At 71.6% G+C, this 84,146-nt stretch carries 64 protein-coding genes and 1 pseudogene (1 of these 65 only partly in view); 44 read left to right on the top strand and 21 right to left on the bottom strand.

Annotated elements, in window-relative coordinates:
- Positions 1 to 688 (top strand): annotated as a pseudogene (locus WDW90_RS04920) (hypothetical protein); the annotation flags it as partial.
- Between the two features lie 125 nt (positions 689 to 813).
- On the opposite strand, the gene WDW90_RS04915 reads toward WDW90_RS04920, so the two are convergent.
- Positions 814 to 1,422, bottom strand: coding sequence for a hypothetical protein (locus tag WDW90_RS04915; RefSeq protein WP_336486172.1), 609 nt, complete (start codon positions 1,420 to 1,422; stop codon positions 814 to 816).
- A 316-nt stretch (positions 1,423 to 1,738) separates the two neighbouring features.
- Between WDW90_RS04915 and WDW90_RS04910 the strand changes: the two genes are divergently transcribed.
- The 9 genes from WDW90_RS04910 (at position 1,739) to WDW90_RS04870 (ending at position 12,563) form a co-directional block, all read left to right on the top strand.
- Complete coding sequence (locus tag WDW90_RS04910) at positions 1,739 to 2,338, top strand: cysteine hydrolase family protein (RefSeq protein WP_336486171.1); 600 nt, start codon at positions 1,739 to 1,741, stop codon at positions 2,336 to 2,338.
- A gap of 85 nt (positions 2,339 to 2,423) precedes the next feature.
- Positions 2,424 to 4,157, top strand: coding sequence for a ubiquinone-dependent pyruvate dehydrogenase (gene poxB, locus WDW90_RS04905; protein WP_336486170.1), 1,734 nt, complete (start codon positions 2,424 to 2,426; stop codon positions 4,155 to 4,157).
- A gap of 68 nt (positions 4,158 to 4,225) precedes the next feature.
- Positions 4,226 to 4,969 carry a (Fe-S)-binding protein gene (locus tag WDW90_RS04900; RefSeq protein ID WP_336486169.1) on the top strand — a complete coding sequence of 248 codons (744 nt, stop codon included), beginning with the start codon at positions 4,226 to 4,228 and terminating at the stop codon, positions 4,967 to 4,969.
- Positions 4,966 to 6,609, top strand: coding sequence for a lactate utilization protein B (locus WDW90_RS04895; RefSeq protein ID WP_336486168.1), 1,644 nt, complete (start codon positions 4,966 to 4,968; stop codon positions 6,607 to 6,609). The genes WDW90_RS04900 and WDW90_RS04895 overlap by 4 nt, the downstream gene beginning before the upstream one ends.
- A complete protein-coding gene (locus tag WDW90_RS04890; protein WP_336486167.1) occupies positions 6,606 to 7,199 on the top strand; it encodes a LutC/YkgG family protein in 594 nt (197 codons plus the stop codon). The genes WDW90_RS04895 and WDW90_RS04890 overlap by 4 nt, the downstream gene beginning before the upstream one ends.
- 272 nt (positions 7,200 to 7,471) lie before the next feature.
- Positions 7,472 to 8,854, top strand: coding sequence for an ethanolamine ammonia-lyase subunit EutB (locus WDW90_RS04885; protein ID WP_336486166.1), 1,383 nt, complete (start codon positions 7,472 to 7,474; stop codon positions 8,852 to 8,854).
- Positions 8,851 to 9,627 carry an ethanolamine ammonia-lyase subunit EutC gene (gene eutC / locus WDW90_RS04880; protein ID WP_336486165.1) on the top strand — a complete coding sequence of 259 codons (777 nt, stop codon included), beginning with the start codon at positions 8,851 to 8,853 and terminating at the stop codon, positions 9,625 to 9,627. Before WDW90_RS04885 ends, eutC begins: the two co-directional genes overlap by 4 nt.
- Positions 9,628 to 9,928: 301 nt before the next feature.
- Positions 9,929 to 11,659, top strand: coding sequence for a dihydroxy-acid dehydratase (gene ilvD, locus WDW90_RS04875; protein ID WP_336486164.1), 1,731 nt, complete (start codon positions 9,929 to 9,931; stop codon positions 11,657 to 11,659).
- A complete protein-coding gene (locus WDW90_RS04870; RefSeq protein ID WP_336486163.1) occupies positions 11,646 to 12,563 on the top strand; it encodes a tetratricopeptide repeat protein in 918 nt (305 codons plus the stop codon). The genes ilvD and WDW90_RS04870 overlap by 14 nt, the downstream gene beginning before the upstream one ends.
- A gap of 431 nt (positions 12,564 to 12,994) precedes the next feature.
- On the opposite strand, the gene xth is transcribed toward WDW90_RS04870, so the two are convergent.
- Complete coding sequence (gene xth, locus WDW90_RS04865; RefSeq protein WP_336486162.1) at positions 12,995 to 13,795, bottom strand: exodeoxyribonuclease III; 801 nt, start codon at positions 13,793 to 13,795, stop codon at positions 12,995 to 12,997.
- 89 nt (positions 13,796 to 13,884) lie between these two features.
- Between xth and WDW90_RS04860 the strand changes: the two genes are divergently transcribed.
- From WDW90_RS04860 to glpX, 3 genes are all read left to right on the top strand, one after another.
- Positions 13,885 to 14,772 carry a ceramidase domain-containing protein gene (locus WDW90_RS04860; protein ID WP_431310977.1) on the top strand — a complete coding sequence of 296 codons (888 nt, stop codon included), beginning with the start codon at positions 13,885 to 13,887 and terminating at the stop codon, positions 14,770 to 14,772.
- Between the two features lie 141 nt (positions 14,773 to 14,913).
- Positions 14,914 to 16,236 carry a homoserine dehydrogenase gene (locus WDW90_RS04855; protein WP_336486161.1) on the top strand — a complete coding sequence of 441 codons (1,323 nt, stop codon included), beginning with the start codon at positions 14,914 to 14,916 and terminating at the stop codon, positions 16,234 to 16,236.
- 133 nt (positions 16,237 to 16,369) lie between these two features.
- Positions 16,370 to 17,365: a class II fructose-bisphosphatase gene (gene glpX / locus WDW90_RS04850; RefSeq protein WP_336486160.1), complete on the top strand. Its 996-nt coding sequence runs from the start codon at positions 16,370 to 16,372 to the stop codon at positions 17,363 to 17,365.
- A 94-nt stretch (positions 17,366 to 17,459) separates the two neighbouring features.
- Here glpX and WDW90_RS04845 read toward each other — a convergent pair whose 3' ends face one another.
- From WDW90_RS04845 to WDW90_RS04830, 4 genes are all read right to left on the bottom strand, one after another.
- Entirely contained in the window at positions 17,460 to 18,332 is an 873-nt protein-coding gene (locus WDW90_RS04845; protein WP_336486159.1) for a tetratricopeptide repeat protein, read from the bottom strand.
- A 313-nt stretch (positions 18,333 to 18,645) separates the two neighbouring features.
- Entirely contained in the window at positions 18,646 to 19,743 is a 1,098-nt protein-coding gene (locus tag WDW90_RS04840; protein WP_336486158.1) for a 5-(carboxyamino)imidazole ribonucleotide synthase, read from the bottom strand.
- Positions 19,740 to 20,240, bottom strand: coding sequence for a 5-(carboxyamino)imidazole ribonucleotide mutase (gene purE / locus WDW90_RS04835; protein ID WP_336486157.1), 501 nt, complete (start codon positions 20,238 to 20,240; stop codon positions 19,740 to 19,742). Before purE ends, WDW90_RS04840 begins: the two co-directional genes overlap by 4 nt.
- 147 nt (positions 20,241 to 20,387) lie before the next feature.
- On the bottom strand, positions 20,388 to 20,606 hold the full coding sequence (locus tag WDW90_RS04830; RefSeq protein WP_336486156.1) for a YdcH family protein: 219 nt from the start codon (positions 20,604 to 20,606) through the stop codon (positions 20,388 to 20,390).
- A 159-nt stretch (positions 20,607 to 20,765) separates the two neighbouring features.
- Here WDW90_RS04830 and WDW90_RS04825 point away from each other — a divergent pair, with 159 nt between their 5' ends.
- The 3 genes from WDW90_RS04825 to WDW90_RS04815 all read left to right on the top strand — a co-directional run bounded on the left by WDW90_RS04825 (position 20,766) and on the right by WDW90_RS04815 (position 24,618).
- Positions 20,766 to 20,948 (top strand): YdcH family protein, encoded by a 183-nt coding sequence (locus WDW90_RS04825; RefSeq protein ID WP_336486155.1) that lies wholly within the window; start codon positions 20,766 to 20,768, stop codon positions 20,946 to 20,948.
- A gap of 186 nt (positions 20,949 to 21,134) precedes the next feature.
- Entirely contained in the window at positions 21,135 to 23,060 is a 1,926-nt protein-coding gene (locus tag WDW90_RS04820) for a propionyl-CoA synthetase (protein ID WP_336486154.1), read from the top strand.
- Positions 23,061 to 23,499: 439 nt separating this feature from the next.
- The gene (locus WDW90_RS04815) at positions 23,500 to 24,618 is read left to right on the top strand and encodes an NADH:flavin oxidoreductase/NADH oxidase (protein ID WP_336486153.1); all 1,119 of its coding nucleotides are present in this window, start codon (positions 23,500 to 23,502) and stop codon (positions 24,616 to 24,618) included.
- Between the two features lie 61 nt (positions 24,619 to 24,679).
- Here WDW90_RS04815 and WDW90_RS04810 read toward each other — a convergent pair whose 3' ends face one another.
- Positions 24,680 to 25,417 (bottom strand): phosphodiester glycosidase family protein, encoded by a 738-nt coding sequence (locus WDW90_RS04810; protein ID WP_431310981.1) that lies wholly within the window; start codon positions 25,415 to 25,417, stop codon positions 24,680 to 24,682.
- A 255-nt stretch (positions 25,418 to 25,672) separates the two neighbouring features.
- Here WDW90_RS04810 and WDW90_RS04805 point away from each other — a divergent pair, with 255 nt between their 5' ends.
- From WDW90_RS04805 to WDW90_RS04750, 12 genes are all read left to right on the top strand, one after another.
- Entirely contained in the window at positions 25,673 to 26,176 is a 504-nt protein-coding gene (locus WDW90_RS04805; RefSeq protein WP_336486150.1) for a hypothetical protein, read from the top strand.
- Positions 26,177 to 26,418: 242 nt separating this feature from the next.
- A complete protein-coding gene (locus WDW90_RS04800) occupies positions 26,419 to 27,435 on the top strand; it encodes an NADP-dependent oxidoreductase (RefSeq protein WP_336486149.1) in 1,017 nt (338 codons plus the stop codon).
- 216 nt (positions 27,436 to 27,651) lie between these two features.
- The gene (gene ssb, locus WDW90_RS04795; protein WP_336486148.1) at positions 27,652 to 28,197 is read left to right on the top strand and encodes a single-stranded DNA-binding protein; all 546 of its coding nucleotides are present in this window, start codon (positions 27,652 to 27,654) and stop codon (positions 28,195 to 28,197) included.
- 303 nt (positions 28,198 to 28,500) lie between these two features.
- A complete protein-coding gene (locus tag WDW90_RS04790; RefSeq protein ID WP_336486146.1) occupies positions 28,501 to 29,178 on the top strand; it encodes a trna delta -isopentenylpyrophosphate transferase in 678 nt (225 codons plus the stop codon).
- A gap of 40 nt (positions 29,179 to 29,218) precedes the next feature.
- Entirely contained in the window at positions 29,219 to 31,444 is a 2,226-nt protein-coding gene (recD2, locus tag WDW90_RS04785) for an SF1B family DNA helicase RecD2 (protein WP_336486181.1), read from the top strand.
- Positions 31,445 to 31,698: 254 nt separating this feature from the next.
- On the top strand, positions 31,699 to 34,431 hold the full coding sequence (gene gyrA / locus WDW90_RS04780) for a DNA gyrase subunit A (RefSeq protein ID WP_336486145.1): 2,733 nt from the start codon (positions 31,699 to 31,701) through the stop codon (positions 34,429 to 34,431).
- A gap of 177 nt (positions 34,432 to 34,608) precedes the next feature.
- Positions 34,609 to 34,893, top strand: coding sequence for a hypothetical protein (locus WDW90_RS04775; protein WP_336486144.1), 285 nt, complete (start codon positions 34,609 to 34,611; stop codon positions 34,891 to 34,893).
- A gap of 88 nt (positions 34,894 to 34,981) precedes the next feature.
- Positions 34,982 to 36,040 (top strand): zinc-binding metallopeptidase family protein, encoded by a 1,059-nt coding sequence (locus WDW90_RS04770; protein WP_336486143.1) that lies wholly within the window; start codon positions 34,982 to 34,984, stop codon positions 36,038 to 36,040.
- An 87-nt stretch (positions 36,041 to 36,127) separates the two neighbouring features.
- Positions 36,128 to 36,628 carry a pantetheine-phosphate adenylyltransferase gene (coaD, locus tag WDW90_RS04765; RefSeq protein WP_336486142.1) on the top strand — a complete coding sequence of 167 codons (501 nt, stop codon included), beginning with the start codon at positions 36,128 to 36,130 and terminating at the stop codon, positions 36,626 to 36,628.
- Positions 36,629 to 36,658: 30 nt separating this feature from the next.
- On the top strand, positions 36,659 to 37,210 hold the full coding sequence (locus tag WDW90_RS04760; protein ID WP_336486141.1) for a peptidylprolyl isomerase: 552 nt from the start codon (positions 36,659 to 36,661) through the stop codon (positions 37,208 to 37,210).
- Positions 37,211 to 37,232: 22 nt separating this feature from the next.
- Positions 37,233 to 37,703 carry a hypothetical protein gene (locus WDW90_RS04755; RefSeq protein WP_336486140.1) on the top strand — a complete coding sequence of 157 codons (471 nt, stop codon included), beginning with the start codon at positions 37,233 to 37,235 and terminating at the stop codon, positions 37,701 to 37,703.
- Between the two features lie 12 nt (positions 37,704 to 37,715).
- Complete coding sequence (locus WDW90_RS04750) at positions 37,716 to 38,174, top strand: peptidylprolyl isomerase (RefSeq protein WP_336486139.1); 459 nt, start codon at positions 37,716 to 37,718, stop codon at positions 38,172 to 38,174.
- 104 nt (positions 38,175 to 38,278) lie between these two features.
- On the opposite strand, the gene mobA is transcribed toward WDW90_RS04750, so the two are convergent.
- Both mobA and WDW90_RS04740 read right to left on the bottom strand, forming a co-directional pair.
- The gene (gene mobA / locus WDW90_RS04745) at positions 38,279 to 38,905 is read right to left on the bottom strand and encodes a molybdenum cofactor guanylyltransferase MobA (protein ID WP_336486138.1); all 627 of its coding nucleotides are present in this window, start codon (positions 38,903 to 38,905) and stop codon (positions 38,279 to 38,281) included.
- A 13-nt stretch (positions 38,906 to 38,918) separates the two neighbouring features.
- A complete protein-coding gene (locus WDW90_RS04740; protein ID WP_336486137.1) occupies positions 38,919 to 40,049 on the bottom strand; it encodes an Mrp/NBP35 family ATP-binding protein in 1,131 nt (376 codons plus the stop codon).
- 266 nt (positions 40,050 to 40,315) lie between these two features.
- Here WDW90_RS04740 and WDW90_RS04735 point away from each other — a divergent pair, with 266 nt between their 5' ends.
- From WDW90_RS04735 to WDW90_RS04700, 8 genes are all read left to right on the top strand, one after another.
- A complete protein-coding gene (locus tag WDW90_RS04735) occupies positions 40,316 to 40,819 on the top strand; it encodes a pyridoxamine 5'-phosphate oxidase family protein (RefSeq protein ID WP_336486136.1) in 504 nt (167 codons plus the stop codon).
- Positions 40,820 to 40,961: 142 nt separating this feature from the next.
- Positions 40,962 to 42,254: a nicotinate phosphoribosyltransferase gene (locus tag WDW90_RS04730; protein ID WP_336486180.1), complete on the top strand. Its 1,293-nt coding sequence runs from the start codon at positions 40,962 to 40,964 to the stop codon at positions 42,252 to 42,254.
- Positions 42,255 to 42,383: 129 nt separating this feature from the next.
- Positions 42,384 to 44,372, top strand: a complete 1,989-nt coding sequence (locus WDW90_RS04725) for an AI-2E family transporter (RefSeq protein WP_336486135.1) — start codon at positions 42,384 to 42,386, stop codon at positions 44,370 to 44,372.
- A gap of 93 nt (positions 44,373 to 44,465) precedes the next feature.
- The gene (gene hisN / locus WDW90_RS04720) at positions 44,466 to 45,254 is read left to right on the top strand and encodes a histidinol-phosphatase (protein WP_336486134.1); all 789 of its coding nucleotides are present in this window, start codon (positions 44,466 to 44,468) and stop codon (positions 45,252 to 45,254) included.
- Between the two features lie 88 nt (positions 45,255 to 45,342).
- Entirely contained in the window at positions 45,343 to 45,546 is a 204-nt protein-coding gene (locus tag WDW90_RS04715) for a hypothetical protein (RefSeq protein WP_336486133.1), read from the top strand.
- Between the two features lie 463 nt (positions 45,547 to 46,009).
- A complete protein-coding gene (locus WDW90_RS04710) occupies positions 46,010 to 47,197 on the top strand; it encodes a hypothetical protein (protein WP_336486132.1) in 1,188 nt (395 codons plus the stop codon).
- An 82-nt stretch (positions 47,198 to 47,279) separates the two neighbouring features.
- On the top strand, positions 47,280 to 48,719 hold the full coding sequence (locus WDW90_RS04705; protein WP_431310976.1) for a YcjX family GTP-binding protein: 1,440 nt from the start codon (positions 47,280 to 47,282) through the stop codon (positions 48,717 to 48,719).
- A 124-nt stretch (positions 48,720 to 48,843) separates the two neighbouring features.
- The gene (locus tag WDW90_RS04700; RefSeq protein WP_336486130.1) at positions 48,844 to 49,869 is read left to right on the top strand and encodes a YcjF family protein; all 1,026 of its coding nucleotides are present in this window, start codon (positions 48,844 to 48,846) and stop codon (positions 49,867 to 49,869) included.
- Positions 49,870 to 49,881: 12 nt separating this feature from the next.
- Here WDW90_RS04700 and WDW90_RS04695 read toward each other — a convergent pair whose 3' ends face one another.
- From WDW90_RS04695 to WDW90_RS04665, 7 genes are all read right to left on the bottom strand, one after another.
- Complete coding sequence (locus tag WDW90_RS04695; protein ID WP_336486129.1) at positions 49,882 to 50,133, bottom strand: hypothetical protein; 252 nt, start codon at positions 50,131 to 50,133, stop codon at positions 49,882 to 49,884.
- A gap of 118 nt (positions 50,134 to 50,251) precedes the next feature.
- Positions 50,252 to 50,803: an RBBP9/YdeN family alpha/beta hydrolase gene (locus WDW90_RS04690; RefSeq protein ID WP_336486128.1), complete on the bottom strand. Its 552-nt coding sequence runs from the start codon at positions 50,801 to 50,803 to the stop codon at positions 50,252 to 50,254.
- Between the two features lie 49 nt (positions 50,804 to 50,852).
- Positions 50,853 to 51,944 (bottom strand): UV damage endonuclease UvsE, encoded by a 1,092-nt coding sequence (locus WDW90_RS04685; protein ID WP_336486127.1) that lies wholly within the window; start codon positions 51,942 to 51,944, stop codon positions 50,853 to 50,855.
- Between the two features lie 119 nt (positions 51,945 to 52,063).
- Positions 52,064 to 52,903 (bottom strand): hypothetical protein, encoded by an 840-nt coding sequence (locus tag WDW90_RS04680; protein ID WP_336486126.1) that lies wholly within the window; start codon positions 52,901 to 52,903, stop codon positions 52,064 to 52,066.
- A gap of 87 nt (positions 52,904 to 52,990) precedes the next feature.
- On the bottom strand, positions 52,991 to 53,383 hold the full coding sequence (locus WDW90_RS04675) for a DUF3618 domain-containing protein (protein WP_336486179.1): 393 nt from the start codon (positions 53,381 to 53,383) through the stop codon (positions 52,991 to 52,993).
- Complete coding sequence (locus tag WDW90_RS04670) at positions 53,380 to 53,799, bottom strand: phage holin family protein (RefSeq protein ID WP_336486125.1); 420 nt, start codon at positions 53,797 to 53,799, stop codon at positions 53,380 to 53,382. Before WDW90_RS04670 ends, WDW90_RS04675 begins: the two co-directional genes overlap by 4 nt.
- An 11-nt stretch (positions 53,800 to 53,810) precedes the next feature.
- The gene (locus WDW90_RS04665; protein ID WP_336486124.1) at positions 53,811 to 54,347 is read right to left on the bottom strand and encodes a hypothetical protein; all 537 of its coding nucleotides are present in this window, start codon (positions 54,345 to 54,347) and stop codon (positions 53,811 to 53,813) included.
- 445 nt (positions 54,348 to 54,792) lie between these two features.
- Between WDW90_RS04665 and WDW90_RS04660 the strand changes: the two genes are divergently transcribed.
- The 7 genes from WDW90_RS04660 (at position 54,793) to glgB (ending at position 74,753) form a co-directional block, all read left to right on the top strand.
- The gene (locus WDW90_RS04660) at positions 54,793 to 56,214 is read left to right on the top strand and encodes an alpha,alpha-trehalose-phosphate synthase (UDP-forming) (protein ID WP_336486122.1); all 1,422 of its coding nucleotides are present in this window, start codon (positions 54,793 to 54,795) and stop codon (positions 56,212 to 56,214) included.
- Between the two features lie 37 nt (positions 56,215 to 56,251).
- Complete coding sequence (gene glgX, locus WDW90_RS04655) at positions 56,252 to 58,366, top strand: glycogen debranching protein GlgX (RefSeq protein WP_336486121.1); 2,115 nt, start codon at positions 56,252 to 56,254, stop codon at positions 58,364 to 58,366.
- 316 nt (positions 58,367 to 58,682) lie between these two features.
- A complete protein-coding gene (gene treZ / locus WDW90_RS04650) occupies positions 58,683 to 60,485 on the top strand; it encodes a malto-oligosyltrehalose trehalohydrolase (RefSeq protein ID WP_336486120.1) in 1,803 nt (600 codons plus the stop codon).
- Positions 60,486 to 60,684: 199 nt separating this feature from the next.
- Positions 60,685 to 65,580 (top strand): malto-oligosyltrehalose synthase, encoded by a 4,896-nt coding sequence (locus tag WDW90_RS04645; RefSeq protein ID WP_336486119.1) that lies wholly within the window; start codon positions 60,685 to 60,687, stop codon positions 65,578 to 65,580.
- A gap of 75 nt (positions 65,581 to 65,655) precedes the next feature.
- Positions 65,656 to 69,039 (top strand): maltotransferase domain-containing protein, encoded by a 3,384-nt coding sequence (locus tag WDW90_RS04640; RefSeq protein ID WP_336486118.1) that lies wholly within the window; start codon positions 65,656 to 65,658, stop codon positions 69,037 to 69,039.
- 146 nt (positions 69,040 to 69,185) lie between these two features.
- Positions 69,186 to 72,452 carry a maltose alpha-D-glucosyltransferase gene (gene treS / locus WDW90_RS04635; RefSeq protein WP_336486117.1) on the top strand — a complete coding sequence of 1,089 codons (3,267 nt, stop codon included), beginning with the start codon at positions 69,186 to 69,188 and terminating at the stop codon, positions 72,450 to 72,452.
- Positions 72,453 to 74,753, top strand: a complete 2,301-nt coding sequence (gene glgB, locus WDW90_RS04630; RefSeq protein ID WP_336486115.1) for a 1,4-alpha-glucan branching protein GlgB — start codon at positions 72,453 to 72,455, stop codon at positions 74,751 to 74,753.
- A 25-nt stretch (positions 74,754 to 74,778) separates the two neighbouring features.
- On the opposite strand, the gene WDW90_RS04625 is transcribed toward glgB, so the two are convergent.
- The 3 genes from WDW90_RS04625 to WDW90_RS04615 all read right to left on the bottom strand — a co-directional run bounded on the left by WDW90_RS04625 (position 74,779) and on the right by WDW90_RS04615 (position 80,062).
- Complete coding sequence (locus WDW90_RS04625; protein WP_336486114.1) at positions 74,779 to 76,443, bottom strand: methyl-accepting chemotaxis protein; 1,665 nt, start codon at positions 76,441 to 76,443, stop codon at positions 74,779 to 74,781.
- 293 nt (positions 76,444 to 76,736) lie between these two features.
- On the bottom strand, positions 76,737 to 78,272 hold the full coding sequence (glgA, locus tag WDW90_RS04620) for a glycogen synthase GlgA (RefSeq protein ID WP_336486113.1): 1,536 nt from the start codon (positions 78,270 to 78,272) through the stop codon (positions 76,737 to 76,739).
- A 188-nt stretch (positions 78,273 to 78,460) separates the two neighbouring features.
- Positions 78,461 to 80,062 carry an alpha-amylase family glycosyl hydrolase gene (locus WDW90_RS04615; protein WP_336486112.1) on the bottom strand — a complete coding sequence of 534 codons (1,602 nt, stop codon included), beginning with the start codon at positions 80,060 to 80,062 and terminating at the stop codon, positions 78,461 to 78,463.
- Between the two features lie 354 nt (positions 80,063 to 80,416).
- On the opposite strand from WDW90_RS04615, the gene WDW90_RS04610 reads away from it, so the two are divergent.
- Entirely contained in the window at positions 80,417 to 82,930 is a 2,514-nt protein-coding gene (locus WDW90_RS04610; RefSeq protein ID WP_336486111.1) for a glycogen/starch/alpha-glucan phosphorylase, read from the top strand.
- A 207-nt stretch (positions 82,931 to 83,137) separates the two neighbouring features.
- Here WDW90_RS04610 and WDW90_RS04605 read toward each other — a convergent pair whose 3' ends face one another.
- Positions 83,138 to 83,407, bottom strand: a complete 270-nt coding sequence (locus tag WDW90_RS04605) for a hypothetical protein (RefSeq protein WP_336486110.1) — start codon at positions 83,405 to 83,407, stop codon at positions 83,138 to 83,140.
- A gap of 175 nt (positions 83,408 to 83,582) precedes the next feature.
- Positions 83,583 to 84,146, bottom strand: partial view of a ferredoxin reductase domain-containing protein gene (locus WDW90_RS04600; protein WP_336486109.1) — the 3' portion only. The gene runs 381 nt beyond the window's last position; 564 of the gene's 945 nt are visible here — the last part of the coding sequence; its start codon lies off the right edge, out of view; the stop codon is at positions 83,583 to 83,585.

The raw sequence follows: 84,146 nt of genomic DNA, 5'->3' as shown, positions 1-84,146 counted from the left end.
CTGCGAGGCGAGCGTCGCGGGCCGCGTGATCAAGCTGGCGCTGCCGCCGAAGGGGGCCGCTCCCGACACGTTCCGCTACGCAACCGAGGCCCCGATCTACGTCTTCAACAACAGCTGGTACCTGCGTTCACCCGTGACCGGCATCGGCGCCGCCGCCAATCTGCGCCATTGGAACAACGCGGTCCTATTCTGCGAACCGGGGATGCCGGGCTACGACGCGGCACTCTGCCGGGTGAGGCCGGAATTGTTCAGCGCCGCCGATTGCGGCCGGGAATTCGTCAGATTCGACGATCTCGGCCGATACGCCGGTGCCAGGGGGAGCGTCCCGTTCTTCGACTGCTTTCGCTGGCTGCCCATGGACGAGCGCGGCCGGGATTTGCCCGCCCTGCGCAGCGCGTTCGATCACGACGTCAGCAGCAACGGCTTCCCGCAGGCATTCACGCAGCTTGCCGAGTTCGAGCGCCACGGTCGCCTGGGCGATCCCGGCTTCCGAGCGCCCGAACGCGGGGACTTCACGCTCGTGCCGGGAGCGGAGGCCGCGACGTCCACTTGCCTCGTGAGCGAGACAGCCGATGGACGCCTTGCCTGCGCGGACGTGCCCGCCGGCAGATCATTCGCGGGAGCCATCGGGCCGGACGGCCACCTCTACGAAGCACCGGCGGGCCCCGGCTTCCGGCCTCCGAAGTGAGGAGGCGCACACTTGACCGTCCGCTGCGGCGTCGAACGGTCCTTCGGGACGATCGCGCGGTGTATGCCCGACCCTGCCCGGCGCATCGGCCGCGACGCAGTGGCACGCCGGCCTCGGCATCACGCCTAGCCCGCGCCTCTCCGATCCGGCGGGTCCAGGGCGCTCGCATCCCGGAGAAGGAGGGTGCGCAGGCGCTCCCGTCCCAGCACCCGGCCGAGTTCCCGGAAGGCGAAGTAGGGGATTAGCGCCACCGCCATGATCAGGCCCGCCGAGGCCAGCCCGCGGATCCCGCCCCCGCCGATGGCCGGCACGCTGGCGGCGAGCGCCTTCCCGCGCCAGAGCCCGAAGGCGACCTCCTCCAGGATGTAGGCGCACAGGAGGAGCGCCGCGAAGGCGCATGACCGTGCAAGGATCGGGTAGATCAGGGGCCGTCCCTGGAAGTGGGGGCGGACGTCCAGGCTCTCGGCAACGAGCATGATCTTTGCCAGGATCCAGGCATTGATGAAGGCAAGGCCGTAGAAGCTGTAGCCCATGCCGTGGCGAGACAGGACCATGTGCTCGTGCAGGATGAGGAGCCCGAAGACGACCCAGAGATAGGCGAAGATGCCGAGGATCCGCTTGGCCTCCTCGATCAGCCGATGTCCGATTCTCTCAACCCGGCCATGGGCTTGGCCTGCGGTCGGCAACGGAGCGCCGGCCGGAGCGGGCGGGGATTGGGGCCTCGGATCGCGCATGGATGTCGCTCGCCTCCGGCTCTGGGCTGAGGGTCGGAACCCGACGCGACGCTGCACCATTCCTCGGTGGCAGCCGCGACGGCGACATTAGCACGAGCGAGCGGATCTTTGATCCGGGCTCATGGATCCGGGCTCATGGCGTCGGGCCGAGGTATCGCTCGACGGCGGCCTCGATGTCGTGTCGTCCTGCCGGCCGGCGGAACAAACCATGAAATATCCCGTCGCCCCGGCCGCCCGGCGACGAAGGTCGCATTGACGGGATTGTTCAAACCCCGTTTCGTCGCGCGGAACGCCGATGGAACCGGGGAGGCACGCCATGACCGAACTCAAGACGCTGCGCGACATCTCGGGGCTCAGCCCGAACCCGGCCGGGCTCGCCGGCTCGGCGCTCCTGATGATCGACCTGCAGAACACCTATCGGGAAGGCATCATGCAACTCGACGGTGTGGAACCGGCGATCCGCGAGGCGAGGGCGCTCCTGGAGCGCGCCCGCGCGGCCGGCATCCCGGTGATCCACGTGCGCCACGATGCCGGGCCGGGCTCGCCCTACGACGTGACGGCGCCGATCGGGCAGATCAGCGACGAGGTCGCGCCCCGGGGCGAGGAGGCCGTCGTCACCAAGGCCTATCCGAACGCGTTCGTCGGCACCGACCTCCAGGCTCGGCTCGAGGCGGCGGGCGTGAAGGACGTGATCGTGGCGGGCTTCATGACGCATATGTGCGTGAACTCGACGGCGCGCGGCGCCTTCAGCCTGGGCTTCCGCCCGACGGTGGTCGCCTCGGCCACCGCCACCCGCGACCTGCCGGCGCCCGACGGCTCGGTGGTGCCGGCCCGCAGCCTCCAGGCCGCGAGCCTCGCCACCCTCGGCGACCTGTTCGCGGCGATCGCCCGCAGCCCGGACGAGATCCCGGCCTGAAGGCGCACGCTCGCAGGCTCTTGTGCGCCGCGGTGGAACGCGGCCCAGGCCGCGGCGGTTCGGGCTCCAGGAAGGAGCCGGGACCATGCGCATCACCAACGTGGCGGATCTCGTCGTCGAGACCCTGCAGCAGGCCGGCGTCGAGCGCATCTTCGGCGTGGTCGGGGACAGCCTCAACGCTATCACCGAGGCGATCCGGGCGCGGGGCCGGATCGAGTGGGTGCATGTCCGCCACGAGGAGGCCGGGGCCTTCGCGGCCGGGGCCGAGAGCCAGATCACCGGCAGGCTCGCGGTCTGCGCGGGCTCCTGCGGGCCGGGCCACGTCCACCTGATCAACGGCCTCTACGATTGCCACCGCACGCGCACGCCGGTGCTCGCCATCGCGGCCCATATCCCGTCCCCCGAGATCGGCTCGGGCTATTTCCAGGAGACCGACCCGAAGCACCTCTTCCGCGAGTGTAGCCATTACTGCGAGGCGGTCTCGGATCCCCAGCAGATGCCCTACGTCCTGGAGAACGCGCTGCGCGCCGCGATCGGGCAGCGGGGCGTCGCCGTGATCATCATCCCGGGCGACGTCGCCGTGAAGGACGCGCCCGCCCGCGCCATCCCGCCCAATCCCGGCCTGATCCCGCCGCGTCCCCTGATCCGCCCCGCCGAGCCCGAGCTCGACGCGCTCGCCGACCTGCTCAACGGCTCGAAGCGGATCACGCTGCTTGCCGGACGCGGCTGCGCGGGGGCGCATGACGGGCTCCTGCGGCTCGCCGAGACCCTGAAGAGCCCGATCGTGCACGCGCTCGGCGGCAAGGAATTCGTCGAGTACGACAATCCCTACGACGTCGGCATGACGGGACTGATCGGCTTCTCCTCGGGCTACGCGGCGATGCATGCCTGCGAGACCCTGCTGATGCTCGGCACCGACTTCCCCTACAAGCAGTTCTATCCCGCCGACGCGCGGGTCGCGCAGGTCGACCTGCGGCCGCAGCAGCTCGGCCGCCGCTGCAAGCTCGACCTCGGCCTCGTCGGCGATGTCGGCGCCACGATCGAGGCGCTGCTGCCGAGGCTCGAGGTCAAGGAGGACCGCGGCTACCTCGATTCGAGCCTGAAGCACTACGCCAAGGCGCGGGAGGACCTCGACGAGCTCGCCACCGGCCGGCCGGGGCGCAAGCCGATCCATCCGCAATTCCTCGCCCGCGTGGTCAGCGAGACGGCGGGGCCCGACGCGGTCTTCACCGCCGATGTCGGCACGCCGACGATCTGGGCGGCGCGCTATCTTCGCATGAACGGCCGGCGCCGGCTCCTCGGCTCCTGGGTGCACGGCTCGATGGCGAACGCCATGGCGCAGGGGATCGGCGCGCAGGCGGCCGACCGCGGCCGCCAGGTGATCGCGCTCGCGGGCGACGGCGGCTTCGCGATGCTGATGGGCGACCTGCTGACCTTGCGCCAGGAGCGGCTGCCCCTGAAGATCGTCGTCTTCAACAACGGCTCGCTCGGCTTCGTCGAGATGGAGATGAAGGCCGCGGGCTATCTCGAGACCGGGGTCGAGCTGGAGAACCCGGATTTCGCCGCGCTCGCCCGCTCGGCGGGCCTGCACGGGGTGCGGGTCGAGGATCCGGGCGAGCTGGAGAGCGCGGCCCGCGACGTGCTCGCGCATGACGGGCCGGCGCTTCTCGACGTCGTGGTCAACCGCCAGGAGCTCTCGATCCCGCCCAAGATCGACGGCCAGCAGGTCAAGGGCTTCAGCCTCTACGTCCTGCGGGCGGTGATGAGCGGGCGCGGCGACGCGGTCCTCGACCTCGCCAAGACGAACCTCATCCGCTAGACCGAACCCTGACCTTTTAAACGTTCCAGTCTGGGGCGGTCGCGCGCCGGACGGCGGTGAGTTTTCCCATGCGCGTCGGATTGTTCGTGCCGTGCTACGTCGACGCCTTCGAGCCGGAGGTGGGGATCGCCACGCTCGAGCTCCTCGAACGTCTCGGCCTCGAGGTCGAGTATCCCTTCGACCAGACCTGCTGCGGCCAGCCCATGGCCAATACCGGCTGCCACGCCGAGGCCGCCGCCACCGAGGCTCTGTTCGTCAGGAATTTCTCAGGGTTCGACTACGTGGTCTGTCCTTCGGGGAGCTGCGTGCACCAGGTGCGCGCCCATCTCACGGCCATCCCGCAGACCTCCGAGGTGACGGCGGTGCGCGAGCGGACCTTCGAGCTCGTCGAGTTCCTGCACGACGTGCTCAAGGTCGAGGCCTTCCCCTGGGCCGAGTTCCCGCACCGGATCAGCTATCACTCGAACTGCAACGCCCTGCGCGGCATCGGGCACGCGCGGCCGAGCGAGATCAACGCGCCCTTCTTCTCCAAGCCCCTCGACCTCTTGGCCAAGGTGAAGGGCATCGAGGTGGTGGAGATCGCGAGGCCCGACGAGTGCTGCGGCTTCGGCGGCACCTTCTCGGTGTTCGAGCCGGCGGTGTCGGCCAAGATGGGCTACGACAAGGTCACGGACCATGCCCGAGCCGGGGCCGAGTACGTCGTCTCGGCCGATTCTTCCTGCATGATGCACCAGAAGGGCTGCGCCGAGCGCCTCGGCGTGCCGCTGAAGTTCATCCACATCGCACAGGTCCTCAACGGAGCCTCCGCATGAGCGCGCATGACGAGCCGGGCCAGGGCGGAACCCAGGATCACCTCCGCGTCCGCGACGGAGCCGCCGGCCGCGGCGGCCTGATCCACCCGGAGATCCGACAGCCGGACGACGGGAGCGAGCGCGGCCAGGACGGCGGCCGCCTGCAGCACGCGGAAGCCGCGACCCAGCCGCTCAGCGCGGCGCCGGAGGCCGCGAAGACCCGCGAGCCGCAGCCCCGCGGCGCCAAGGTGCGGGGCAACCGGCCGATCGACCAGGCGGAGGCGGCCGAGCGCTTCATCGCGGCTCCCCTCCACCAGAAGGCCCACGACGAGCGGCTCTGGGACGTCCGGCGCAAGCGTGACGCGTCGGCGCACGCGATCCCCGAATGGGAGGCGCTGCGCGAGCTCGCCTCGCAGATCAAGTCGCACACGCTCGCCAACCTCGACACCTACCTCGAACAGTTCGAGGCGGCCGCGACGGCGAACGGCGTGCACGTGCACTGGGCCGCCGACGGGGCCGAGCACAACCGCATCGTGCACGCGATCCTGAAGGATCACGGCGCCAGGACGCTGATCAAGTCGAAGTCGATGCTGACCGAGGAGTGCGGCTTCCGGCACTACATGGCGGGCCAGGGCATCGACATCGTCGAGACCGACCTCGGCGAGCGCATCCAGCAGCTCGACGACGAGGAGCCGAGCCACGTCGTGATGCCGGCGGTCCACAAGACCCGGATCGACGTGGCCGAGGTCTTCGCCCGCACGCTGGGCACCGACCCCGCCAACGACGACGCGCATTACCTCGCCGAGAGCCAGCGCGAGACCACGCGCCCTCTCATCCTGGCGGCCGATGCGGGGCTCACCGGCTGCAACTTCGCGATCGCCGAGACCGGCACGGTCGTCACCTGCACCAACGAGGGCAACGCCGACCTCTCGGGCAACGTGCCGAAGCTCCAGATCCACTCGATCGGCATCGAGAAGCTGATCCCCAGGATCGAGCATCTCGGGGTGTTCATCCGGCTCCTGTCCCGCTCGGCGCTCGGCTCGCCGATCACCCAGTACACCTCGCATTTCCGCGGGCCGCGGCCCGGCACCGAGATGCATATGGTGCTCGTCGACAACGGCCGCTCGGCCCGCCTCGGCATGGAGGAGTTCTGGACCTCGCTGAAATGCATCCGCTGCGGCGCCTGCATGAATACCTGCCCGGTCTACCGGCGCTCGGGCGGGCTCTCCTACGGGGCGACCTATTCGGGGCCGATCGGGCTGATCATCGACCCGACCTTCAACAAGCGCAAATACTCGACGCTGCCCTTCTCCTCGACGATGAACGGCTCCTGCACCAATGTCTGCCCGGTCAAGATCAACATCCACGAGCAGATCTTCGCCTGGCGCAAGGTGCTCGCCGAGGAGCACGAGATTCCGCTCGTCAAGAAGGGCATGATGAAGGCCGCCGGCCAGGTCCTCAGCCGCCCGGCCGCCTACCGGGCCGCCATCGGCGCGGCGGATTCGGCGCTGCGCGTGCTGCCGCGCTTCGCCGTCTACAACCCCGTCAACACCTGGGGCCGCGGGCGCGAGATGCCCCACACGCCCCGCCAGAGCTTCCACGCCTGGTACAGGCAGAACCGCATGAAGACGGACGGCGGCAACAACGGGGGCGGGCGGTGAGCGCGCGCGAGGCGATCCTCTCGGGCATCCGGCGGAACCGCCCGGCCGGCGACTTCCCGCTGCCGCCGATCCCCGACTTCGCGCCGCTGGTCGGCCCCGACCTCGTGGCCGAGTTCGCCGATCGCCTGAAGCGCATGGGCGGGCGCGTGGCCGAGGCGCCGGAGGGCGGCGACCCGCTCGGGCCCGTGCGCGAGCGGCTCGCCTCCGCCGGGGTCGTGGCCTCGGCGGTGCCGGAGGTCGAGGGCAACCGCGACCTGGCGCAGGTGGCCGCGCCGGCCGACCTCGCGGATGTCGACGTCGCGGTGGTGCGGGCGGTGTTCGGCGTCGCCGAGACGGGCTCGGTCCTGTTCACGCAGGAGGAGCTGCGGGTGAACGCGGTGGCCTACCTCGCCCAGCACCTGATCGTGCTGCTCGATCCCCGGGACATCCTCGCCAACATCCAGGCGGCCTACCGGCGGCCGGATTTCGCGCGCGCCGCCTATGCCGTGCTCCACACCGGCCCCTCGGCCACCGCCGACATCGAGGGCGTGCTGATCCACGGCGCGCAGGGGGTGCGCTCGCTCACCGTGGTGCTGCTGCCGCGGGGCTGAGGCGCGAGGCGGACCGCCGCCCAGGGGCGGGCAGGGCGGTTCGCACGGCGCCATCGGCGCCACGTCCACCGCTCCACGCCGGGCGGGGAGAGGGGATGCGCACCGCCCGATGTGCGAACGCGCAGGTCCCGGGGCAGAGGAGGGCCGCGACAGGATCGCCCGGGATCCTGTGATGCCGGGGTCGAAGGGCCGGACGGAGTTTTGACATCGGCGCCCCGGCGCGCATCCTCGGGCCGACGCGTCCTCGAAGACTCTCGCGGAGACCTCGTGCCATGGCCTATCGCCACGTCGTCGGCCCGCGCAGCCACGTCTTCGCCGACCTCGCCGCCCTGATGGCGAAGGCGACGCCGCCGCGCTCCGGCGACCGGCTCGCCGGGATCGCGGCGGAATCCGCCGAGGAGACCATGGCGGCCCGCTGGTGCCTCGCGGAGGTGCCGCTCGCCGAGATCCTGGCGCGGCCGCTGATCCCCTACGAGGCCGACGACGTCACCCGGCTCATCCTCGACACGCACGATGCCGCGGCCTTCTCGGAGATCGCGCACCTGACGGTGGGCGACTTCCGCGAGTTCCTGCTCACCGCATCGTCGGAGACGCTCGCCCGGATCGCGCCCGGGGTGACGCCCGAGATCGCCGCGGCCGTGAGCAAGATCATGCGCAACCAGGACCTGATCCTGGTGGCGCGCAAGGCCCGGATCGTCACGGCGTTTCGCAACACGATCGGGCTGCCCGGGACGCTCGCGGTGCGGCTGCAGCCGAACCACCCGACGGACGATCCCGCCGGCATCACGGCCGCGATCCTCGACGGGCTCTCCTACGGGAGCGGCGACGCCGTGATCGGCATCAACCCGGCCTCGGATTCGCTGCAGGCCTTGGGCCGCCTCCTGCAGCTCCTCGACGACCTGATCCGGCGCCTCGCGATTCCGACGCAGGGCTGCGTGCTGGCCCACGTCACGACGACGATCGAGGCGATGAACCGGGGTTGGCCGGTCGACCTCGTCTTCCAGTCGATCGCCGGCACTGAGGCCGCCAATGCGGGCTTCGGCATCAGCCTGCCGATGCTGCGGGAGGCGCAGGAGGCGGCGCGGGCGCTGGGACGCGGCACGCTCGGCGACAACGTGATGTATTTCGAGACCGGCCAGGGCTCGGCGCTCTCGGCCGACGCGCATCACGGCATCGACCAGCAGACGCTCGAGGCCCGCGCCTACGCCGTCGCGCGAGCCTACGAGCCGCTCCTCGTCAACACCGTGGTGGGCTTCATCGGGCCCGAATACCTCTACGACGGCAAGGAGATCATCCGGGCCGGGCTCGAGGACCATTTCTGCGGCAAGCTGATGGGCGTGCCGCTCGGGGTCGACGTCTGCTACACGAACCACGCCGAGGCCGACCAGGACGACATGGACACGCTCCTGACGCTGCTCGGGGCGGCCGGCTGCACCTACGTGATGGGCGTGCCCGGCGCCGACGACGTGATGCTGAACTACCAGTCGACCTCCTTCCACGACGCCCTCTACCTGCGCGAGGTGCTGGGCCTCAAACGGGCGCCCGAGTTCGAGGCGTGGCTCGCGCGGATCGGCCTGACCGACGCCGACGGCGCGCTCAAGCCGGGCGACGGCGGAGGGCGCCTCCTCGCGGCCGCGCCGGGTCTCGCCGCGTGAGCGGGCCGGACGATCTCTGGCGCCGCCTCTCGGCGCTGACGCCGGCCCGGATCGGGCTCGGCCGGGCCGGCAGCGGCCTGCCGACCCGCGAGGTTCTGCGCTTCGGCCTCGCCCATGCCCAGGCGCGCGACGCCGTGCATCTGCCGATGGAATCCGACGCCATCATCCGCGACGTCGAGGCCCTCGGGCTCACCGCCCTAGCGGCCGCCTCGCGGGCGCCCGACCGCGCGACCTACCTGCGCCGGCCCGATCTCGGGCGCCGCCTCTCGGAGGAGAGCAAGCAGGCCCTGGCGCGCGCGGCGGGCGGGCCCGTCGACCTCGCCCTGGTGGTGGCGGACGGGCTCTCGGCGCGGGCCATCCACGAGAACGCCGTCCGGCTCGTCGCGGCCTTCCGGCCCCATCTGAAGGAGGCCGGCTGGAGTCTCGCGCCGGTCGTCGTGGCGAGCCAGGCCCGGGTGGCGCTCGGCGACGCGATCGGCGCGGCCCTGAAGGCGCGGGCGGTGGCGGTGCTGATCGGCGAGCGGCCGGGCCTGTCCTCGCCCGACAGCCTCGGCATCTACCTCACCTTCGCGCCCCGGCCCGGCCGCCAGGACGCGGAGCGCAACTGCATCTCGAACGTGCGCGCGGCCGGCCTGCCGCACGCCGAGGCCGCCTTCCGGCTCGGCTGGCTCCTCAGCCAGGCCCTTGCGCGCGGTCTCACGGGCGTGAAACTCAAGGACGAGAGCGACGCGGCGCTGGAGGCGGCCGCCAAGACTGCACTGCCCGACGCCTGATCCCGGCATCGCCGAGTATTCGGGCCCAAGCGTGGCTGTGGCGGGGTCGCAACACCGCGAAAGCATCCCAGGATTGCCCCGAGACCTGCCCTCATCCGCCGCGATCCCGCCATAAACCGGGACCACCTCAACATCCGCGGTAAACGGCAGTTTCCCCAACGCTTTACCGTTCAGTTCCGAGTTCCTTCCGTGAGCGCAAACGGCTCCCGCCGCTGTTCACAGGCGGCGGTGCGGCACGCCCGCGCCGAGCGTTGACGGAATGAACCGATGCGTCGGGGATCGAAGGTCGCGAGAAGCCGGTATGGACGCGCGTTTGAACGACAAGGCCAAGCTGCCGAGCCGACACGTCACGGAAGGGCCCGAGCGCGCCCCGCACCGCTCGTATCTCTACGCGATGGGCCTGACCCGCGAGCAGATCCACCAGCCGCTCGTCGGCGTCGCCTCCTGCTGGAACGAGGCCGCGCCCTGCAACATCTCGCTGATGCGCCAGGCCCAGGCCGTGAAGAAGGGCGTCGCCGCCGCCCACGGCACGCCGCGCGAGTTCTGCACCATCACGGTCACCGACGGCATCGCCATGGGGCACGGCGGCATGCGCGCCTCGCTGCCGTCGCGCGAGGTCATCGCCGACTCGGTCGAGCTGACCATGCGCGGCCATGCCTACGACGCGCTCGTGGGGCTTGCCGGCTGCGACAAGTCGCTGCCCGGCATGATGATGGCGATGGTGCGCCTCAACGTGCCGTCGATCTTCATCTACGGCGGCTCGATCCTGCCCGGCACCTTCCGGGGCAAGCCCGTCACCGTGCAGGACCTGTTCGAGGCGGTCGGCAAGCACGCCGTCGGCGACATGAGCCTCGAGGACCTCGACGAGCTGGAGCAGGTCGCCTGCCCCTCGGCCGGGGCCTGCGGCGCGCAGTTCACGGCCAACACCATGGCGACCGTCTCCGAGGCGATCGGCCTGGCGCTGCCCTACTCGGCCGGCGCCCCGGCTCCCTACGAGATCCGCGACAAGTTCTGCGCCGCGGCCGGCGAGAAGGTGATGGAGCTGATCGCCAAGAACATCCGCCCGCGCGACATCGTCACCCGCAAGTCGCTCGAGAACGCGGCGACCGTGGTGGCGGCGTCCGGCGGCTCGACCAACGCGGCGCTCCACCTGCCGGCGATCGCGCACGAGTGCGGCATCGAATTCTCGCTGTTTGACGTCGCCGAGATCTTCCGGCGCACGCCCTACATCGCGGATCTCAAGCCCGGCGGGCGCTACGTCGCCAAGGACCTGTTCGAGGTCGGCGGCATCCCGCTCCTGATGAAGACGCTGCTCGACAACGGCTTCATGCACGGCGACTGCCTGACGGTCACCGGCAGGACCATGGCCGAGAACCTCGAGAAGGTCGGCTGGAATCCGGACCAGGACGTGGTGCGCCCGGCCGATGCCCCGATCACCCCGACCGGCGGCGTCGTCGGCCTCAAGGGCAACCTCGCCCCCGAGGGCGCGATCGTGAAGGTCGCGGGCATGCCCCTCGACCGCCAGGTCTTCACCGGCCCGGCCCGCGTCTTCGACAACGAGGAGACCTGCTTCGAGGCCGTGCAGACGCGCGCCTACCAGCCCGGCGACGTCCTCGTCATCCGCTACGAGGGCCCGAAGGGCGGCCCCGGCATGCGCGAGATGCTCTCGACCACGGCCGCCCTCTACGGGCAGGGCATGGGCGACAAGGTCGCGCTCATCACGGACGGGCGCTTCTCGGGCGCCACCCGCGGCTTCTGCGTCGGCCATGTCGGCCCGGAGGCTGCCGTCGGTGGGCCGATCGGCCTCCTCAGGGACGGCGACGTCATCACCCTCGACGCCATCAAGGGCACCCTCGAGGTGGCGCTCTCGGACGAGGAGCTCGCCGAGCGCCGCAAGGCCTGGACACCGCGCGGCAACACCGCGACCTCGGGCTACCTCTGGAAATACGCGCAGACCGTGGGACCCGCGGTCAACGGCGCCGTCACCCATCCGGGCGGCGCCAAGGAGACGCAGACTTATGCGGACATCTAGGACTGACCTTTGCTGGCCGCATCCGCGGCCGGCCGGGGCCGATCCGAGTCGGCTCGTCGCCTCGCGCGCGCGCGCGCGAGGGCTGAGGGCGGCCGTCCCCGCGGCGGGTCTGCTACTCCTCCTGGCCCTGCCCGTCACGCCGCCGGTCGAGGCGCTCGACGCCAGCGCGCGCGCCCCCGTGCCCGAGAAGAGCTTCCGCTCGGCCAAGGACGCGCTGCGCACCGGCATGCGCGAGTACAATGCGGGCGACAAGGAGGGCGCCGCCCGCGCCCTCGAATACGCCGCCGGCCAGGGCCACGCGCTCGCCCTGTGGAAGCTCGGCCGCATGTACGCGGACGGGGACGGCGTGCCCCACGACGACCTCAAGGCCTTCGAGTACTTCTCGCGCATCGCCGACGACAGCAGCGACGACGGCCCGGACACGCCGAATTCGGGCGTGGTCGCGAGCGCCTTCACGGCGCTCGGCAGCTACTTCCTCGACGGGATCAAGGGCACCTACGTGCGCGCCAACCCCGAGCGCGCCTACGACATGTTCAACTACGCGGCCTCGTATTTCGGCGACCCCAACGCGCAGTACAATCTGGCCCGCCTCTATCTCGACGGCACCGGCGTCGAGGCGGATGCGCGTCAGGCGGCGCGCTGGTTCAACCTCGCGGCCGAGAAGGGTCACCACCCGGCCCAGGCCCTGCTCGGCGACCTCCTGGCCAACGGCCTCGGCGGCCTTCCCGTGCAGCGCGCCCGCGGCCTGATGTGGCTCTCGCTCGCCCGCCAGGGCGCCGAAGGCCGCAAGGACGACTGGATCGTCGCCCTCTACGAGAAGAACTGGGCCGCCGCCAGCGACGGCGACCGCGCCGACGCGCAGGCCCAGGCCCAGGCCGCCTCCTCGGGCCGCCGGCGGCGCTAGGCGAACGGCTCGGGCGAGCCCGCCGCGCCACCGCTCCCTGGCGGGTTCGGCGGTTCGCAGAGGCCGTCGGTGCTGGGCTCGGCCGCGTCCCGCTCGGGCGCGGGTCCCCTCTCCCGTGCGGGAGAGGGACAGGGTGAGGGGTCAGGTCTTTCCGGAGACGGCGATCCCCTCACCCGGTCCGCTTTCGCGGACTCGACCTCTCCCGCACGGGAGAGGTGAGGCGGCGCGCCAACTCCGCCGCGGCATTCCCGAGGACGTCGGTGCAGGGCCCGTGGCGCTTCCCATCCGGGCGCGGGCCCCCTCTCCCGTGCGGGAGAGGGTTGGGGTGAGGGGTCAGGTCTGTCCGGAGAAGTCGTACCCCTCACCCGGTCCGTGTGAGGCGGACTCGACCTCTCCCGCACGGGAGAGGTGAGGCGGCGCTCTCAGGCCGATCAGCCCGCCGACAGCTCGATCGTCACCGGCACGTGGTCGGAGGGCTTCTCAAGGCCCCGCAGAGCCTTCTGGACGGAGGCCGAGACGAGGCGGTCCGCCGCCTGCGGCGACAGCAGCAGGTGGTCGATCCGGATGCCGAGGTTCCGCGGCCAGCAGCCGGCCTGATAATCCCAGAAGGTGTAGAGGCCGGGGCGCGGGTCGCAGGCGCGCAGGGCGTCCGTGAAGCCCTCGGCGAGCAGGGCCCGGAAGGCCGCCCGGCTGCGCGGCAGGAACAGGGCGTCGTCGCGCCACGCCTCCGGGTCGGCGGCGTCCTCCGGCGCCGGGATGACATTGTAGTCGCCGGCCAGCACCAGCGCCTCCTCGGATTCCACCAGAGCGCGCGCGTGCCGCCGCAGCCGCTCCAGGAAGGCGAGCTTGTAGGGGTACTTGTCGGAGGCGACGGGATTGCCGTTCGGCAGGTAGATCGAGGCGACGCGCACCGGGCCCACATCCTCGCCGGCGATCAGCGCCTCGATGTAGCGGGCCTGCGCGTCGGCCTCGTCGCCCGGCAGGCCGCGCCGCAGGCTGCCCTCGACGATCCGCAGCGGCCTGCGGACCAGCAGGGCGACGCCGTTATAGGCCTTCTGCCCGAGCGCCTCGACCGCGTAGCCCGCCGCCTCGATCTCCGCCCGCGGCACGGATTCGTCCTGGCATTTCAGCTCCTGCAGGCAGACCACGTCGGGCTTCGCCTCGTCCAGGAAGGCCAGGAGATGGCCGACCCGCTGCTTGATCGAATTGACGTTCCAGGTCGTGATCCGCATGGAGCCTGTTCCCGATGCCGCGCCGCCGTGTCATCGGGCCTTCGCGCCGAACTGACAAGGCGGGGGCTCAGCGAGGGCGGGGGATCGCGATGGATGCGGGGTGGTTCGAGCCGATCCGGGCCTATTGCGAGCGCACGGAGGCCGGCTTCTGGGCCGAGCCGCTCAATGCCGTCTCGAACGCCGCCTTCCTCGTCGCCGCGGCCCTGGCGGGGCGGCGGGCGCTGCGGGGATTCAAAGCCGAGCCGGAGCCTGGCGCGGGTCCCCTCTCCCGTTCGGGAGAGGTCGAGTCCGCGAAAGCCGACCGGGTGAGGGGTGCGACCTCTCCGGCGAGACCTGGACCCCTCACCCCAACCCTCTCCCGCACGGGAGAGGGAGCCCGTCGCGGATCTTCCGACACGCCGTCCTTGCCCGTCTTCGATCCCGCCGCGCTCGCCTTGAGCCTCCTGATCGCGGTGGTCGGGATCGGCTCGTTCCTGTTCCACACCCTCGCGGTGCGCTGGGCGATGCTGGCGGACGTGATCCCGATCGCGCTGTTCATCTACGCCTACTTCCTGCTGGCGATGCGGCGCTTCCTCGGGCTCGGCATCGGCGGGGCGACGATCGCGACGCTGCTCTTCGCCGCTGCCGGCTTCGGGCTCACGCCGACCCTCGACGCGGCGACGGGCGCCTCGGCGGCGGACCTCAGCAACGGCTCGGTCGACTACCTGCCGGCGGCGCTCGCGCTCCTCGGAGTCGCGGCGGCGCTGCTGCGGCCGGGATGCCGCGACCCGGCGCGGCGCGAGGCGGGCCTGCGGCTCCTCGCGATCGCGGGCCTGTTCCTTCTGTCGCTGACCCTCCGCAGCCTCGACCGGGCGCTCTGTCCGTCGCTCCCGCACGGCACCCATGCCCTCTGGCACGTTCTCAACGCGGGCGTCCTCTACGGCCTCGTCGCGGTGGCGCTGCGCCTCCGGGCGCGCACGGCCGGGCAGGGGCCCTGAGAGGGGCCTCGAGGCATCGGTCCGTTCCTTGCGCCCCTCCGGAAATCGTTGCAGAAGGGCGCGCCGCGGCGCGAGGCGGCACACCCGGTCCGGCTACGGCCGGGCATGGGCCAGGGAACGTGCGATGTCAGGGGACAGGCAATGACACAGCATCTCCGCCTCGGCGTCGCCGGTCTCGGCACCGTCGGCGCCTCCGTCGTCCGGATGGTCGCCCGCCGCGCCGAGGCGCTCGCCGCCGCGACCGGGCGCGAGATCCGCGTCACCGCCGTCTCCTCGCGTGACCGGAACCGCGACCGCGGCCTCGACCTCGCCGGCGTCACCTGGTTCGACGATCCGCTGGCGCTGGCGCGCTCGGGCGACGTGGATTGCGTGGTCGAGCTGATCGGCGGCTCGGAGGGGCCGGCGAAGGCCGTTGTCGAGGCGGCGCTCGCGGCCGGCAAGCACGTGGTGACGGCCAACAAGGCGCTGCTCGCCCGTCACGGCGCGGCGCTCGCCGAAGCCGCCGAGGGGGCGGGCGTGGCGCTCGCCTTCGAGGCCTCGGCGGCCGGCGGCATCCCGGTGGTGAAGGCCCTGCGCGAGGGCCTGCCCGGCAACGCGATCAGCCGCGTCTACGGAATCCTCAACGGCACCTGCAACTACATCCTGACCCGGATGGAGCTCGAGGGGCTGACCTTCGAGGCCTGCCTCAAGGACGCGCAGGCGCTCGGCTACGCCGAGGCCGACCCGACCTTCGACGTCGAGGGCTTCGACACCGCCCACAAGCTCGCCATCCTGACGAGCCTCGCCTTCGGCACCGCGATCGACCCGGAGGGCGTCTCGGTGGAGGGCATCTCGGGCGTGCAGCCGCTCGACCTGCGCATGGCGGAGGAGCTCGGCTACCGGATCAAGCTGCTCGGCGTCGCGCAGATCGCGGAGGGCGGCATCGAGCAGCGGGTGCACCCGACCATGGTGCCGAGATCCTCCAGCATCGCGCAGGTGATGGGGGTGACGAACGCGGTGACGATCGATGCCGACGCGGTGGGCGAACTGACCCTGATCGGCCCCGGCGCCGGCGGCGAGGCCACCGCCTCGGCGGTGGTGGCCGACATCGCGGACGTGGCCGCGGGCCTCGTGCGCCCGGCCTTCGGGCGCCCCGGCGCGCGGATGCGGCCGGCCTCCCGCGTCGAGATGCAGCGCCACGAGGGCGGCTACTACATCCGCCTCACGGTCCATGACCGGCCGGGCGTCGCCGCGGGCGTCGCGACCCGCATGGCCGAGCGCGAGATCTCGCTGGAGAGCATCCTGCAGCGCCGCTCCGAGACCGCGGCCTCGCAGGACCCGCACGGCCGCTCCGGCGAGCCGGTGCCGCTGGTGCTGATCACCTACGCGGCCACCGAGGGCAACATCCGGGCGGCGCTCGACGCCATCGCGGCCGACGGGCTGCTGGCCGAATCGCCCCAATTGATCCGGATCGAGCGCGAATAAGCGCTGGGGACGCTTTCGCGGGTAGGCGCCCCGGCGTAGACATGGGCGCTATAACAGTCGGGAAGGCGTGCGGGCGGGCCTTCCGGTCCGCCCCGCAGGCGCCGGCCGGGTTCCGGCACAAGGCGAGGAAACGATGTCCGAGGCGAACAGACAGGCGTCGCGAGGCGTCGTCGCGCGCACGCTGACCCTCGAACTCGCGCGCGTGACCGAGCGCGCCGCCGTCGCCGCGGCCCGGCTGCGCGGCCAGGGCACCGAGAAGGATGCCGACCAGGCTGCCGTCGACGCCATGCGGCGCGAGCTCAACGCCCTGCCGATCGACGGCACCGTGGTGATCGGCGAGGGCGAGCGCGACGAGGCCCCGATGCTGTTCATCGGCGAGCGCCTCGGCAGCGGGCAGGGGCCTCGCGTCGATCTCGCGGTCGACCCGCTCGAGGGCACCACGCTCTGCGCCAAGGACATGCCGGGCGCGATCGCCGTGATGGCCATGGCCGAGGAGGGCTCGCTCCTCGCCGCGCCCGACGTCTACATGCAGAAGATCGCGATCGGCCCCGGCTACCCGCCCGGCCTCGTCGACCTCGACGCGAGCCCGGCCGACAACATCGCGGCGCTCGCCCGCGCCAAGGGCGTCGACCCCTCGCAGATCACCGCCATCATCCTCGACCGGCCGCGCCACATGGACCTCGTCGCCGCGGTGCGGGCGACCGGCGCCGGCATCCGGCTGATCTCGGACGGGGACATCGCCGGCATCATCTTCACGACGAGCCCGGAGGAGACCGGCGTCGACATCTATCTCGGCATCGGCGCGGCGCCGGAAGGCGTGATCGCGGCCGGGGCGCTCCGCTGCATCGGCGGCCAGATGCAGGGCCGCCTCATCCTCGACAGCCACGACAAGCGGGCGCGCGCCGAGCGCATGGGCATCAGCGAGCCGAACCGGAAATACGAGCTGACCGACCTCGCCCGCGGCGACGTCATCGTGGCGGCCACCGGCGTCACCGACGGGGCGCTCCTGCGCGGCGTGCGCTTCAAGCCCGGCACGATCGAGACCGAGACCGTGGTCTACCGCTCCTCGACCGGCACGGTCCGGCGCATCCTGGGCAGCCGCCGCCGGATGGAGCGCTTCGAGGATTGAGGGGTCGTCCGGAGCGCGGGGGCTCACCGGCCCGTCGCGAGACGCGACGCATCTCCCCCGCCCCTTGCGGGGGGAGAGACGCGTCGCGCCGGGCTCAGTTGAACATGGAGCCCATGCCGCCCTGGAGGCGGCCCAGGCCCTGCTTGGCGACCGCGTTCGAGGGATCGAGGCGCGAGGCCTGCTGGTAGCTCTCCAGCGCCTCCTTGCGGCGGTTCGACTTCTCGTAGGCGAGGCCGCGATAGGCCCAGGAGGTCGAGTCCTTGCCGTTGACGTTGAGGGCCGCGTTGTAGTCCTCGACCGCCTTGTCGAACTGGTTCGTGGCGATGAGGCTCTGGCCGCGGGCTGCGTAGGGCGCGCTGACGAAGGGGTTGCGGTCGATCGCGGCGTCGAAGTCGCCGATGGCCGCCTGATGCTGCCCCTGCTTCTGCCGCACGAGGCCGCGGGCGTGATAGGCCTCGGCCGATTCCGGCGCGAGGCGGATCGCCTGGTTGAGGTCGGACAGGGCGCCGTCGAGGTCGCCCTGGGCGCGCAGCACGTTGGCGCGGCCGATATAGGCCGGCCCGTAATTCGGGTCGGACGCGACCGCCTTCGAGAAATCCTGCAGCGCGGCGTCGTTGCGGCCGGTCTGGCGCAGGGCGAGGGCGCGGTTGTTGTAGGCGGAGGCCGAGTTCGGGTCGAGCTGGACCGCCTTGGTGAAGTCCGCGATGGCGTCGCCGAACTGGCCCGAGCGGGCATAGGCGGCGCCGCGGGTATTGTAGGCGGCCGCGTCGTTCGGGTTGCGGGCGATCACGTCGGACAGGGAGGCGATGTTGACGGTTGTCGCGCCCGTCGTGTCGGTCTCGAGCACCGCGAACTGCTTGGGCCCGGCGGCGCTGCCCACGGTCTCGCAGCCCGCCAGCGCCGCGGCGGCCAGCGCAACGGCCCCGATCAGACCCGCCTTCGGTGCCCGCACGCTCAGTGAAGTCATCGCCCCGCTCTCCTCGGCACGGCGCGCTCCCGCGCCCCCGACCGTCATTCCGTCGCCCGTCTCGCCCCGCCGGACCGCGCATCCGGTCCGGCCCCGGTTCACAGCCCGGCCTCGTCCCGCAAGCGACGGGCCGTGGCACGTTCCCGCATCGCGGTGAACGCCCGCTTAAGAGCCGACGATATTCCCGCTCAAGCCAGAGGATGTGGCGAAGGTATGGCTGGCGCCGCCCGGGCCCGGAAATCGGCCCGTGCCGGCCCCGCGCGGGCGGCCGGTGTGTCGCCGAGGCCCCACTTCGGGGACCCCCGGGGCCGCCTCAGGGAATCAGCCGGGTGACGTGGCCCATCTTGCGGCCGGGGCGCGCCTCGCCCTTTCCGTAGAGGTGGAGATGGGCGCCGGGGCGCGCCAGGATCTCGGCCCAGCCGCCGGCCTCGTCGCCGATCAGGTTGTGCATCTCCACCGCCATGCCGCCGGTGCGCGACGCGTCCCCGAGCGGCCAGCCGCAGACCGCCCGGACGTGCTGGTCGAACTGGGAGGTCAGCGCCCCCTCGATGGTCCAGTGGCCGGAATTGTGGACCCGCGGCGCGATCTCGTTGACGACGACCCGCTCGGTCCCGTTCTCGCGCACGAGGAACAGCTCGACGGCAAGCACGCCCACGTAGTCGAGCGCCTCGGCGATGCGCCGGGCGATCTCGACGGCGCTCGCCGCCGTCTCGGGCGCGACGCCCGAGGCCGGGACGCGCGTGACGGCGAGGATATGGTCGCGGTGCTCGTTCTCGCAGAGGTCGAAGGCCGCGAACGACCCGTCCGCGCCGCGCGCGGCGACCACCGACACCTCCCGCTCGAAGGGAACGAAGCCCTCGAGGATCAGCGGCGCGCCGCCGAACTCCGCCATGATGGAGGAGCGGTCGACCGCGCCCTCGCGGCCGATCATGCGCTGGCCCTTGCCGTCGTAGCCGAAGCGGCGCGTCTTCAGCACGGCCGGCCGGCCGATCGCCGCGAGCGCCCGGTCGAGGTCGTCGCCGCTGTCGACGGGCCGGAACGGGGCGGTCGGGATGCCGAGCCCGTTGACGAAGGTCTTCTCGGCGAGCCGGTCCTGCGTCGTGGCGAGCGCGGCCGCGTTCGGGTGCAGGGGCGCCCCGCTCGCCAGGATCGCGGCGGTCTCGGCCGGGATGTTCTCGAACTCGTAGGTGACGACGTCGACGCTCCCGGCGAAGCGCGCCAGCGCCTCGGCATCGTCGTAGGCGCCCCGCGTCGCCCGCGCCGCCACGTCGAAGGCGGGGCTGTCGGCGTCGGGGGCGAAGACGTGGACCTTGAGGCCGTACCGGGCGGCCGCGAGGGCGATCATGCGGCCGAGCTGGCCGCCTCCGACGATGCCGAGGGTGGAACCGGGTTCGACTGTGCGGACGCTCACGGGCTCGTCTCTGTCTCCGGCCGCTCGGCCACGGCCTCGCTCTGGGCGGCGCGCCACGCCTCGAGCCGGCTCGCGACGCCGTCATCCGCGAGCGCCAGCACGGCGGCCGCCAGCAGGGCCGCGTTGACGGCCCCCGCCCGGCCGATGGCGAGGGTGCCGACGGGGATGCCGGCGGGCATCTGCACGATCGACAGCAGGCTGTCCTGGCCCGACAGCGCCTTCGATTCCACGGGCACCCCGAAGACCGGCAGGCTCGTCATGGCGGCGGTCATGCCGGGCAGGTGCGCGGCCCCGCCCGCGCCCGCGATCACCACCTTGTGGCCCGCCGCCCGCGCGCCCTTGGCGAAGGTCACGAGCCGGTCCGGCGTGCGGTGGGCCGAGACGATGCGGGCCTCGAAGGCGATCCCGAGGGCGTCCAGGGTTTCGGCGGCGTGCCGCATGGTGGCCCAGTCGGACTGGCTCCCCATGATGATCGCGACCGGGGGCGCTGCCGCCATCCTCGTCCCATCCGTGCTGGTCGTGGAGGGCCAGGCCGCGCCCTGCGGCGCCGCCTGCCCGATCCCGCCGAATACAGGCGCACCCGCGGGGCCGCAAGGCGTGGGCGCGACGGCGCGGGGGACGGAGCGGCCGTCCCGCCGCCCGGATCAGGCGATGATGTCGGGGGTGATCTGGTCCTCGACGTAGGAGATGCGGTCGCGCAGCGTCAGCTTGCGCTTCTTCAGCCGCTGGATCTGCAGCTGATCGCCGGCCACGCTCCGTTCCAGCGCCTCGATGGCGCTGTCGAGATCGCGGTGCTCCTCCTTGAGGCGCGCCAGCTCGGTGGCGAGATCGGCTTGACTATCCTCGACCAACTCAACCGCCATCACCGCGTGCTCACCCCAGCGTACGCCTGCCCGCCGAGCATGCTTCACGGCCGCGCTTGCGGCAAGCTTTCGTGAAGCACGCCCGTCGGTTTGGCTTCGACAGCCGGCTCATCCTGTGCCAGTCTGAGTCGGTCGGAACGATGACAGGAGATACGACTCATGTCGCTGCAGACGCATCTGAGCCAACTCACCCGGAAGCACGAAGCCCTCGAGCGTGAGATTCAGGAAGCGATCCACAGACCCGCGGAGAACGATCTGCGAATCGCCGAGCTCAAGCGACGGAAACTCCACCTGAAGGACGAGATCAGCCGGCTCCAAGCCTCCGCCGACACGGTGCACTGAGCAGCCGCTTCTCTCAACCCCTTTTCGTCTCGTGTCCGCCGCCGCGCTGTCCCGCACAGCGTGGCGGTTCTGTTGTCCGGGCCGCGCGCCGCGGCGTGCAACCGCGGCCGCGACCTCTGCTACATTGCGCAGAGGGCCGCGCCACGACGGGCCACGAAGCCGGCCGCGCTTCCCGGAGGAGACGCCATGACCGCCCCGACGCCGCTGCCCGGACGCTACGCCGAGGCCCACGCCGCCTCGCTCGCCGATCCGGAGGCGTTCTGGATGCGGGCGGCCGGCGCGATCGACTGGACGCGCGCGCCGAGCCGCGCCTTCGACCCGCGATCCGGCGTCTACGGCCGCTGGTTCCCGGACGGCACGCTCAACGCCTGCCACAACGCCGTCGACCGGCACGTGGCGGCCGGACGCGGTGGGCAGGACGCGATCCTGTACGATTCACCCGTCACCGGCACGAAGCGGCGGATCACCTACGCCGAGCTTCTGGAGGAGGTCGCGACGCTCGCGGCGGTGCTGGCCGGGCTCGGCGTCGCCGGGGGCGACCGCGTCATCCTCTACATGCCGATGGTGCCCGAGGCGCTCATCGGCATGCTCGCCTGCGCGCGGCTCGGGGCGATCCATTCGGTGGTGTTCGGCGGCTTCGCGGCGAACGAGCTCGCGGTGCGCATCGAGGATGCGAGCCCGAAAGTGGTGCTCGCCGCCTCCTGCGGCGTCGAGCCGAGCCGCACGGTCGCCTACAAGCCGCTCCTCGACGCGGCGATCGCGGCGTCGCGCCACAAGCCCGACGCCTGCCTGATCCTGCAGCGCCCGCAATGCGAGGCCACCCTCGCGGCGGGACGCGACCACGACTGGTCGGACGCTGTGGCGCGGGCGCGGGCCGCCGGCGCGCGCGCCGAATGCGTCGACGTCGCGGCCACCGACCCGATCTACATCCTCTACACGTCCGGCACGACGGGGAAGCCCAAGGGCGTGGTGCGCGACACCGGCGGCTACCTCGTGGCCCTGCTCTGGTCGATGCCGAACCTCTACGGCGTGGCGCCCGGCGAGGTCTATTTCTGCGCCTCCGACATCGGCTGGGTGGTCGGCCATTCCTACATCGTCTACGCGCCGCTCCTGCACGGCTGCACCACGGTGCTGTACGAGGGCAAGCCCGTCGGAACGCCCGATTCCGGCGCCTTCTGGCGGGTCGTGGCGGAATACGGCGTCGCCTGCCTGTTCACGGCGCCGACGGCGCTGCGCGCCATCAAGAAGGAGGATCCGCGCGGCGAGCGCGCGGGCGAGCACGACCTCTCGCGCTTCCGCACCCTGTTCCTGGCCGGCGAGCGGGCCGACCCCGATTCCGTCGCCTGGGCCGAGCGCGTCCTGGCGCGCCCCGTCATCGACCATTGGTGGCAGACGGAGACGGGCTGGCCCATCGCCGGCAATCCGGTCGGCCTCGGCCAGCTCCCGGTCAAGCACGGCAGCACCTGCGTGCCGATGCCGGGCTACGACGTGCGGGTCCTCGACGAGGGCGGCCGGCCCGTCCCGGCCGACACGATGGGCACGATCGCGATCCGCCTGCCGCTGCCGCCCGGCTGCCTGCCGACGCTGTGGGGATCGGACGAGCGCTTCGCCCAGAGCTACCTGAAGACCTTTCCGGGCTACTACGACACCTCGGACGCGGGCGTGATCGACGCCGACGGCTACATCACGGTGCTCGGGCGCACCGACGACATCATCAACGTGGCCGGGCACCGGCTCTCCACGGGCGGCATGGAGGCGGTGCTCGCCGCGCATCCGGACGTCGCCGAATGCGCGGTCATCGGCATCCGCGACGCGCTGAAGGGAGAGGCGCCCTGCGGCTTCGTCGTGCTCAAGGCGAACGTGTCCCGCGATCCCGCCGAGATTGAGCGCGAGTTGGTGGCGCTCGTGCGCGAGCGCATCGGCCCGGTCGCGGCCTTCAAGCTGGCGCTCACCGTGGCGCGACTGCCCAAGACCCGCTCGGGCAAGATCCTGCGGGGCACGATGAAGCGCATCGCCGATCACGAGCCCTGGACGGTGCCGCCGACCATCGACGACGCGGGCGTGCTCGACGAGATCGGCGAGAGCCTGAAGGCGCGCGGCATCGGGGGATAGGAAGCGCGGATCGCCCCACCTCTCCCGTGCGGGAGAGGTCGAGTCCGCGAAAGCGGACCGGGTGAGGGGTGCCACTTCGCCGGAAAGACCTGACCCCTCACCCTGTCCCTCTCCCGCACGGGAGAGGGGACCCGCGCCCGGCCTTGGGAACCATCGAGCCCTGAACCGACGCCTTCGTGTATACCGGCGGAGTTGGCGCGCCGCCCCACCTCTCCCGTGCGGGAGAGGTCGAGTCCGCGGAACGCGGACCGGGTGAGGGGTGCGACGCATCCGGAGAGGTCGCACCCCTCACCCTATCCCTCTCCCGAACGGGAGAGGGGGCCCGTCGCGCGTATCGGGACGGGCATTGTCGCCGCCCGTCGCGCGGGCAGGCCGACACACCGCTGGCCAAGCGGCGCCTTCTGCGCCACATGGCTTCCGACGCGCCCCGGAGCAGCCCATGACCGCCCGCCTGTTCGAACCGCTCACGCTCGACGCCCTCGAACTCGAGAACCGCATCCTGATCGCGCCGATGTGCCAGTACTCGGCCCGCGCCGGCGAGGCCTCGGACTGGCACATGATGCATCTCGGGCATCTCGCCATGTCGGGCGCCGGGCTGCTGACCCTCGAGGCGACCGCGGTCTCGCCCGAGGCCCGCATCACCGACTGGGACCTCGGCCTCTACGACGACGCCACCGAGCGGGCGCTCGCCCGCGTCCTCGGCGCGATCCGCGACTACGCCCCGATCCCGGTCTGCATCCAGATCGCGCATGCGGGCCGGAAGGCGTCGAGCGCGGCGCCCTGGAGCGGCGGCCAGCAGATCCCGCCGGATTCCCCGCACGGCTGGCGCACCGAGGCGCCCTCGGCGATTCCCCACGGCGAGGGCGAGGTGCTCCCCCACGCGCTCGATGCCGCCGACCTGAAGCGGGTGCGCGCCGAATTCGTGGCGACCGCCAGGCGCGCCGTGCGCCTCGGCATCGAGGCGGTGGAGCTGCACGGCGCCCACGGCTACCTGCTGCACCAGTTCCTGTCGCCGCTCTCGAACGAGCGGACCGACGCCTACGGCGGCAGCCTGCAGAACCGCATGCGCTTCCCCCTCGAGGTGTTCGAGGCGGTGCGCGAGGTGGTGCCGGCGGGCAGCCCCGTCTGGATGCGCGTCTCGGCGACCGACTGGGTCGAGGAGGGCTGGGACCTCGACGAGACGGTGGAATTCGCCCAGGCCCTGAAGGGGCGCGGCGCGCCCGCGATCCACGTCTCCACCGGTGGCCTCTCCACCCGTCAGTCGATCCAGCTCGGGCCCGGCTACCAGGTGCCCTTCGCCGAGCGCATCCGGGCCGAGACCGGGCTGACCACCATCGCGGTCGGCCTCATCACGGAGCCGCGCCAGGCGGAGGCCATCCTGCAGGAGGGCCGGGCGGACGCGATCTCGCTCGCCCGGGCGATGCTCTACGATCCGCGCTGGCCCTGGCACGCCGCGGCCGAGCTCGGCGCCAGGGTGCGAGCCCCGAAGCAGTACTGGCGCTCGCAGCCGCGCGCGTTCAAGGACCTGTTCAAGGACACGGCGTTCGGGCAGCGCTAGCGTCTCGCCCGCCGAAGCGGGCGCCGGTCCGGCGCTGGCGCCTGCGACGCTCCGCGGGGCTTCAGCGCGAGACCGCCCCGACCAACGGGCCGAGCGGGCGGCTGAGGTCGGAGCGGTTGAGGCTCGGCGCGTAGAGGCTCGACACGCTGCCGTCGAGGAAGAGGGCGTTGCGGCAGCCGAGATCGTCCCGGAACAGGCGCGCGAAGGCCCCGAAGCTGACAGGGCGCTCGGAGATCGCGAACACGGCCGTGAGCCCGTCGTCGCGCACGCCGACGCCGTTGCGGATCTTCTGCGAGGGGCCGTCCGCCGAGATCTTCGGGTGGATGTGCCCGTCGATCACCAGCATCGGCCCCGATTGCGTGGCGAAATCGGGCTTGATCCGCGCCTTCAGGTAGCGGCCCGTGTCGAGCACGCCGGCCCGCTCGCCCTTCACGTAGAAGATCCCGTTCGGCTTCAGGTGGAAATTGCCGGGTCCGTTGGCCGTGGAGACGCCCTTCATCTCGCGGCCCTCCTCGACGTACAGGCCGACCGGCGCCTGGCCCTTGTCGTACATGCCCGCATTCATGGCGAAGCTGAGCTTGGCTCCCTGCTTCTCGGCGAGGTTCGAGAGGGACGAGTAGGGCAGGCCGTCGGTGCCGAGCCAGAACAGGCGCAGGCGCAGGCGCTTCAGGTCGACGATGCAGACCGTGTAGGCCTCGCCCTCCGACTCGGCGGCACGGCAAGGCCCCGCCGTGGCCGCGGCCCGGGCAGGCGCCGGCTCGGCCGCCGCCCGCTGCCCGAGCCCCGGGACCGCGAGCATCGCGAGGAGCAGAGCCTGGGCGGGGCGTAACATCATCGTGAGATCCTGAGCCTCGATCCGGCCGGTTCAGGCGGCGCGGGCCGGCTTCCTCGCCTGAAATTGCGACGCTTTTCAAGCGGCGCGGGCCGCGCGCGGGCATTTCGGGGCGGGTCGGGGCCGTGCGCGGTAGCGGGCGTGGCGAGGCGGCACCTGAACCGTTTCGGAGACCTGAGCGTTTTTCGGGTGTTGGGGGCGTCGGTCTGTCGGAGAATTGAGATGAAGCGGGTCATTCTGGCCTCGGCCCTGATGGCCGGGGCCTTGGCCATGCTGCCGGCGACGGCGGATGCGCGCGGCTTCGGCGGGGGCGGGTTCCGCGGTGGCGGTTTCGGCGGCGGTGGTGGCTTCCGCGGCGGCTTCGGCGGCGGCGGATTCCGCGGCGGCTTCGGCGGCGCCGGCTTCCGGGGCGGGGTCGGCGGCTGGCGCGGCGGCGGCTTCGGGTGGCGCGGCGCGGGCTGGCGGGGCGCGGGCTGGCGGGGCGGCTGGGGCGGCTACGGCTGGCGGCGCGGTTACGGCTACGGCCTCGGCGGCCTCGGCCTCGGGGTCGGGCTCGGCCTCGCCACGGCGGGTCTCTACGGCGGCTACGGCTACCCGGGCTGGGGCTACGGCTACGGCTACGCCCCGGTCGGCTACGGCTACGGCTACGGCGGCTGCTACGTCGTCCCGCGGGTCCGCTGGACGCCCTGGGGCTATCGCCGGGTGTTCGTCGAGCGCTGCTACTGAGGGAGCGGCGGTCCGGATCAGGGCGGCGCGAGCCGCCCTCTTCTCGCGGCGCTCGAGATCCGCGCCGCGTCTCGTCCAGAGCCGCACCGGCATCGTCGCGAACGGGCGCTCAGGCGCGACCGGATCGGGCTCGCGGATCGGGCTCGTGATTGAGATCGGGGAGCGCCGCCCCATCTGCCGGCTCGTCCCGCAAGCCTGGCCCAGCAAGCCCCGCCCAGCAAGGCCCGCCACGGAGTCCGACCATGGCCGAGATCAACCGCCGCATCGTCCTCGCCGCGCGCCCGCACGGCGAGCCGAACCCGTCGCATTTCCGCCTGGAGGAGGGGCGGGTGCCGGCTCCGCGCGAGGGCGAGGTCCTGCTGCGCACCCGCTGGCTCTCCCTCGACCCGTACATGCGCGGGCGCATGAGCGCGGCGAAGTCCTACGCCGAGCCGGTCGGTATCGGCGAGGTGATGACGGGCGAGGTGGTGGCGGAGGTCACGGCCTCGAACAACCCGGCCTATCAGGTGGGCGACCTCGTCACCGCCTTCTCGGGCTGGCAGGATTACGCGGTCTCGGCGGGCAAGGCCCTGCGCCGGGTCGACCCTGCGCTGGCGCCGCCGACGACGGCGCTCGGCGTGCTCGGGATGCCGGGCATGACCGCGTATACCGGGCTCCTCACCATCGGGCAGCCGAAGCCGGGCGAGACCGTGGTGGTGGCCGCCGCCGCGGGGCCGGTCGGATCGCTCGTCGGCCAGATCGCGAGGATCAGGGGCGCGCGGGCGGTCGGCATCGCCGGGGGCCCCGAGAAATGCGCCTACCTCCGGGACGAGCTCGGCTTCGACGCCGCCGTCGACCATCGCGGCGAGGACCTGCCCGGCGCCCTGGCGGCGGCCTGCCCGAACGGGATCGACGTCTATTTCGAGAATGTCGGCGGGGCCGTCTTCGAGGCGGTGCTGCCGCTCCTCAACGACTTCGCGCGCGTGCCGGTCTGCGGGCTCGTGGCCGGCTACAACGCGACCGAGCTGCCGCCGGGGCCCGACCGCACGCCCGTCCTGATGCGCGCGATCCTGACGCGGCGCCTGCACCTGCAGGGCTTCATCGTCTGGGACTTCGCCGATCAGGCCGCCGCCTTCGGGCGCGAGGTCGGCGCCTGGCTCAAGGCGGGACGCGTGACGTACCGCGAGGACATCGTCGAGGGGCTGGAGAACGCGCCCGAGGCCTTCATCGGGATGCTGCAGGGGCGCAACTTCGGCAAGCTCGTCGTCCGGGTCGCGTGAGCGGCAGGGATCCGGGCGGGGCCTGCGCGGCGCTTGCGGCCCGACTAGAACAAAGATAGAACAATGACGGAATCCGGCATGTGTTCTCCCCTCATGTGTTTTCGGGGGACATGCGCGGCCGGCGGATTGCCGGCCGGCTGCCCCGAGCCCAGAACATCGGGATGGGCGCACGCGTTCGGATGACGGCCCTGTGAGATCGGCAGCAAGGAGAGAGCGATGGCGGGCAGCGTGAACAAGGTGATCCTGGTGGGCAATCTCGGGCGCGATCCCGAGACGCGCCGCCTCGCCTCGGGCGACCCCGTGGTGAACCTGCGCCTCGCGACGTCGGAATCCTGGAAGGACAAGATGTCGGGCGAGCGCAAGGAGAAGACCGAGTGGCACTCGGTCGTGATCTACAACGAGAACCTCGCCCGCGTGGCGGAGCAGTACCTGCGCAAGGGCTCGAAGGTCTACGTCGAGGGCCAGCTCCAGACGCGCAAGTGGACGGACAATTCGGGCGTCGAGAAGTACACGACCGAGGTGGTGCTGCAGCGCTTCCGCGGCGAGCTGACGATCCTCGACGGGCGTGGCGGCGGCTCCGAGATGGGCGCCGACGACGAGGGCGGCGGCCAGATCAGCCGCGGCGGCGACTTCGGCGGTGGCGGCTCGCGGGGCGGCGATTACGGCGGCGGCCGCTCCGGCGGCGAGCGGCGCCCGGCTTCCTCCGGCGGCGGCGGCGGCTCGAAGCCGAATTACGACCTCGACGACGACATCCCGTTCTAGAGCATTTTTCGCCGAGGTGGCCGCCGGTTCGGCGATCAGAAAGCGCGCCAGATCAATGGCTTGGAGCATTCTCCGTGATCCGGGAGTCACGGAGAATGCTCCGGGAGCGCGATCCACGCCCCCCACTCGTCCGGGCGAGACCGAGACGAATTCGGCGGACCGGGCGAGAGGGCGCCTCGATCTCCCCGCCTCGCCCATTGGCCGCCCCGGATCACGCCCTTGGCCGAGCGCCCTTGCAACCCTTGCGGGCAACCGAACACTCACTACATATCGTAACTAGAACAAACAGCGAACGGAGACGTCATGCGGACCGCCGACAAGCAGATCGCCGACATCCTCGTGCGCTACGGCGAACCCTTCGCGGGCAATGTCTGGCGCGTGCAGGGCACGGCCGTGATCTACCACAAGACGCTCGAGCGCATCGCCGCGCAGGCCGGCATCGTGTTCGAGCCGCCGACCATCATCCGGGCGGAGCGCGACGAGGCCGTGATCCTGGTGAGCGGGCGCCTGCCCGGCGCGAAGCCCGGGACCGAGCGGGTCGAGTGGTCGCTCGGCGAGGCGCTCGTCAACGTGAACTACCGGGTCTCCGGCAAGCAGGCGGCCTACGTCTACGCCATGGCCGAGAAGCGGGGGAAGGACCGGGTCATCCTCAAGCTGATCGAGCTGCACGGGCTTGTCTATTCCGAGGAGGAGGCCGACGAGTTCCGCCAGGGCCACTTGGCCGCGATCCACGCGGTCGACGAGGACTTCGAGGCGTCCGATCCCTTCGACGAGGTGACGGAGGCCGAGGGCGACCTGAAGCGGCGCATCGACGAGGCGTCCAGCGTCAACGCCGTCACCGACCTGATGCTCGACACCGAGACGCAATCCACCCTCAACCGCATGCCGCCCGGCACCCGCGACGAGGTGCGCGACTACGCCAAGGCCCGCCTCGTGGCGCTCGGCTGGCCCGGCCGGAAGGGCCGCAGCCGCGCCGCGTGAAGCGGATGCAGATACGCCCTGAGGTGGTATCGTGAACCGCATGGTTCGGCCTCAGGATCTCGGGCGTGACGGTGGCGCGGGCGCGCCCGCGGAGGTCCTGGCCGGCACGGTCGAGCGCGTGACCTTCCACAATGCCGAGACCGGCTTCTGCGTGCTGAAGGTCGGTGTGCGGGGCAGGCGCGACCTCGTCCCCCTGGTCGGCCACGCCCCCGCGATCGGGGCGGGCGAGTGGATCACCGCCACCGGCCACTGGGTCTCGGACCGCGCCCACGGGCTGCAGTTCAAGGCGCTCTCCCTGAAGGCGACGCCGCCGACCGGCGTCGAGGGCATCGAGCGCTACCTCGCGAGCGGGCAGATGCGGGGCATCGGGCCCGCCATGGCCAAGGCCATCGTCGAGCTGTTCGGGGAGGGCACCTTCGAGATCATCGAGGCCGAGCCCGAGCGCCTCACCGAGGTGCCCGGGATCGGCCGCAAGCGCGCCGAGCGGATCGTGCGCGGCTGGGCCGAGCAGAAGGCCGTGCGGGAGATCATGATCTTCCTGCACGCCCACGGGGTCGGCACGGCGCGCGCCGTGCGCATCTTCCGCACCTACGGCCACGAATCGGTCGCGGTGATGACCGAGGACCCTTACCGGCTCGCCCGCGACATCCGGGGCATCGGCTTCCGCACGGCGGATGCCATCGCGATGCGGCTCGGCCTCGAGAAGCACGCGCCCCAGCGCCTCGCCGCCGGCATCTCCTTCGCCCTTCAGACAGCCATGGACGAGGGCCATTGCGGGCTGCCGGCCGGGCAGCTGACGCGGCTCGCCGTCAAGCTCCTCGAGGTCGATGCCGACGCGGTGCGCCTCGCGGTGGCGGGCGCCCTGCGCTCGGGCGAGGAGGTGATCGCCGACGATCTCGACGGCGAGCCGTGCCTGTTCCTCCGAGGGTTGCACGGGGCCGAGCGCAGCATCGCGGAGCGGCTGCTGACCCGCGCGGCGGGCAAGCCGAGCTGGGGCGGGATCGACCTCGACCGGGCGCTGCCCTGGGTCGAGGCGCGCACCGGCAAGACCCTCTCGCCCTCGCAAGGCGAGGCGGTGCGGCTGGTGCTCGCCTCCAAGCTCGCGGTCGTCACCGGCGGTCCCGGCGTCGGCAAGACCTCGACCCTCGACTCGATCCTGCGCATCCTCACCGCCAAGGACGTGCGTGTGCTGCTGGCCGCGCCCACGGGCCGGGCGGCCAAGCGCATGAGCGAGCAGACCGGGCTCGAGGCCAGGACCATCCACCGGCTGCTGGAGGTCGACCCGCGCAACGGCGGCTTCGCCCGCAACGCCGAGAACCCGCTCGCCTGCGACTTCCTCGTCATCGACGAGACCTCGATGGTCGACGTGCCGCTGATGAACGCGCTCCTCAAGGCGGTGCCGGAGGCGGCCTCGCTTCTCCTCGTCGGCGACGTCGACCAGCTTCCCTCGGTGGGCCCGGGGCAGGTGCTCGCCGACATCATCGCCTCGGGGCGCATTCCGGTGGCGCGCCTGACGGAGGTGTTCCGGCAGGCGGCCGAGAGCCGGATCGTGGTCAATGCCCACCGCATCAACCGCGGGGAGATGCCGGAATGGCCCCGCCGGGGCGAGGCGAGCGACTTCTACTGCGTCGAGATCGACGATCCCGAGGAGGGCGTCGCCAAGCTCGTCGAAGTGGTGACGCGGCGCATCCCCGCGCGCTTCGGCCTCGACCCGGCGCGCGAGGTCCAGGTGCTGACGCCGATGCTCCGGGGCTCGCTCGGGTCGCGCAACCTGAACCACGAATTGCAGCAGGTTCTGAACCCCGACCCGCCCGCGCAGGTCGAGCGCTTCGGCTGGCGCTTCGCCCCCGGCGACCGGGTGATGGAGACGCAGAACGATTACGACCGCGAGGTCTTCAACGGCGATCTCGGCCGGGTGACGGGCATCGACGCGGAGGAGGGAACGCTGCGCGTCGACTTCGAGGGCCGCGCGGTCGAGTACCCCTTCGCCGAGCTCGACACGCTGGTCCCGGCCTTCGCCACCACGATTCACAAGAGCCAGGGCTCGGAATACCCGGCCGTCGTCATTCCCGTGACCACCCAGCACTGGACGATGCTCGCCCGCAACCTCCTCTACACGGGGGTGACGCGCGGACGTCGGCTCGTGGTGCTGGTCGGCCAGCGCAAGGCCATCGCGATGGCCGTGCGGGCCACCCGGGCGCGGGCCCGCTTCACCAAGCTGAGGGCGTGGCTCGAGGCGGGGGAGGGGGACCTGCGGCTGGGGTGACCGGCCTTCCCGTCTCTCCCGCAGATCTCGGCCCTGCCCGGGAACGGGCTTGCTCGCCCGGATCGGCCGGGCCCGATCCGGGTCGGCGGGGGAGCCCCACGCGCCTTGCGCGCGGGCTCCATGATGATTAATTAACCACCTGATATCATTCGTATTCCCGAAGGCCCGGAAGCGCCGGGACGCGGGTCCTCCCGCGAGGCGCCGCGGCACTGGCAGGCGGCCCCGATCCGGGGTTCGCGAGACGGAAGAAGATCTTGGCAGACAACACCGATCAGGGTGCCGGCGCCCGCCCGCCCGCCACCGACATCAAGCCCGTTTCCATCACCGACGAGATGCGCCGCTCCTACCTCGATTACGCCATGAGCGTGATCGTGAGCCGGGCGCTGCCCGACGCGCGCGACGGCTTGAAGCCGGTGCACCGGCGCATCCTGTTCTCGGCCTACGAATCGGGTCACCTGCCCGAGCGCAAATACGTGAAGTCGGCCCGCATCGTCGGCGACGTGATCGGTCTCTACCACCCGCACGGCGACCAATCGATCTACGACGCCCTCGTGCGCATGGCGCAGGACTTCTCGATGCGCCTCATGCTCATCGACGGGCAGGGCAATTTCGGCTCGGTCGACGGCGACCCGCCGGCGGCCATGCGCTACACCGAGTCGCGGCTCGCCAAGCCCGCCACCGCGCTCCTGACGGACATCGACAAGAACACCGTCGACTTCGGCCCGAACTACGACGAGTCGCGCGAGGAGCCGACGGTCCTGCCGGCCCGCTTCCCGAACCTGCTCGTCAACGGCGCGGGCGGCATCGCGGTCGGCATGGCGACCAACATCCCGCCGCACAATCTCGGCGAGCTGATCGACGCCTGCGTGGCGCTGGTCGACGATCCGGGCATCACGGTCGAGGGTCTCAACGAGATCGTCCCGGGCCCCGACTTCCCGACGGGCGGCCTCATCCTCGGGCGGGCCGGCACGCGCCAGGCCTACTCCACGGGCCGCGGCTCCATCATCATGCGGGCGAAGTCGCACGTCGAGGAGCTGCGCAAGGAGCGCGAGGCGCTGATCTTCACCGAGATCCCCTATCAGGTGAACAAGGCGACGCTGATCGAGAAGATCGCCGAGCTCGTGAAGGAGAAGCGCGTCGAGGGCATCTCGGACCTGCGCGACGAATCCGACCGCGACGGCATGCGCATCGTGGTCGAGCTGAAGCGCGACGCGATGGCGGACGTGGTGCTCAACCAGCTCTACCGCTACACGCCGCTGCAGACCTCGTTCGGCTGCAACATGGTGGCGCTGAACGGCGGGCGGCCCGAGCTCCTCAACCTCAAGGACCTGCTGCAGGCCTTCGTCGACTTCCGCGAGGAAGTCGTCTCCCGCCGCACCAAGTTCCTGCTCGGCAAGGCCCGCGAGCGCGCCCACGTGTTGTGCGGCCTCGCCATCGCGGTCGCCAATATCGACGAGGTGATCCGGCTGATCCGGACCTCGCCGGACCCGAACACCGCCCGCGAGGCCCTGATGGCGCGCGACTGGCCGGCCCACGACATCGCGCCGCTGATCGCGCTCGTCGACGACCCGCGCCACCGGGTGGCCGATGACGGCACCTACCGGCTCTCCGAGGTTCAGGCCCGCGCGATCCTGGATCTCCGCCTGCAGCGCCTCACCGCGCTCGGCCGCGACGAGATCGGCGACGAGCTGAAGACGCTCGCCGACGAGATCGCCGACTATCTCGATATCCTGCGTTCGCGCGCCCGCATCCAGGGCATCGTCAAGAACGAGCTCGCCGAGGTGCGCGCCCAGTTCGCCACCCCGCGCAGGACCGAGATCCTCGACTACGACTCGAGCGTCGAGGACGAGGACCTGATCCAGCGCGAGGACATGGTGGTGACGGTGTCCCACGCCGGCTACGTCAAGCGCGTCCCGCTCTCGACCTACCGGGCCCAGCGCCGCGGCGGCAAGGGCCGCTCCGGGATGAGCACGCGCGACGAGGATTTTGTGACGCGGCTGTTCGTGGCCAACACCCACACGCCGGTGCTGTTCTTCTCCGACCAGGGCCAGGTCTACAAGGAGAAGGTCTGGCGCCTGCCGGTGGCCGCCCCGAACGCCCGCGGCAAGGCGCTCGTCAACATCCTGCAATTGCAGGCTCAAGGCGAGCGCGTCACCACGATCATGCCGCTGCCCGAGGACGAGGCCTCCTGGGACGAGCTCGACGTGATGTTCGCGACCGCGAGCGGCAGCGTGCGGCGCAACAAGCTCTCGGACTTCGTGCAGGTGAACCGCAACGGCAAGATCGCCATGAAGCTCGATCCGGGCGACCACATCGTCCATGTCGAGATCTGCCGGCCGGAGCAGAACGTGCTGCTCACCACGGCGGCAGGCCAGTGCATCCGCTTCCCCGTCGAGGACGTTCGCGTCTTCAAGGGACGCGACTCTACGGGCGTGCGCGGCATCAACCTCGCCAAGGACGACCGCGTCATCTCGATGACGATCCTCAACCACTTCGAGGCCTCGCCCGAGGAGCGGGCCGGCTACCTCAAGATGCGCCGCGCCGTGATCGGCGACGGGGCGGAGGCCGAGGAGAACGGCGGCGACGAGGAGGGCGTGGCGGAGGCCTCCGCCATCTCGCTGGAGCGCTACAACGAGATGAGCGCCCACGAGCAGTTCGTGCTGACGCTGTCCGAGCGCGGCTTCGGCAAGCGCAGCTCCTCCTTCGAGTACCGGGTCTCCGGCCGCGGCGGCAAGGGCATCACCGCGATGCGGGTCAATCCCCGCAACGGCAGCCTCGTCGCCTCCTTCCCCGTGGAGGCGTCCGACCAGATCATGCTGGTCACGAATGGCGGCCAGCTCATCCGGGTGCCGGTGGACGACATCCGCATCGTCGGCCGCGCCTCGCAGGGCGTGACCGTGTTCAACACGGCCAAGGACGAGCGCGTCGTCTCGGTGGAGCACATCGAGGGCGAGGACGAGACGGAGGACGAGGCCGCCGCCGGGTGAACCCCCGGCGGCGGGCCGGGACCCCTGCCGCGAGGATTTCGGCGCGCCGCGGCATTCCGGGGCGCGCCGCCGGCGCCGGTCTGGCGCGCATGCCGAAAATTCAGGCAGGCAGCTTCGGGCTCGACCCGGTTTCGTCAAAGGATTCTCCACGAATCGCCTCTATTGCGGGTGATGTCGGTGAGGTCCGCGAAGATCCGCGCCACGCTCATCCTCGTTCCGCAAGGTCAGCCCGTGTATTTTGAGGTCAGTGCCACCGATGCCGCCCGCGCCGTCGCGTTCCAGCGGACGTCCATGACGGAAGCCCTCGACAAGGCCCTGGCGCTCGTCGGCAGCGGGCTCGCGGACGTGATCATCACGCGGCCCTGCGGCGCGCGCCACACGCCGTCCGAATTCCTGGCCGCCTACCTGTCGGCGCAGGAGCTCCGCCGCCCGGGCGAGGCGAGGCCGGCGCTGGCCGCCTGATCCGCGGCCCCGGAACCGCGCGCCTCCCGCCGCCTTTCCTGCACGATCCCTGCATGGGACCGGGCCGGCCAGAGTGGGAAACGTCGCGATGAAGCTGTTCCGGTGCCAATCCTGCGGAAACATCGTCTATTTCGAGAACCGCGCCTGCGAGCGCTGCGGCCACCGGCTCGCCTACCTGCCCGAGACCGCGACCGTCTCAGCGCTCGAGCCCGCGGGCGGCGAGGACTGGACGCCGCTCGCCGTGCCCGACCGGCCGAGCCGCTTCTGCGCCAACGCGGCGCACGATGCCTGCAACTGGCTGGTGCCGCCTGGCTCGGGCGACGCCTTCTGCCTCGCCTGCCGCCACAACGGCACCATCCCGGACATCGGCGATCCCGCCGACCTGCAGGCGTGGCAGCAGATGGAATTCGCCAAGCACCGCCTGTTCTACACGCTGCTGCGCTGGAAGCTGCCGCTGAAGACGCGCGCCGAGGATCCCGAGCACGGCCTGATCTTCCATTTCCTCGCCGATCCGCCCGCGGAAGGTCCGAAGGTGATGACCGGCCACGACAACGGCGTCGTCACGATCGCGCTGGTGGAGGCGGACGACGCCGAGCGCGAGACGCGCCGCCGCGCCATGGGCGAGCCCTACCGCACCCTGATCGGCCATTTCCGGCACGAGGTCGGCCACCATTACTGGGACATCCTGGTCCGGGACGGGGGCAAGCTCGAAGCCTGCAGGGCGGTGTTCGGGGATGATTCGCAGGATTACGACGCGGCGCTGAAGCGGCACTACGCCGAGGGCGTGCCGCCGGACTGGCGCGAGCACTTCGTCTCGGCCTACGCCACCACGCATCCGTGGGAGGATTTCGCCGAGACCTGGGCCCACTACCTCCACATCGTCGACACCCTGGAGATGGCGAGCGCCTTCGGCCTCGAGGTCCATCCCCTGGTCGATACGAACCGCGAGATCTCGGCCCGGATCGACTTCGACCCCTACGCGGCCGAGAGCGTGCAGCAGATCGTCGACGCGTGGCTGCCCTTCGTCTTCGCCATCAACAGCGTCAACCGCGCCATGGGCATCAGCGACCTCTACCCCTTCGTGCTGGCCCCCGCCGTGGTGCGCAAGCTCGGCTTCATCCACGATCTCGTGCACGGCCGCGCCTGAGGCCGGGCGCTCCGAACGGCGCGAAGCGGCACCGGGAGGACGGCCGGCGGTTCCGTTCGCGGACAAAATGCTCTACGCCCTCGGGCGATGATCCGAACCGCCCTCTATGCCGGCTCCTTCGACCCGGTCACGAACGGCCACCTCGACGTGGTGCGGCAGGCCTGCCGGCTGGTGCCGAACCTCGTCATCGCGATCGGGGTGCATCCGGGCAAGGCGCCGCTGTTCTCGGCCGAGGAGCGCGCCGAACTCCTGCGGGAGACCTGCGCGCCGCTCGCCGCCCGGGAGGGCGCGCAGCTCGAGATCGCGACCTTCGACGACCTCGCGGTGAGCGCGGCGCGCCGCTTCGGCGCGACCCTGTTCATCCGGGGCCTGCGCGACGGCACCGACCTCGATTACGAGATGCAGCTCGCCGGCATGAACGCCGCGATGGCGCCCGAGGTGCAGACCGTGTTCCTGCCGGCCTCGATCCAGGTCCGGCCGATCACCGCGACGCTCGTGCGCCAGATCGCCGCCATGGGAGGCGACGTGGCGCCGTTCGTGCCCCGGTCCGTGGCCGAGCGGCTCGCGGCCCGCTTCGCCCAGGCCTGACAGTCCATTGCACAAGGAGAAGACCAGCCGATGAATCGCCGGAACGCCGTCCTCGCGCTCGCGCTCACCGCCGCGCTCGGCCTCGGGTCCGCGGCCCGCGCCGCCGACGACAACACCGTCTACCTCGACACGAAGGACGGCCGCGTCACGATCGAGCTGCGCCCCGAGATCGCACCGAAGCACGCCCAGCAGCTCAAGACCCTGATCAACCAGGGCTTCTACAACGGCCTCAAGTTCCACCGGGTGATGGACGGCTTCATGGCCCAGACCGGCGACCCGAACGGCAACGGCACTGGGGGGTCCAGCCTGCCCAACATCCCGGCCGAGTTCACCGCCGCGCCGTTCAAGCGCGGCACCGTCGGCATGGCCCGCTCCTCCGACCCGAACTCGGCCAATTCCCAGTTCTTCATCTGCCTCGGGGACGCGTCCTTCCTGAACGGGCAGTATACGGTGGTGGGCACCGTCACGAGCGGGATGGACGTCGTCGACAAGATCAAGAAGGCGGCACCGGGGGCGCCGGGCGGCGCCGTGCAGAACCCGGACAAGATCGTCAAGATGCAGATGGCCGCGAAGGCGAAGTAGGATCCGGGTCGCCGGGGCCGCCATGGGCGCGCGGCAGCGCCTCGCGCTCCTCGCCGCATCGCTGGCGGCGGTCCCGTGGCCCGGGGCGGCGCAGTTCCTGGAGCCGCTGGAGCCGCCGCTCGGCCTGCCGGAGACGCTGCAGGGCACGGTGGCGGTGCCGCTCGCCGAGCCGCCGACCGGGCCGGCCGACACCTTGCCGGCTCTCTTCCCGGTCCTCGCCGCCTGCTGGCGGGTCCCGCCGGGGCTCGAGGGGGCGCGGAATTGGCAGATCACGGCGCGCTTCGCGCTGCGCCGCGACGGAACGCTCATCGGGACGCCCCGCATCACCTTCGCTGCGGGGACGCTCAATGCCGGCAGCCGTGCCGCGCTGGTCGGAGCCACGCTCGGCTCGATCCGGCGCTGCGTGCCGGCTCACGTCACGCCTGCCCTCGGGCGGGCCATCGCGGGGCGCCCCCTGGCGCTGCGCTTCATCGATCGGGGATCAGACCGGTAGAGGAGTTCGAATATGGCCGACAACGAGACCATCGTCCTGGAGACCACCAAGGGCCGCGTCGTGATCGCGCTGCGCCCCGACCTCGCGCCGAACCATGTCGAGCGCATCAAGACCCTGGCGTCGCAGGGCTTCTACGACGGCGTGCCGTTCCACCGCGTCATCGACGGCTTCATGGCCCAGACCGGAGACCCGACCGGCACGGGTTCGGGCGGATCGGACCTGCCGGATCTCAACGCCGAGTTCAACAGCGAGCCGCACGTGCGTGGCACCTGCTCGATGGCCCGCACGAACTTCCCGCACTCGGCGAACTCGCAGTTCTTCATCTGCTTCGGTGATGCCCGCTTCCTCGACAAGCAGTACACGGTCTGGGGCAAGGTCGTGGAGGGCATGGAGGTCGTCGACACGATCAAGCGCGGCGAGCCCGTGCGCGATCCCGACCGGATCGTGAAGGCCACCGTCGCGACGGCCTGAGGGACGCGCACGCGCCGCACTTCCTCCCGGGCTTCGCGAGAGCCGATCCCGGGGGGATTCCGACCACGACGCGGCAGCGCCGTCCGGGCCGGAGGAAAGGCCCTCTATCCGTCCGCGATCCGAGAGAGAACGGCCGTGGCGAGGTCGAGATCCTCCGGCGTGTTGATGTTGAGGAAGGGGTCGACCGGCTCGATCGGCCAGTCCACCGGCACCGCCCCGTGGCGGCCGAGATAGGCGCCGACGCGCCGCTCGTCGCGCTCGATCAGGGTCACGCGGAGATCGTCCCGCAGCGAGACCGCCCAGAGCGCCACCGTGAAATGCTGGCGCCCGCCCGAAGCCGCCACCGCGATCGGCGCGCCGCTCGCGCGCCGGGCGGCGGCGAGCCGCGCCACGAGGTCGTCCGGCAGGAAGGGCGCGTCGCCCGTCACGCTCGCGACATCGACCACCTCCGGGTGATGCGCCCGCGCGTGCTCGAGCGCGGCGAGGATGCCCGCGAGCGGGCCCGGATTTCCGGCAATCCCGTCCGGCACGATGGCGCCGGGAAAATCCCCGAACCGGCCCGGGTCACCGTTGGCATTGAGAATCAGCCCGGCCGGGCATTGCGGGGCGAAGCGCTCGACGACCCGCTCGAGCAGGGTCCGGCCGGCCAGCACCCGCAGCGGCTTGTCGCCCCCGCCCATGCGCCGGGACAGGCCGCCCGCCAGGATGACGCCGAGCGTCGGCACGGACACGCCGCTCCTTCCGCTACTCGATCACGATCCTCGGCGCGACGCGGGCCGCCGGCGCCCCCGAGAGGTTGCCCCAGAGCCGGCCCGCGATCTCGCGGTAGACCTTCGCCTGCGGCCCGTCCGGATCGGTCGCCACCACCGGCCGGCCGGCATCCGAGGTCTCGCGGATCGTCATGGTGAGGGGCACCTCGCCGAGAAAGGGCACGCCGAGGCGCTCGGCCTCCTGGCGCGCGCCGCCGTGGCCGAAGATGTGCGAGGCCTGCCCGCAATGCGGGCAGACGAAGGTCGCCATGTTCTCGATGACGCCGAGGATCGGCACCGCGACCTTCCGGAACATGGTCACGCCGCGCCGCGCGTCGATCAGCGCGAGGTCCTGCGGCGTCGAGACGATGACGGCGCCCGAGAGCGGCGTCGCCTGCGCCATGGTGAGCTGCGCGTCGCCGGTGCCCGGCGGCATGTCGACGAGGAGCACGTCGAGCTCGCCCCAGGCCACCTCGCGCAGCATCTGGGTGATGGCCGACTGCACCATCGGGCCGCGCCAGATCATCGCGGATTCGGGCTCGATCAGGAAGCCGATCGACATGACCTTCAGGCCGTAGCCCTGCATCGGCTCCAGCGTCCGCCCCTCGATGACGCGCGGCTTGCCCGAGAGGCCGAAGAGCTTGGGCACCGACGGACCGTAGATGTCGGCGTCGAGGAGGCCGACCTTGAGACCCTGCGCCTGCAGCGCCAGCGCGAGGTTGCAGGCGGTGGTCGACTTGCCGACGCCGCCCTTGCCCGAGGCCACCGCCACGATGTGGCGCACGCCCGGCAGCGCCGGGCCGGGCCCGGGGGGGGCGCCCCGCGGCGGCGGCGCGGCCGGGCGCGGCGGCGCGGCCTGCGCCGGGCGGTTCGGGCCGCGCTCCGAGGTCAGGCTCGCGAAGACGCCCGAGACGCCGGGGATCGCCAGAACCGCGCCCTCCGCCGTCCGGCGCACCGGCTCGAAGCGCTCGGCCTCGCTCGGGTCGACCAGGATCGAGAACATCACGCGGTTCGTCGGGTCGACCACGACCTGCGAGAGGCGGCCCGAGCCCGGCAGGGTGGTGCCGCCGGCATCGACCGTGACGCTCGCGAGCGCCTTCAGCACGTCGTCGCGGGTGATCGCCAAGATACGCTCCTGATCCGCGGGCCGGGCCCGCCGGCCGCCTGCGCACCGTCCCCGTGCGCGTCTTCCATCTGCGCGTCGTCCATGTACGCGCCTTCCATGTACGCGCCTTGGCGCGAAACGCCAGTGCGCAGGCCGTCCGGGCGGCGCCGAAACAAAGCCGGCCTTTGCCCGTTGTCGACACGATCTTCGGGCGCCCGGCCCCGACGGGCGCAGCCCGCGCCCGGGCCAGACGCCGCCCGACCCGTCAGTTTGGAGAGAGTGATCTCATGCATCAGGGCAACCACCGCGACCACGAGGGCGCGAAGAAGCTGTTCGAGCTCATCAAGGACATCAAGGTCGCGATGATGACCACCGCCGACCCCGACGGGAAGCTCTACAGCCGCCCGATGTGGAGTCAGGACGCGGACGAAGTCGGAGACCTGTGGTTCTTCACCAGGCTCCACTCGCCCAAGACCTCCGAGATCTCGAAGGACAACCAGGTGAACCTGGCCTACGCGGACCCCAAGTCGCAGACCTACGTCTCGGTCGCCGGCAAGGCCGAGATCGTCACCGATCAGGCGACCGTCGACGGCAAGTGGAACGAGAGCCTGAAGACCTGGTTTCCCAACGGCAAGGACGACCCGGAGGTCGCCCTGATCCGCGTGCATCCCGAGAAGGGCGAGTACTGGGACAGCCCGAACGCCACGATGCTGCACCTCTACGGCTACGTGAAGGCCGCCGTGACCGGCGAGAGCCCGAAGACCGAGGCCAGGAAGGTCGATCTCGCCTGATCCGACCGGCGAACCGGGACCCGAGGCGGGGCGCTCCGGCAGGGGCGCGCCGCCTCCGTCGTGATGCCGGCCGCGATTGACTTCGGGCCTCGCCCGGGGCCACTCGGAGGCAGCCTTGGCAATGGACTGGCCCCGGACCGACATGATCGATCTCGCCACACGGGTGTACAATCACACCTGGAAGATCGATCCGATCGTCCGGTCGCTGCTCGACACCGACTTCTACAAGCTGCTGATGGCGCAGACGATCCTGCGCCGCCACCGCGACACCCGCGTCACCTTCGGCATCCAGAACCGCTCGCGGAGCGTGCGGCTCGCGGATTTCGTCGATGCGGGCGAGCTGCGCGAGCAGCTCGACCACGCCCGCTCGCTGCGCCTCACCCGCGGCGAGTCCACCTGGCTGCGCGGCAACACCTTCTACGGCACCCGCCAGATGTTCTCGGCCGAGTTCATGGAGTGGCTGGAGGGCTTCCGGCTGCCCGAATACGAGCTGGAGGCGCGCGACGGCCAGTACGTGCTCACCTTCCACGGCCCCTGGCTCGAGACGACCATGTGGGAGGTGCCGGCGCTCGCGATCCTCAACGAGCTGCGCTCGCGCGGCGTGCTGCGCGGCCTCGGCAAGTTCGAGTTGCAGGTGCTCTACGCGCGCGCCATGACGCGGGTCTGGGGGAAGATCGAGCGGCTGAAGCGGCTGCCCGACCTGTCGATCGCGGATTTCGGCACGCGGCGGCGCCACGGCTTCCTCTGGCAGGACTGGTGCGTGGAGGCGATGATCGCGGGCCTCGGCGCCCGCTTCCTCGGCACCTCGAACTGCCTGATCGCCCTGCGCCGCGAGGTTGAGGCGGTCGGCACGAACGCGCACGAGTTGCCCATGGTCTACGCGGCGCTGGCGGAGGACGACGCCGCCCTCGCGCAGGCGCCCTACGAGGTGCTGCGCGACTGGCAGAAGGACTATGCGGGCAACCTCCTCGTCATCCTGCCCGACACCTACGGCACCACCGGGTTCCTCGCGAACGCGCCGGCCTGGATGACCGGGTGGACCGGCATGCGCATCGACTCGAAGGAGCCGGTCGCGGGCGGCGAGGAGGCGCTGGCATGGTGGCGCGCCCGCGGCAGCGACCCCGCGAGCAAGCTCGCGATCTTCTCCGACGGGCTCGACATCGACACGATCGAGCACATCCACGCCCATTTCCACGGGCGCATGCGCATCGGCTTCGGCTGGGGCACCCTGCTCACCAACGACTTCCGCGGCCTCGTTCCGGGCGGTGGCCTCGACCCGATCTCGATCGTCTGCAAGGTGGTCGAGGCGAACGGGCGCCCGGCCGTGAAGATCTCCGACAACCCGACCAAGGCGATCGGCCCCGCCGCCGAGATCGCCCGCTACCAGCGGGTCTTCGGCACGGGCGGGCAGGCGGCGATGCCGGTGGTGGTCTGAGGCCGCTCACGTTCCCGTTACAATCGCCGCGCCGACCAGGGATCGTTTGCCACGCCCCGCCGTTCCTCACGCGGCGATGCCCGCCTGCCGGCGGTGCAGCGCACGCGTCGCGTTCAGTACGGGATCGGCATGGCCACCAACACGAGTCCCGCGACTCCCCTCGCGCCTCCGCGCCCGACCCGCATCACCGCCGCCGAGACGCCGAAGGCCGCGCTGACCTCGCCGATCACGGTCGGGGCCGTCATCATCGCGATCCTGTATTTCGGGCGCGAGATGTTCATCCCGATCGCGATCGCGGTGCTGCTCTCCTTCGTGCTCGGGCCGCTCGTCGACCTGCTTCGGCGGCTCAATCTCGGGCGCATCGTCGCGGTGGGGATCTCGGTCGTGCTGACGCTCGGCATCGTGGCGGCGCTCGCCACCCTGATCGGCGTCCAGGTGGCGGACCTCGCCCGCGACGTGCCCCGCTACCGCGGCACGATCGAGCGCAAGGTCGAGGGCCTGCGCCGGAGCGGGCTCGGGCAGGTCACCGACTACGTCGCCAATATCGGGCGGGCGATCCATCAGGCGGGCAATGGCGGCGAGGCGGCGGACAAGCCGGCGCCGTCCGCCGCCGGCCCCGAGCGCCAGCCCGTCCTCGTCGAGGTGAAGGAGCGCCAGCCCGGTCCCATCGAGACCGCGAGCGCGCTGCTCTCGCCGACCCTGCAGCCGCTCGCCACGACGGGCATCGTCTTCGTGGTCCTGCTCTTCATCCTGATGCAGCGGGAGGACCTGCGCGACCGTATGATCCGGCTCGCTGGATCGAGCGACCTGCACCGGACCACGGTGGCCATGGACGACGCGGCGCGCCGGCTCAGCCGCTACTTCGTGATGCAGCTCGCCCTCAACGCCGCCTTCGGCCTCTTCACCGGGATCGGGCTCTACCTGATCGGCGTGCCGAACCCGGTCCTGTGGGGCATCTTCTCGGCGCTGATGCGCTTCGTACCCTATGCCGGCGCCTTCCTGTCGGCCCTGTTCCCGCTCGCGCTCGCGGCCGCCGTCGACCCGGGCTGGAGCACCGTGATCGCCACCGCGATCCTGTTCCTCGTCCTCGAGCCCCTGACCGGCCAGATCGTCGAGCCGATGCTCTACGGGCACTCGACGGGGCTCTCGCCCTTCGCGGTGCTGGTCTCGGCGCTGTTCTGGACCTGGCTGTGGGGGCCGGTCGGCCTCCTGCTCTCGACCCCGCTCACGGTCTGCCTCGTCGTGCTCGGCCGCCACGTGGACCGGCTCGAGTTCCTCGACGTGCTGTTCGGCGACCGCCCGGCCCTGACGCCGGTCGAGAACTTCTACCAGCGCATCCTGGCCGACGATCCCGAGGAGGTGCAGGAGCATGCCGACCTCATCCTGCAGGAATGCTCGCTCTCGGCCTATTACGACGAGGTCGTGATGAAGGGGCTGGAGCTCGCCGCCCGCGACGCCGCCCGTGGCGTGCTGACGCCGGAGCAGAAGAACGACATCCGGGCGTCGCTGGCGGGGCTGATCGACGAGCTCGCCGAGCGGGCCGACGAGACGCCGGAACCCGGCGCCTCCGCCGCCCGCCGCCTCGTCACCGGCGGGTCGGGCGGCGAGCCCGCCTGCGGGCGCGAGCCGATCGTTCCCGACGCGCCGCCCCCCGAGGCGATGCCCGAGCCCTGGGGCCGCGAGGGCGCGGTGCTCTGCATCGCCGGGCGCGGCTTCGTCGACGGCGCGGCGGCCCGGATCCTGGCGCAGCTCCTGGCCAGGCGCGGCATCGGCACGCGCGTGGTGGCCTTCTCGGAGGTCGCCCGCGCGAACGTCGAGGCCTTCGAGCCGGGCCCGGCCCGGATGGTGTGCATCATCTCGCTCGCCATCAGCGGCGAGCCCACCCATCTGCGCCGCCTCGTCGCGCGCCTCAAGAAGCGCATGCCGCGGCTGCCGATCGCGGTCGGCCTGTGGCGGGCCGACGACGAGATCCTGGGCGACGCCGCCCAGCAGGCGGCGCTGGGCGCGGACACCCACGTCGTCTCCCTGCGGTCCGCCGTGGAGGCGGTGCTTGCCATGGCCCGCGACGACGCGGCCCCGCTCTCGGCCGGCGAGCGGTCGCTCGCCCAACCGGGCTGATGCCGTTCCCGGGAGGGCTTGACGCCGCGCCCGCAACCCCGCTTCGTCAGGTCCCCGTCCGGCCCCGGCGCAAGCGATGAAGGGTATCTGCCGATGAGCGTCGTCGATCTCGCGCGGTTCATGGACGAACTCGCCAGCCAGTCGGGCCAAGCGATCCTGCCCTTCTTCCGCGCGCATTTCGGCCTCGACGACAAGGCGCGGGGTGGGGCGGCCTTCGATCCCGTCACCGAGGCCGACCGGGCGGCCGAGGTGGTCATGCGCAACATGATACGCCAGACCTTCCCGACGCACGGCATCCTGGGGGAGGAGTTCGGCTCGGAGCGGCTCGATGCCGAGTGCGTCTGGGTGCTCGACCCGATCGACGGCACCCGCGCCTTCATCGCGGGCCTGCCCACCTGGGGCACCCTGATCGGGCTGACGCACGGCGGCGCGGCGGTGCGCGGCATGATGCACCAGCCCTTCCTGGGCGAGCGCTTCTTCGGCGACGGGGCGAGCGCCAGGCTCCGCAACGCCCGCGGCGAGCGCACCCTGCGTACCCGCCGCTGCGAGAGCCTCTCGGAGGCGATCCTGGCCACCACCGACCCGCGCCTGTTCGAGGCCGGCGCCGAGATGGAGCGGTTCACCGCGCTGCAGGCGGGCGTGCGGATGGCGCGCTACGGCGCCGATTGCTACGCCTACTGCATGCTCGCCGCCGGGCAGATCGACCTCGTGGTCGAGGCCGGGCTGAAGCCCTACGACATCGTGGCCCTGATCCCGATCGTCGAGGGGGCGGGCGGTCGCGTCACGGCCTGGAATGGCGGCCCGGCGACGGGCGGCGGCCGCATCGTCGCGGCCGGCGACCCGCGCCTGCACGCCGAGGCGCTGCGGATCCTCAATCCCTGAGGGCGCGGGCCTTCCGCGGCGGCGCAGCCGGCACGGTCCCTGCGTTGCGGGCGCCCACCTCGGACGAGCCGATCGGGAGGATCGCCAGATGACCGAACCGGACGCGATGCTGGTGCTCGCGCGGGCCAAGCGCAACTTCGCGATCAAGGGCCACGGCGACCGGGTCTGGGACAGGGCGGAGGCCGAGGACGTCGAGATCCGCGGCACCGCGGTTCTGCCGCTGTCGGAGGAGGAGCGCGCGGAATACCTGGAGCAGGCCCGCCACGAGCTGCGCCGCGAGACATCCCCCTGAACCGGACCGGCCTCCGCCGGACAAGCGCCTTCGGCGCGGGCTTGCCGCTTCACGCGCTGCGCTTTGGCACCCGCGCCGACCCCTGGGCGGCCTCGCGCCCCCCCAAACGGGGTCGATATCGGCGGCGCCGGTGCACGGGGCTAGGCGGGGATGCCCAAGCCCGTGCCCGGTCCGGCCCGTTGATCCGTTCGATCCCTTCGGCTCGACGCTTGCCGTCCTTCCCTCGACCTCATCCTGAGGAGCCGCAGCGGAGCGTCGGCCTCGAAGGAGGCCTCCAGGAAGCGCAGGGGCCGCTGGAGCCCTCCTTCGAGGCCGCTGACGCGGTGTCTCAGGATGAGGTCGCGGGTGGGAGCCCTCACCCACACCGAAGGGATCACGCGGATCCGGTATCACTCCCCGATTGAACCGAACCGCGGCCCGGGCCGTTGCCTGAGACCCGACAAGCTTTGCCGATCGGCCACCCGTGCTCTTCGCCGCGCTCCTTGCCCTGACGACGCTCCTGCCGCGGGTCGATGCCGGCCTGGAGGCCGCGCGCGCGCAGGTCCTCCGTCTCGAAGCGGCGCTCGCCGCGCCGCGCGTGCCGCCCGCGACGCCGCGCTTCGCGCCGGAGGCGCGCGCCGTCACGAATTGGCGGGAAGAGGCGGGGGCTGCCCTGCGGCCGTCCTCGCTCGCGCTGGTGGCGCGGCTCTCGACGACCGATCCCGCCTTCGTGGCCCGCTGCGTCAAGCTCAACAATTACTGGTGCATCAAGCAGGCCCGCTGGCCCGGCGAGATCGGCGGCGACGCGGAGGGACATACGGGCTTCGCCACCGCGGCCGACGGGGCGGACGCGGCCGCAAGCCTGCTGCGGCGCTACTACAGGGAGTACGGCCGGCGCACGGCGCTCGCGATCGTGCGTCGCTGGGCACCGGCCTCCTGCGGCCTGGCCGCCCCCGCCGCGCCGGCGCGCTCGCCGGCGATCCGCGCCCCGGCCGTCTCGGCGGCGCTGGCGCCGCACGGGCTCGGCCGGACCCTGCGGGCCCGCTTCCTCGCCCGTCACGCGCGCGGCGGTGCGCCGCGCCGGCCGGCCGCCATCACGCGCGGTCCGCGGCCGGACCTGCGCGTCCAGCCCTGGTCGCCGCTCGCCCGCATGGCCGGCCATCCCGGCCGGCACGCGGCGCGCGCGAGGCTGCCATCCCTGCGACCCGTGGCCGACATCGCCTCCGGAGTGACGGCGCCCGAGCCTGCGCGGACGCTCCCGGCGCAAGCCGCCGCCCGGCCCCGCGGCGCCGATGATCCCGCCGCCCTCCTCGCGCGCCCCAGCCTGTCGCCCGACCGGCTGGTGGCCGAATCCGCCGCGCTGCCCCCGATCGCGGCCGGCCTGCCGCTCCTCGACCTGCGCCTGCCGCCGCCGCTCTGCGCCGGCGACGAGGTCCGCATCGCCAACTACGCGGGCCGGATCGCGGCGAGCGTCGGCCTCCGGTCCGGCGACGACCTCAGGCTGTTCGACGCGGACGGCCGCCCGCTGCCGAACCTCGCCGCGGTGATGCTCTCCATGTCGGGGGTCGAGCTCGGCACTCTGCGGGCCGGCCCCGACCTCGTCGAGGCGGCGATCCGGCGGCTTGCCGAGGGCCACGCGCGGACGGCGACGACCGCCGAGGCCGCGCCCTGAACCGGCGAACCTTGCAGCCGCCTCTCCCGCGCGCCACCTCAACGCGGCCCCTGTCGTTCCGGCCGAGCCTGCCTTGCCCCCAATGAACAGTTTCGCCGCGCGCGCCGGCCTCGCCGTCCGGGCCTTCGCCGAGGCCTCGAGCGACCTCCTGATCCAGCCGACGCTGCGCCTCGGCGTCACCGGCCTCGCGCGCTCGGGCAAGACGGTCTTCACGACGGCGCTGATCCACCATCTCGTCGAGACCCATGCCCTGCCGGCCTTCGCCCCCGCGCAGGAGGGGCGCCTGCGCCGCGCCCGCCTCGTGCCGCAGCCCGACGACGACGTGCCGCGCTTTCCCTTCGAGGAGCATTTCGCGGCGTTCACCGAGGCGCGGCGCTGGCCGCGCTCCACCGACCGGATCAGCCAGTTCCGGCTCGCGATCGAGTACGAGCGCGCCGCCGGCTGGCGCTCGGGGCCGGCCACGCTGATGCTCGACGTGGTCGATTATCCGGGCGAGTGGCTCCTCGACCTCGCGCTGATCGGGCAGAGCTACAGCGCTTGGTCGCGCACCACGATCGCGGGCACCCGCCGCGCCGGGCGGGCCGCGATGGCCGCGCCCTGGCTCGCGATGCTCGGCACGCTCGACCCGACGGCGCCGCTCGACGAGCCTCTCGCCGAGCGCGCGAGCGACGCCTTCAAGGCTTACCTGGCGGCGCTCCGCTCGGGGCCGGAATCCGTGGCCACCACGCCGCCGGGGCGCTTCCTGATGCCCGGCGACCTCGCCGGCTCGCCGGCGCTCACCTTCGCGCCCCTCGACGGCCTGCCGGAGACGCCCGCGCCCGGAAGCCTCGCGGGGCTGATGGAGCGCCGCTTCGAGGCCTACAAGGCCAAGGTGGTCGAGCCCTTCTTCCGCGACCATTTCCAGCGGGTCGACCGGCAGATCGTGCTCGTCGACGTGCTGGCGGCGGTCGATGCCGGCCCGGCGGCCCTGGCGGAACTCGAGGAAGCGCTCGATTCCGTGCTGCTCAGCCTGAATATCGGGCGCAACACCCTCCTGTCGCGCCTGTTCGCGCCGCGGGCCGACCGCATCCTGTTCGCGGCCACCAAGGCCGATCACCTGCACCAGACGAGCCACGACCGGCTCGAGGCGCTGCTGCGCCTCCTGGTGTCGCGGGCGATGCGTCGGACCGAGGCCGCCGGCGCGCGGGTCGGCACCGTGGCGCTGGCCTCCGTGCGGGCGACCCGCGAGACCACCGTGCACGAGCGCGAGGCGAGCTACCGGGCCGTCACGGGCACTCCGGAGGCCGGGGAGGTCGTCGGCGACGAGGTCTTCGACGGGACGAGCGAGGCCGCCGTCTTTCCGGGCGAGCTGCCGTCCCGCCCGGAAGCGGTGCTGGAGGGCGCGGTCGAGCCCGGCTCTCTGCGCTTCCCGCGCTTCCGGCCGCCGCTCGTCCGGCCCGACGCCCTCGGCCGGCCCGGTCACCTGCCGCAGATCCGGCTCGACCGGGCGATGCAGTTCCTGGTCGGGGACCGGCTCGCGTGAGGAAGGCACTCGCGAGCGGCGGCCCGGCCGGGCCGCGCAGAGATCCCGCGCCGAGCCGCCTCTCCCGAGCGGGCGGGCGGACCCGCGCCAGGATCGATCATCCCCTTGCCATGAGGACATGCGCATGAGTTCCTCGCAGCGCCCGCGCGCCTTCCGCATCCCGCCGTCGGAACCCGTCGCGCCGAACGAGGGCGTGGCGGCGTCCCCCGACCCGGGCGGAGTGCGGATCGTCGAGGAGCCGTTCGAGATCGTCGAGGCGGCCGACGGAACGCCGGTGCCAGTGGCGGGGCGCCGCCGCGCGCCCTGGGCCTCCCTGCTCCTCGCGGCGCTCGGCGGTCTCGTCAGCCTCGGGGTCGGGCTCTCGGTCGAGCGGCTGATCGCGGACCTGTTCCAGGCCGCGCCCGCGCTCGGCTGGGTGGCCTTGGCGCTCCTGGTGCTGGCCGGCATCGCCTTCCTGGCGATCGTGGCGCGGGAGCTCGGCGGCCTCTGGCGCGAGCGCCGGATCGAGCGGCTGCGCGAGGCCGCGATCGCCGCGATCGCGACCCGCGACCACACGGGGGCGCAGGGCGTCGTGCGCGACCTCGCGGCCTTCTACGCCGACCGCGCAGCCCTGGCGGAGGGCCGAAAGCGCCTCGACGCGCTCGGCGACGCGATCCTCGACGTCGAGGACCGCATCGGGCTCGCCGAGCACGAGCTGCTCGCCCCTCTCGACCGGCAGGCGCGCAACGCCATCGCGACGGCGGCCAAGCAGGTCTCGGCGGTCACGGCGCTGAGCCCGCGCGCGATCGTCGACGTCGCCTTCGTAGTGTTCTCGGCGGTGCGGCTCCTGCGCCGGATCGCGCAGATCTACGGCGGGCGGCCCGGGTTCCTCGGCTTCCTGCGGCTCGCGCGCGCGGCCTTCGCCCATCTCACGGTGACGGGCGGCATGGCGGTCGGCGAGAGCATGATGCAGCAGGTGCTCGGCCTCGGCATCGCCGCCCGCGTTTCGGCGAAGCTCGGCGAGGGCGTGCTCAACGGCCTGATGACGGCCCGCTTCGGCCTCGCCGCGCTCGCCGTGTGCCGGCCGCTGCCCTTCACCCGCGAGGCGCCGCCGCGCCTCGCCGACGTCGCCGGGGAGTTGCTGCGCCCGGCCGAGGCCGAGGGGGGATGACGGCGCCCGGGCCTACTCGCCCGACGCGGCCTTGCGGCCTGGCGCCGGCGCCGCGCTGCGGCGGTTGGCGATGCGGCTGAACATGTTGCCGGTATACTCGGCGGGCTTCGGCTTGTCGGCCTCGCTGAGCTGCGCCTCGAACACCTCGATCCGCTTGAGGAGCGCCGCATCGTTGAAGATCGAGCTGTTGAACGACGTGCTGGCGCGGGGACCGAGAGCCGCCTGCACCGCCTCGAGTCTGGTCAGAAGCTCTTTTCTCGTCACGAACCGTCTCCCTGGGGCGCTGCCGCCCTGATCCGGGTCCATCCAGCGCCTTCAGGGTAAACGGAGGGTTAACGGCGCGGCCCTGCTTCCCCTCGCGGGGACGGGCAGGCAGCGCCTCTCACAGGTTCTTCAGGAAGCCCGCGAGGCGCATCAGGCCCTCCGGCCAGGGTCCGTGCCCGCTCGCGACGTTGATGTGGCCGGCTTCGCCCGCATCGACGAGGAGCGAGCCCCAGGCATGGGCGAAGTCGTCGGCCCGCTCATACGAGCAGTACGGGTCGGTGCGGCTCGCCACGAGGAGCGAGGGGAAGGGCAGGGGCTCGCGCGGCAGCGGCGCGAAGGCACGCACGCTGTCGGGCAGGTTCGGAGCCTCCTCGACGTCCGGCAAGGCGACCAGGAGCGCGCCGCGCACGATGCCGTCCGGCAGGGACGGCACGGCGCGCACGCTCGCCACCACGCCGAGGCTGTGCGCGATCAGGATGACGGGGCGGGTCGCGGCGCGGACCGCCCCGGCGATGCGCCCGCTCCAGGCCACCGGCTCGGGCTCGTGCCAATCGTCCTGCTCGACGATCCGCGCGGTGGCGAGGCGGCTCGCCCAGCGGGCCTGCCAGTGCTCCTCCTCGGACCCGGCGAGCCCCGGCACGATCAGGATGTCGCAATCGGCTGTCTTCATGGGACCTGCGTTAACGGCTCGGGCGAGGGCCGTCGAGACGGCGGGGGGCTTACTCGGCGGCGAGCTGCGGCGCGAGCCGTCCCGCCCCGATCTGTGCGGCGAGGCCCACCGAAGCGAGGTTCTTCGCCTTCGCCTCGATCTCGAAATCCGCCCAGGCGAGGTGGCGGCCCACGAGCGCGTTGAGGGCGCGGTTCCACATCAGGTCGGAATGGGCCGCGAGGTCGCGCCAGGAATGGCCGGCCGCGCGCAAAGCCGCGAAGTCCGGCAGCGCGTCCGGGTCGTGGTCGGGCAGGAGCGCCTCGCGCGAGACGCTGACATGGGCGACCGGGCGCACGCCGCGCCAGGAGGCGCGGATGCGCGCGATGCGGGGATCGTCCGGCTCGATGTAGGCGCCGCCGCTCTCGACCCAGTGGTGGTGGATGTCGAGGACGACGGGCACGAGGTCGGCGAGTTGCAGCACGGCGTCGAGGCCGAAGGCGTTCTCGTCGTTCTCCACCGTCACGAGGTCGCGCGCGACCCGGCACACGCGCGGCAGGGTCTCGCGCCAGCCCGCCACGCCGGGGTCGCGGGCACCCACGTGGATGTTGATGTGCGCGCCCTGCGGGTGCCAGCCGGTGCCGTAGCCCATCAGGTCCATGATCTCGGCGTGGTAATCGAGCTCCTCGATCCCGTTCCGGAGAGCCGCCGGGTTCCGGGAGGCGAGGATGCAGAAGGGGCCGGGATGCAGGCTCAGCCGCACCCCGAGCGCGCGCGCCCGCGCGCCGGTCTCGGCCAGGCCGGCCTCGACCGCCCGGCGCAGGTCGGGCTGCGCGTAGAAGGGCTTGATCGACGGGTGCGTGAATCCCGGCAGGATCGAGCTCGCCATGCGCAGGAGCCGCTCCAGCGGCGGGCGGGCGCCGACCCACTCGACCTGGCGCCGGAGCGCCACGAGATTGTGGGTCACCGTCTCGGCGAGCTTCGCCTGCGCCGCGGCCGGCGCGAGGCGCTGCAGATACGCCATGGTCACGCTCGTGACGTTCATGGCGAGCGCCGCCTCACGGGCGGCCTTCAGGGTCTTGTGGGTGCCGGGCGGCTCATCCGGGATGAACTTGCAGCAGAATCCGAGGCGGGGCGCTGCGTCGACGGGTGCGGCATCGGTCATGGAGCAACAACGTCGAAGCGGCGCATTCGGCCCAGACGCGCGGGGCGATTGCCGATCCGCGCGCATGGAAAAGGGGCGGCGCCTGCGCGCCGCCCCTGCCGCGAGGGCGTGCCGCCCGCTCAGAGCCGATGCGCGGTGCGGTCGCTGCCCTGGTAGCCGCCGGCCGGCCCCTCGCCCGGTCCGCGGGTGCCGGGGCGCTGGGCGGCGTTGAGGTTGTCGGGGTCGAGGGCGTTCTCGACGAATTCGCGGCCCCGGTGGGTGAACTCGCGGGCGTAGCGCATGCCCTGGTCGCGCAGCTCGTCCGCGTAGGGGCCGAGATTCGCGTCCTCGTGGCGGGTGCGGGGCAGGAGCGCCCCGAGGAGCAGGCCCGCCGCCACGCCGACCACGCCGACGAGGAGCGGGTTCTCGGCCACGAACTGCTCCACCGCCGTGCGGCCCTGATGCAGCTGCTCGCGGCCTCGGCTCGCCACGTCCTCGGCCCGGCGGCGCTGGCTGCGATGCATATCGGAGACCCACTCGCGGGCATCGTCGTAGACGCCGGAGGCGCGCTCGCGCATGTCCTGGGCGGTGTCCCTGAGGCGGTCCTGCACCGCGCCGGCGGCGTTCGCGGCCTGGTCCCGGGCACGCGCGGCGTAGCCGGCCGCCTCGTCCTTGGCCTGCGAGGCGGCGTCCTGGACACGTCGCGAGGCGTCGCCGACGCTCGATCCGTGGGTCTGGGGCCTGAGGTGCGTGTCGGGGCTGGCGGCCCCGAGCGGATCGCGGGTGCCGGCCGGATCCGGGCGCGCGCTGAAATCCTGGGGCTTGGCGTGCGGATCGAGGTTGCCGGGCGGCGGCCGGTCGGCGCTGCCGGTCACGGCGTGGAGCGAGCGCTCTGCCGACCCGTTCGGCATGCCGGCCGAGGCCGCGATGTCGTTCGGGAGCGTGCGGCCGGGCTCATGCGGCTTCGAAGGTTCACTCATGGGCGACTCCTGTATCGGTCGTGGCGACCCGTGCGGGCCTCGATCGTCTCGTCGCGGGGGCCGCGGCCGGCGCCCCGCGGGGCTTCCTCAGGCCTGCATCTCCTCCGCGAGGTCGCGCGCCGGGTGGCGGGTTGGCTGATCCGGGTCGTAGACCCGGGCCGCACCCGTGTTCAGCACGGGCACGCGCTCGGCGGCGCGCTGCATCCGCCGCCGGCGGTTCTCGCGGGCGGCGTCGTTCGACATCCGGTGCAGGAGCCAGCCGATGCCGGCCGCGATGATCATCACCGGGACCGGGTTGCGGCGGACCGCCTCGAGCGCGCCGTCGTAGACGCCGTTCAGCGGCGTGCGGCGCGCCGTACCCAGCATCTCGTCGACGATGCTCGACACCGAGAGCCGGTCCTGGATCTGGTCGATCGTCTGGTCGAGGCGGGCGCGGCTCGCCTCGATGTCCTTTTCCATCTCGTTGAGCGACGTCATCAGGAGACCCTCTCGGACAGGGCGCGGGCGTCCTGGCGGACCTGGCGCGTGGTGCGGGTCGGCGCCAGCGTCTGAAGCGACATGGCGCTGCGGCCCCAGAGCGCCATGCCGACCGCCAGCACGAGCAGCACGCCGCCGACGATGAGCGCCGAGAGCCATTCCGAGCCGACGATGGTGGCGAGCCATTTCACGAGGGCGTCCACGAGGACGAGAAGCGCCACGACCGCGAAGACCGCGGCGCCGACGAAGCAGGCGAGCCCGATGAAGAGCGAGCGCACGTTGCTCGCCATCTCGGTTCGGAACAGCGCGATCTCCTTGCGGGCGAGCTCGTTCGTCTCGCGGAGCGCATCGCCGATCAGGCTCTGGATAGTGCCGGGATTCCCGTTGGGCGGCGTGTGCGGAAGCGGACCGTTCGACATCGGAGGCGCCCTCACATGCGGCGGCTGTCGAAGGGATCGCGGTCCTGCGGCAGGCTTGACGACTTGATGAACCGGGCCGCGATGAACCCCGCCACGAAGGTGCCGACCGCCACCGCCACGGGCGCCCGGCGGGCGAAGGCCTCGGCATCCTCGTAGAAATCCGTGAAGGTGCGCGCCTCGATCGAGGAGCCGAGCTGCTCCAATCCATCCGCCGCGCTGTCGAAGAAGGCCTTGATGTTCGGGCGGTCGTCGAAGGTCCGGCTCGAATCGCGCAGGGTCTTGGCGAGGTCGTTGACCGACTGCGCGGCGTCGCCCTTGCGGCGCTCCACGTAATCCTGGGCCTGGGCGCGGGCGGCGTCCATCAGACCGCGGCCGCGCTCGACCGCGACATCGGCGATGTCCTCGACGTCTCCCTTCAGGTCACGCCAATCGGCCGGCTCGTTCGCGCCCGCCGTGCCGGCGGCGTGCCCCGCTGTACCATGACCCGGCGTTCCATGACCCGGCGCTCCGTGGCCCGGGGTCTGGTTGGGGAACTCGCTGGCGGCCATGAGCATACTCCTTGCGACCGCGTGAAAAACGCGATCGTGATGGGCTTGATGTCGGCTGAGTAACCGTCCCGGTCGCCGCCGGTTCCGCCGGGGCACCCGCGCCGCGCCGGCCTGTGCAAAACGGAGGTTTCGGACCCGAACCGGGCGCCGCGTCAGTTCCCGTTCAGGTGACGCACCGCAGCATGGGCCAAGGTTGAGCGGGTGGGGCGCCGGACGGCGCATCCGGACGGAACGGTGCGGTCGCGACGAAACGCCGGGCTCGGGAAAAGGAACGGAGCCGGGCTTTCTTCGCAGCGCCATGATATCAGCATCTTGACCCGGGAGGCGTGATCGCGCTTGGCTAGGGTCAACGGATCGCGCTCGGCTTCCGCGCGTTCACCCGAGGAAACGTTTGGTCGAGCGCGGGATCCCTTGCGCTCGCGCTCTGAGGACCGGAGCCGGCTTCGTGGCACGCCTAGTCATCGTATCGAACCGCGTTGCAGTACCGGAGGAGGGCAGCAAGGCGGTCGCGGCCGGCGGGCTGGCGGTCGCCGTCAAGGAAGCCTTCACCGCCTACGAGGGTTTGTGGTTCGGCTGGAGCGGGAACGTGGTCGAGGAGCCGTCGGACGAGCCGACGCTGATCGATCGGGGCCGGGTCCAGTACGCGGTCGTCGACCTCTCGCCGCAGGACCACCGGGAATACTACGCGGGCTTCGCCAACCGCGCGCTGTGGCCGATCATGCATTACCGGCTCGGGCTCGGCGCCTTCTCGCGCTCGGACTACGCGGGCTATTGCCGGGTGAACCGGATCTTCGCCCGCCAGCTCGCCAGGCTGATCGAGCCCGACGACATCATCTGGGTGCACGATTACCACCTGCTGCCGCTCGCGTCCGAACTGCGCGGCCTCGGCATCGCGAACCCGATCGGCTACTTCCACCACATTCCCTGGCCGGCGGCCGATGTCTTCAACACGCTTCCGGCCAGCGGCGACCTCCTGCGCGCCATCGCCGATTACGACCTGATCGGCCTGCAGACCGATCCGGACGTGCAGAACCTGCACCGCAACCTCTGCGATACGCTGCGCGCGATCCCGCTCGGCGGCGGCTCGCTGATGGTCGACGGGCGCCGCACCCGCATCCGCTCCTTCCCGATCGGCATCGACGTCGCGGGCTTCCGGGAAGCGGCCGACAAGGCGGCCTCGAACAAGACCGTGCGCGACACGATCGCGGGCCTGCGCACCCGCAAGCTCCTGATCGGCGTGGACCGGCTCGACTACTCGAAGGGCGTGCCCGAGCGCATGGAGGCGGTCGACCGCTTCTTCGCCTCGAACCCCGACCAGCGCGGCAACGTGGTCTACATCCAGATCACCCCGAAATCCCGCAGCGAGGTGCCGGAATACGAGCAGCTCTCGCGCGAGGTGAACGAGACGGTCGGCGAGATCAACGGCTCCCTCGGCGAGCCGGCCTGGACCCCGATCCAGTACGTCACGCGGGCCTATCCGCGCGCGGTCCTGGCCGGGCTCTATCGCGCGGCGCGGGTCGGCCTCGTCACGCCGATGCGCGACGGCATGAACCTCGTCGCCAAGGAGTACATCGTCGCCCAGAGCGAGGAGGATCCCGGCGTGCTGGTGCTGTCCAAGTTCGCGGGCGCGGCACGGCAATTGCCGGAGGCGCTCCAGGTGAACCCCTACGACCGCTTCGAGGTCGCGGAGGCGATCCGCACGGCGCTCTACATGCCGCGCAGCGAGCGCCTGGAGCGCTGGAAGCCCATGGTCGAGCGCATGACCCGCGAGGACGTCGATTGGTGGGCGCGCAACTTCCTGTCGGAGTTGGAGAACTTCCGCACCGTGGAACGCGAGCCGCCGACGGCCGCCGCCGCCGCGGAATAGCGCCCGGCCGTCCCGCCCCCCGCCCGGGATCCCCCGCATGATCGGCGTCGACGACGGCGTGTCGGCACCGCTCGGCGCGCATTTCGACGGCCGCGGCGTCAATTTCGCGCTGTTCTCCGAGCACGCGACCGCCGTCGATCTCTGCTTGTTCGACCCGCACGAGCGCCACGAGACCCGCACCGTCCGGCTGCCCTGCCGCACCGACGACGTCTGGCACGGGTATCTGCGCGGCGTGCTGCCCGGTCAGCGCTACGGCTACCGGGTGCACGGGCCCTGGGACCCGGCCCGCGGCCACCGTTTCAACGCCGCGAAGCTCGTCCTCGACCCTTACGCGCGCGAGATCTCGGGCCGCATCCACTGGCACGATTCCCTCTACGGCCACCGGCGCGGCCTGCAGCGTCCCGATCAGATCGACCGGCGCGACAGCGCCCTCCACATGCCGAAGGGCGTGGTGACGGCTCCCGAGGTGCCGGACCTCGCACTGCAGCCCATCCGCCGCCCGCTCTCCGAGACGGTGATCTACGAGGCTCATGTCAAGGCGCTGACGATGACCCACCCGGACGTGCCCGAGGCCGAGCGCGGCACCTACGCGGCGCTCGCCCACCCGTCCATCATCGAACACCTGTGGAAACTCGGCGTCACCGCCCTCGAGCTGCTGCCGATCCAGGCCTTCGCCGACGACCGCTTCCTCGTCGAGCGCGGCCTCGTCAATTTCTGGGGCTACTCGCCGCTCAACTACTTCGCGCCCGATCCCCGCTATCTCGGCGAGGCCGGAATCGGCGGCCTCAAGGCCGCGATCCGCGAGCTGAGCGCGGCCGGGATCGAGACCATCCTGGACGTCGTCTACAACCACACGGCGGAGGCCGACCATACCGGCCCGACCCTGTCCTTCAGGGGGATCGACAACGCGAGCTACTACAAGCTCAATCCCGACGATCCCCGCAGCGAGATCGACTGCACGGGCTGCGGCAACACCTTCGACGCAGCCCATCCCCGCGTCATGCAGCTCGTGCTCGACTCGCTCCGCCACTGGGTCACCGCCTACGGGGTGGCGGGCTTCCGCTTCGACCTCGCCTCGTCGCTCGGCCGCGCGCCCCACGATTTCTCGCCCCGCGCCGCCTTCTTCCAGGCGGTGGCGCAGGACCCGGTGCTCGCCCGCGTGAAGCTCATCGCCGAGCCCTGGGACATCGGCATGGGGGGCTATCAGCTCGGCGGCTACCCGCGCGGCTGGAGCGAGTGGAACGACCAGTTCCGGGACACCGTGCGGGGATTCTGGCGGGGCGATCGGGGCCAGCTCGCGAAGCTGACACAGGGGCTCTCGGGCTCGCGCGAGATCTTCGCGCCCTCGGGCCGCTCGCCGCTCGCCAGCATCAACTTCGTGGCGAGCCACGACGGCTACACGCTGGCCGACGTGGTCGCCTACGAGGAGAAGCACAACGCGGCGAACGGCGAGGAGAACCGCGACGGCCACGGGCACAACGTCTCCCGCAACTACGGGGTCGAGGGCGAGACGGACGATCCCGGCATCCTGAGCCTGCGTGCGCGACAGGTGCGCAACATGCTGGCGACGGTCTTCCTCGCTCAGGGCGTGCCGATGCTGCTGATGGGCGACGAGCGCGGCCGCACCCAGGGCGGCAACAACAACGCCTATTGCCAGGACAACGCCACGAGCTGGATGGACTGGGCCTCTAACCCCGATCCGGACCTCACCGCGTTCGTGGCAGGCCTGACGCGGCTGCGCCGGGAGCAGCCGGCCCTGCGGCGGCGCGACTTCCTCGACGGCGCCCGCATCGACCCAGACGAGAGCCTGCGCGACGTGCACTGGCTCTCGCCTTGCGGCGCGGAGATGGATTCCGAGGCCTGGGCGGATGCGGACAGGCAGGCCTTCGGCATGCAGATCGGCAACGAGGGGCCGGGAGGCGATCGCCTCCTCGTGCTCGTCAACGCGGCGGAGGCGCCCTGCGATTTCCACCTGAGCCCGGTCGTCGGCGGCCCGTGGCGGCCCGTCTTCGACACGGCCCAGTCGACGGGAGAGGTTCCGCCCGGCCTGCCGGCCTACCGCGCGGGTGCGCGGATCGCCCTGCCGGCGCGCTCGGTGCTCGTCCTCACCGCCGCGAATGGCGGGATGGCGGGCTTCGGGGGCGGAATCTGAAACGGCGGATGCCGGGCGCGGTGACGATCCGGCAGCCAACTGATGATCGGCCGTCGCTCCTCGCGGTCGTGATCCTGCCGGGTTGAGGCGGGCGCCGAAGCCGGCTGCCGTTCCCGCCGCCCGGCCCGCCTCCCGCCGGGCATTTCGCGCCCGCGGGCGCAGGGCGATTTCGGTGCGCGCCGGCAGCGTGACCGGTTGCCGTCGCGGCACGGCGCCATAGTTCCCGGGCGGGGAACCAGACCGATCCGGGCGGCCTTCTCAGGATGGCGGAGCCCGACACGCCAGCACATGTGCGACGGACGAGGACGGTGGCCTGATGCGGCGCGCCCATACGATGGCCTTTGGCAGCGAGATCGTCGACGGAGGCGTGCGCTTCGCACTCTGGGCGCCGACCGCCCGCGACGTCGTCCTCGTGGTCGACGGTGTCGACCACGCCGCTCCGGAGGCCGGGGAGGGCTGGCGCAAGGCAACCGTTCCCGGCGCGAAGGCGGCCTCCCGCTACGGCTTCCGCATCGACGGCGACCTCGTCGTGCCGGACCCCGCCTCCCGCTTCCAGCCGGACGACGTCTCGGGACTGAGCGAGGTGATCGATCCGAGGGCCTATGCCTGGAGCGACGAGGGCTGGCGGGGCCGCCCGTTCGAGGAGGCTGTGATCTACGAGGTGCATGTCGGCACCGCGACGCCCGAGGGCACCTATGCGGGCCTGGAGAGGCGGCTGGAGGATCTGCGCGACCTCGGCGTGACGGCGATCGAGCTCCTGCCGATCGCCGACTTCAAGGGCGGCCGCAACTGGGGCTACGACGGCGTGCTGCCCTACGCGCCGGATGCCGCCTATGGCCGGCCCGAGGACCTGAAGCGCCTCATCGACCGGGCGCATTCGCTCGGCCTGATGGTGTTCCTCGACGCCGTCTACAACCATTTCGGCCCGGCCGGGAACTATCTCCACGCCTACGCCGGGACCTTCTTCACCGAGCGCCACCAGACGCCCTGGGGTGCGGGCATCAACTTCGACGGGCGCGAGAGCGGCCACGTCGTGCGCCAGTATTTCCTTCAGAACGCCCTCTACTGGCTGGAGGAGTATCATTTCGACGGCCTGCGCTTCGATGCCGTGCACGCGATCCTCGACGATTCGGAACGCCATTTCCTCGCCGAGCTGGGCGAGACCGTGCGGGAGCGCCTGCCGGGCCGGCGCATCCATCTCATCCTGGAGAACGAGGCGAACCAGGCCCGATGGCTGGAGCGCGACGGGACCGGGACGCCCCGCCAGCACAGCGCGCAATGGGCCGACGACCTGCATCATTGCTGGCACGTGCTGCTGACGGGCGAGGATGCGGGCTACTACGAGAGCTTTGCCGACCGCCCCGTCGAACACCTCGCCCGCTGCCTGTCGGAGGGCTTCGCCTACCAGGGCGAGCCCTTCAGGACGCTCGACAACCATCCCCGCGGCGAGCCCTCCGCGCACCTGCCGCCCGCGGCCTTCGTCACCTTCCTGCAGAACCACGACCAGGTCGGAAACCGGGCGCTCGGCGAGCGCTTGAGTCACATCGCCGACCCGGACAGGCTCGCGCTCGCCCGTGCCGGGCTCCTCCTGGCGCCGCAAATCCCGATGCTCTGGATGGGCGAGGAATGGTCGGCCTCGACGCCGTTCCTGTTCTTCGTCGACTTCGCGCCGGACGAGGATCTGAACAGGGCGGTTCGCGAGGGGCGGCGGCGCGAGTTCAAGAGCTTCGCGGCCTTCGCCGACGACACCTCGGTGATCCCGGACCCGACCGAGGCGAGGACGTTCCGCGACTCGAAGCTCGACTGGTCGGAGCGCGAGCGCTCGCCGCACCGGGAGGTCCTGGCGGATACGCGGAGCCTCCTGGCGCTGCGCCGCGACGTCGTCGTGCCGCTGACGAAGTCCCGATACCTCGGCGCGACGGCGACCCTGCCGAGGCCGGACGTCGTCGACTGCACCTGGCGCTTCGAGGGCGGGAGCTACCGCTTCGTCGCCAATGTCGGCCCGGACCCGTTCTCGGCCGATCCGATGGGCGGGCGGGCGTTCTGGACGAACGCGCCGGATGGGAGCGGGCGCCTGCCGGGATGGACGGGACTGTTCCTCGCGGGAGGCCGGGCGTGAAACCGTCCGCTGCCTGCGACGGCCCGCGCTGCGGCGCGGCTCACCTCTGCCGTGCGGGACAGGGTGAGGTATGCGCCCTGGCCGCGAGGCCGTGCCCCCCTGACCCTGGCCCGCTCCCGCACGGGAAAGCGGGCCTATCGCGCGCGACTGACGAGGCCACGGCCTTCACGTTTCCGACCTTGAGCACGGACCTGACCCTGTGACCGGCACCCTCGAACACCTCGCCGACCTCGTCGGCGTCGCCGCCGGTTACACGGATGCCTTCGGGCAGCGGGTCGAGACCTCGCTGGAGACGCGGCGCGGCCTGCTCGACGCCCTCGGCTTCGCGGTCGGCAGCGAGGATGAGATCGCCGCGAGCCTGCGCAAGGTCGAGGCGCTCCGCCGCGGGCTGGTGCCGCCGCTCCTGCCCGTCGAGGCGCGGCGCAGCCACCGCGTGCCCGTGCGGGGCGAGGGCGGAATTCTCGCCTGGCGGCTCGTGGACGAGCGCGGGCAGGCGCGCGAGGGCCGGGCAGCCCTCGACGGGCCGGGCGGCGCGATCGAGCTGCCGCCGCTGACGCCGGGCTATCACCATCTCACGGTGACGCTGGGCGACAGGCGCGCGGAATCCTGGGTCATCGCCGCGCCGCAGCGCTGCTGGCGCCCGCGCCCCTACGCGGATGAGGGCGCGCGCGACTGGGGCCTGGCGGCGCAGCTCTACGGCCTGCGCTCGCCGGACAATCTCGGCATCGGCACCTACGCGGATGCGGGGCGCGCCGCCGTCGATGCGGGCATGCGGGGGGCTTCGTTCCTGGGATTAAGCCCGGTCCACGCCCTGTTCGAGAGCGACCGAACCAAGATCTCGCCCTACTCGCCCTCCTCGCGGCTCTTCCTCGAGACCCTGTTCATCGAGCCCGGCGCGCTGCCGGGCTTCAGGGGCTCGCGGGCCGAGGCGGTGCTGAGCACCGAGCGAGCGCGGACCGAGGCGCTGCGGGACGCCGCCCTCGTCGATCACCAGGGCGTCTGGGAGGTTCTCTCGCCGGTGCTGCGGGCGCTCTGGGAGGAATCCCCGGCCCGCGCCGGCGCCGATGCCGGCTTCGCCGAGTTCCGGCGGGCGGGGGGCGAGAACCTCGAATCGCACGCGACCTTCGAGGCCCTGTCGGCGCATTTCGCGGGCCTGGGCGCCCACTGGCTCGGCGACTGGCCGGAGGATTATCGCCGCGCCGGCACGGAGGCCGTGCGGGCTTTCGCGGCCGAGCAGCACGAGGCCGTGAGCTACCACGCCTGGCTGCAGTACCTCGCCGACCGGCAGCTCGCGCAGGCCGCCGACGCCGCCCTCGGCACCGGCATGCGCCTCGGCCTCTACCGCGACCTCGCCGTCGGCGCCGACCGCGGCGGCTCCGAGATCTGGTCGCATCCCGAGCGCTTCGCCAACCGCGTCTCGATCGGGGCGCCGCCCGATCTGCTCGCTCCCAAGGGCCAGGATTGGGGGCTGCCGGCCTTCGACCCGCTGGAGATGGAGCGCGACGGGCTCGCGGCCTTCCGGGCGCTGGTGCGCGCCAACATGCGGCACGCGGGCGCGATCCGCATCGACCACGCCTTCCAGCTCGCGCGCCTCTTCCTCATCCCGCTGACGGGCAGCGCTCGGGACGGCGCCTACGTGGCCATGCCCTTCGAGCCGATGCTGGCGGTGCTCCGGCTTGAGAGCCACCGCAGCAAGTGCCTCGTCATCGCGGAGGATCTCGGCACCGCGCCGGAGGGCTTCTCCGAGGCGCTGATGCAGGCCGGCATCCTGAGCTACCGCATCCTCGCCTTCGAGCGCGAGGGGGACGGGCACTTCAAGGCGCCGGGCGCCTATCCGCGCGACGCGCTGACCGCCATCACCACGCACGACCTGCCGACCTTCGTGGGCTGGTGGCGCGGCGTCGACACGGACACGCGCCAGTCGCTCGGCCTCTACGACGCGGACCGGGCGGAGACGGAACGGGCCGAGCGGGTCGCGGAGCGCGGCCGCCTCACCGAGGCGCTGGCCGGCGAGCAGTTGCTGCCCTCCTACGATCCGCCGGAGGCCGCGCCCTTCGAGGCCGCCGCCCGCTATCTCGCCCGCGCGCCCGCGATGCTCACGGCCGTGCAATACGAGGACGTGGTGTCGGAGCTGAGCCAGGCGAACGTGCCGGGCTCCACCGAAGGCTATCCGAACTGGCGGCGCAAGCTCGACCGCGACCTCGAATCGATCGCCGCGCCCGGCGGTCCGCTCGCCAAGCTCGCCGCCGCCCTGTCCGCGGAGGAGCGTGGGCCGCGCTCGGGCGCCGCGCGCCTCGCCTCCGAGCCGCCGCGTGCGACCTACCGTCTGCAGTTCCACCGCGACTTCACCTTCGCGGACGCGGAAACGATCGTCCCGTATCTCGCGAAGCTCGGCATCAGCCACGTCTACGCCTCGCCGCTGCAGACGGCGCGGCCGGGCTCGACCCACGGCTACGACATCGTCAACCACGGGGCGATCAACCCCGAGCTCGGCGGCGAGGCGGGCTTCGTGCGCCTCTCGGACGCGTTGCGCGCGCACGGGCTGAAGCTCCTCCTCGACATCGTGCCGAACCACATGGGGGTCGGCGGCGCCGACAATCCCTGGTGGCTCTCCGTGCTCGAATGGGGCGCGCTCTCGCCCTTCGCGCACGCCTTCGACATCGACTGGGAGCGCCAGGGCGCGAACCGCAACCTCGTGATCCCGTTCCTCGGCGACCGCTACGGCGAGGCGCTGGAGAAGGGCTTGCTGGAGCTGAAGTTCGACGAGGCGACCGGCGCCTTCAGCGTCTGGCACTACGAGCACCAGTTCCCGGTCCGCCCTCTCAATTACCCGACGATTCTCAACCGGGTCCTGGCGGCCCTCGGCGAGGTGGGCGACGACGCCTCGGCCGAGCTGCTCGCCATCTCCGAGCGCCTGCGCACGATGGGCGAGGAGACCGCCCCCGAGCGCCGCCGCGCCTTTCCGGAGGAGGCCGAGGGGCTGAAGCAGCGCCTCGCGAAGGTGGCGAGCGCCTCGCCCGCCATCCGCGACGCGGTGGCCCGCACCCTCAAGCTCCTCAACGGCTTCAAGGGGCATCCCGACAGCTTCGGGCCGCTGCACCGGCTGCTCGAGAGCCAGGCCTACCGCCTCGCCCATTGGCGGGTGGCCTCGAGCGACATCAACTACCGCCGCTTCTTCGACGTGAACTCGCTCGCGGGGCTGCGCGTCGAGAAGTCCGACATCTTCCACCGCTCGCACGAGACCGTGTTCCGGCACGTGCGCGAGGGGCGGATCGACGGCCTGCGCATCGACCATATCGACGGGCTCGCCGACCCGCTCGGCTATGCACGCGCCTTGCAGGCGGCGGTCGGGCCCGGCTTCTACGTGGTGGTGGAGAAGATCCTCGAACCCGGCGAGCGGCTGCGGTCCTGGCCGGTCGCCGGCACCACCGGCTACGACGTGCTGAACCAGCTCGACGGCATCCTGGTCGACCGCGAGAAGCGCGGGCGGATCCAGCGCCTCTACGAGTGGGGGACGGGCTACGACGAGCCCTACGGTTTCCAGCTCCGCGCCGCCAAGGCCGAGATCCTGGAGATCAGCTTCGCGAGCGAGCTGGAAGTCTTGGCGACCGATCTGAAGGAGATCGCCGATTCCGACCGGCGCACCCGCGACTTCTCGCTGAACGCGATCCGGCGGGCGCTGATCGAGATCATCGCCCGCTTTCCCACCTACCGCAGCTACCTGCCGCCGGACCTCGACGAGAGCGACGTCGAGCCGGAGGACGTGCGCCTGATCGAGGGCGCGGTCGCCAAGGCCAAGCGCTGGAGCGCGCTGCCCGACCGCTCGGTGCACGACTTCGCGGCGAACGTGCTGCTCGGGCGCGTCGACACGACCGGGCCGGGCCGGCCGGAGTCGCGTGTCATCCTGCGCTTCCGGCGCCGCTTCCAGCAGCTCACCGGGCCGGTGATGGCCAAGAGCCTGGAGGACACCCTGTTCTACCGCTACGCCCTGCTGCTGGCGCTGAACGAGGTCGGCGGCGACCCGGGCGAGTACGGCATCGACGCGGACGGGTTCCACGCGCTGCAATCCGCGCGCGCCCGCGACTGGCCGAACGCCATGATCACCACGGCGACGCACGACACCAAGCGCGGCGAGGATGCCCGAGCGCGGCTCCTCGCCCTCTCCGAGATGCCGGAGGAATGGGCCCGCGCCTGGGACATCTGGCGCGAGACGGCCGCGCCGCACCTCGGCAGCATCGACGACGAGCCCGCGCCCGACGCCAACGACCAGTGGATGTTCCTCCAGGCGATCCTGGGCGCCTGGCCGCTCGAACTCCTCGACGGCGACGATCCCGGGCAGATCGAGGATTTCCGCAACCGCCTCGTCGCCTATTCCGAGAAGGCGATGCGCGAGGGCAAGCGCCGGTCGAGCTGGGTCAACGTCGACGAGGCCTACGAGGGCGCCGTCCGCTCCCTGTTCGAGGCCCTGGTCGCGCCGGGCGCGCCGTTCCTGGCGAAGCTCCGCCCCTTCGCGAGGCGCCTCGCCCATCTCGGCATGATCGCGGGGCTCGGCCGCACCGTCCTCAAGGCGACGCTGCCGGGCCTGCCCGACACCTACCAGGGCACCGAGTTCTGGGATTTCTCCTTCGTCGACCCGGACAACCGCCGCCCCGTCGACTATGCGGAGCGCGCCCGGGCGCTGGAGGCCGGCACGCCGGCGGCCGAGCTCCTGGCCGACTGGACCGACGGCCGCGTCAAGCAGGCATTGCTGGCCCGGATCCTGGCGGATCGGGCCGCTCATCCCGCCTTCTACGCGGAGGCCGGCTACGAGCCGGCGGCGGCGCGCGGCGCGCAGGCGGATCATGTCATCGCCTTCACACGTTCCGATGCCACGGCCGATCCGGGCGACCTGCTGGTGGCGGTGCCCCGGCTCGTCGCGCGGCTGACGGGCGAGAGGAGCTGGACCTCCGAGGCGTTCGCCGGCACCAGCCTGGACGCGCCCGCCGGCAGCGCCTGGCAGGACCTGCTGACGGGCGAGCGGCACGAGGGCGGGCGGCTCGACCTCGCGCGCCTGTTCGCGCGGCTGCCCTGCGCCGTGTTGCGGCGGGTGGCTTAGACGACGACGAGGACCCGTGCCGGAGAGAGACCCGCACGGAATGACACCGGACCGCGTGACGAAGCCGAGGGCAGCATGAACGCACCGACCACAGCCAAGGGGACCCGCAAGGCGACCGGCGCGAAGTCCGTCGCGCTTCCCGCGAGCCTCGCGCCGCGGGCGGAGGGGCCGCGCATCTACAACCTGTTCCCGCTCCTCGTCGGCCGCGTCTCGGACTGGGCCCGCGAATTGCCCCGCATCGCCGGCCTCGGCTTCGACTGGGTCTATCTCAACCCGTTCCACCAGACCGGTGGCTCGCGCAGCCTCTACGCGGTCGCCGACACGGATGCCCTCGACGAGCGCCTGCGCGACCTCGACGGGACGCCCGACGACGAGCAGATCCGCCGCTTCTGCAAGGCGGCCGAGGCGCAGGGCCTGCGGGTGATGACCGACCTCGTCATCAATCATGCGGCCAATGACGGCCGGCTCGCCCGGGAGCGGCCGGACCTTTTCATGAAGGACGAGACGGGGCAGCCCGCGAGCCCCTACGCCGTCGATCCCGACGATCCGTCGAAGCGCACGGTCTGGGGCGACCTCGCCGAGCTCGACTATCATTCCGGGCACGCGCGGGGCGAGCTGACCCGGATCTGGGACGGCTACATCGCGCGCCTGCAGGGACTCGGCGTCGCTGGCTTCCGGTGCGATGCGGCCTACAAGGTCCCGCCGGAGGTGTGGCGCGCGCTGATCGGCGGCGCGAAGGGCCGCGACCGCGCCTGCCTGTTCGCGGCCGAGACGCTCGGCTGCACCTTCGAGGAGGCGCGCGCCACCGCCGGCGCGGGCTTCGACTACCTGTTCAACTCCTTCGCCTGGTGGGACCTGAAGGCGCCCTGGGCGCTCGACCAGTACGAGCGCCTGCGCACCATCGCGCCCTCGATCGCCTTCCCGGAGAACCACGACATGGCCCGGCTCGCCGCGGAGGTCGGCGGCGGACCGGAGGTGGTGGGCGCGCACCTGCGCAGCCGCTACGCGCTCGCGGCCTTCTTCTCGTCGGGCGTGCTGATGCCGATCGGCTACGAGTGGGGCTACGCCCGGGCGCTGCACGTGGTCGACACGACGCCCGAGGCCCGCGAGACCGACAGCGGTCTCGACATCTCGGGCTTCATCGCCGCCATCAACGCCCTGCGGGCCGCCTTGCCGGCCGCCAATGTCGAGGGCGCGCAGGTGCGGATCTCGGCGCCGGACGCCGCCTTCGTGGCGCTTCTGCGCTACGATACCGGCCATCCGGCCTCGGCCCGCCACGCCGTTCTGGTGCTGTTCAACCCGGGCAAGCGCCCGGTGCCGGTCGATGCCGGCACGCTGGTCGTCCGCGCCGGCGGCCAGCTCGGGCCCTTCGTCGACCGCACGCCCGAGGCCGAGCCCATCGCCTTCCATCCGGGCTCGGCGATCGACCTCGCGCCGGGCGAGCTGCGCATCCTCGCGGCCGAGCGCGCCGCCGTCGCCGAGCTGCCGGGCCGCGGCATCCCCCGCGGCGAGGGCCGCGTCGTGATCGAGGCGGTGACGCCCGAGATCGACGGCGGGCGTTCGGCGGTCAAGCGGGTCGTGGGCGAGAGCCTGCAGGTCGAGGCCGACATCTTCTCGGACGGCCACGAGATCATCAACGCGGCGATCCTGTCCCGCGTCGTCGGCGAGGCCGAGTGGCGGCGCGACCCCATGGTCTTCGTCGACAACGACCGCTGGAGCGGCCACTTCCCGCTGGAGCGCAACGCCCGCTACGAGTTCACGATCGAGGCGTGGCGCGACGCCTTCTCGTCGTGGGTGCGCGACACGATGAAGAAGCGCGACGCCGGCATCGACGTGACGCTGGAGACGATCGAGGGCATCGAGATCGTCCAGACCGCGGCCGACCTCGCGAGCGGGCGCGACAAGGAGAGGCTCGCCGCCGTGGTGAGCGCGCTCGCCGCCGAGGAGACGGGATCGACCGCCCAGCTCCGGCGCATCCTCGAGCCCGAGACCACGAAGCTGATCCGCCGCAACGCCGAGCGGGTGAACGCCACCCGCTATCCCGTCGCGGTTCCCGTCATCGCCGACCGCCTCGCGGCCCGGTTCTCGGCCTGGTACGAGATCTTCCCGCGCTCGCAATCGGGCGACCCGAACCGCCACGGCACCTTCGACGACGTGATCGCCCGCCTGCCGGAGATCCGCGAGCTCGGCTTCGACGTGCTCTACTTCACGCCGATCCACCCGGTCGGGCGCACCAACCGCAAGGGCAAGAACAACACGCTCAAGGCCGGGCCCGGCGACGTCGGCTCGGTCTACGCCGTCGGCTCCGAGGAGGGCGGCCACGAGGCCGTGCACCCGGAGCTCGGCACCTTCGCGGATTTCGAGCGGCTTGTGGCGGCGAGCCACGCCTACGGCATGGAGATCGCCCTCGACTTCGCGATCCAGTGCTCGCCCGACCATCCCTGGATCAAGAACCACCCCGAATGGTTCGAGTGGCGCCCCGACGGAACGCTCAAATTCGCCGAGAACCCGCCGAAGAAGTACGAGGACATCTCGAACGTGCACTTCTACGGCGGCGCGCTGCCCTCGCTCTGGATCGAGCTTCGCGACATCGTGATGGGCTGGGCGACGCGCGGCGTGCGCATCTTCCGCGTCGACAACCCACACACCAAGCCGATCCCCTTCTGGGAATGGATGATCGCCGAGGTCAACGGGCGCTTCCCCGACGTGATCTTCCTGGCCGAGGCCTTCACCCGGCCCAAGATGATGAAGAAGCTCGCCAAGGCGGGCTACCAGCAGAGCTACACCTACTTCACGTGGCGCAACACGAAGCAGGAGCTGACCGACTACGCCCTCGAACTCGCCGGCCCCATGGGCGAGTACTACCGGCCGAATTTCTTCGCGAACACGCCCGACATCAACCCGCACTACCTGCAGACGAGCGGCCGCCCGGGCTTCATCGTGCGCGCGACGCTGGCGGCGACCCTCTCCTCCGTCTACGGCATCTACAACGGCTTCGAGCTGTGCGAGGCCGCGCCCTATCCGGGCAAGGAGGAATACCTCAATTCCGAGAAGTACGAGCTGAAGGCCTGGGACTACGACCGGCCCGGGAACATCCGCGAGCACATCATCAAGCTGAACGCCATCCGGCGCGGCAACCCGGCCCTGTGGGACTTCCGGAACGTCGTCTTCACGGGCGCCTTCAACGATCAGATCATCGCCTATGCCAGGATGACGCCCGAGGGCGACAATTGCATCTTCGTGATGGTCAACCTCGATCCGAAGAACCGCCAGGAATGCACCTACGAGGTGCCGCTCTGGCTGCTCGGCCAGGGCGACGACGGCGCCGTGGCGGTCGAGGACCTGCTGCAGGGCTACACGTTCGAACTCTACGGCAAGTCCCACCGCATCGCCCTCGACCCGGCCGAGCGCTCCTGCGTGATCTGGCGCCTGCGCCTGCCGCGCCGGGTTGCGGAATGAGGGCGTGCGTGCAACGAGAGCGCGGCCGCGCTCCGTCGCGCTGTCGCCAAGATGATGGGGTCGAAGCCCCGCCGAACGTTCACGGACCGACGCCGCCGTGCGGAAGCCAAAGAACGCCCTGACCTGACGCATGAGGCAGCGACGCGATGATCGATCGCAGCGATCCGCAATGGTACCGTGACGCCATCATCTACCAGATCCACGTCAAGTCGTTCTTCGACTCGAACAATGACGGGATCGGCGATTTCGAGGGGCTGACCCAGAAGCTCGACTACGTGCGCGACCTCGGCGTCACGGCGATCTGGCTGATGCCGTTCTACCCGTCCCCGCTGCGCGACGACGGCTACGACATCGCCGATTACCGCGACATCAACGCCTCCTACGGCGACATGGACGCCTTCCGGCGCTTCGTGGAGGCCGCCCACGAACGGGGCTTGCGCGTCATCACCGAGCTCGTCATCAATCACACCTCGGACCAGCACCCCTGGTTCCAGCGCGCCCGCGAGGCGCCGGCCGGGAGCCCCGAGCGCGACTTCTACGTCTGGTCGGATGCCGACGATAAGTACGGCGACACCCGCATCATCTTCCTCGATACGGAAGCCTCGAACTGGACCTGGGACCCGGTCGCCAAGCAGTATTTCTGGCACCGGTTCTACTCGCACCAGCCCGACCTCAACTTCGACAACCCGAAGGTCCTGGAAGCCGTCATCGAGGTGATGCGCTACTGGCTCGACATGGGAGTCGACGGGCTTCGCCTCGACGCGATCCCCTACCTGATCGAGCGCGAGGGCACGAACTGCGAGAACCTCGCCGAGACCCACACGGTCATCAAGGCGATCCGGGCGGCGCTCGACGCGACCTATCCGGACCGCATGTTGCTCGCCGAGGCCAACCAGTGGCCGGAGGAGACGGCACAGTATTTCGGCGACGGCGACGAGTGCCACATGGCATTCCACTTCCCGCTGATGCCGCGCATGTACATGGCGATCGCCCGCGAGGACCGGCACCCGATCACCGACATCATGCGCCAGACCCCGGAGATCCCGGAGGGCTGCCAGTGGGCCATCTTCCTGCGCAACCACGACGAGCTGACGCTCGAGATGGTCACGGCGGAAGAGCGTGACTACCTCTGGTCGTTCTACGCCGCCGAGCGCCGCGCCCGCATCAACCTCGGCATCCGCCGCCGACTGGCCCCGCTCCTCGAGAACGACCGGCGCAAGATCGAGCTGATGAAGTCGCTCGTGCTGTCGATGCCCGGCACGCCGGTGCTCTATTACGGCGACGAGATCGGGATGGGCGACAACATCTATCTCGGCGACCGCGACGGCGTGCGGACCCCGATGCAATGGTCGCCTGACCGCAACGGCGGCTTCTCGCGCGCCAACCCCCAGAAGCTGTTCCTGCCCGCGATCCAGGACCCGATCTACGGCTTCGACGCCATCAACGTCGAGGCGCAGACCCAGGCCCAGACGAGCCTGCTCAACTGGACGCGGCGCATGATCGCGATCCGCAACAACAGCGTGGCGCTCGGGCGCGGCACCATGCAGTTCCTGTACCCGTCGAACCGCAAGGTCCTGGCCTGGATCCGCGAGTTCGAGGGCGAGCGGGTGCTGTGCGTGGCAAACCTCTCGCGGGCCCCGCAGGCGGTGCAGCTCGACCTGTCCGAGCTGCGCAGCGCGGTGCCGATCGAGCTGACCGGCGGCACGGAGTTCCCGGCGATCGGCGAATTGCCCTACCTGCTGACGCTGCCGGCCTACGGCTTCTACTGGTTCACCCTGAGCGCGGCCAATACCGGCGCGGTCGGGCCCCAGCCCGAGGCGCCGGAGCTGTTCACCTTGGTGCTCACCGGCGGCATCGAGACCCTGATGGCGGGCCGCGAGCGCATCGCCTTCGAGCGCACCGTGGTGCCGCCCTTCATCGCGAGCCGCCGCTGGTTCGGCGCCAAGGGCTCGCGCATCAAGGCCGTCCAGGTCACCGACTTCGCCGCCCTGAAGGACGGGCGCGGCGAGGCGAAGTTCCTGCTGCCACGGGTCTGCGTGAACCTCTCCAACGGCGAGCGGCAGGATTACTTCGTGCCCGTCGGCGTCGACGAGGGCCGCGAGGACGAGAGCCTGATGACGCACGCGGTGGCCCGCGTCCGCCGCGGCCCGCGCACCGGCCTCCTCTACGGCGCGGCCGCATCGCCGGGCTTCGCGGTCAGCCTGATCGAGGGGATGCGCGCGGGCCGCGAGATCCCGAGCGAGACGGGCCGCCTCGTCTTCGCCGCGACCTCCGCCTTCGACCGCGACATCGCCTTCGAGGAGGGCGACATCCGCCGCCTCTCGGCCGAGCAGAGCAACACCTCGATCGCCATCGGCTCGAAGATGATGCTCAAGCTGCTGCGCCGCCTGCAGCCCGGCATGCATCCGGAGATCGAGGTCGGCCGCTTCCTCACCGAGGAGGCGCGGTTCGGAAACACCCCGGCGCTGCTCGGCACGCTCGAGCACGTGGCGCCCGACGGCACCCGGACGGCGCTCGCGCTGCTGCAGGCCTACGTGCTCAACCAGGGCGATGCCTGGACGCTGATGCTCGAAGGGCTGCGCCGCGACTTCGACACGGTGGTGCTCGCCCCCGAGAGCGAGGCGCCGACGCCCGAGGAGGCCTTCAACGCCCATCTGCGCTGGGCCGAGCTGCTCGGCCGGCGCACCGCCGAGATGCACAACGCCTTCGCGATCGAGACGAGCGATCCCGCCTTCGCGGCCGAGCCCTTCACGGGCGGGGATCTCGACACGCTCGGCCGCGACGCCCGCCACCAGGCCGAGCGCGCCTTCCGGGGCCTCGCCGCGATGGCCGAGCGCGGCCTCGATGCCGGCCGTCCGGCGAGCGCGGCGCTCGCCGGGCGCCGGGGCGAGGTCGAGGCCCTGATCGAGAGCCTGACCTCGGCCCCGCCGAAGGGCGCCTGGAAGACCCGCATCCACGGCGACTACCATCTCGGCCAGGTGCTGGCCTCGGAGGGCGACCTCATCATCGTCGATTTCGAGGGCGAGCCCTCGCGGCCGGCCGACGAGCGCCGGGCGAAGTCGACGCCGCTGCGCGACGTCGCCGGCATGCTGCGCTCCTTCGCCTACGGCGCCGAGACGGTGACCCGCGAGATCGCGAGCCGCTTCGCGGATTCCGAGGAGCGCGCCCGCAACGCCTCGATCGCCTGGCGCGGCATGATCGATGCGGCCTTCCTGGAGGGCTACGAGGCGGCCTCGCGCGCGAGCCGCGCCGCCGTGACCGACCCCGAGACGCGGGCGCGCCTGCTGAAACTCTGCCTCCTGATCAAGGCGCTCTACGAGGTGGACTACGAGGCCAACAACCGCCCGGACTGGATCGAAATTCCGGCCCGAGGGGTTCTCACCATTCTGGACGAGACCAAGAGAGGCATCTGAATGACGGGCATCGACGAGACCTTCGCGACCAGGACCGATCTCGGATCGGGCGCGCCTCGGACCGCGGACGTCCCGCCGCCCGCCGGGAAGACGGCGCCCGCGCAGGCCCCGGGCCGGGGCCTCCATCCGGACGCCGTCGCCGCGGTCATGGCCGCCAATCACGGCGATGCCTTCGCGGTCCTGGGCCCGCATCAGGTCGGGCCGAGGGCCTGGGAGGTCCGCGCCGTACTGCCCGAGGCCAAGAGCGCCGCGCTGCTCGTCGGCGAGAGCCGCGTCCCCTTCGAGCGCCGCCACCCGGACGGCTTCTACGTGGCGAGCCTGGAGAGCGAGGGGCGGCCGCTCTACGAGATCGAGGTCGAGCACTGGGACGGCCAGCGGCGGCGGCGCCACGACCCCTACGGCTTCGGCTCCTCGCTGGAGCAGCAGGATCTCCACGCCCTGCGCGAGGTCGGCTCGAACCTCGTCTACCGGGTGCTCGGCGCCCAGGCCGGGCGGCTCGACGGCATCGACGGATTCCGCTTCGCCGTCTGGGCGCCGAACGCCCGGCGCGTCAGCGTGGTCGGCGACTTCAACGACTGGGACGGACGGCGCCATCCGATGCGCCTCTGGCCGGACGGCGGCATCTGGGAGCTGTTCGTTCCCGGCCTCAAGGCCGGCGTCAGCTACAAGTTCGAGATCCGCGGCCCCGACGGGTCGCTCCTGCCCCTCAAGGCCGACCCGCTCGCCTTCGCCGCGCAGAAGCCGCCCGAGACGGCCTCCGTCCTGCAGGGCACCAGCGAGCCCGACTGGCACGACGCCGCCTGGATGGCGAGCCGCGGCGAGAAGGACCCGCGCCACTCGGCCATCGCGATCTACGAGGTCCATCTCGGTTCCTGGGCGCGGGTGCCGGACGAGGGCAACCGCTACCTGACCTACCGGGAGCTCGCCGCCCGCCTCATCCCCTACGTCAAGGAGTTGGGCTTCACCCATATCGAGATGCTGCCGATCACGGAGTACCCGTTCGACGGCTCATGGGGCTACCAGCCCGTGTCGCTGTTCGCGCCGACGAGCCGCTTCGGCACGCCCGACGACTTCGCCCATTTCGTGAACGCGGCCCACGAGGCCGGCATCGGCGTCCTGCTCGACTGGGTGCCGGGCCATTTCCCCCTCGACGCGCACGGGCTCGGCCAGTTCGACGGCACGCACCTCTACGAGCACGCCGACCCGCGCCAGGGCTTCCACCAGGATTGGGGCACCTACATCTACAATTTCGGCCGGACGGAAGTCGCGACGTTCCTCGCCGCCAACGCGCGCTTCTGGCTCGAGCACTACCACCTCGACGGCCTGCGCGTCGACGCGGTCGCCTCGATGCTCTACCTCGACTATTCGCGCCGGGCGGGCGAGTGGATCCCGAACCAGTACGGCGGCAACGAGAACCTCGACGCCATCAACTTCCTGAGGAAGACCAACGAGGCCACCTACAGCCACGCGCCCGGCACCATCACGGTGGCGGAGGAATCGACCTCGTGGCCGGGCGTGTCGCACCCGACCTATACGGGCGGGCTCGGCTTCGGCTTCAAGTGGAACATGGGATGGATGCACGACACGCTGCAATTCATCTCGAAGGAGCCGATCCACCGGCGCTACCACCACCACGACCTCACCTTCGGCCTGCTCTACGCCTTCTCGGAGAACTTCATCCTGCCGCTCTCCCACGACGAGGTGGTGCACGGGAAGGGCTCGATGCTCGGCAAGATGCCGGGCGACCGCTGGCAGAAATTCGCCAACCTCCGCGCCTATTACGGCTTCATGTGGGGGCATCCGGGCAAGAAGCTGCTCTTCATGGGCGGCGAGTTCGGCCAGGAGCGGGAGTGGAACCACAACCAGAGCCTCGACTGGCACCTGCTCGACGATCCCTTCCACAAGGGCGTCCAGGACGTGATCCGCGACCTCAACCACCTCTATCTCGCGACGCCGGCCCTCTACGCGCGCGACGTCGAGCCGGCGGCCTTCCAGTGGCTCGTGGCGGACGACCAGGACAACAGCGTCATCGCCTGGGCCCGCAAGGGCAAGCAGCCGAACGAGATCGCGATCGTCGTCTCGAACTTCACGCCGGTGCCGCGCCACGGCTACCGCATCGGCGTGCCCGCGCCCGGCTTCTACCGCGAGGCGTTCAACTCCGACGCCGAGGGCTACGGCGGCTCGAACGTCGGCAACATGGGCGGGCTGCACGCCGAGGCGGGCGAGAGCCACGGTCAGGCGCAATCGCTCTGCCTGACGCTGCCCCCGCTCGCGACGATGATCTTCGTTCTGGAGGGTTGACCTCCCGGGGCGCGCCGGAGCGGCCTCAGGCCGCCCGGACGCTCTCGAGGAAGCGCGCGATCTCGACGCCGAGATGATCGGACTGGTGCGACAGGCCGGCGGCCGAGGCCAAGACCCGGGCCGCGGCAGTGCCGGTCTCGCCGGCCGCGCCGGCGACGCCCGCGATGTTGGCCGTCACCTCGCCCGTGCCCGCGGCAGCCTGCCCGACGCTCCGGACGATCTCCCGCGTCGCCGCGCCCTGCTCCTCGACGGCGGAGGCGATCGACGTCGCCACCGCGCTCATCTCCTCGATCCGCGTACCGATTCCGCCGATGGCGGCGACGGCCTGATGCGTCGCCTCCTGGATGCCGCCGATCTGCCGGCGGATCTCCTCGGTCGAGCGCGTGGTCTGGTTGGCGAGTTCCTTCACCTCGGCGGCGACGATGGCGAAGCCGCGGCCGGCTTCGCCCGCGCGAGCGGCCTCGATCGTGGCGTTGAGCGCCAGCAGGTTCGTTTGGCCGGCGATGGACGAGATCATCGAGACCACGTCGCCGACCTGCGTCGCGGCGCTGCTGAGGTCACCGATCAGGGTCGCGGTGCGTCCCGCCTCCACGACGGCGGCCCGCGCCAGAGACGCCGACCCCTCGACCTGGCGCGCGATCTCGCCGACGGAGGCGCTGAGTTGCTCGGCCGCCGAGGCGACGCTGCCCACATGCGTCGAGGCCGCCGCGGCGGCCGACGCGACGGTGGCCGACTGACCGGTCGTCTCGGCCGCCGTCTCGCTCATGGCATGGGCCGTCGACTGGAGTTCTCCGGCGGAAGCCGCGAGCTGGCCAACGATCGTCCCGACGGCCGCCTCGAAGGCGTCCGCCATCGCGGCAGTCCCGGCGCGCCGCGCACGCTCCTGTTCCGTCCCCTCGCGCAGGCGACGCTCCTCCTCGGCCCGGATCAGGCCCCGCTGGAGCGCCTCGAGGCGGCGCGCCATGTCGCCGACCTCGTCGGATCGCTCGCGGCCCGGAACCGCGCGCCCGTAATCGCCCTCGGCGACCGCGGCCATCGCCTGTCCCACGGCCGCGTAGCCGCGGACGAGGGCCCGGTAGGCGAAGAAGCCGAGCGCCAGCACCGAGGCGATCGTGCAGGCGAGCGCCGCGATGACGACCCGGGCCCACAGCGCGGCCTCCGACTCGTTCCGCGAGACGGTCTCGCTCGTCCGGTTCTGGAGAAGCACGTAGAATTCGTCCAGCGGCCGCATGATCGCGGCCTTGAACCGGTGATAGTCCGTGGAATGGACGAGGGCGGCGGCGCGAAGCTGCGCCTGCTCTCGATCCCATCGCGCGACGGGAGCGCCCTGCGCATCCTTCCCCTCGACGAGATTCATCGCCTCGACCTCGAGCTTGACGAGGCCGTCGGAGTTCCGCACCGCCTCCGCGAGCTTGCCCGTCTCCTGGTCGCTGAAGCCGAGGCGTTCCATCAGCGTGCCGACCGGAACCGTCTCGCCGTCCGGTCGAGGCTTCGCCTCGCCTCCCGCCACGAGATCCCAGTAGATCCGGTGGTACTCCACGGGCCTCGGCTTCCGACCGGCGCGGATGTCCAGCACGTCCTGATACTGCTGCTTCCAGACGGGATCGCCCGTGATGACGTAGGTCCGCCCCAGGCGCGTCAGATCGTCCGAACTCTGGCGGATCTCGTCTGCGAGAAGCAGCGACTGCAATCGTGTCTCGTGCGCACCGACCACGCCGTTGACGGCGGCCCCGTGCCGCCAAATTGCGCTCGCCAGAGTTGCGCCAGCGCCTGTACTAACAACGCAAAGTATAGAGAATGTCCTGACCAGGCGACTCATCTCATACCCTCCAATGTTGTGGATATGTGATGCCGGAATAATCAATGAATCCTTAGCGCAATACAGGTCAGGCGGCATCCGCCCCGTCGGCGAGAGGCATGCCGCTTTTTTGGGCGGGGAAGGATCGGCGCGACGCCAGGCGGCCCGGGGGCCGCGGGTCTGCCCTAGGCCGCGCGCCAGCGCAAAGCCGCGTTGTTGCCGAAGGCGCGCGTGTAGAGGGAAGCGTAGCGGACGGCCGCCGCGTCCCAGCCGAACGTCTTCGCCATGGCGTTGCGGCGCATGTCGTTGAGGCGCTTCTTCTGGGCGAAGGTGTCGAGGGCCCGCCGGAGCGCGCCCGAAAACCCCTTCGGCGAGGCGTCCGCGAAGGTGAAGCCCGTCACCCCGTCCTCGACGGTGTCGGCGAGGCCGCCCGTGCGGCGCACGATCGGCAGGGAGCCGAAGCGCTGGGCGTACATCTGCGCGAGGCCGCAGGGCTCGAAGCGCGAGGGCATCAGCAGGAAGTCGCTGCCGGCGAACATGCGGCGGGCATCGGTCTCGCGGAAGCCCACATGGACGCCGACCGAGCCCGGGTGACGGCGTGAGAGGCCGCGGAGCGCCTCCTCGAACCGGCTCTCGCCCTGGCCGATCACGACGAGCTGGCCGCCCTCCTGCACGATGGTCTCGGCCGCCTGGATCGAGAGGTCGATGCCCTTCTGGTGGACGAGGCGCGACACGATGGCGAAGAGCGGCCCGCGCGAGACCGCGAGGCCGAACTGCCGGCGCACGGCCTCGGCGTTGGCGCGCTTGCCCTTCCAGTCGTCGGCCTCGAAGCGGGTGGCGAGGTGCGGGTCCGTGCGGGGGTCCCAGCTCTCGTCGATGCCGTTGAGGATCCCCGAGAGCCGTCCCTGCTGGGCGCGGGTGCGGATCAGGCCGTCGAGGCCGCAGCCGGAATCCGGCGTCATGATCTCGCGCGCGTAGGTCTCGCTGACGGTGGTGACGTGCGAGGCGTAGTAGAGGCCGGCCTTGAGGAAGGAGAGCTGCCCGTAGAACTCGACGCCGTTCATCTGGAAGGCGTGTTCCGGCACGCCGAGGCGGGCGAGGTTCTCGCGCGGGAACAGGCCCTGATAGGCGAGATTGTGGATCGTCAGCACGCTCGGCACCCGTGCCCCGCGCCACGCGAGATAGCCGGGAGCCAGCGCGGCCTGCCAGTCGTTCAGGTGCAGCAGGTCGGCCGCCCAGTCCGGATCGGCGCCGAGCGCGATCTCGGCGGCAGCGAGGCTGAGGCGGGCGAAGCGCAGGTCGTTGTCGGCGAAGTCGCCCTCCGGGCCCCCGTAGGGCGTGCCGTCGCGCTCGTAGAGATCGGGGCTGAGCAGGACGTAGATCCGCAGCCCGTCGCCCGCCTCCACGAGGCCGAGGTCGCAGGCCGGGATGCCGGCTGCGGCTTCGAGCCGGGCCACCACGGGCATCTGCGGGAAGGCGCCGACCACCTGCCGGTAGCCGGGGACGAGCACGCGGACGTCGTAGTGGCGGCGCAGCGCCCGGGGCAGGGCGCCCGCCACCTCGCCGAGGCCGCCCGTCTTCACGAAATCCGCCATCTCGGGTGTCGCGTAGAGGATGCGCGGCTGCAGCGAGGTTCTCAGGTCGGGGAGACTGGATCGGCAATCGGTCGGCGGGGCATGTGAGTCGGCGCTGCGGCCATCGACAAACCCGGCATGGGCCATGAAACCGTTCTCGCGTTGAGCGCGAAGCCCAAGGTGGGCACACCTGCCCGCAACCGACGTCGACATCAGGAACGCCCTCGCGCCACGCTGGTTCCGCTGCGATGCACAAGCCAGGCCATGATCCTGGTAAATTTTTCCTTGGTTCTTGATGCATTGCGGCAGAGACGCGGCCGTTTCCGCCCTGGCCTCTACAGACGCAGGAGGATCAGGCCCTCGGCGGGCGCGAGCCCGACCGTGCCGGCCGCGCGCTCGCCACTCCGGCCGGCATGGCTCGACAGGAGCACGCTCCAGGCGCTTCCCTCCGGCAGGTCGAGCCTATGCGCCTCCTCGCCGAAGTTGAGGACGATCCGGATCGTCGTCTCCTCCGCGCGGCGCTCGTAGGCGAACACGGTCGCCGGCCCGTCCGGCACCGTGCGGTACTCGCCCAGCGCCAGGGCGGCGTGCTCGCGGCGCAGGCCGAGCAGCCGCCGGTAGAGGGTGAGCATCGAGCCCGGGACGTCGCACATCTCGTCGACGTTCCGGATCTCGGCATCCGCGGAGAGCGGCAGCCACGGCTCGACCGTCGAGAAGCCCGCAAAGGGCCCGGATTCCCACTGCATCGGAGTCCGTTCCGGGTCGCGCCCGTGGCCCGGCTCGTTGCGCTCCCAGGGGTCCTGCACCCGATCCGGCGGGATCGAGACGTGGTCGAGGCCGATCTCGTCGCCGTAATAGAGGGTCGGCGTGCCGCGCAGCGTCAGGAGGAGCATCGCGGCGATGCGGGCCTGCGGCAGGCCGATCCGGGCCGCGATCCGCGGCTGGTCGTGATTGCCGAGCACCCAGTTCGGCCAGCCGCCGGGGGGGAGGGCGGCCTCGTAATTCTCCACGAGATCGCGCACCGCGTCGGCGCGCCAGGGCGTCTGGATGAGCTGGAAGTTGAACGGCAGGTCGGCGCAGTCGAGCTCCGGCCCGTAATAGGCGACGAGCCGCTCGATCGGCAGGTAGATCTCGCCGATCAGCACTCGCTCGTCGTAGGCCTCGAGGACGCGCCGCATCTCGGAGATGACGTCGAGCACCTCCGGGCGGTCCGCGGAATAGACCTGCGCGAACCGGTTGATCTCGGGTAGGTGCGGCAGGAAATCCGGGTTCTCCGGATTGTCGCGAAAACCCTCGTCCTTGATCAGGTGCCAGATCACGTCGACGCGGAACCCGTCGACGCCGCGGTCGAGCCAGAAGCGCAGCACGTCGTGCATGGCCGCGCGCACGGCTGGGTTGCGCCAGTTCAGATCCGGCTGCTCCGGCAGGAAGGCATGGTAATAGTACTGGCCGGTGGCCGCGTCGCGGGTCCAGGCCGGGCCTCCGAAATTGCTGAGCCAGTTGTTGGGCGGGCCGCCGTCCGGGGCCGGGTCGCGCCAGATGTACCAGTCCCGGCGCGGGTTCGCGCGCGCGGCGCGGCTCTCGGCGAACCAGGGATGGGCGATCGAGGTGTGATTCGGGACGAAGTCGAGGATCACCTTGAGCTTGTGGCGATGCGCCTCGGCCACGAGATCGTCGAAATCGGCGAGCGTGCCGAAGAGCGGGTCGACACCGCAGTAATCCGACACGTCGTAGCCGAAATCCGCCATCGGGGACGGGTAGAACGGCGAGATCCAGACCGCGTCGACGCCGAGCCAGGCGAGGTAGTCGAGCCGGCGCGTGATCCCCTTGAGATCGCCGACGCCGTCGCCGTTCGTGTCCTGGAACGAGCGCGGATAGACCTGATAGACGGTCCCGCGCTTCCACCAGACCGACCTACAGGAGGCGGTCTCGCCCATGCCTCACTCCTCGGCTGCTGCCCCGGTCCCCGGCCGGACCGGATCAACCCGTCCGCCGCGATGCCCGCGGGAGGTTGCCTTGTTCAGGTTCTCTTCAAGGGGTTGGCGCCAAAATCACGTCCAGTTTCGATGCGACGCTGGCTGTTGTGTCGGCTGCGTCACAGACACGGGGCACGGCTCTTGCGATGTTGAGCGCCTGCGCCACCGTGGCCGCGAAGGCCGTCGGCGCGGACACACGATGTTGGGTCCCGGAACCAGGGCCGATCACCGCCGGCAGAAGCGGGAGGGGCCTCGGGTGACAGTCCGCGCTTCGGCCGCGATGATGGGGGATTGCACGTGCTGAACGAAATTCTGATGGCTTCCGAGAGGACGGACGACAAGGCTTCCGGCCCGTCGAGCCGTCCCCAGGATGCGGCGGCCAGGGCCGCCTGGAACGCTCCCCACCGGCCGACGTCCGGCGACGACGTCGCGGACCTGCGCGAGGCGATCCTCGCCAAGCTCGCCTACGCAATCGGCAAGACGCCCGAGACCGCGCGCGAGCGCGACTGGTTCGCCGCGACCGCGCTGGCGCTGCGCGACCGCATCGTCGATGCCTGCATGGGCGGCCGCAGCATCCCGAACAAGCGGGTCTACTATCTCTCGCTCGAGTTCCTGATCGGGCGCCTGCTCTCCGACGCCATGAACAATCTCGGCCTCGTCGAGACCACACGCGCCGCGCTGCGCGACCTCGGCGTCGATCTCGGCACGGTCGAGGGGGCGGAGCCCGACGCGGCGCTCGGCAACGGCGGCCTCGGGCGGCTCGCCGCCTGCTTCATGGAGAGCATGGCGAGCCTGTCCATTCCGGCGATCGGCTACGGCATCCGCTACGACCACGGCCTGTTCCGGCAATCGCTCGAGGACGGATGGCAGCGCGAGGCGCCGGAGACCTGGCTCGCCGAGGGCAACCCCTGGGAGTTCGTGCGGCCCGAGGCGACCTACGCGATCGGCTTCGGCGGCCACGTCACCATGTCGGCCGTCTCCGAGGGCGTGATCCGGCGCCAGTGGCACCCGGCCGAGACCGTGCGGGCCGTGGCCCACGACGTGCCGGTGGTGGGCTGGCGCGGACGCCACGTGAACACGCTTCGGCTGTGGAAGGCCGAGGCCGAGGCGCCCGTCGAGCTCGGGCAGTTCAACGGCGGCGATCATGTCGGCGCCGTCGCGGCGCGCGCCCGGGCCGAGGCGATCTCGCGGGTGCTCTACCCGAGCGATTCCTCGATGGCCGGCCAGGAGCTGCGCCTGCGCCAGGAATACTTCTTCACCTCGGCCTCGCTGCAGGATCTGATCCGCCGCCACGTGGTCGAGCGGGGCGACGTGCGCAGCCTGCCCGACCACGCCGCGATCCAGCTGAACGACACCCACCCCGCCATCGCCGTGCCGGAGCTGATGCGCCTCCTCCTCGAGGAGCACCAGCTGACATGGGAGGACGCCTGGCACGTCACGACGAACACCCTGAACTACACCAACCACACGCTCCTGCCCGAGGCGCTGGAGACCTGGCCGGTGGAGCTGATGGAGCGTCTGCTGCCGCGCCACATGCAGATCATCTACCTGATCAACTGGATGCATCTCGAGGAGCAGGGCCAGCACGGCCGGCACGACGCCGCCCACCTCGCCGCGGTGTCGCTCATCGACGAGAGCCACGGCCGGCGCGTCCGCATGGGCCATCTCGCCTTCCACGGCGCCCGCCGCGTCAACGGGGTCTCGGCTCTGCACACCGACCTGATGCGCTCGACCGTGTTCCGGGACCTGCACGCGCTCGATCCGGAGAAGATCGTCAACAAGACCAACGGCATCACCTTCCGGCGCTGGCTCCACAACGCCAATCCGGAGCTGACCCGGCTCGCGGTGGAGGCGGCCGGCGAGCGCGTGCTCGACGATCCCGAGGCCATGCGGGGCCTCGAGGCATTCGCGGAGGATGCGGGCTTCGTCGAGCGCTACGCCGCGATGCGCCGCGGACGCAAGGAAGCGCTCGCCGAGATCGTGGCCGAGCGCACCGGCATCGACATCGACCCCTCAGCCCTGTTCGACGTGCAGGTCAAGCGCATCCACGAGTACAAGCGCCAGCTCCTCAACGTGATCGAGACCGTGGCGCTCTACCAGGCCATCAAGGCCGAGCCTCACCGTGACTGGACGCCGCGCGTCAAGATCTTCGGCGGCAAGGCGGCGCCGAGCTACGCCCAGGCCAAGCTCATCATCAAGCTCGCCTGCGACGTGGCCAAGGCCGTCAACGACGATCCCGAGGTGGCCGGCCGCCTCAAGGTCGTGTTCCTGCCGAACTACTCGGTGAGCCTCGCCGAGGCGATCATCCCGGCGGCCGACCTGTCCGAGCAGATCTCCACCGCCGGCATGGAGGCGTCGGGAACCGGCAACATGAAGTTCGCGCTGAACGGCGCGCTGACGGTCGGGACGCTGGACGGCGCCAATATCGAGATCCGCCAGCATGTCGGCCCGGAGAACATCTTCATCTTCGGCCTCGACGCGGCCGGCGTGCAGGCCCGCGCGGCCGAGCCGAACTACGCGCGGGACGCGATCTGGGCCTCGCCGCGCCTCGCCGCCGCCCTCGATATGATCGCCTCGGGCCGCTTCTCGCCGGAGGAGCCGAACCGCTTCCGGCCGCTCACGGACGACCTGCGCCACCGCGACCAGTACCTGCTCACAGTCGATTTCGACGATTACTGGCGGGCCCAGCGCGAGATCGACGCGGCCTGGATCAACCCGGCCGCCTGGTGGCGCAAGGCGATCCTCAACACCGCCCGGATGGGCTGGTTCTCCTCCGACCGCTCGATGCGGGAATACGCCGAGGAGATCTGGCGGGTCCGGGTCGCCTGAGGCGCCCGCCACCCCCGCGAAGCCTGGAGGCGCCCGGGGCACCGGCTGCCCGTCCCCGGGCGCGGCTCGCGCTTCTCCCTCCGAGGCCGCCCTTCCGGAGCGCTTTCCATGACCTCCGGGTCACGGAGGACGCTCCAACTCATCATGGCGCCGCATGTTCTGCGCCGAACCGGTAGCCCGCTCGGCGGACGAAGCTCCGAGGCCGCCTCAGTGGACTCGGTGCCCGCACGATGCCGGGCTGCATTCGAGACCCAGGCGTGCGCCGGCGAGCCTCAGGGCCATCCTGATCAGGTCGGAAACGACGGGGTCTCCGAAGGCGGTGCTGTGTTCGGAGGCGTAGACCAGGCCGTCGACCACGCCCTCGGCCGGATCCAGCGGCGCGCTCAGCAGGTATTTCTGCCGCACAGTGTCGCGGAGTCCTTCCCGCTCCCGCGCCCGAAGCGTAATCGCCTGCGATTCCAGGACGGTCTCGCGCATGTTCGCAACCAAAGATTGCATTTCTTGAACTAGCGCACACGTACGACTGAATTCGGCCTGTCGATTACTCATGCGCGCCTCCCTGCGGCATGAATTGAAGCGTGCGCAGACTTCTCGACAGCGGTCAATCGCCGCCGGCAGACGGCATCGCTGCACCGGTAGGACCCGGCGGCGCTCAAGCGCCCGGATGCGACACCGGGTAGCAGCGCGCGCCGGCGGCGGCGGCCAGGACCTCGACGGCGCCGACCGTCGAGGCGCAGCCGGCCACATGCACGACGTCGGTGGCGCGCAGGGGCGGCAGGTGGGCCGTCAGCGGGCCGGGCCGCACGTCCGGCGGACGCTGGCGGCTGCGGTCGGCCACCAGGGTGACGCGGCCGATGCCGGTGGCGCGCAGCCAGTCGAGCGCCGGCCGCATGTAGAGGTCGAGCGGGTCGCGGGCCCCGACCAGGACGACCATCTCGCGGGCGGGCTCGATGTAGCGGGCGGCCCGGGCGATCGACCAGATCGGCGCGAAGCCGGTGCCGGCCGAGACCAGGACGAGGCGGCCGCCGCCGGGCCGGTAATGGGCGCGCCCGACCGGTCCCTTCACCTTCACGGGCGCACCGAGGCGGATCGCCTCGCAGAACTCCGCCGCGAGGCCCGGGACGTCGCTCTCCGGCGCGAGATGGAAGACGAGCTCGTTCAGCTCGGCCGAGCCGTCCACCCGGAGCGTCGGGCCGAGGGTGAGCGGCGGGGCGCC

Origin of the sequence: Methylobacterium nigriterrae (assembly GCF_037106235.1) — a bacterium.
In the GTDB taxonomy this organism is placed as follows: Bacteria; Pseudomonadota; Alphaproteobacteria; order Rhizobiales; family Beijerinckiaceae; genus Methylobacterium; species Methylobacterium nigriterrae.
This window is presented reverse-complemented; position numbering and strand designations above follow the sequence as displayed.

Excerpts from the sequence above, each read along its gene's own strand:
- WDW90_RS04915 (WP_336486172.1), bottom strand. The coding sequence starts at position 1,422 with ATGCGCGATCCGAGGCCCCAATCCCCGCCCGCTCCGGCCGGCGCTCCG.
- WDW90_RS04910 (WP_336486171.1), top strand. The coding sequence starts at position 1,739 with ATGACCGAACTCAAGACGCTGCGCGACATCTCGGGGCTCAGCCCGAAC.
- poxB (WP_336486170.1), top strand. The coding sequence starts at position 2,424 with ATGCGCATCACCAACGTGGCGGATCTCGTCGTCGAGACCCTGCAGCAG.
- WDW90_RS04900 (WP_336486169.1), top strand. The coding sequence starts at position 4,226 with ATGCGCGTCGGATTGTTCGTGCCGTGCTACGTCGACGCCTTCGAGCCG.
- WDW90_RS04895 (WP_336486168.1), top strand. The coding sequence starts at position 4,966 with ATGAGCGCGCATGACGAGCCGGGCCAGGGCGGAACCCAGGATCACCTC.
- WDW90_RS04885 (WP_336486166.1), top strand. The coding sequence starts at position 7,472 with ATGGCCTATCGCCACGTCGTCGGCCCGCGCAGCCACGTCTTCGCCGAC.
- ilvD (WP_336486164.1), top strand. The coding sequence starts at position 9,929 with ATGGACGCGCGTTTGAACGACAAGGCCAAGCTGCCGAGCCGACACGTC.
- WDW90_RS04870 (WP_336486163.1), top strand. The coding sequence starts at position 11,646 with ATGCGGACATCTAGGACTGACCTTTGCTGGCCGCATCCGCGGCCGGCC.
- xth (WP_336486162.1), bottom strand. The coding sequence starts at position 13,795 with ATGCGGATCACGACCTGGAACGTCAATTCGATCAAGCAGCGGGTCGGC.
- WDW90_RS04860 (WP_431310977.1), top strand. The coding sequence starts at position 13,885 with ATGGATGCGGGGTGGTTCGAGCCGATCCGGGCCTATTGCGAGCGCACG.
- WDW90_RS04855 (WP_336486161.1), top strand. The coding sequence starts at position 14,914 with ATGACACAGCATCTCCGCCTCGGCGTCGCCGGTCTCGGCACCGTCGGC.
- glpX (WP_336486160.1), top strand. The coding sequence starts at position 16,370 with ATGTCCGAGGCGAACAGACAGGCGTCGCGAGGCGTCGTCGCGCGCACG.
- WDW90_RS04845 (WP_336486159.1), bottom strand. The coding sequence starts at position 18,332 with ATGACTTCACTGAGCGTGCGGGCACCGAAGGCGGGTCTGATCGGGGCC.
- purE (WP_336486157.1), bottom strand. The coding sequence starts at position 20,240 with ATGGCGGCAGCGCCCCCGGTCGCGATCATCATGGGGAGCCAGTCCGAC.
- WDW90_RS04830 (WP_336486156.1), bottom strand. The coding sequence starts at position 20,606 with ATGGCGGTTGAGTTGGTCGAGGATAGTCAAGCCGATCTCGCCACCGAG.
- WDW90_RS04825 (WP_336486155.1), top strand. The coding sequence starts at position 20,766 with ATGTCGCTGCAGACGCATCTGAGCCAACTCACCCGGAAGCACGAAGCC.
- WDW90_RS04820 (WP_336486154.1), top strand. The coding sequence starts at position 21,135 with ATGACCGCCCCGACGCCGCTGCCCGGACGCTACGCCGAGGCCCACGCC.
- WDW90_RS04815 (WP_336486153.1), top strand. The coding sequence starts at position 23,500 with ATGACCGCCCGCCTGTTCGAACCGCTCACGCTCGACGCCCTCGAACTC.
- WDW90_RS04810 (WP_431310981.1), bottom strand. The coding sequence starts at position 25,417 with ATGCTCGCGGTCCCGGGGCTCGGGCAGCGGGCGGCGGCCGAGCCGGCG.
- WDW90_RS04805 (WP_336486150.1), top strand. The coding sequence starts at position 25,673 with ATGAAGCGGGTCATTCTGGCCTCGGCCCTGATGGCCGGGGCCTTGGCC.
- WDW90_RS04800 (WP_336486149.1), top strand. The coding sequence starts at position 26,419 with ATGGCCGAGATCAACCGCCGCATCGTCCTCGCCGCGCGCCCGCACGGC.
- ssb (WP_336486148.1), top strand. The coding sequence starts at position 27,652 with ATGGCGGGCAGCGTGAACAAGGTGATCCTGGTGGGCAATCTCGGGCGC.
- WDW90_RS04790 (WP_336486146.1), top strand. The coding sequence starts at position 28,501 with ATGCGGACCGCCGACAAGCAGATCGCCGACATCCTCGTGCGCTACGGC.
- recD2 (WP_336486181.1), top strand. The coding sequence starts at position 29,219 with ATGGTTCGGCCTCAGGATCTCGGGCGTGACGGTGGCGCGGGCGCGCCC.
- WDW90_RS04770 (WP_336486143.1), top strand. The coding sequence starts at position 34,982 with ATGAAGCTGTTCCGGTGCCAATCCTGCGGAAACATCGTCTATTTCGAG.
- coaD (WP_336486142.1), top strand. The coding sequence starts at position 36,128 with ATGATCCGAACCGCCCTCTATGCCGGCTCCTTCGACCCGGTCACGAAC.
- WDW90_RS04760 (WP_336486141.1), top strand. The coding sequence starts at position 36,659 with ATGAATCGCCGGAACGCCGTCCTCGCGCTCGCGCTCACCGCCGCGCTC.
- WDW90_RS04755 (WP_336486140.1), top strand. The coding sequence starts at position 37,233 with ATGGGCGCGCGGCAGCGCCTCGCGCTCCTCGCCGCATCGCTGGCGGCG.
- WDW90_RS04750 (WP_336486139.1), top strand. The coding sequence starts at position 37,716 with ATGGCCGACAACGAGACCATCGTCCTGGAGACCACCAAGGGCCGCGTC.
- WDW90_RS04735 (WP_336486136.1), top strand. The coding sequence starts at position 40,316 with ATGCATCAGGGCAACCACCGCGACCACGAGGGCGCGAAGAAGCTGTTC.
- WDW90_RS04730 (WP_336486180.1), top strand. The coding sequence starts at position 40,962 with ATGATCGATCTCGCCACACGGGTGTACAATCACACCTGGAAGATCGAT.
- WDW90_RS04725 (WP_336486135.1), top strand. The coding sequence starts at position 42,384 with ATGGCCACCAACACGAGTCCCGCGACTCCCCTCGCGCCTCCGCGCCCG.
- hisN (WP_336486134.1), top strand. The coding sequence starts at position 44,466 with ATGAGCGTCGTCGATCTCGCGCGGTTCATGGACGAACTCGCCAGCCAG.
- WDW90_RS04715 (WP_336486133.1), top strand. The coding sequence starts at position 45,343 with ATGACCGAACCGGACGCGATGCTGGTGCTCGCGCGGGCCAAGCGCAAC.
- WDW90_RS04705 (WP_431310976.1), top strand. The coding sequence starts at position 47,280 with ATGAACAGTTTCGCCGCGCGCGCCGGCCTCGCCGTCCGGGCCTTCGCC.
- WDW90_RS04700 (WP_336486130.1), top strand. The coding sequence starts at position 48,844 with ATGAGTTCCTCGCAGCGCCCGCGCGCCTTCCGCATCCCGCCGTCGGAA.
- WDW90_RS04690 (WP_336486128.1), bottom strand. The coding sequence starts at position 50,803 with ATGAAGACAGCCGATTGCGACATCCTGATCGTGCCGGGGCTCGCCGGG.
- WDW90_RS04685 (WP_336486127.1), bottom strand. The coding sequence starts at position 51,944 with ATGACCGATGCCGCACCCGTCGACGCAGCGCCCCGCCTCGGATTCTGC.
- WDW90_RS04680 (WP_336486126.1), bottom strand. The coding sequence starts at position 52,903 with ATGAGTGAACCTTCGAAGCCGCATGAGCCCGGCCGCACGCTCCCGAAC.
- WDW90_RS04670 (WP_336486125.1), bottom strand. The coding sequence starts at position 53,799 with ATGTCGAACGGTCCGCTTCCGCACACGCCGCCCAACGGGAATCCCGGC.
- WDW90_RS04665 (WP_336486124.1), bottom strand. The coding sequence starts at position 54,347 with ATGGCCGCCAGCGAGTTCCCCAACCAGACCCCGGGCCACGGAGCGCCG.
- glgX (WP_336486121.1), top strand. The coding sequence starts at position 56,252 with ATGATCGGCGTCGACGACGGCGTGTCGGCACCGCTCGGCGCGCATTTC.
- treZ (WP_336486120.1), top strand. The coding sequence starts at position 58,683 with ATGCGGCGCGCCCATACGATGGCCTTTGGCAGCGAGATCGTCGACGGA.
- WDW90_RS04640 (WP_336486118.1), top strand. The coding sequence starts at position 65,656 with ATGAACGCACCGACCACAGCCAAGGGGACCCGCAAGGCGACCGGCGCG.
- treS (WP_336486117.1), top strand. The coding sequence starts at position 69,186 with ATGATCGATCGCAGCGATCCGCAATGGTACCGTGACGCCATCATCTAC.
- glgB (WP_336486115.1), top strand. The coding sequence starts at position 72,453 with ATGACGGGCATCGACGAGACCTTCGCGACCAGGACCGATCTCGGATCG.
- glgA (WP_336486113.1), bottom strand. The coding sequence starts at position 78,272 with ATGGCCCATGCCGGGTTTGTCGATGGCCGCAGCGCCGACTCACATGCC.
- WDW90_RS04615 (WP_336486112.1), bottom strand. The coding sequence starts at position 80,062 with ATGGGCGAGACCGCCTCCTGTAGGTCGGTCTGGTGGAAGCGCGGGACC.
- WDW90_RS04610 (WP_336486111.1), top strand. The coding sequence starts at position 80,417 with ATGGCTTCCGAGAGGACGGACGACAAGGCTTCCGGCCCGTCGAGCCGT.
- WDW90_RS04605 (WP_336486110.1), bottom strand. The coding sequence starts at position 83,407 with ATGCGCGAGACCGTCCTGGAATCGCAGGCGATTACGCTTCGGGCGCGG.